The following is a 115,343-nucleotide window of genomic DNA, read 5'->3' as shown; positions in this document are numbered from 1 at the left end:
GGGCAAAACAGCCATTATTTTTCCAGGACAAGGTGCACAAAAAGTCGGCATGGCAAAAGATTTATATCAAGTTGATACAAAAGCAACAGAGATTTTAGATCAAGCACAAAGTGCTGTAGATTTTAATTTGCTTGAAACAATGTTTACAGACGAAGAAGGTAAATTAGGCGAAACAGAAAATACACAACCTGCATTATTGACACATAGTATTGCTTTATTGAACGCTTTGAATAATGTGGAAGCTGACTATACAATGGGTCATAGCTTAGGAGAATATTCAAGTTTAGTAGCAGCAGAAGTGCTTTCTTTTGAAGATGCAGTTAAAATCGTTCGTAAAAGAGGCGAACTGATGGCACAAGCATTTCCAAGCGGAGTAGGAAGTATGGCAGCTGTATTAGGTTTAGATTATGATGAAGTCGCAGAAATTTGTGAGAAGCTTTCTGAAGAAGATTCTATTATTGAACCTGCGAATATCAATTCTCCAGGACAAATTGTAGTTTCAGGACACAAAACAGCTATTGACCGTATTGTAGAACAAAGTAAATCATTAGGTGCGAAACGTGTCTTGCCATTAAATGTATCTGGACCATTCCACTCATCTATGATGCAAGTGATTGAAAAAGATTTTGAAGAATATATCAATCAATTTGAATGGCATGACGCAAAGATTCCAGTAGTACAGAATTATCACGCTGAAGCAGAAACAGATGCTGAAGTTATCAAACAAAATATGGTGAAACAACTTTACTCACCAGTTCAATTTATCAAATCAACAGAATGGTTAATCGATCAAGGTGTTGATCACTTTATCGAAATCGGTCCAGGTAAAGTTTTATCTGGTTTAATCAAGAAAATCAACAGAGATATTAAATTAACTTCGATTCAAACACTCGAAGACGTTAAAGGATGGAATGAAAATGAGTAAAAGTGTATTAGTAACAGGAGCTTCTAGAGGTATCGGACGCAGCATTGCTTTGCAATTGGCAGATGAAGGTTACAACGTAGCTGTTAACTATGCGGGTAACAAAGAAAAAGCAGAAGCGGTAGTAGAAGAAATCAAAGACAAAGGTGTCGAAGCTTTTGCTATTCAAGCTAACGTCGCAAATCCTGATGAAGTTAAAGATATGATACAAGAAGTTGTCTCTCAATTCGGTTCATTAGATGTACTTGTAAATAATGCAGGTATCACACGTGATAACTTATTAATGCGTATGAAAGAACAAGAATGGGATGACGTTATTGATACAAACTTAAAAGGTGTGTTCAACTGTATTCAAAAAGCGACACGTCAAATGATGAAACAACGCAGCGGCGCAATCATCAACTTAACAAGTGTTGTAGGTGCAGTCGGTAATCCAGGACAAGCCAATTATGTCGCAACTAAAGCAGGGGTTATTGGTTTAACAAAAACAGCTGCACGTGAACTTGCTTCACGCGGTATTACTGTCAATGCAGTAGCACCTGGATTTATCGTTTCAGATATGACAGATGCATTAAGCGATGAGCTTAAAGATCAAATGAAAACACAAATTCCTTTAGGCCGTTTCGGTGAGGATACAGATATTGCGAATACAGTAGCATTCTTAGCTTCTGATAAAGCAAAATATATCACTGGTCAAACTATTCATGTAAATGGTGGAATGTTCATGGAATAATACCCATTTAAATTTAAACAAATCGATATAAGTAGTGCGATTACACTAATTTATGGGTAAACCTACTTGTATTATTGATAATAAAATGGGAAAATAATAGAGTCGTAAAGGCTTGTTAAAGGAGGTGAATCGACGTGGAAAACTTCGATAAAGTTAAAGATATCATCGTTGACCGTTTAGGTGTAGATGCTGACAAAGTAACTGAAGACGCATCTTTCAAAGATGATTTAGGCGCTGACTCACTTGATATCGCTGAATTAGTAATGGAATTAGAAGACGAATTTGGTACTGAAATTCCTGATGAAGAAGCTGAAAAAATCAATACAGTTGGTGACGCAGTTAATTTCATCAACAACCTTGAAAAATAATGAAAATATTATCTGAGTCGTCTATTTTAGCGACTCAGATTTTTCTTTTGTTTTACGGAAAATTCACGTAAAATGAGTAACATAGACAGCGTATAAATACGCATTTTGATAGAAATAAAGGAGGTCTTTTTTTGACCAATCATAAGAAAGAAGCATTACTGCAGAGTTTTAACAAAAAATTTGCAGATAAAATGCATATGTTAAAACTGAATTATGATCATTTACCACTTTATCAACAAGCATTTTCTCATTCTAGTTTTATAAATGATTTCAATATGGATCGTCTAGCCCACAATGAGCGTTTGGAATTTCTCGGAGATGCGGTATTAGAATTGACGGTTTCACGCTATTTATTCGATAAGTATCCGGAATTACCAGAAGGCAACTTAACAAAGATGCGCGCGACAATTGTATGTGAACCCTCACTTGTAATATTTGCGAATAAAATCCAGTTGAATGAACTTATTTTACTAGGTAAAGGTGAAGAAAAAACAGGCGGCCGCACTAGACCGTCACTTGTATCTGATGCATTTGAAGCATTTGTGGGTGCATTATATTTAGATCAAGGTCTAGATGCAGTTTGGCAGTTTTCAGAAGAAGTAATCTTCCCGCATGTAGAAGATGATGAATTGATGGGCGTAGTAGATTTTAAAACGCAATTCCAAGAACTGATTCACCGACTCAGCAAAGGCAATGTTACGTATCGCTTAATTGATGAAGAAGGTCCTGCACATCATCGTTTGTTTACTTCAGAGGTATTATTAGAAGGTGAAGCTGTCGCAAAAGGTCAGGGCAGAACGAAAAAAGAATCTGAACAAAAAGCGGCTGAAAAAGCCTATAATGATATGAAAAAGAAATAAGTAATATACTGTCACAACAGTAATAAGGAGAAAGAGTAAAGCATGGTTTATTTAAAATCAATCAATGCGTTCGGTTTTAAATCATTTGCAGAACAAACTGAGGTTAATTTCGACCAAGGTGTCACTGCAATTGTCGGCCCGAACGGCAGCGGAAAAAGTAATATTACCGATGCGATTAAATGGGTGCTTGGTGAACAATCAGCCAAATCGTTACGCGGTTCTAAAATGGAAGACATTATTTTTTCTGGTGCAGAACATCGTAAGGCACAAAATTATGCTGAAGTACGTTTGAAGTTAGATAATCATGCACATCAATTGAATATTGATGAAGATGAAATTATCGTCACGCGCCGATTATATCGAAGCGGTGAAAGTGCGTACTATTTGAACAATGATCGAGCACGTTTAAAAGACATCCTTGAACTTTTTTTAGATTCTGGTCTAGGAAAAGAAGCTTTCAGTATTATTTCTCAAGGGCGAGTTGATGAAATTTTAAATGCGAAACCTGCTGACAGACGTCAAATTATTGAAGAATCAGCAGGCGTTTTAAAGTATAAAAAACGAAAAGCAGCTTCTGTACAAAAATTAGATCAGACTGAAGAAAACCTCACACGTGTTGAAGACATTCTTTATGATTTAGAAGGCCGTGTAGAGCCGTTGAGAGAAGAAGCTGCTATCGCAAAAGAATATCAACATCTTTCTCAAGAAATGAAAAAGAGTGACGTACTGGTTACAGTGCATGATATCAATGATTATCAAGAAGCAATACGAAATGCGGATGAGCAGCTGAATGTATTAAAAAGCAAACAAGCTCAAAAAGAAGCAGATAAGACTTCTTATTCCAAAACATTGAGCAAATATAAAGCCGAACTGAACCAAAAAAATGATGACATCGAGCGATTGAATTATGAATTAGTACAGACAACAGAAGCAGCTGAAAAATTAGCAGGTCAATTAAACGTTTTAGAAGAGCGTAAGAAAAATCAATCTCAAACGAATGCGCGTTATGAAGAAGAACAATCTGCTTTGGAAGCGCAAGTTGAAGAAATTGAAGCAGAACGTCAAAAAATGGAAACTGCACAAAATGACTTAATGCATAAACAAAAAGCATTAACAAGTGAAATTAAAGCGTTAGAAGATAAGTTATATATCAGTGATGCTGATCATGATGAAGAATTGGAAGAAATTAAAAACCAATACTATGACATTATGTCTGAACAATCTGAGGTTAATAATGATATTCGATTCTTAGAAAGAACGATAGAGGAAAATGAAGCCAAACAATCTAGGTTAGATAGTCGTTTGTTAGAAGCGTTTAATCAATTAAAAACGATTCAATCAAAAATTACAGAAATTGAAAAGAAGCAACAAGCGCGTCAGCAAAACTTGAAAAGTATAGAAGCAGAACTCCAAACATGTGAAGCAAAACTGACGGAAGCTAAAAATAAGCAAAGTGAAGATGAAGAAAAACTTTATCAAGCTTATCGTTATAATGATCAGTTAAAAGCGAAAATTGAAAGTTTATCGAGCCGAGAAGAAGATTATACTTACTTCTTTAATGGTGTCAAACATGTCTTGAAAGCCAAAGATAAAGAATTGCATGGCATTCATGGAGCGGTTGCTGAAGTCATTGATGTGCCGTCTGATTTGACGACTGCAATAGAGACAGCGTTAGGTGCTTCATTGCAACATGTTATTGTGGAAAGTGAAAAAGATGGAAGACAAGCCATTCAATATTTAAAACAAAACCATTTAGGCAGAGCGACATTCTTACCTTTGAATGTAATCCAAGCGAGACATCTGAACCATGATATTCAAACTACTGCTGAACAAGCAGAGGGTTATATCGGAATCGGTGCAGAACTAGTAAAATCAAAATCGCAATACAGTAATGTTGTAGCTAATTTATTAGGTAATACAATTATTGTCGATGATTTGAAACATGCGAATGAACTGGCACGCGCGATTCGCTATCGTACACGTATTGTGACTCTAGAAGGTGATATCGTAAATCCGGGTGGTTCAATGACTGGCGGAGGTCAGCGGCAAACTAAAAGCATTCTCGCACAACGCGATGAACTTGCACAGTTACGCAAGCAATTAAAACACTTTCAACAACAAACTGCGCAGTTTGAACAAAATGTGCAGCAAGTGAAAGAAGCAGCCAATCAATATAGCGAAGATTATTTAGAAATCAGTCAGCGTTACAATGTTGAAAAACAAAGTGTACATGATTTATCTTTAGAATTGGATCGATTAAAGACAAGCGAATCTCATATTAAGAGTGAACATGAAGAGTTTGAATTCGAAAAAAATGATGGTTACCAAAGTGAAAAAAGTCGTCAAACTTTAAAAGATAAAGAAGTCCAAAAGCAAGCATTAGCAGATAAATTAGCTGAATTAGAAAAGCAGATTGAAACACTGACACAACTTTCTAAAGAAGGGAAAGAAAGCTCTGCACAATTACAACAGCAATTACATCAAAAAAAATCTGATTTGGCAGTGTTAAAAGAGCGTACGAAAACAGGACGCGAACAACTTGCGAGGTTGGATAAACAGCTTGAACAAAATCAAATACAACGAGAAAAATTAGCAGAAGATATTAAATTATTCAATTCAGATGAAGTGACGGGCCAAAAAGCATTTGAAACAATTCAAGCTGATATTGAAGTGAAAAAAGAAGAAAAAGAAGCACTCAGTCAACGTTTAGGGTCATTGAAAAAGCAACGTCAAGAAATTAACGAAGAGATAGAAGAGTACGACGCATTGCTCCAAGAAGCACATCGCGATATTCTTTCTATCGAAAATAGTTATCAAGATATAAAAGCAGAACAATCTAAATTAGATGTCTTGATTGATCATGCTATGGATCATTTAAATGAAGATTATCACTTAACATTTGAAGCAGCACGCGAATTATATGAACAAGATGAGTCGATTGATGCTTTGCGTAAAAAAGTGAAATTAACAAAAATGTCGATTGAAGAATTAGGTCCTGTCAACTTGAATGCGATTCAGCAATTTGAAGAAGTTAATGAACGTTATACATTCTTAGATGAACAACGTACTGACTTGCGCGAAGCAAAAGCGACTTTAGAACAAATCATTAAGGAAATGGATGAAGCGGTGATTGATCGTTTTAAAACAACTTTCCATGCTGTACAAGGCTATTTTACAGAAGTATTCAAATCGCTTTTTGGCGGCGGACAAGCAGAATTGCGTTTAACTGATGATGATTATCTGACAGCTGGTGTAGATATTATTGTACAGCCGCCAGGTAAGAAGCTGCAGCACCTTTCATTATTAAGCGGCGGTGAGCGTGCATTAAGTGCAATTGCATTATTATTTGCATTATTAAAAGTACGTTCAGCACCATTTGTTATACTAGATGAAGTAGAAGCAGCACTAGATGAAGCTAATGTGATTCGTTATGCAAATTATTTGAAGCAATTATCTGAGAAGACACAATTTATTGTGATTACACACAGAAAAGGAACGATGGAAGCGGCTGACCGATTATATGGTATTACCATGCAAGAATCAGGTGTTTCAAAACTTGTGAGTGTGAACTTAAATACGATAGATGAAGTATTGAAGGAGGAAAAAGAATGAGCTTTTTTAAACGATTAAAGGACAAATTCTCTGGAAAATCATCCGATGAAGAAAAAGAACTTAAAGATTTAGACCAAGATGAAAATCAAGATTCCGAATCCTCAAAAGAAGATTCAAAACCTGAGCCTAAATCTACATTGCCAGAAGCCCACCCTAAAGAAGAGAAAAAAGAAGAACCGAAAGATGATTTTGATTTTGATGACGGTTTGATTTCGATTGAAGAATTTGAAGAAATTGAATCTCAAAAACTAGGTGCGAAATTCAAACAAGGTTTAGAAAAATCTCGTGAAAATTTCCAAGAACAATTGAATAACCTGATTGCACGTTATCGTACAGTTGATGAAGATTTCTTTGAAGCTTTGGAAGAAATGCTGATTACAGCGGACGTAGGTTTCAATACAGTAATGGAACTAGTAGATGAATTACGCACAGAAGCACAACGCCGCAATATTAAAGAAACTTCTGATCTGAAAGAAGTCATTGTTGAAAAAATTGTTGAAATCTATGAACAAGATGATGATCACTCTGAAGTGATGAACCTTGAAGATGGCCGTTTAAATGTCATTTTAATGGTAGGCGTAAATGGTGTCGGCAAAACAACAACAATCGGTAAATTAGCACACCGTTATAAAGCAGAAGGTAAAAAAGTAATGCTTGCTGCTGGAGATACTTTCCGTGCAGGCGCTATTAATCAATTGAAAGTTTGGGGCGAACGTGTGGGTGTTGATGTTGTCAGCCAAAGCGAAGGTTCAGACCCTGCAGCTGTTATGTATGATGCGATTAATGCAGCTAAAAATAAAGATGTAGATATTTTAATTTGCGATACTGCTGGACGTTTGCAAAACAAAGCAAATTTAATGAATGAGTTAGAAAAAATGAAACGCGTTATCGGACGAGCAGTACCCGATGCGCCGCACGAAGTATTGCTTTGCTTAGATGCCACAACTGGACAAAACGCTTTATCTCAAGCGCGCAGTTTTAAAGAGGTTACTAATGTGACTGGTATTGTCTTAACTAAATTAGATGGAACTGCTAAAGGTGGTATCGTCTTAGCGATTAGAAATGAATTGCATATTCCAGTGAAATACGTTGGTCTTGGTGAAAAACTCGACGACTTGCAACCATTCAACCCAGAAAGCTATGTTTACGGCTTATTTGCTGACATGATTGAAGAAACTGTCGATGAATACAAAGAAGAACATGGTGAACCAGTTGAACGTGCAGAAGACGGCGAGGCATCATCTCATGAGCAAAAATGATTTAGTTAAAACGTTACGCATGAATTATTTGTTTGATTTTTATCAATCATTGTTAACGAAAAAACAACGTAACTATTTAGAACTATTCTATCTGCAAGATTACTCATTGAGTGAAATCGCTGATACATTTGATGTGAGTCGACAAGCAGTATATGATAACATAAGAAGAACTGGTGATTTAGTAGAAGATTATGAAACTAAATTAGAGCTGTATTCAAAATTTGAGCAGCGCCGTGAAATTTATAATCAAATGAAAGCATCTATTGAAGACCCGGATGCGTTGAAACGATATATTGAAGAACTAGAAGAATTAGAATAATAAGGAGGTCACTTGGTATGGCATTTGAAGGATTGTCCGATCGTTTACAAGCGACCATGCAAAAAATCCGAGGTAAAGGTAAAGTGACTGAAGCGGATATTAAAGCAATGATGCGTGAAGTGCGTCTTGCATTGTTAGAAGCCGACGTTAACTTTAAGGTCGTAAAATCATTTATCAAAACGGTTTCTGAACGTGCTTTAGGTTCAGATGTAATGCAATCTTTGACACCTGGCCAACAGGTTATCAAAATTGTCCAAGATGAATTAACACAATTAATGGGTGGCGAAAATTCCACTATTAATATGGCAAATAAACCACCTACAGTTGTCATGATGGTTGGTTTGCAAGGTGCAGGTAAAACAACGACTGCAGGTAAACTCGCACTTTTAATGAGAAAAAAATATAATAAAAAACCATTGCTTGTTGCAGCTGATATCTATCGTCCAGCCGCAATCGACCAATTGGAAACAGTGGGTAAACAATTGAATCTTCCTGTTTATAGTGAAGGTGACCAAGTTAAGCCGCAACAAATTGTAGAAAATGCATTGAAATATGCAAAAGAAGAACATTTAGACTTCGTTATCATTGATACCGCTGGTCGTCTGCATATTGACGAAGCATTGATGAGTGAATTAACTGAGGTTAAAGAAATTTCAAAACCTAACGAAATCATGTTGGTTGTCGATGCTATGACAGGTCAAGATGCAGTAAATGTAGCACAATCATTTGATGATCAATTAGATGTAACAGGTGTAACACTAACTAAACTTGATGGTGATACACGTGGTGGTGCTGCATTATCTATCCGCTCTGTAACTGAAAAACCTATCAAATTTGTAGGTATGAGTGAAAAAATGGATGGATTAGAAGTGTTCCATCCAGAACGTATGGCTTCTCGTATCTTAGGCATGGGTGATGTACTCAGCTTAATTGAAAAAGCACAACAAGATGTCGATGAATCTAAAGCTAAAGATTTAGAGAAAAAAATGCGTACATCTTCACTTACATTAGATGATTTCTTAGAACAATTGGACCAAGTGAAAAACTTAGGACCATTGGATGAAATTATGAAGATGATTCCTGGTATGAACAAAATGAAAGGAATGGATAAGCTGAATATGAGCGATAAACAAATCGATCATATCAAAGCAATTATCCAATCAATGACTTTAGCTGAACGTAATAATCCAGATATTCTAAATGTATCTCGTAAAAAGCGTATTGCTAAAGGTTCTGGACGTTCATTACAAGAAGTGAATCGTTTAATGAAACAATTTAATGATATGAAGAAAATGATGAAACAATTCTCTGGCGGCGGTAAAGGCAAAAAAGGCAAACGCAGTCAGATGGAAAATATGTTAAAAGGTATGAATTTACCGTTTTAATATTGGAAAGTCAGAGTATGAAGCTCTGGCTTTTTTAATTGTCAGTATAAATATCAGAAAATTCTGTATTTTTAAAGGGGTTTATGACATAATAAAAGAAAGTCAAATAAAAACTTGCTTAATTTGTACCAGAAAACTAATGATATTGAGCAGGAAAATTCTTAAGAATTTATTTTAAATCAGTGTATTATTCCATTTTACATATTGTGACTTATTAATAATATGCATGCTATTCCCATTTTGCGTAAGTATTGGTAAAACAACTAGAATTAATCATCATGAAGGAGCTAAACAAAATGAAAAAACATTAATTGCCGTTATAATGACAGTCGTATGTGTAGCAATCATCTTTATTTTTGTTAGGAATGAATTTGTTGATAGATTTAATCCTTTTTTAGAAACGGAACATGCGTATGCAAAGGTGGAAAAAGGGACTCAATATTATGAAAATGTAACAGCTTACGATAAATCTGGTGAGAAGCTATCCTATAAATTAACATTCAATGGTTTTGATCCAGAACGAGAATATGTAGATATCATACACAAAGGTAAGTATGTGAGTGAAATCCACTATATAAAATCACTGCCAAAAGATATAAATTGATTTTACGTTTAGAATATATATAGAATTGCAGTGTAAAATCGCTGGAAAATTAAGATGTTGATAAGTTTTGACGTTAATTTCAATTTAAATAAATACACTAATGAAAATATAAATAGAGTAAAATCAGAGGAAATACTTCAGAATTGAATGAATTTTAAATGGTAAAGAAAAAACTCTTTACAAACTTCCGGCTAACTGTTATTATTATTCCTTGTAGAAAAGAAAACAAAGATTTAAAGGAGAGAATTAAACATGGCAGTTAAAATTCGTTTAACACGTTTAGGTTCAAAAAGAAATCCATTCTACCGTATCGTAGTAGCAGACGCACGTTCACCACGTGATGGTCGTATTATCGAACAAATCGGTACTTACAATCCAGTAGATAACTCTGGTGAAAACAAAGTAACAATCGACGAAGAATTAGCACTTAAATGGTTGAAAGACGGTGCGAAACCAACTGATACAGTTCACAATATCTTATCAAGAGAAGGTATTTTGAAAACTTTCGAAGAACAACGTCATTCTAAGTAATAATTTGCTTAAGATATATAACCCTGAGACAATATAGTTGTTTCAGGGTTTGTTATTAGGCATTAAAGTTTTTATTCAATCAGAGACCGTAATGGAGGCAGAAAAATATGAAAGTTGAAGTCGGTAAAATTGTGAATACGCATGGTATTAAAGGTGAAGTGCGTGTAAAATCTAATTCTGATTTTACAGATGTACGTTTTCAACCTGGTGAGAACTTAACAGTTAAGCATGATGGTAAAGAAACTGAATTAACAGTTGCTTCTTATCGTATGCACAAAGGATTTCATATGCTGACATTTGAAGGTATCCATAATATCAATGATATCGAACACTTTAAAGGTGATGTGTTGACACAAGAACGTGATCATGCGGACATCGAGTTAGATGAACACGAATTTTATTATTCAGATATTATCGGCTGTACTGTCTTCGAAGGTGATACACCTATCGGCCGTGTAAAGGAAATATTTGAAACTGGTGCGAATGATGTATGGGTTGTTCAAGGAGACAAAGAATATATGATTCCATATATTGCAGATGTTGTTAAAGAGGTTGATGTTGAAGGACGACGCATTCAAATTACACCATTGGAAGGAATGTTAGATTAAAATGAAAATTGATTATTTAACACTATTTCCAGAAATGTTTGATGGTGTTTTGAATCATTCTATTTTAAAGCGGGCTCAAGATAAAGAAATTATTCAAGTCAACACAGTTAACTTCCGGGATTATTCAATTAACAAGCATAATCAAGTAGATGATTATCCTTTTGGCGGAGGTCAAGGAATGGTTTTAAAACCAGAACCAGTCTTTAATGCGATGAAAGATCTTGAAACAAGCGAAGACACACGCGTTATTTTGATGTGTCCTCAAGGGAAGCCGTTTTCACAAGAGATTGCACAGGATTTAAGTACTGCAGAGCATATTGTATTTATTTGCGGTCATTATGAAGGTTATGATGAACGTATTAGAGAACATTTGGTAACAGATGAAATATCGATTGGTGATTATGTTTTAACAGGCGGAGAATTACCAGCGATGACAATGACAGATGCGATTGTTCGTTTGATTCCAGGTGTACTCGGTAATGAACAATCTCACCAAGATGATTCTTTTTCTGATGGCTTATTAGAGTTTCCGCAATATACGAGACCACGAGAATTTGAAGGTATGAATGTTCCTGATGTACTATTATCAGGAAATCATGCAAAGATTGATGCATGGCGACATGAGCAGAAATTGATCCGCACTTTTGTAAAAAGACCGGACTTGTTAGCGAAATATCCGTTAACTTCAGAAGATGAAAAAATACTAGAAAACTACAAAAAGCAATTGAAAACAAAATAGCAGTATGCTAATATAGTTGAAGTGTGCTAAGCACGAAAATCACTATGATCCGCTGCTATTTTGTTGTCAAGGCAAGAACATAGGTTAGAGGAGAGAATAAATAATGAGTAATCACAAATTAATCGAAGCAATAACTAAATCACAATTACGCACAGACTTACCTACATTCCGTCCAGGTGACACTGTACGTGTACACGTACGTATCGTTGAAGGTACTCGTGAACGTATCCAAGTATTTGAAGGTGTTGTAATTAAACGCCACGGTGGCGGAATTTCAGAAACTTTCACTGTACGTAAGATTTCTTCAGGTGTTGGTGTGGAACGTACATTCCCATTACACACTCCTAAAATTGAAAAAATCGAAGTTAAACGTCGCGGTAAAGTTAGACGTGCTAAACTTTACTACTTACGTAACTTACGTGGTAAAGCTGCTAGAATTAAAGAAATTCGTTAATTTTAGACAAATAGACATGCGAGAAGAGCAGGCTGTCCCAATGATGGGGCAGTCTTTTTTTATTTCGAAAATAGCTAGGCATGAAAGATAAAGCAGATACGAGTATCAAAAACAAAGCAGCGATCTAAAAGATTAATCTATAGTAACAATAGCTCAATTTTTCTATAAGTAGTGTTCTAGTAGTGAAAACTTAACTTCACATTCCTTAATGGTACTGATACCCATTCATGGATCCCAAAAGCATGAGTTGCAAATATGAATAGTTTTAAAAGCTACAATTTTGTATCTCAAACATATTTCAGGTGCATATTACATATAAAAATAGGTAACAATTTTCAGTAATTTATATAAAATGATTAAATGTATATAAGAGATGTATCATATACAATTTCGCTAGGTAATATTATAATATTAATAGATATCAAAATTACCTATCTTGGGGGACATCGAATGAAAAAGCTGGATTTTTTACCTAATTTAAAGAACAAGTATTCTATAAGAAAATTTACTGTCGGAACAGCTTCAATTTTATTAGGAACACTTTTGTTCTTAGGTCAGAATGATGCTCAAGCAGCAGAAGAAACAAGTGAGAAAGCAGTAGCTGAAGTTGCAAATGATTCAACAAAAGCACAAACTTTGCCACAACCCGAAAATGAAACTACACAAGAAACGCCGCCTCAATTAACAAAGGAAAATGAAAATAGCACACTTGAAAATAACATAAATGATGTTAAATCAGAAAATGGTTTGGAATTAAACAAAGAAATTACAGAAACGTCAACACCTACCACTTCTACTAAACAAGAAAATAAAAATGCATTTGTATCAACTGAAAAACAAAAAGAATCAAATGTAAAACCAAATAGTGAGCAACAAAATGGAATCGATACAAACCAACAACCTACAGCAGATACAGTTGAATCTGAAACCAATAATCCACATGTATTAGGAACAGAAAGTAACTCGAAGCTTTATGAAGGTATAGATAATTCTGCAGAAATTTTATCTACTGAACAAAAGGTAGAAAAAGTTAAAACAGAATTAAGTGATCAACTTAAAAGTTCAGAAATTGATCAAGCGTTGGCTGTCATTGATACAGATGGATTAACGAGTGAAGAAATTAAAACTGAAGTAGTTAAATTATTACTTAATCGTGAAACTGCTGAAAAAGATTTATATAAACCTCAAGCAACTTTACCCAGAAAAGAAGACGAAAGTCCTAAATTTGCAGTTCGTGCAGTACCAACTGATAAAAGTGAATTAGAAAAAGCAATAACTGATGGACAAAGCATTACAAACTTAGATCCAAATAAGCAAATAGATCAAAACTTAATTGATGCATTAGCAGAAGCAAAAAATGTAGATAATGATTTGAATGCGGGTCAACAAGCAGCTGATGATAGTAAGAATAAATTGAACACAGCTATTCAAGAAAAATTAAGACAAGATGTTGTGGAAGAATTAATTGCAGTTGCAGAGAGAGGTTCAAAATTAGAAAAAGCAGAATACTATACTCCAAAAACTGCACAAAACCTTAAAGATATAGTGGATAAATATAATACATTAGTTGTATCTTCAACATCTAATGACCCAGTAGAACGTGCGAAATACAGTGTTCAAGAAATTAAAGAAGCGGTAAAAGAAATCAATGATGGAATCAATCAATTAGAACGTAAACCTGATAAAACAGAACTTGAAGAAGCACTTGATAAAGCAGTTATGTTTGATAACTTAGATAAAAACGATCCTGAAGATAAAGCGGTTGATAATGCATTGAAAGCAGGTCAAGATGTAGAGGGCGATTTAAATGCTACAACTGCAGAAGTAGAAAAAGCAGCTAAAGATTTAAATGATGCACTTGATGCAAAAGCCAAACAAGATGCACTAGATGCTGCTGCCAAGGATAAACAAGCAGCACTTGATGAGTTGAATAAAGCGGTTGATACAGCACAAAATATAGAACAAGCTGAATTCACTCCAGAATCTGTTAAACCATTAGAAACAGCAAAAGAAGCTGGGAAGCAACTAGCAGCAGATAATGCTGCTACACCAGAACAATTAAAAGCTGCCACAAAACTTATCCAGGATGCAATTAATCAACTTGCGCCTGATAAATCAGAATTAACGAAGCAAATTGAAGCAGCAAAGGCTTTAGAACCATTGAATGATTCAGCTACAGATCAAATACTGAAAAATACACTAGACGCTGCAATTGCTGTTCAGAATGACCCTGATGCAAAACCGCAAGCAATTAAAGAAGCAACATGGAATCTTGAAGATGAAATCAATAATAAAATTGCAGCTGATGCTATTGAAGCTTTGAGAGCAGCTGTAAATAAAGCAAATGCTGCAGATGAGCCAGCATATACTCCTGATAGTTTTGCACCTTTAAAAGTAGCAGCTGTTGAAGGACAAAGTATTTTAGATGATCCATCATCTGCAAGTGTGCCAGAAACAATTGCAAAAACAAAGGAAATTAATCAATTCATTGATGGATTAAAAGAAAAAGCAGATAAAACAGAACTTGAAAAAGCACTTGATACTGCAGTAGGATTAGATAATCTAGATATAAATGATCCTGAAGACAAAGCGGTAGATGATGCATTGAAAGCAGGACAAGAAGTAGAGGGCGATTTGAACGCTACACCTGAACAAGTGAAACAAGTTACTGATGATTTAAACAATGCACTCAATGCTAAGAAAGAACAAGATACGAAAGATGCTGAAGCAAAAGCCAAACAAGACGCATTAGATGAATTGAATAAAGCACTTGAAGCCGCTAATACAGTCAATAAAACAGATTACACACCAAATACAGTAACGCCTTTAGATGATGCGGTAAAAGCAGGAGAAACAGCCAAAGCAGATGCAAATAAAACACCGGAAGAGTTGAAACAGGCAGCCAAAGCAATCAATGATGCTAAAGATGCATTAAAAGAAAAAGCAAATAAAGTTGCGCTTGACCAAGCTATTAAAACAGCTGAAGCCTTAAATAATTTAGAACCCGCAGATACAGAAGATAAGGCAGTACAAAATGCGTTAGATAAAGCCAAAGAAGTGCTGGCTGATCCGAATTCAGAGCAGAATACAGTAGATGAAGCTAAGAACACATTAAACGATGCGCTCAATGCTAAGAAAGAACAAGATGCCAAAGATGCTGCTAATAAAGAGAAGCAAGCTGCATTAGATGAATTAGAAAAAGCGCTTGAGGCAGCTAAAGCAGTCAATAAAACGGATTACACACCAAATACAGTAACGCCTTTAGATGATGCGGTGAAAGCAGGAGAAACAGCAAAAGCAGACATAAATAAAACGCCGGAAGAGTTGAAGCAGGCAGCCAAAGCTATCAATGATGCTAAGGATGCATTAAAAGCAAAAGCAGATAAAACAGAACTTGAAAAAGCGCTTGATACTGCTGTAGGATTCGATAACTTAGATTTAAATGACCCTGAAGACAAAGCAGTAGATGATGCATTGAAAGCAGGACAAGAAATAGAAGGTGATTTGAATGCCACGCCTGAACAAGTGAAAAAAGCTGCTGAAAGTTTGAATAAAGCACTTGATGCTAAAGCAAAACAAGACGCAAAAGATGATGCAGATAAAGAAAAACAAGATGCTTTAAATGAATTGAATGCAGAATTAGAAAAAGCAAATGCTGTCAATAAAGAAAATTACACGCCTAATAGTGTGGAAACACTAGCAGATGCAGTTCAAGATGGTCAAGCCATCGTAGATGCACCGAATGACAAAACTGCAGATGAAATCAAAAAAACAACGCAACTAGTTAAAGATGCGCAAAATGCATTGCAAACAAAAGCAGATAAAACAAAATTAAATGAAGCAATTATAAAAGCAGAAGATAAAGGCGTTCAAGAAGCATTAGATGAAGCGAAGAAAGTACAAGCTGACCCGAATGCGGATCAAAATACAGTAGATGCAGCAAAAGATGCATTAAATAATGTAGTTAATGTTAAACAAGAACAAGACGCAAAAGATGCTGAAGCAAAGCAAGATGCATTAGACGAATTGAATAAAGCACTTGAAACAGCAAAAACAGTCAATAAAGCAGATTACACACCAAATACGGTAACTTCTTTAGATAACGCTGTGAAAGCAGGAGAAACAGCAAAAGCAGACATAAATAAAACACCATTAGAGTTGAAGCAGGCAGCCAAAGCAATCAATGATGCCAAAGATGCATTGCAAACAAAAGCAGATAAAACAGAACTTGAAAAAGCGCTTGATGTTGCTGTAGCATTCGATAATCTAGATATGAATGATCCTGAAGACAAAGCAGTAGATGATGCATTAAAAGCAGGACAAGAAGTTGAAGGTGATTTAAATGCCACACCTGAACAAGTGAAAAAAGCTGCTGATGATTTAAATAAAGCACTCAATCTAAAAGCAGAACAAGACGCCAAAGAAGCTGCAGAGAAAGTGAAACAAGAAAATAAAGTTGATAAAACAGAATTAGATAAATCAATCGAAAAAGCGGAAAATATCAACTACTATGATCCAGGAGATAAAGAAGACGCGACAGTATTGGATGCATTATCAAATGCTAAAGAAGTAGAAGCAGCTGCTGATGCTTTGCAAATAGATGTTGATAAAGCGAAATCTGAATTAGATAAAGCACTTAATGCTAAAGCAGAACAAGACGCCAAAGAAGCTGCAGAGAAAGCAAAACAAGAAAATAAAGTTGATAAAACAGAATTAGATAAATCAATCGAAAAAGCGGAAAATATCAATTACTATGATCCGGGAGATAAAGAAGATGCGGCAGTGTTGGATGCATTGTCAAATGCTATTGAAACAGCAGCAGATCCGAATATATCCCAAACTAAAGTGAATGAAGCAGTGGCAGCATTAAATAGTGCGATTGCTACTAAAAATGCACAAGATGTTAAAGATGCACTTGAAGCAGCAAAAGTGAAAGAAGAAGAGTTAGATACAGGTAAAACTAAAGAAGAATTTGTTAATGAGGAAATCGTCCAACCAAACAATGAGTATCCAATAGTTGATGAGGACAGAGTCGACCAAACAATTGTTGATAAACCAACAACTAAGCCAGTAGAAGAGATACAAACAACTACTGAAGATTCAAAAGATAAATTAGCAGAATTGCAAAAAGCAATTGATAAAGTGAAGATAATTCCAACTTCTGAATACACACAACAATCTGTTGAATCATTAGAAAAAGCTGTGAAAAATGGTGAATTACTTGTTAAAAATTCAGATGAGTTAACGATTGAAGAAATTCAAAATGCACTTCAAATAATCGAAGATGCAATTAATAGCTTAGAAGTGAAAGAAACAACTGCTGTTCCGACTGTTGAAAATGATGCAGAATCGAAATTAACATCAAATGTTGAAAACTCTGATAGCAATTCAACAGTTAAATCTAATGTGAAACAAAATCAAACATTAACAAAAGAAGCAAATCATAAAGCAAAAAATAATAAAGAAAAAGTATTACCTGAAACAGGCGAAAACTTAACACCTATAAATCCAATATACGCTTCATTAATGATTGCTGTCGGTGGATTAATGATGTTCTACAGAAAAAGAAAAAATGAAGATAAAGACAGTACTGAAAAATAATTAAATACCTGCAAATAAAAGAGCCGCGTCGATTGACGTGGCTCTATTTTTCGGGGTTTCAGAACAATAATGTCCCATCTCTTTGTATTTTAAATTGAATTTAGTAACAGTTTATTTTTTAAAAGAATCTATCTCTATGATTTTTGTAGGCTTCTCAGGATTTGGATTTGTTTGTCGCATGTGCTCATATTCTGAAATAGTATGTCCTCTCAGAGTCCATAATCGTAAATTGCGATAAAGATTTAAAGCATGCTTATTAAGGTTTTGAAGTGAAGTATTTTTAAACAAGCCTTGAATTTTCCAATCTTTAATGGTGTCTTGTATATCATTTTCAAAAGGTAATGTTTTTATACATGGAATAATCAATTCTTCAATAATTAGTAATTTTATGAGAGGTGTTGGGTTTTTCTCCAATTCATGAGGGATATGAAGGTGTTTTTTTAAAAAGTTGATACTGTCTTGAATTTCCAATTGATTAATATACGAAGATTTTGAATTATAAACAATCAGTTCATTTAATGATTCAGGCAGATAATATGGAACATCATGGTAAATTTCACTTAACATAGAATATGCATCTTGTAAGATGGGTTTAACAAAATAGCCTTCATCTAATGTTTCATACTCAATATCTTTAAAGAAAAATTTGATTTCTTTCTTAATTTCAAAGATTGATTTTGTTTCATCAAAATATTTATTATGCAATAATTTCACAATTTTTAAAGGAACAAATCCATACAACTGAAGTAAAGCATCATAAAATTGAAACTTTTGATCCTCACTATCATCCTTACAATTAAATAAATCATAATATAAATGATCATTACATAATGCCTCTATTAATTTATCTTCATCACTTTCTCTCAATTCATCACAAATCAAAGCTTTTAGAAGCTTGGTTTCTTCTTCAGCAGACATAAATTCCGCTGAATAATTGTGGATTGAACTTTCTAATATAGTTGCTGGATTGATGCTTTTTGAATTGAAATAATTTTTGAGGTGTAGAAAGGCATCTTTTGGGAGGTATAAAATTTCGTACATTGAATTTTTGAAAATCATAAATGTTGCGAGAGATTGATTCTCTTCTGTAGCACCTAAATAGCTGTTTCTATCTTCAAGTACCATAAGACAAAATAAAATTTTGATAGATGGAATCATTTCAAAAAGTTTCTCAAGTATATAAAAATCTTTTAAAAATTCGTGTGCAATAAGTCGGCAGTTTTCTTTCCTGCTTATTTGTTTAGAGGTTTCAATTTTCAATATTTTTGTAATAAAAAATAGCTCTTTGTCACTAAAATTATGATTTAAACAATCGGCTAAAGTGACAGTTTCATATTTTCTGCGATGTGTTTCAGCTAATGCATAATAACCAATGTTTTTATAAATATTGTTATTTAAATCAGGAATTCTTTGAAATTTATCATTCAAGATAAAATGATTATAGTTATTTAAAAAATAAGGAGAGATGAAATAACGATTCTTACCAAGAGGAATGAAATAGTCAGTTTCATGTAAATGAGTAAGTTGTTGGAATAGAGGTCGTTCAATAAGTACAAAAGGAAGGTTTGTTAATAGAGTTTGTTCAATAATCCTTTTTTCGTGTTCATTTAATAGTCCGATGAATTGTTGAAATAATTCTTTAAAAGATAAGTTTTCAGATATATGCAATGACTTCTTGTGGTCTAGTTGCTTTATTAAATTAAGTAAATCTGATTTTGATTTAAAATGATTTGATTTGTTCAAAAAAATACCTCGTTTCTAGTTGTCTTAACGATATGTTCATGTGAAAAGGTAATTGATATGGAAGTTGATAAGTGATGGTATTACTATCTGATTGAAATGGTTTTAAGTAGTAAGATATGATGAAGGTTTTTTGAAGTTCATGATATCAAATAAGAATAATGGTATGACTCAACTTTTTAAACAATCTGTCTTCATTTAATTAAAATGAAAATTTAGATTGATAAGCATATTATAATGAGAAGGTGGGCGTTTGTATATAGAATTTTGAAAAATTTTAAAAAATATTTTTATTAATGGGATTCTGCTCATATTACAACACAAAATTATAAAAGCAGTAAAAACGAATAAAAAATCGATGGAGAGAATGTTTGTATCTCCATCGATTTATTTAAAACAATTAATTTTTAAGATGTTTTCTATTTAACCACCGACACCAGATTATAGCGGTAATAATACCAATTAAAGTAATGACCAAAAGTGTTTTGAAAAATGGTTGTTCATATTTTACTGCAATATGTGTTTGACCACTTTTAACAGGAACAACGCTCATAATTCCATTTGCTTTCTTAACGTCGTATTTCTTACCATTTATTTCTGCATATAACCCATTACGATAGGCTGTTGGCAGCACTAAATAACCATGTGCAGATTTTGGTTTAGTAATATCTAGCCCACTGTTTACTTTTTTAACTTTTACTGGAGTTACTTCATGTGCTGCTTGCTTAAGTGTTTGATAGTCCTCTCCATATATTCCTTTTACGGAAAGTCGATACTTTCCTTTTGCGAGTTGAATTTTAAGTTCAGGAGAGGCTTTAACTCTCATCGTGACAGGACTTACAAAGCGTCTATATTTATAATCTAGTCTATTACGCTTTTGTTGGTATTCATTCACTTTAACATAATGTTCACCGGATGGTGATAACCGTTCAACATCCATTTCTACATACATATCTTTATATTTATTGGCAATAGATGGTGGTAGTTGTAATGTCAAGCCACCCCGATTTTTTGTGACTTTGATATGATTCTTATCAAGTTGTTTAGCATGATATAAATGAGTTGATGCGTCATTAAGCAAGTTGGGATTGTTTTTAAATTTAGAATTGCCTTTTTTATCGCCATCCCAAACAACACCTTGCAACATTGCTTGTTCTCGATCTAAAGGTGACTTAAGATTTTTCATATTATATGTTTTGGTAGTGATATGAGCGCTTGGATAATCAATTTGGTTAGATGAATGTAAGAAATTGCCATCCTTACCATCTTTAACTTTATCTTGAAATTTAAAGCCATATGGCATATTCATATCAGATCCCATTTTAAAACGATCAGTAACATTCCATAATGCCATCACATTTGCACGATTATTGAATAAGCGATATGTGCTATTTTTATCGACAGGCATGTTAATCTGCATTGTTTTATCATAATATTTCAGTATATTGCCATCAAAAATACTAGAGTAAAGTGATATACCATTATATCCGTATATTAAGGGGGAATTTAAACCGAATATACTCATATAATCTATACGCATTAAATCATTGTTGTTTTTCTTTTGTATCTCTTTTATTTTTTTATTTAAAGGATGGCTGAAATAGTCATATTTAGTCACTTGTTTTTGGTCTGTTTGATATTGAAATAATATGTTGTTGTTATAATCCCAAGACAACCAAAGTTGTTGAAGGATAAACAAACCTACTAATAAAATTTTCAGCCAAAGATTCTGACGTCCTTTTAATAAAATAACGATTGCCAAAACTACAATAAAAATAAGTACTGTGCTCATCCACCAATGCCATTTACCCAATGCAAAATGATAAGAATAAAGAAAAATACAAATTGCCGGAATGCTTGCAGTCAGTAAAGATGTTATTGATAGTTCAGATAAATGTTGAATCATTAAGGCGGTGATAATAGCAGCACTTAATGCCAAGATATAAACCCAGCGTCTTTGCGGAATTGACATTCCGTTGAAAAAGCTGTCAAAGCCATTCGTGAAAGAACCAATTAAGAAAACCCAAGTCATAATCGCAAATAAACGGAAATAATAATACTTGTATAATTTAAATTGCAATAATGCAATGATGACTAATAATGATAAAACGATATGAAATCCAGATAAAAATGTTTGTTTTTGTGTATCAAATAAATCTACAAAAAAAGGATAAACAATCGGATTTTGTTTGCGATCGTTTTGTAAGAAAGAAGTAACACCGCTTGTGAAACCCCATATACTTATAAGTAAACTAATTACTAACGAAGTAATTGTTATATAAATTTTTTGCCATCGTGTCATAATATCTTTTTTGTATGTGAAGATAGTTCTGTAGATGAAATACGCACTAATGATTATTGCTTCATAATAGCTGAAGTAGAAATTAGACATTAGTGTAAGTGCTAGACCGAAAATAAGCGTACCAGCTTTTCGCTCTCGAAATAATTTTTCTACTCCAAGCAAGGTGATTGGAAAATAAATTAAAACATCACCATAAAAAGACCAAGTGAAATTAAAATAGAACATTACATTAGAAGCTGCGTAAAGCATACTAGCGATGATAGCAGTATATCTTTTCAAAGGATAATAGCGCATTAGATAATAGGCAGCGATAAAAGTAAGACAGGCTTTAAAAATTGAAAAGAATAGTTGATTACCTGGCCAAAATTCAATCGTATGCGGATTCATATTTAACGCGTGTTCTGCAATCCAAACAAAAAAGAAATTAATATATGTGAGTGGCGAAGTAGAATAGTAATAAGCTAAATCTTTCATATAATCGCCGCCCAGCCCAAATGAAACATCATAAAAGCTGGAAAGATTTGTAATATGATTATACAAATACATTTGAAATGGCATCATTTGTCTGAAGCCGTCTCCTTCTCCGCTATAAACAAAATGGTGTCTAAATACAGCATTAAACGCGGGAAGAAAGAAAATTAACATGAGTACAATACTTACTCCAGTAATTTTTAGGAAACGTATAAGTTTATTACTTAAGGATGATTTCATCTAAAGTCGCTCCTGAAATTAATTTATATGTATGTATATTTCTATATGCAATATTTGATAATTCAATATACCCATTTTAAATTAAGTATTAACAAATTTTCATCTCAAATGTATCATTTGATTATTAAAAAAGTGTTAATATATATATGGTCTAACGACCCAATCGTCGGAGTATTTTGAATATCTTTAATCAGGAATGATTAAAGTTTCAATGGGTATACTATTATAGAGGGATTTTAAGGAGGTAATTAATAAGATGGTTGAAGTAAAAAATGAGGCTGGTATTACAAAAATTGCAGACAATGTAGACAGAGTGGCAGCTCTGGAGTTTTCATTTGTTGATGATTTACTCGCATTGGGCATTAAACCAGCTGCGATTGCCGATGACGGCAGCAAAGAAAATCTATTTGAAGCAATGAGAGATAAAGTGGGGGACTATATCTCAGTAGGGCATAGAAGTAACCCAGACTTAGAAAGAATCAAAGATGCAGAGCCTCAATTAATTATTGCTGATGGTCAACGTCATCATGAAATTTATAGAGATTTACAAAAAATAGCGCCTACAATTCTATTAGAAAGTTTTGAAGGTAATTACAAAGAAAGTTTGAAAATCTTTGAAACGATTGGCAAAGCAGTTTCTAAAGAACAATTAGCGAAACGTTATGTAGCGATTTTCCAACAAAAAATTAATCAAATCGATGAAAAGGTCACAATCGATACTAATTTATCAACTTTAGCCGCAGTGGTTACTGATGATTTTATTGTTGGACATGATTCTAACAGTTTTGTAGGACAGTTTTTAAAACGTCTAGGATTTAAAGCTGCGATCACACAAGCAGACTCTAACAAATATCCAGAGTATAAAAATGGACCTTATCTTAAAGTAACAGATGAACAATTATTAGAGTTGAACCCAGAACGATTGATTTTAATGGTAGATAAAGAAGATGAACCAGCATTAGAAAAATTACGTCAATCAGAAGTGTATAATACAATTAATGCGAAGAAAAATAATCGTATTCACATTGTAAATCGTGAGTTATGGGCAAAAACTCGAGGACTAATTGCAGCTGAATATATTATTGATGAAATCGTTAATTTTAAAGAGGGATAAATTAAAGCCTTCTTAAATTAAGAACGAGTTGAAAGTAAAGCTGAGGATTTCTAGAAAAAATCTTCAGCTTTACTTTTTTTCTATTAAAAAAGTTAAAGTATTAAGCAATTAGGGTAATTTATAATATTACAATCAAGTACAATGAGAGGCGATTAATATGGAATACGAAATTAAGCATATATAGGTGTATTAAGTAAATATGCCACAATGCAAGATGCACAACAAGGTTTGCCAAAAGCGTGGGAAGCATTCAATAATTCAGATAAACCAGAAGAATTAAAAGCGCTAAGTAATGATAAATTACAAGGTTTTTTAGGTGTAGTCATACCTACAGAAAGTGGGATGAATTATTTGATTGCGGTAACATCTGATAAAAAGTCAGTAGTTGATCTACATCCTTACACTTTGCCTGAAGGGGATTATATTGTTGCAGATGCAGTAGGTCCAGTACCTTATGCTTTGCAGAAAACAACAGAACAACTTTATAATCCTAACTTTTTGTCTGACTTAGGCTATAAACACCGTGACGCGCCAGGCATAGAATTATATCCGCATGGAAATACACAAGCTGATGATTATGTAGCGCAAGTATGGGTACCAATTGAAAAATAATAAATAAATGATAAAAGGTGTGCTTTCAATTTTGAGCACACCTTTTTAAATTAGACTGTATTTTTAGTTGATCTATTAGTCTATAGGTATATCTTTAGCCGCAAAGCATATCATTTATTTAAAATTTGGTTAATATGATTTATATGTTTTTGTATTATAAGGTTTCTTTCGTTTAATAGAGCGACTAAGGGTAAAAGAGTAAAAAAATAGAAAAAGAACCTAAATACACTTCTAGAAAGGGATTGATTTCATGTTAAATAAAATAGAAGGTGTCATTTTTGATTGGGCAGGTACGATGATTGATTTTGGTTGTTTTGCGCCTGTTCATGTTTTCATTGATATTTTTAAAGATGCAGGGTTAGATGTAACGATTCAAGAGGCGAGAGAGCCTATGGGTATGCTGAAACGAGATCATATTCAAGCCATGTTAGAAATGCCGAGAATTCAATCGCTTTGGGAAGAAAAATATGGTGAGAAAGCAACTGAAACGGATATTGATCAACTTTATGAGAAGTTTGAAGACCAGTTGATGAAAACATTAGAAAACTTTACCACACCTATTCAAGGTGCTGTGGATACGGCAAATTGGCTGAAAGCTAAAGGCATTAAAGTAGGTTCTACAACGGGCTATACAAAAGAAATGATGGAAGTCGTAAAACCTAATGCAGCGTTACAAGGTTATCAACCAGATAATGTCGTAACTGCTGATATGGTTGGAGGATTCGGGAGACCTTATCCGTATATGATATTTAAGAATATGGAAGATTTAGAACTTCAAAGTGTTAAACATGTTTTAAAAGTCGGAGACACGGTGTCTGATATACAAGAAGGTGTTAACTCAGGTGTCATTACGGTGGGCGTAATAAAAGGGAGTTCGATTGCTGGATATAATGAAGAGGATTGGCGAAAACTTTCTGAAGACAAAAGAGTAGAAATCGGTACGAAAGTGAAAGAAAAATTTGAAGCTAATGGTGCAGATTATATTATTTACAGCATTGAAGAATTGCCAGGATTAATTGAAGAAATAAATAACTAAGTGAAAACTTTCCGCATACATCTCTTAAGGTGTTTATGCGGATTTATTAATTTTTTCAACAAAAAAGAAATATAGTATAATTAAGAGAATCTGAAAGGATCAATAAAGTAATACTGAAAGGTGATGAATGATGGTTATACAATGGTATCCAGGACACATGGCAAAAGCCAAACGTGAAGTGTCGGAACAATTAAAGAAAGTGGATGTGGTATTTGAATTAGTAGATGCACGCATTCCTTATAGTTCTCGTAATCCAATGATTGATGAAGTGATTCAAAATAAGCCGCGTGTGGTTATTTTAAATAAAAAAGATATGGCGAATTTAAGTGAAATCTCCAAATGGGAAGATTATTTCAGAAGTAAAGGTTATTATCCTGTTGCAGTAGATGCTAAGCACGGCAAAGGCCTTAAACAAGTGGAGCAAGCAGCAATTGAAGCGACAAAAGAAAAATTTGAACGTGACAAAGCCAAAGGATTAAAACTGCGCGCAATCCGGGCCATGATAGTAGGGATTCCTAATGTCGGCAAATCAACTTTAATTAATAAGTTAGCAAATAAAGCAATTGCGAAAACAGGTAATACACCGGGTGTTACAAAACAACAGCAATGGATTAAAGTAGGTAAATCATTACAGTTATTAGATACACCGGGAATTCTTTGGCCGAAATTTGAAGATCAGACTGTGGGTAAAAAATTAAGCCTAACAGGTGCAATCAAAGATAGTATCGTCCATTTAGATGATGTTGCTATTTATGGTTTAGACTTCTTCAAAGAACATGATGTCGAAGCATTGCAGAAGAATTTTAATGTAGATGTTGATGCTGATGCAGAGAACATGGAATGGTTTGATGCAATTGGTCGCAGACGAGGTGCTTTGCAACGCGGAAATGAAGTGGATTATGAAGCGGTTATTGAATTGATTATTAATGACATTCGTAATGGAAAATTAGGTACACATAGTTTTGATATTTATAAAGAAATGGCAGACGAAGTTAAATAATGACACATTCTATTAAGGAAGTAAAAGCGTTATTAAAAGAAATACAGGATTTAAAAACCCTAGATGCATCAGAATGGAATGAGGATGAGCGTAAAGGTGTACAACAAGCCATTGCCAGTCGCCGAAAACAGTTAGAAAAAGAAGCAGCACTTGTCACACATTATAAAGAAATGATGCAATACGAAGAAGATATATTAAGCGAAAATCCTGAAGCTGTAATATGCGGTATTGATGAAGTAGGGCGTGGACCGCTTGCAGGTCCTGTTGTTGCTTGTGCTGTCGTTTTAAATGCTGGTCATGCTTACTACGGACTAGATGATTCTAAAAAAGTGAGCGCTGTTAATCGTCAAAAATTAGCTGAAGCTTTAATAAAAGGGACAACTGCCTATGCGTATGGAGTTGCAACACCTGAAGAAATTGATGATTTGAATATTTACCAAGCCACACAAGTTGCGATGATGCGTGCTATTGAAAATCTATCTGTTACGCCTACGCATTTATTGATTGATGCGATGGAATTACCATTAGATACAGCGCAAACTTCAATTATTAAAGGCGATGCTAAAAGTGTTTCAATTGCAGCAGCAAGTATTTTAGCTAAAGAAAATCGAGATGCTTTTATGCGAAAATTAGCCGAACAATATCCGGGTTATGATTTTGAACATAATGTGGGTTATGGTACTAAAGCACATTTAGAAGGAATAAAACATTACGGAATCATTCCGGAACATAGAAAATCTTTTGAACCGATTAAATCTATTGTTCAAGAAAAATTAGACATTTAAGATAAAAATGTTGTGCAACTTTGTGTAATTTATTATCAATTATGGAAACTGTTTCAAATAGTAACAAACTCTTATGAGGCTGGCTTTGGTACTTCTATTGAAATATTAACAAAATTGACAAAAGAGCCTCTTTCAGTTTACAATAGCGCTTACATTTTCTATAATTAACAATGTACTTAACCTAAGAAACAGGAGGATGGAGAATGAATATCCACGAGTATCAAGGAAAAGAAATCTTTCGTTCAATGGGCGTTCCCGTTCCAGAAGGACGTGTAGCATTCACTGCTGAAGAAGCAGTAGAAAAAGCTAAAGAATTAGACACTGATGTTTATGTTGTTAAAGCACAAATCCACGCTGGGGGTAGAGGTAAAGCTGGCGGCGTTAAAATCGCTAAGTCATTATCTGAAGTGGAAACTTATGCTAATGAATTACTAGGGAAACAGCTTGTAACTCACCAAACTGGCCCTGAAGGTAAAGAAGTTAAACGTTTATACATCGAAGAAGGCGCAGATATTAAAAAAGAATATTATGTTGGCTTCGTTATTGACCGTGCAACAGATCGTGTTACTTTGATGGCATCTGAAGAAGGCGGTACTGAAATTGAAGAAGTAGCAGCAAAAACACCAGAAAAAATCTTCAAAGAAACAATCGACCCTGTAATTGGTTTAGCGCCATTCCAAGCGCGTCGTATTGCTTTCAATATCAATATTCCAAAAGAATCAATTAATAAAGCCGCTAAATTCTTAATGGCTTTATACAATGTGTTTATTGAAGAAGATTGCTCAATCGTTGAAATTAACCCATTAGTATTAACTGGTGAAGGCGATGTTTTAGCATTAGATGCTAAAATCAACTTCGACGATAACGCTTTATTCAGACACAAAGATATTCTAGAATTACGTGATTTAGAAGAAGAAGATCCAAAAGAAATCGAAGCTTCTAAATATGATTTATCTTACATTGCTTTAGAAGGCGACATTGGCTGTATGGTTAATGGTGCTGGTTTAGCTATGGCAACTATGGATACAATCAATCATTTTGGCGGAAATCCTGCAAACTTCTTAGACGTAGGGGGCGGCGCTACGAAAGAAAAAGTTACTGAAGCATTCAAAATCATCTTAGGTGATGACAATGTTAAAGGTATCTTTGTAAACATCTTCGGTGGTATCATGCGTTGTGATATTATCGCTGAAGGTATCGTAGCAGCAGTTAAAGAAGTCGACTTAACATTACCTTTAGTTGTACGTCTTGAAGGTACTAATGTTGAACTCGGTAAACAAATCTTAAAAGATTCAGGTTTAGCAATTGAGCCAGCAGCGACAATGGCTGAAGGTGCTCAAAAAATTGTAAAACTTGTCAAAGAAGTCTAAGGAAAGGATGAGAGACTAAGATGAGCGTATATGTAGATAAGAATACAAAAGTAATCGTGCAAGGTATCACTGGGTCTACAGCCCTTTTCCATACAAAACAAATGCTTGAGTATGGTACTCAAATCGTTGCAGGTGTAACGCCTGGTAAAGGTGGACAAGTTGTAGAAGGTGTACCTGTATTTAATACAGTAGAAGAAGCGAAAGAAGAAACTGGTGCAAATGTTTCAGTAATTTATGTTCCAGCACCATTTGCTGCAGATGCAATTTTAGAATGTGCAGATGCTGATTTAGATTTAGCAATCTGTATTACTGAGCACATTCCTGTTTTAGATATGGTTAAAGTTGTTCGTTATTTAGAAGATAAAAACACTCGTTTAATCGGACCTAACTGCCCAGGTGTTATTTCTCCTGACGACTGTAAAATCGGAATTATGCCTGGTTATATCCATAAAAGAGGCCATGTGGGCGTAGTATCTCGTTCTGGTACTTTAACTTATGAAGCAGTACATCAATTAACTGAAGAAGGCATCGGTCAATCATCAGCTGTTGGTATCGGCGGTGACCCTGTCAATGGTACTAACTTCATCGATGTATTAGATGCGTTCAACAAAGATCCAGAAACTAAAGCAGTTGTCATGATTGGTGAAATCGGCGGTACTGCTGAAGAAGAAGCGGCTGAATGGATTAATAAAAATATGACTAAACCAGTAGTTGGATTTATCGGAGGTCAAACAGCTCCTCCAGGTAAACGTATGGGACACGCTGGTGCGATTATTTCTGGCGGTAAAGGTACTGCAAAAGAAAAAATCAAAACACTTAATGAAAACGGTGTGAAAACAGCAGATACGCCTTCTGAAATCGGTTCAACTTTAATTGAAGCGGCTAAAGAAGCTGGTATCTATGAAGAATTATTAACAGTTAAGAAAGATTCTTAATTTTTAAATCACATTATTATTAACAATAAAGCATAGGTTTGTACTGAATAGTGCAAATCTGTGCTTTTTTATTGTTTAAGTCGAGTATTCTTATAGGTTATAAAGGGTTTTGGCTATATGTATATAATAGTAGAAACTCGACACTCAATTTAAAGCGGAATTTCGTAAAAAGATACATAAACATCGATGGTTTTATTTCAACCATTTTAATATGAAGAGAAAAATCATGATCTATTCAAGGTAATGCTTAAAATATCTGACCGAAGCTTCAAATTTATATTAGCTTTTAAAAAAACGACAATACTTTGACAATTGAAGAATAAATAAACTTATTATGCCAGCTGAATATAGGTAAGCATCCACCTTTGTTTTTTTAAATAAGAGCTTTTATCAATAAAAGCTAATGAAGTATTACTAAAAAAGCAATCTGTTTTGTTTATTTAAAATTATGAATGAAATGTTGAAGGGTTTTATAACAAATTGAGAATAATACAAAAAAGTGACGATGATGAACGATTTGTTTTAGGTTTAAAAGGTCTTTTTCTGACAAAAAAGTAACATTAAAATCAATTGGTTTTAAATTAAAATATTGACAAATGTAAAATAAACCGTTTATCATTTACCTTTGTAACAAGGATGATAATTAATCGATGCAAGGGGGAATCACTTTGGCTGATAATTTAGTCATAGTTGAGTCGCCTGCAAAAGCTAAAACAATTGAAAAATATTTAGGGAAACGATATAAAGTTATCGCATCAATGGGGCATGTCAGAGATTTGCCAAGAAGCCAAATGGGCGTTGATGTTGAAGATGATTTTGAACCCAAATATATTACCATTCGCGGCAAAGGACCGGTCGTTAAAGAATTAAAAAGACATGCTAAAAAAGCAAAGAAAATCTTTTTAGCAAGTGACCCCGACCGTGAAGGAGAAGCGATTGCATGGCACTTGGCGAATATATTAGATTTAGATGAAAATGCAAAGAACCGTGTAGTATTTAATGAAATTACAAAGGATGCAATAAAAGAAAGTTTTAAAACACCAAGAGGAATAGAATTGAACTTGGTAGATGCACAGCAAGCACGCCGTATTGTAGACAGACTTGTGGGATATAACATTTCTCCAGTTCTATGGAAGAAAGTTAAAAAAGGTCTTTCTGCTGGTCGTGTTCAATCAGTTGCTTTACGTCTTATCATTGATCGTGAAAATGAAATCAGAAACTTCAAACCAGAAGAATACTGGAAAATAGAAGGTAATTTCAGATATAAAAAATCAACGTTCAGTGCCAAATTCTTACATTATAAAAACAAACCATATAAATTAAACAATAAAGATGATGTTAAATTCATTACAGATCAATTAGATGGCAACGAATTTGAAGTCACTAAAGTGACTAAAAAAGAAAAGAAACGTTATCCAGCTAATCCATTTACAACATCTACATTGCAACAAGAAGCTTCAAGAAAATTGAACTTTAAAGCTAGAAAAACAATGATGATTGCACAACAACTATATGAAGGTATTGATTTGAAGAAACAAGGTACTGTTGGTTTGATTACCTATATGCGTACAGACTCAACACGTATTTCAGCTGGAGCAAAAGCTGAAACAAAAGAATTCATTACTGAAAAATATGGAAAAGATTATATATCTCAACGTAAAGCAGCTGCTGGAAAGCAAGGGGATCAAGATGCCCATGAAGCTATCCGTCCAACTAAAACTTTACGTACACCAGCTGAAATGAAAGAATTCTTAACTAGAGATCAATATCGTTTATATAAATTGATTTGGGATCGTTTTGTTGCAAGCCAAATGGCACCTGCAGTTTTAGATACTGTAGCAATGGATATTGAACAAAATGATGTTAAATTCCGAGCTAATGGACAAACGATTAAATTTAAAGGCTTTATGACGTTATATGTAGAATCTAAGGATGAAGAAGAAGAGAAAAACAGTAAGTTGCCGGTAATTGCCGAAGGTGAAAAAGTAACCGCAACAGATATTGAACCTACTCAACACTTCACACAACCACCACCAAGATTCACTGAAGCACGTTTAGTTAAAACATTAGAAGAATTGAAAATCGGCCGACCTTCAACTTATGCACCGACATTAGATACAATTCAAAAACGTAATTATGTCAAAATGGAAAGTAAAAGATTTGTACCTACTGAACTAGGTGAAATCGTACATGAACAAGTTAAAGAATACTTCCCAGAAATTATCGATGTTGACTTTACAGTCAATATGGAAACATTATTAGACAAAATCGCAGAAGGTGACATTAAATGGAGAGAAGTTGTCGGCAATTTCTATGGCGGTTTTGAAAAAGATGTTGAACGTGCAGAACAAGAAATGGAAAAAATTGAAATTAAAGATGAACCTGCAGGTGAAGATTGTGAAGAATGCGGTTCACCTATGGTTATCAAAATGGGCCGTTACGGTAAATTTATGGCTTGTTCTAATTTTCCTGATTGTCGAAATACAAAAGCAATCGTGAAGGAAATCGGAGTAAAATGTCCTAAATGTGATGATGGTCAAGTTGTAGAACGTAAATCTAAAAAAGGAAGAGTTTTCTATGGCTGTTCAAATTATCCAGAATGTGACTTTATCTCATGGGATAAACCAGTCGGCAGAAGCTGTCCGAAATGTGATCATTATCTTGTTGAACGTAAAAAAGGTCGATCAAGCCAAGTTATTTGTTCAAATTGTGATTATAAAGAAGAAGTTCAAAAATAGAATGTTAAGATGCAAGAGGTTGGACACAAAAGTCGATACTGCTGACGTCCTGCCTCTTTTCATCTGAATGAGGAGGATTTATTTATGGCAGAGACAGTAGTTAATGTAGTTGGAGCTGGATTGGCAGGATCTGAAGCAGCTTATCAGCTTGCACAGCGCGGTATCAAAGTCAATTTGATTGAAATGCGTCCTGTTAAACAAACACCTGCACATCATACGGATAAATTTGCAGAACTTGTATGTTCTAATTCATTACGCGGTAATTCGCTTACAAATGCAGTGGGTGTGTTAAAAGAAGAAATGCGCCGTTTAGACTCATTGGTTATTAAAGCAGCAGATGCTGCACGTGTACCAGCAGGCGGAGCGCTAGCTGTAGACCGTCATGATTTTGCCGGTTATATTACAGATACATTGAAATCACATCCTAATGTAAATGTTATCAATGAAGAAATCGAATCTATTCCTGAAGGTTATACCATCATTGCTACAGGTCCATTGACAACTGAAGGATTAGCAAAAGAAATTGTAGAAATTACGGGTGAAGATCAACTGTATTTCTACGATGCAGCAGCGCCTATTATTGAAAAAGAATCCATTGATATGGACAAAGTATATTTAAAATCTCGTTATGATAAAGGCGAAGCAGCGTATTTAAACTGCCCGATGACTGAAGAAGAATTCGACCGCTTTTATGATGCAGTTTTAGAAGCTGAAGCAGCACCCGTTAATGAATTCGAAAAGAAAAGTATTTCGAAGGTTGTATGCCGTTTGAAGTAATGGCAGAACGCGGACGCAAAACATTATTATTCGGACCTATGAAACCAGTCGGACTCGAAGATCCAAAAACAGGCAAACGTCCTTTTGCGGTTGTTCAATTACGCCAAGATGATGCAGCAGGTACACTTTACAATATTGTCGGATTCCAGACACATTTAAAATGGGGTGCACAAAAAGAAGTCATCCGATTAATTCCTGGTTTGGAAAATGTAGATATTGTACGTTATGGTGTGATGCACCGTAATACATTTATTAATTCTCCTGATGTATTGTCAGAGACTTACCAACTTAAAGGAAATGATCATTTATACTTTGCAGGTCAAATGACAGGTGTAGAAGGTTATGTTGAAAGTGCAGCAAGCGGGTTAGTTGCCGGTATTAATGTGGCTCATAAGTTACAAGATAAAGCTGAAGTCGTTTTTCCTCGTGAAACAATGATTGGCAGTATGGCATATTATATCTCTCATGCGAATAATAATAAGAACTTCCAACCTATGAATGCGAATTTTGGTTTAGTGCCATCATTAGAAAAAAGAATTAAAGATAAAAAAGAACGTTATGAGCAGCAAGCCAATCGCGCATTGACGTATTTAGAGAATTTTAAGCAAACTTTGTGATAAATTATGAATATTTTGATAAAATAAGATTTGTGTTTAGAAAACGTTTGCGATTTCGAGACTTAAATCACTGCAGCTCCCTCTGTCCATATGCTACAATGCAAATGATGGAGGGGTTTTTATTGAATAAAATCCAAGAGTCTTTTTTATACATGTTAAAAGTAGAACGATTTTTTTCTAAGCATACTTTAAAGTCTTACCACGATGATTTAGTTCAATTTAATGCATTTTTAGAACACGAGCATTTAAAATTAAAATCTTTTGAATATAAAGACGCAAGAAATTATTTGTCATTTTTATATTCAAAAGGCTTGAAAAGAACTACAGTTTCCCGTAAAATTTCTACGTTACGTTCTTTCTATGAGTTTTGGATGACACAAGACGATACAGTTGTTAATCCTTTTGTTCAACTTGTACATCCCAAGAAAGAACAATATCTGCCTCATTTTTTCTACGAAGAAGAAATGAGCGCTTTATTTGAAACTGTAGAAGCAGACGGTCATAAAGGTTTGCGTGACCGTGTGATTTTAGAATTGTTGTACGGAACTGGCATTCGGGTTTCAGAATTAGTGAACATCAAGTTAGAGGATCTAGATTTAAATTCACCTGGTGTTAAAGTGCTGGGTAAAGGTAATAAGGAACGATTTATACCATTTGGAAATATGTGCAGAGAGAGTATTGAACGTTATCTTGAACTATTTCCGCCTATTCAGAATGTAAGTCATGACTATTTATTAGTAAATATGAATGGCCGTCCAATTACTGAACGAGGTGTGAGATATGTTTTGAATGACATAGTGAAGCGGACAGCAGGAGTAACAGATATACATCCTCATAAATTGCGTCATACATTTGCAACACATATGTTGAATGAAGGCGCTGATTTGCGAACAGTCCAATCTCTTCTCGGTCACGTCAATTTATCAACCACTGGTCGATATACGCATGTTTCAAACCAGCAACTGCGTAAAGTTTATTTAAATGCACATCCTCGAGCTAAAAAGGAGAAATAATAATGAATAACTCTATTCATGCGACAACAATATTTGCTGTTAGACAAAATGGCCATGCTGCAATGGCAGGCGATGGTCAGGTAACTCTTGGCCAACAAGTGATTATGAAGCAGACAGCGCGTAAAGTTCGTAGATTATATAACGGTAAAGTATTAGCTGGGTTTGCTGGAAGTGTGGCAGATGCATTTACACTTTTCGAAAAATTCGAAACTAAGTTGCAAGAATTCAGCGGTAATTTAGAACGTGCAGCAGTAGAACTTGCTCAAGAGTGGAGAGGTGACAAACAATTACGCCAGCTTGAAGCGATGTTAATTGTAATGGATAAAAACTCTATTCTTGTTGTCAGCGGTACAGGTGAAGTAATTTCACCAGATGATGATTTAATTGCAATCGGTTCTGGCGGCAACTACGCTTTAAGTGCCGGACGTGCATTGAAACGTCATACAGAAATGTCAGCAAAAGATATTGCATATGCAAGTTTAAAAGTCGCTTCAGAAATTTGTGTCTTCACAAATGACAACATTATTGTCGAAGAATTATAAGTATTCTTTTTGGAATATAAACAACAATATTTTTCCTGAAATATGGAAATGAGTAAATTTGAAATATTGGAGGTTGATCGACGGATGGATGCTAGTGCTATCAAGCTTACCCCTAAAGATATTGTATCTCAGTTGAATGAATACATTGTCGGACAAAATGATGCAAAGAAAAAAGTAGCCATTGCTTTGAGAAACAGATATCGTCGCAGTCAGTTAGATGAAGAAATGAAACAAGAAATTGTTCCAAAGAATATATTAATGATCGGTCCTACTGGTGTAGGTAAAACTGAAATAGCTCGCAGAATGGCTAAAATTGTCGGTGCACCTTTTATTAAGGTGGAAGCAACAAAATTCACTGAAGTGGGTTATGTTGGAAGAGACGTTGAAAGTATGGTACGTGATTTAGTAGACGTTGCAGTAAGACTTGTAAAAGAAGACAGAAAAGATAAAGTGAAAGATGAAGCGGTTAAAAAAGCTAATGAAAAATTAGTTAAATTACTTGTACCGAGTTTGAAAAAGAAAGCAAATCAAAATGCAGGTAATCCGTTTGAATCTCTTTTTGGCGGTATGATGCCGAACTTCGGAAATAATGATGAAGAAGATGAAGAACCACCAACTGAAGATATTAAAACAAAACGTTCAGAAATTAGACGTCAACTTCAAAATGGTCAATTAGAAGAAGAAAAAGTACGTATCAAAGTAGAACAAGACCCTGGTGCTTTGGGAATGCTCGGTACGAATCAAAATCAGCAAGTTCAAGATATGATGAATCAATTAATGCCTAAGAAAAAAGTAGAACGTGAAGTACCTGTTAAAACAGCGCGTAAAATCTTAGCTGACGAATATGCTGATGAATTAATCGATCATGAAACAGCCAATCAAGAAGCATTAGAATTAGCTGAACAAATGGGAATTATCTTTATTGACGAAATAGATAAAGTAGCAAGCAACAACCAAGGCGGCGGACAAGATGTTTCAAGACAAGGTGTGCAAAGAGATATCTTGCCAATTGTTGAAGGTAGTGTTGTGCAAACAAAATATGGCAGTGTCAATACTGAACATATGTTGTTTATCGGAGCAGGTGCATTCCATGTGTCAAAACCGAGCGACTTAATTCCAGAATTGCAAGGACGTTTCCCAATCAGAGTAGAATTAGATAGTTTATCAGTTGATGATTTTGTGAATATTCTTAAAGAACCGAAATTATCATTAATTAAACAATATGAAGCGTTGTTGCAAACTGAAGAAGTTACTGTGAACTTTACAGATGAAGCAATTACTCGATTAGCAGAAATTGCTTATCAAGTTAACCAAGATACAGATAACATCGGTGCAAGACGCTTGCATACGATTTTAGAAAAAATGCTTGAAGATCTATCATATGAAGCGCCTGGCATGCCGAACGCAGTAGTTGATATTACTGCTCAGTATGTAGATGATAAATTGAAATCTATTTCAACTAATAAAGATTTAAGTGCATTTATCTTATAACTTATAATTATAAATATAAAAGGAGAAGAAAAATGAGTTTACTTTCAAAAACAAGAGAATTAAATACACTGTTGCAAAAACATAAAGGTATTGCAGTAGACTTTAAAGATGTTGCGCGCAAAATTAGTGAGGTTACTGTTACAAACGTGTTTATCGTATCACGTAGAGGTAAAATTTTAGGTCATAGCTTAAACGAATTGTTAAAAAGCAGCCGTATCAACCAAATGCTAGAAGATCGTCATATTCCAAGCGAATATACTGATAAATTAATGGACGTTAAACAAACAGTTTCTAATATTGGTATCGATGATGACTTATCTGTTTTTCCTCCTGAAAACAGAGACACATTCATCGACAGCAAAACTACTATTTTCCCAGTACTAGGCGGCGGAGAAAGATTAGGTACACTTGTATTAGGACGTGTATCTGATGATTTCACTGACAATGATTTAGTATTAGGTGAATATGCAGCCACAGTTTTAGGTATGGAAATTTTACGTGAAAAACATAGCGAAGTTGAACAAGAAGCTCGTGATAAAGCAGCTATCAACATGGCTATCAACTCATTATCATACTCGGAAAGAGAAGCTATTGAGCATATTTTCGAAGAACTTGGCGGAAAAGAAGGCTTATTAATTGCATCTAAAGTTGCTGATCGCGTAGGCATCACACGTTCAGTTATTGTAAACGCATTACGTAAATTAGAAAGTGCTGGTGTAATTGAATCTCGTTCATTAGGAATGAAAGGTACTTTCATTAAAGTTAAAAAAGAACAATTCTTAGATGAATTGGAAAAATCTAACTAATCATTTATTTTGTAACACTTAGTTTTCATTATTGCTTTATAAAATGAAATATGTTATATTTAATGACGGCTAAAGAGCCGATAACGCACATGAAAAGCTAAAGTATAAAGGGTGCGATGTTAATTTCGTCGTTTTTATACGAGCTTTTTGTGGAGGAAAATAACCAAATTGGAGGATTTTAATCATGGCAGTAATTTCAATGAAACAATTGCTAGAAGCAGGTGTTCACTTCGGTCACCAAACACGCCGTTGGAACCCAAAAATGAAAAAATATATTTTCACTGAAAGAAATGGTATCTATATCATCGACTTACAAAAAACAGTGAAAAAAGTTGACGAAGCGTACAACTTCCTTAAACAAGTATCTGAAGACGGCGGTAAAGTCTTATTCGTAGGTACTAAAAAACAAGCACAAGAATCTATTAAAAATGAAGCAGAACGTGCTGGTCAATTCTACGTTAACCAAAGATGGTTAGGCGGAATCTTGACTAACTATAAAACAATCTCTAAACGTGTAAAACGTATTTCTGAAATTGAAAAAATGGAAGAAGACGGTTTATTCGAAGTATTACCTAAAAAAGAAGTAGTTGAAATCAAAAAAGAATACGACCGTTTAATCAAATTCTTAGGCGGTATTCGTGATATGAAATCAATGCCTCAAGCATTATTCGTAGTTGATCCTCGTAAAGAGCGCAACGCTATTGCTGAAGCACGTAAATTACGCATCCCAATCGTAGGTATCGTTGATACTAACTGCGATCCAGATGAAATTGATTACGTTATTCCAGCAAACGACGATGCAATCCGTGCCGTTAAATTATTAACTGGTAAAATGGCAGATGCAGTCTTAGAAGGTCAACAAGGTGTTTCAAATGAAGAAGTAGCTGCTGAACAAAACATCGACTTAAATGAAGATGAAGTTGTTGAAGTAGAAGAAGTTAAAGAAACTTCTGTTGAATCAAACTAAGAATAATTCAAAAAGGGTGATAAGATATTAAAAGCTTATCACCTTTTTTTAAAAAGAATATTAATAAAAAATGAACTTCAAAACACAAATATTACTTTGTGTATGAAGTTGTAATAAAATAAATGAATAATCAGATATTGTAAGTTTAATGCAAGGCAAATAGAGTTATATTCATATTAAGAACTGATATACTGTATTTGAAATGATTATTACGTTATATAAATGGAGGAAAAATGAATGGCACAAGTTACAGCTAAATTAGTTAAAGAATTACGCGAAAGAACTGGCGCAGGTATGATGGATTGTAAAAAAGCGCTTGAAGCAACTGATGGTGACATCGAAAAAGCAATCGACTACCTACGTGAAAAAGGTATTGCAAAAGCTGCTAAAAAAGCAGATCGTATTGCTGCTGAAGGTATGACTCATGTTGAAGTTGACGGAAACGATGCAGTTATCGTTGAAATCAATGCTGAAACTGACTTTGTTGCGCGTAACGAAGGTTTCCAAGAATTAGTAAAAGAACTTGCGAAACATATTCTTGAAACTAAACCAGAATCTGTTGATGCTTTAATGGAAACTAAAATGTCTTCAGGCGAAACTGTTAAAGAACGTATCAATAAAGCAATCTCAACTATCGGAGAAAAATTAAGCTTGCGTCGTTTTGCAATCAGATCTAAAGGCGACAATGATGCTTTTGGTGCTTACTTGCACATGGGCGGACGTATTGGTGTGTTAGCAGTAGTTGAAGGTACTACTGACGAAGAAGCTGCTAAAGATGTTGCTATGCACATCGCTGCTATCAACCCTAAATATGTTTCTTCTGAACAAGTAAGCCAAGACGAAATTGCTCACGAAAAAGAAGTTTTAAAACAACAAGCTTTAAATGAAGGTAAACCAGAAAAAATCGTTGAAAAAATGGTTGAAGGCCGTTTACGCAAATATTTACAAGAAATTTGCGCAGTTGACCAAAACTTCGTTAAAGATCCAGACGTAACTGTAGAACAGTTCTTAAAATCTAAAGGCGGTAAATTAACTGACTTTGTTCGTTATGAAGTAGGCGAAGGTATGGAAAAACGTGAAGAAAACTTTGCTGATGAAGTAAAAGGACAAATGAAATAATTTTACTAAGTTGTTGAACAAGAAAGAAGACACCTTGTATATCTATATAAATGAACACATTTGTATCGGACATACCTTCTGTGTCTTCTTTACTTGTATCACTTACATATTTTTACGATAGAGAGGATAGGAAAATGGCTGAAACTTCTAAATATAATCGCGTTGTCTTGAAACTAAGTGGAGAAGCCCTTGCAGGAGAAAAGGGATTTGGTATTAATCCAATTATTATTAAAAGTGTTGCAAAACAAATTGCTGAAGTTGTTGAATTAGATTGTGAAATTGCAGTAATTGTTGGCGGCGGAAATATCTGGAGAGGTAAAACAGGTAGTGATCTTGGTATGGACCGTGGTACTGCAGACTATATGGGTATGTTAGCTACAGTTATGAATGCTCTAGCACTCCAAGACAGCTTAGAACAATTAGATTGCGATACACGTGTTTTAACTTCAATCGAAATGAAACAAGTTGCAGAACCATATATCAGACGTCGTGCAATCAGACATTTAGAGAAAAAACGTGTTGTAATTTTCGCGGCTGGTATCGGCAACCCTTACTTCTCAACAGATACAACAGCTGCTCTAAGAGCTGCTGAAGTTGAAGCTGATGTAATTCTAATGGGTAAAAATAATGTAGATGGCGTTTATTCAGCAGACCCTAAAGTTGATAAAAACGCAGAAAAATATGAGCACTTAACATATATCCAAATGCTTCAAGATGGTCTTCAAATCATGGACTCTACTGCAGCATCATTCTGTATGGATAATAACATTCCATTGAATGTGTTCTCTATTACTGAAGAGGGAAATATTAAACGTGCTGTTAAGGGCGAAAAAATCGGTACTACAATTACAAAATAAATTTGAGGTGTAATAAGATGAGCGACATTTTAAGCGAAACTAGATCAAGAATGAAAAAGTCAATTGAAAGTTTGTCACGCGAACTAGCTACTATTAATGCCGGTCGTGCAAATTCTAATTTGCTTGCTGGTGTAAAAGTAGATTATTATGGAGCACCAACTCCAGTTCAACAATTAGCAAGCATCAATGTTCCTGAACCACGTTTATTAGTAGTTTCACCATATGATAAAACTTCTTTATCTGATATCGAACGTGCGATTAATGCAGCTAACTTAGGTGTAAATCCATCTAGTGACGGCGAAGTAATCCGTATTATGGTCCCTGCATTAACTGAAGAACGTCGTAAAGAATTAGTTAAAGACGTTAAAAAAATGGGAGAAAATGCAAAAGTTTCTATCCGTAATATCCGTCGCGACAGTAATGATGATTTGAAGAAAGATGAAAAAGAAGGCGTTATTTCTGAAGATGAATTACGTACTGGCACTGATGATGTTCAAAAAATTACTGATGAATCTATCAAAGAAGTAGATAAAGTATTAGAAGAAAAAGAAAAAGACATCATGTCAGTATAATATCTCGCGCGAAATAAATGAGTTGAAAATATTGTGACCAAAACTGTACCAACTAAGACTTTGGTACAGTTTTTTAATTGTTCTATTCATTGCTATTAACGAGTGTGATAAAATGATAGATAATTGCATGAATAATCTATTATAATGTAACAGAGATAGATTGAGCTCGGAGGATAGACCATGTTTAAAAAGCTAAAAAATAAGAATCAATCTGAAGCTGATGGGACATATTCAGATTTAGATTTACATAATATACCCGAACATATAGCGATTATCATGGATGGTAATGGCCGTTGGGCGAAGAAACGTAAAATGCCGAGAATTAAAGGGCATTATGAAGGTATGCAAACAATTAAAAAAATTACTAGAGCTGCAAATGATATCGGTGTAAAATATTTAACTTTATACGCCTTCTCAACTGAAAATTGGTCCCGTCCTGAACAAGAAGTAAACTATATAATGAACTTGCCTGTTAATTTCTTAAAAACATTTCTTCCTGAATTGATAGAGAGAAACGTAAAAGTAGAGACAATTGGCTTTACGGATGATTTACCAGCTTCTACAATGAAAGCAATCAATCATGCTAAGGAAAAAACAGCACAAAATGATGGTTTGAAATTAATATTTGCTATTAATTATGGCGGACGTGCTGAAATTACAGATAGCGTTCGACGTATGTTTGATGATATGATTGAGCGAGGTCAGAAGAGTAGTGATATTACTGAAGAAACAATTAATAATTACTTAATGACAAGCCAATATCCTGATCCAGAATTGTTAATTAGAACATCAGGAGAACAACGTATCAGCAACTTTTTAATTTGGCAGATTTCATATAGCGAGTTTATATTTGACCAAAAACTTTGGCCGGATTTTGATGAAGAAGAACTTAAAAATTGTATTAAAATTTACCAGAAAAGACAGCGTCGTTTCGGTGGTTTATTATAGGAAGATAGGAGTATATTATGAGAGTTAGAACGGTAACGGCAATTATTGCTTTGTTAATCTTTTTACCCATACTGATTATCGGCGGACCTTTATTGATGTATTTCTCTTACATCTTGGCCCTCATCGCACTAAAAGAATTATTGAATATGAATAAAATCCGTTTTATTTCAATACCAGGGATTATTAGTGCACTCGGTTTGATTATCATTATGCTGCCTCATGATTTAGGAGCATGGGTAGCTGCAGTACAATTAAAAGGGCTTATTATTATGAGTTTTGTAATTTTAAGTTATACTGTCATGTCTAAAAACCGCTTCAGTTTCATTGATGCAGCTTTTTGTTTAATGTCAGTGGCTTATGTCGGTATTGGATTTATGTACTTATATGAAACGCGTGAAGCTGGGTTAGCATTTATTTTATTTGCCTTCTTAGTAGTTTGGACAACAGATACTGGTGCATACTTATTTGGGCGTGCTTTCGGAAAACACAAATTATGGCCAGTTATCAGCCCGAATAAAACTATTGAAGGATTTATCGGCGGTGTACTTTGCAGTTTATTAGTACCGCTTATTATGCAATTCTTTGTTGATTTCGATATCAACATTTGGATAATGCTTCTAGTTACAATCATTTTAAGTATGTTTGGCCAACTTGGTGATTTGGTTGAATCTGGATTTAAGCGTCATTTTGGTGTGAAAGATTCTGGTAAAATTTTACCTGGACACGGCGGCATTCTTGACCGTTTTGACAGTTTCATGTTTGTTTTACCATTACTTAACATTTTATTACTGCAAAATTAATAATTGTAAGGCATGTGAGAATTGCGAACAAATAGAAAGACGTTTGCACATCGGCATGCCTTTTTCTGTATCAGCGCTTAACATATTACTTGTACATGGCTCAAAATATCATTAATATAATATATTATGTTGAAAATTTTCAACTTACATATCTCATAAGTATTTGCGAGATAAATGCACTTATCTCCGTCGATACTTCAGAGAAATGAAATCTTAATTAGAGGTGGCCCATTTTGATAATTACTATATTAGCGTTTATTATCGTTTTTGGTGTCTTAGTTTCCGTTCATGAGTACGGCCACATGTTTTTCGCAAAACGCGCAGGAATTATGTGTCCTGAATTTGCTATCGGCATGGGACCCAAGATATTCAGTTTTAGAAAAAATGAAACATTATATACAATAAGATTATTACCAGTAGGCGGATATGTGCGAATGGCTGGTGATGGTATTGATGAAGTACCAGTTGAACCTGGTATGTCAGTCAAAATTAAATTGAATGACAAAGATGAAATTACTCACATTATCTTAGATGATCAGCATAAATTCCAACAAGCAGAAGTTATTGAAATTAAAAAATCCGATTTCAAAGATAAAATGTATGTAGAAGGTATTACATCTTACGACGATGAAAGACATCGTTTTTATATCGCAAAAGAAGCATATTTTGTTGAAGGCGGCAGTTTAATCCAAATTGCGCCACGTAACCGTCAATTTATGCATAAAAAACCGTATCAAAAGTTCTTAACATTATTTGCTGGTCCATTATTCAACTTTATTTTAGCGTTAGTGATATTTATTGGTCTTGCATATTACCAAGGCACACCGACTAACTCTATTAAGCAAGTTGCAGACAATTATCCGGCACAAGAAGCAGGGTTAAAAGCAGGAGATAAAATTGAACAAATCGGATCGCACAAAATCAGTACATTCGATGATATTCAAAAAGCATTAGACAGCAATAAAGATAAACCTGTGAAATTGACTTATGACAGAGATGGTAAAAATAAAACAGTAGAAGTAACACCTAAAAAAGTGAAAGAAGGCACTAAAGTAAGTCCTAAAATTTCTTATAAATTAGGCTATCAACCTCAATCAGAACATTCATCATTGATTGAACCTTTAACTGCAGGCGTACAACAATTTGTTAAAGCAGGTACATTAATTTTCACAGCCATCGTTGCAATGATCGGCAGTATTTTTACAGGCAATTTCTCCTTTGACATGTTGAATGGCCCGGTGGGTATATATCATAATGTTGATACTGTGGTAAAAACTGGTATCATTAACTTGATAGGTTGGACAGCACTTTTAAGTGTCAATTTAGGTTTAATGAACTTATTGCCGATTCCGGCACTTGATGGTGGACGTATACTGTTCGTTTTATATGAAGCAGTGTTCAGAAAACCAGTGAATAAGAAAGCTGAAACATATATTATCGGAGCAGGTGCTATTTTTGTCATTATCATTATGATATTAGTAACATGGAATGACATACAGCGTTATTTCTTATAAGAAACGGAGGATCATAGTTTTATGAGACAATCAAAAGTATTTATACCAACGATGAGAGAAGTACCAGCTGAAGCTGAAGCATTAAGTCATCGTTTGTTATTGAAAGCAGGTTTAATTAAACAAAGTACAAGCGGAGTTTATAGCTACTTGCCGCTTGCGACACGTGTATTGAATAAAATCACAGCAATCGTACGTGAAGAAATGGAAAGTATCGATGCTGTAGAAATTTTGATGCCTGCGTTACAACCATCTGAGTTGTGGGAAGAGTCAGGTCGTTGGGAAGCTTATGGTAGTGAATTAATGCGTTTAACAGATCGAAACGGTCGTCAATTTGCTTTAGGCCCAACACATGAAGAAGTAGTAACTTCTCTTGTTCGTGACGAAGTGAAATCATATAAACAATTACCATTAACACTTTTCCAAATTCAATCTAAATTCAGAGATGAAAAACGTCCTCGTTTCGGTTTATTACGCGGCCGCGAATTCATTATGAAAGATGCGTATTCATTCCACGCTGATGAAGCATCATTGGATGAAACGTATAACCAAATGTATGATGCATACAGTCGTATTTTTAAACGTGCCGGTATAAATGCGCGTCCAGTTGTTGCAGATTCTGGTGCAATTGGCGGAAGTCATACTCACGAATTCATGGCTTTAAGCGAAATTGGTGAAGATACAATTGTTTACAGTGAGAACAGTGATTATGCAGCTAACATCGAAAAAGCTGAAGTACCTTTTGAACTTAAAGAAAATAACGAAGCACTATTAGAATTAGAAAAAGTTGGAACACCTGATGCGCATACTGCACAAGAGGTCGCTGATTACTTAAATCGTCCTTTAGAACAAATTACGAAATCTATGATTTTTAAAGTAGATGGAGAATTTATTATTGTATTAGTACGAGGTCATCATGAAATCAATGATGTGAAATTAAAAGCATACTTCAAAACAGATAACATTGAGCTTGCGACACAAGATGAAATTATTAACTTAATCGGCGCAAAACCAGGATCAATCGGTCCAGTCCAAGAAAAAGGAATTAAAGTATATGCTGATAACTTTGTTCAAGATGCACCTAATTTAGTGATTGGTGCCAACGAAGACGGTTATCATTATATCAATGCTAATCCTGAGCGTGACTTTAATGTAGAAGCGTTCGGCGACTTCCGTTTCATCTTAGAAGGAGAACCTTTAAGTGACGGATCAGGTGAAGCTAAATTTGCTGAAGGTATTGAAGTAGGTCAAGTCTTCAAATTAGGTACAAAATATTCTGAAGCGATGAACGCGACTTTCTTAGATAATCAAGGTAAAGCTAAGCCATTAATTATGGGTTGTTATGGTATCGGTGTATCAAGAACATTGAGTGCAATTGTTGAACAAAATAGTGATGACAATGGCATTATATGGCCAAAATCCGTAACACCATTTGACTTGCATTTGATTACAATCAATCCTAAAAAAGATGATCAACGTGAACTTGGTGATCAACTCTATGCTGAATTACAACAATCATATGAAGTACTTTATGATGATAGAAAAGAACGCGCAGGTGTTAAATTCAATGATGCTGATTTAATTGGTCTACCAATTCGAGTAGTAGTGGGTAAACGTGCAGATGAAGGAATCGTTGAAGTCAAACGCCGTGATAATGGTGAAAGTGATGAAGTTGAAGTTTCAAACTTAGCTTCTTATATTGATAACTTATATACACAAATCTAAGTAAAACATTTTCCGAAGCTCTTTAAATAGGGTTTCGGAATTTTTTGGTTTTCTTATTAATTCGACTCCGATAGGCTTTCGAAGCAACATTACATCACATATTGCAGTTTTACTGTTTTTAGAATGAGGAAAAATTTGGTATAATACATAAGATGTTTCTAAAAAAGAACGTAAGAAAAGTAACCACGCTGTTTTGAAGTGTGGTTCTGTTTTTTCGTAAATGTAGTACTGCAACGTTTCCTCTGACATCCTCTATCAAACAACTGAGTTGTAATTCTTTTTTTGCAGTTCTACAATTTTATTTAATAAATCGTTAAGGTGGTAATTGTCTTGGCAATGACAAATCAAGAAAAATTTAAAGTTCTGGCCGATCAGATTAAAATTGCGAATCAGTTAGAACCTGAAATATTAGAAAAAAGTGAATTAACTCGTATTGATGTGTCGTCAAAAGCACGCACATGGCTATTCCAAATCACCTTGCCACATTTTTTATCTCACGAAGATTACTTATTATTTACTCACGCACTGACTGAAGAATTCAAAGACATTGCTACAGTCGACTGGCATTTCAAAGTTCAAAATACTATGAACCAAGATGAACATGCGATGAAATATTTTAACCATTGTATAGATCAAACGCGTTTATCACCAAAAGTAAAAGGGCAGTTGAAACAAAAACGTTTGGTTATGTCAGGGGACGTTTTAAAAGTAATGGTTTCAAATGATGTAGAAAGAGATTATTTCCATAAAGCATGTAATGGTAGTTTAGTTAAAGCTTACCGCCAATGCGGCTTTGATGTGAATAAGATTGTATTTGAAACAGATAATGATGGACAAGATGCAGATCTTGCTTCTCTAGAAGCTTACATTCAAGAAGAAGATCAACAAAGTGCAAAAGAAGCTACTGAAAAATTAGAAAAAATGAAAGCTGAAAAGGCGAAACAACAAGATAACAATGAAAGTACAGTAGCAAAATGCCAAATCGGCAAACCTATTCAAGTTGATAACGTACGTCCAATCGAATCTATTATCGAAGAAGAATTCAAGGTTGCTATTGAAGGCGTTATTTTCGATATGAATATTAAAGAGTTGAAAAGTGGACGTCATATCGTTGAATTAAAAGTAACAGACTACACTGATTCGCTTGTACTTAAAATGTTCACACGTAAAAATAAAGATGACTTAGAACATTTCAAAGCGCTAAGTGTGGGTAAATGGGTACGTGCTCAAGGACGTATTGAAGAAGATACATTTGTACGTGATCTTGTAATGATGATGTCTGACATTGAAGAAATCAAAAAAGCACCAAAACAAGATAAAGCGGACGATAAACGTGTTGAATTGCACTTGCATACTGCAATGAGCCAGATGGATGGTATTAACAATATCGGTGATTATGTAGCACAAGCTGCTAAATGGGGACATCCTGCAATAGCAGTAACAGATCATAATGTTGTACAAGCCTTCCCTGATGCTTTTGCGGCTGCAGAAAAAAATGACATTAAAATGTTGTATGGTATGGAAGGAATGCTCGTAGATGATGGTGTTCCGATTGCGTATAAACCGACAGACCGTATTTTAAAAGATGCAACGTATGTAGTGTTTGACGTGGAAACAACAGGACTGTCAAACCAATACGATAAAATTATTGAGTTAGCCGCTGTAAAAGTACATGATGGCGAGATTATTGATAAATTTGAACGTTTCAGTAATCCGCATGAACGTTTATCTGACACAATCAAAAACTTAACGCATATTTCTGATGATATGTTAGTGGATGCACCAGAAATTGACGATGTATTAACTGAGTTCAAGGAATGGGTTGGAGATGCAATTTTTGTAGCCCACAATGCTTCGTTCGATATGGGCTTTATTGATACTGGATACGAACGTGCCGGTCTCGGTAATTATACAAATGGTGTTATCGATACCTTAGAACTTTCTCGTACGATTAATACAGAATTTGGTAAGCATGGTTTGAACTTCTTAGCTAAAAAATATGGCGTAGAACTGACACAACATCACCGTGCCATTTATGATACAGAAGCAACTGCATATATCTTTATTAAAATGTTGAAACAAGTAGAAGAACTTGGAGTAACTAATCACAAAGATATTAATCAGTCATTATCTAATGAGGATGCTTATAAACGCGCTCGTCCAAGTCATATTACGATTTTGGTTCAAAACCAAGAAGGATTGAAAAACTTATTTAAAATCGTCAGTGAATCTTTAGTCACTTATTATTATCGTACGCCAAGAATTCCGCGTTCGTTGTTAGATGAGTATCGTGAAGGATTGTTGATTGGTACTGCTTGTGATGAAGGTGAAGTCTTTACTGCTGTAATGCAAAAAGATCAATCTCAAGTAGAGCGTATTGCGAAATATTATGACTATATTGAAGTGCAGCCACCAGCGTTATATCAAGATTTGATTGACCGAGAATTGATTCGTGATAATAAAACAATGGAAGAAATTTATGAACGATTGCTGAAAGCGGGAGAAGCGGTCAATGTGCCGATTGTAGCAACAGGTAATGTGCATTATTTAAATGAACATGATTCGATTGCACGTAAAATCTTGATTGCCTCTCAACCAGGTAACCCGCTTAATCGTTCAACATTACCAGAAGCGCATTTCCGTACGACTGATGAAATGTTAGATGCGTTCCATTTCTTAGGTGAGGAAAAAGCGCATGAAATTGTAGTTGAAAATACTCAAGCACTGGCAGACCGTATTGAACGTGTAGTTCCAATTAAAGACAAATTGTATACTCCGCGTATGGAAGGTGCGAATGAAGAAATTCGTGAAATGAGCTATGATAATGCGCGTAAATTGTATGGAGATGATTTACCGCAAATAGTAATAGATCGTTTAGAGAAAGAACTTGAAAGTATCATTGGTAATGGTTTCTCTGTTATCTATTTGATTTCTCAACGTTTGGTTAAAAAATCATTGAATGATGGTTACTTAGTAGGTTCTCGTGGTTCTGTCGGTTCTAGTTTCGTAGCGACTATGACAGAAATTACCGAGGTGAACCCGCTTCCACCGCATTATATTTGTCCAAAATGTAAGAAAAGCGAGTTTTTCAATGATGGTTCCGTTGGTTCAGGTTTTGACTTGCCAGATAAAAAATGTGAATGCGGCGCTGAAATGATTAAAGAAGGACAAGATATTCCTTTCGAAACTTTCTTAGGATTCAAAGGAGATAAAGTTCCTGATATTGATTTGAACTTCAGTGGTGAATATCAACCAGAAGCCCATAACTATACGAAAGTATTATTCGGTGAAGACAAAGTATTCCGTGCTGGTACTATCGGTACGGTTGCAGAAAAAACAGCATTCGGTTATGTCAAAGGTTATTTAAACGACCAAGGTATTCATAAACGCGGGGCTGAAGTGGACCGCTTAGTGAAAGGCTGTACAGGTGTTAAACGTACTACAGGTCAGCACCCTGGCGGTATTATCGTAGTACCTGATTATATGGATATTTATGATTTCACACCTGTTCAATATCCAGCTGATGACCAATCATCACCTTGGATGACAACGCACTTTGACTTCCACTCCATTCACGATAATGTATTGAAACTCGATATTCTAGGACACGATGATCCGACAATGATTCGTATGCTTCAAGATTTATCAGGTATTGATCCGAAAACTGTGCCGGTTGATGATAAAGAAACAATGCGTATCTTTAGTACACCTGAGTCTCTTGGAGTTACTGAAGAAGAAATTATGTGTAAAACAGGTACGTTCGGAGTACCGGAATTTGGTACTGGATTCGTAAGACAAATGCTTGAAGATACAAAACCGACAACATTCTCAGAACTTGTTCAAATTTCTGGTCTGTCTCATGGTACAGATGTATGGTTAGGCAATGCCCAAGATTTAGTCCGTTCAGGTACTTGCGACTTATCTGGTGTTATCGGTTGTCGTGACGATATTATGGTTTACTTAATGTATGCAGGTCTTGAACCGTCATTAGCCTTCAAAATCATGGAAGCTGTGCGTAAAGGTAAAGGATTGCAAGAAGAATGGGAAGAAATTATGAAAGAGAATAATGTACCTGATTGGTATTTGGATTCTTGTAAAAAAATCAAATACATGTTCCCTAAAGCCCATGCTGCTGCCTATGTATTAATGGCTGTACGTATTGCATACTTTAAAGTACATTATCCGCTTTATTACTATGCAAGTTACTTTACAGTACGTGCATCTGACTTTGACTTATTGACAATGATTAAAGATAAAGAAGGTATTAAAGCCGTTGTTAAAGACATGTATTCTAAATACATGGAACTCGGCAAGAAAGAAAAAGATGTTCTGACTGTGTTAGAAATTATGAATGAGATGGCACATCGCGGTTACCGCATGCAGCCGATCAGTTTAGAAAAAAGCCAAGCTTTTGAATTTATTATCGAAGGCGATACTTTAATCCCGCCGTTTATTGCAGTTCCGGGATTAGGTGAGAACGTAGCAAAACGTATTGTTGAAGCACGTGAAGAAGGGCCATTCTTATCTAAAGAAGATTTGAATAAAAAAGCTGGTTTATCACAAAAAGTTATCGAATATCTTGATGATTTAGGTTCATTACCAGGACTTCCAGACAAAGCACAATTATCAATTTTTGATATGTAATCACAACAAAGTAATGAAAAGCCTTGTCATTGTGCAACAATTGGCAATTAAAAGTCGACTGTGTTATAATTACATTGCGTAAAAAATGAACTTTAGTCACGAAGAGTGGGTTTTACCCGCTCTTTTCTATTTGTATAAAAGGAGGTTCGCATGAGTAAAATCACTGAACAAATTGAAGAAATCATTCAACCCGTATTAGATGATTTGAATTTTGAACTCGTAGAAGTTGAATTTACTAAAGAAGGAAAAGACCACTTCCTCAGAATTTCAATCGACAAAGAAGGCGGCGTCGATTTGAATGACTGTACACTTGCATCTGAGAAAATCAGTGAAGTTATGGATGAAGAAGACCCAATTGAACAAATGTATTACCTTGATGTTGCATCACCAGGTGCTGAACGTCCTATCAAAACTGATAAAGCACTCCATGATGCTGTAGAACAACCTGTATTTGTTTCTCTTTATGCGCCTATTGAAGGCTCTAAAGAGTGGTTAGGTGTCTTGCAATCTGTAACTGATGACCATATTGTCATTAAAGCGCAAGTTAAGGAAAAGAAAAAGGAAGTTGAAATCCCTAGAAATAAAATTGCTAAAGCACGTCATGCAGTATTGATTTAACGTGATTAGGAGGATTTAACCGTGTCAAGTAATGAATTATTATTAGCAACAGAGTATTTAGAAAAAGAAAAGAAAATTCCAAGAGAAGTATTGATTGACGCTATCGAAGCAGCATTGATTACAGCTTACAAGAAAAACTATGAAGCTGCGCGTAACGTACGTGTGGAATTAAATATGGATGAAGGTACATTCCATGTGATTGCACGTAAAGAAGTCGTAGATGATGTTTTCGATGATCGTGAAGAAGTAGATATCAGTACAGCATTAGAAAAAAATCCAGCATATGAAATCGGCGATATTTATGAAGAAGATGTAACACCTAAAGATTTCGGCCGTGTCGGTGCACAAGCAGCAAAACAAGCTGTAATGCAACGTTTACGCGATGCTGAACGTGAGATTTTGTATGATGAATTTATCGACAAAGAAGAAGATATCGTGACAGGTATTATCGACAGAGTCGATCATCGTTATGTATACGTTAATTTAGGACGTACAGAAGCTGTATTATCTGAAGCGGAAAGAAGTCCGAATGAAAGTTATATTCCTAATGAACGTATCAAAGTGTATGTCAATAAAGTAGAACAAACTACAAAAGGTCCTCAAATCTATGTATCAAGAAGCCACCCTGGTTTATTGAAGCGTTTATTTGAACAAGAAGTGCCAGAAATTTATGATGGTACTGTAGTGATTAAATCAGTAGCACGTGAAGCAGGCGATCGTTCTAAAATCAGTGTTTACTCTGATAATCCTGATATTGACGCTGTAGGTGCATGTGTAGGTTCTAAAGGCGTGCGTGTCGAAGCAATCGTTGAAGAGCTTGGCGGAGAAAAAATCGATATCGTTCAATGGAATGAAGATCCTAAAGTATTCGTTAAAAATGCTTTGAGTCCTTCTCAAGTGCTTGAAGTAATTGTTGATGAAGCAAATCAATCTACAACTGTTATTGTTCCAGATTACCAACTTTCATTAGCAATTGGTAAACGTGGACAAAATGCACGTTTAGCAGCAAAATTAACTGGCTGGAAAATCGACATCAAATCTGAATCAGATGCTAGAGAAGCTGGAATTTATCCAGTTCCTGAAGTGGAAGAAACAGACGATGAGGTTACAGAAGATTTAACTGAAGAAGTGGTTGTTGGTCAAGTTGACGAAGAACCTGAAGTAGATGTTGAAGCTGAAGAAGTTTCAGAAATCGAAGACTTCGAAGAATCAGAAGAAGATGCTGTTGAAGAACTTGAAGACGAAGAAACAGCTTCAGAAATTGAAGAAGCAGAAGATGAAGCGGCTGCGGAAGAAGAAGCTATCGAAGAAACATTTGAAAAAGATTCTAAAAAAGACGTAGAAGAATAATTTGGAGTGAATGACTTTATGAAGAAAAAGAAGATTCCAATGAGAAAGTGCATACTTTCTAATGAAATGCGTCCCAAAAATGATATGATTCGTGTGGTTATTAATAAAGAAGGAGAGATTTCTGCAGATGCTACAGGTAAGAAACCTGGACGTGGTGCTTATGTTTCTAAAGATGTAGCACTTGTTGAACAAGCACAAGAAAAGGGCGTGTTGGAAAAGTTTTTCAACTCGGATGCAGAAACACTTGCTCCTGTTTATAAAGAAATCATACGTCTCATCTACAGAGAAGAGATACCAAAATGAATAAGAGCAACATCTTGAATTTTTTAGGATTGGCAATGCGTGCTGGTAAGGTTAAAAGCGGGGAATCCGTTATTTTAACTGAAATCAAAAAGAGAAAAGTCTCTTTAGTGATTCTTTCAGAGGATGCTTCGGCAAGGACTGAGAAAGAAATCAGCCAAAAATGCGAAAGTTACCAAGTCCCATTACGTATATTCGGAACCAGAGAAGAACTAGGCCAAGCCCTAGGAAAATCATCTCGCGTGAATATCGCTATAATGGATAACGGTTTTGCCAAAAAGCTATTATCAATGATAGATGAATAACGTAAGGAGTGATTATATGAGTAAACAGAGAATTTACGAGTATGCAAAAGATTTAAATTTAAAGAGTAAAGATGTTATTGATGAATTGAAAAAGATGAATGTAGAGGTGTCTAACCATATGCAAGCGTTAGAACCTAATGAAATCAAAGAATTAGATAAAAAATTCAAACCAGGTTCATCTAAAGATAAGCAAGATAATAAAACTGCTCAAAATAATCACAAAAAACATCAAAATAATAATAAAGATAAAAACAACAATAATAGCGGCAACGCTAAAAAGAACAATAATAAAAAAGACAACAAGAAAAATCATAACAATAAAAACCAAAAAAATAACAAAAACAACAAGAATAATAAAAATCAAAAGCAAGCGCCTAAACAAGAAACTGTTAAAGAAATGCCAGAAAAAATTACTTACACAGAAGGTATTACAGTTGGCGAATTAGCTGAGAAAATGAATATTGAATCATCTAATATTGTTAAAAAATTATTCCTTTTAGGAATTATGGCTAATATCAACCAATCATTGGATGATGAAACAGTTGAATTGATTGCAGATGATTATGGTATCGAGATCGAAAAAGAAGTTGTGATTGACGAAGAAGACTTAGATATCTATTTCGATGACGAAGAAGAAGATCCAGATGCAATTGAACGTCCTTCAGTTGTTACAATCATGGGACACGTTGACCATGGTAAAACAACATTGCTTGACTCAATCAGAAACACACATGTGACTGAAGGTGAAGCGGGCGGTATCACACAACATATCGGTGCATATCAAATTGAAAATGACGGCAAAAAAATCACTTTCTTAGATACACCGGGACACGCAGCCTTCACTACAATGCGTGCACGTGGTGCGCAAGTTACTGATATTACAATTTTAGTTGTAGCTGCTGATGATGGTGTTATGCCTCAAACGATTGAAGCAATCAACCATGCAAAAGAAGCAGATGTACCAATCATTGTTGCAGTAAATAAAATTGATAAACCAACAGCTAACCCTGATCGTGTAATGCAAGAATTAACTGAATATGGTTTATTCCCTGAAGACTGGGGCGGTGACACAATCTTCGTACCACTTTCTGCATTAAGCGGTGATGGTATTGATGACTTGCTTGAAATGATTGTCTTAGTATCAGAAGTACAAGAATTGAAAGCTAATCCTGAAAAACGTGCTGTAGGTACTGTTATTGAAGCGGAACTTGATAAATCACGCGGACCTGCTGCTTCATTACTTGTTCAAAACGGTACATTGCATGTCGGTGATGCGATTGTAGTGGGTAACACTTATGGTCGTGTTCGTGCAATGGTTAACGATGTAGGTAAACGTGTGAAATCAGCTGGCCCTTCAACACCTGTTGAAATTACTGGTATTAATGATGTACCTCAAGCTGGTGATCGTTTCGTTACGTTCTCAGATGAAAAACAAGCACGTCGTATCGGTGAAGCACGTCATGAAGAAAGTATTCTTCAACAACGTCAAGAAAGTAAAAATGTTTCTCTTGATAACTTGTTTGAACAAATGAAACAAGGTGAAATGAAAGACCTTAACATTATCATCAAAGGTGATGTACAAGGTTCTGTAGAAGCACTTGCTGCATCTCTTATGAAAATTGATGTTGAAGGCGTAAATGTGCGTATTATTCACACTGCTGTAGGTGCGATTAATGAATCTGACGTAACATTGGCGAATGCCTCAAATGGTATTATCATCGGATTCAACGTACGTCCTGATTCAGGTGCTAAACGTGCTGCTGAACAAGAAAACGTAGATATGCGTTTACACCGTGTTATCTATAATGTTATCGAAGAAATTGAAGCAGCGATGAAAGGTATGCTTGATCCTGAGTACGAAGAAAAAGTTATCGGACAAGCTGAAGTTCGTCAAACATTCAAAGTATCTAAAGTCGGCACTATTGCTGGTTGCTACGTTACTGACGGTAAGATTACTCGTAATGCCGGTGTACGTGTTATCCGTGACGGTATTGTAGTTTTTGAAGGTCAATTAGATACATTGAAACGTTTCAAAGATGATGTTAAAGAAGTAGCACAAGGTTACGAATGTGGTATCACAATTGAAAAATTCAATGATATTAAAGTAGAAGACATCATTGAAGCTTATGAAATGGTAGAAATCGAAAGATAATATTATTCTATAAAAATGCACTTTCCTTAGTTGGGAAGTGCATTTTTTGTATACATAGGAATTGAATAGATGCTGTATTTTATCTTCTTAATCAAATTATTGGGCTCTATTATGAGAGGTTTTAATTATTATGGATTATGAAACATTTATTAACTGACTAACTAATATTGTTAATATTAAAACTATCGTTAGTTAATTTTATTCTAATGTAAAGTTCCATATACTTAGTAAGTCGCTTTAAAAAGTTTAAATTAACAACTAAATTGACAAAATAAATATATAAGGATAAAAGGAGCAACATTAGATGAAAGTTAGATTATTAGGTATTTCAGCATGTGCTATTTTAGCATCACAATTATTATTAGGAGAAGAAGCCAGTGCGGTAGCGGGGCAAGAGAATCCATATGTATCGAAAGCGTTGGATCTAAACAGTAATAATAAAAAAGAAAAAACTTTTATGGAGTATGAAAAAAGTTTAGATAGCCTTATTGCTACATTAACGATAACAGGTCAAGAAAAATATGAAGAACCAGAATATGCTGAAGCAGTAAAGAAATATAAACAAAGGTTTATGGCAGAAGACGATGCGATGAGACATTTTACAAAAGGTGAAAATAAAATTAAATCTTTAACTAAAGACAATAAACCTATTCCTAATGATGTGTTAGGGTTAACTCATGAAAGATACGAGAAAATATATAATAGTTTAAAAAATGCTAAAAGCGATTTTGAAAAAGATATAGCTGAAATCCAAAGAAAAAATAAAGATTTAGAGAACTTTAGCGAAGAAGAACAAGAGAAAGCAGATCAAAAGATTAATGATTTAGAAAACAAAGCGTTGATGTTAGGCGTAGCTTTTACAAATAAAAAAGAAGCTAGGGCACATTTATACGCAAAATTAGATTTTATAGTCGGCAATGATGATTATGAAAGAGAAAATAAAAAAGCCGCAAATAAAAGAATGTTGGATAGACAAATTGAAGACTTAGAGGCTGTTATTGATGAGTTCTTCAATGAAATTGGGTTAACAAGACCTGAAAATATACCTGCTTTATCAAGCGAGAATGAAAAAGATAATACAATTAAGCAAAAATTACGTGATGATGCTAAAGAAGCTAAAATTAATCCATCATTAAGAAGTAAAAGACATGCACAAGCAATAACAGTAAAAAATAATTTAGAAAATGAAAAAACTGTAACCGAGGAACAGAAAAAAGCATACCAGCAAAAAGTTGCTGAACGTAAGAAGCGATTTGAAGAAAAAGATAGAAAAGAAGAATTAGCAAAACAACAAGAAAGTAATGAAGAAAAATCAATGTTGATAGTAGAACCTTCATCGACATCGTATCCTAGCTACACTGAGACTTATACACAACAAACACAATCAGAAATCAAACAACCTTCAAAAACTGAAGTTTTCACAATCGGTGGATTATCAAAAGGATTAAAAGGACAATCAGGGGAATCAGGAAATGTTGTTGATTTTACCCAAGATACAACAAGTAATGTTAAAAGCCAAACCCCTCAAGTAATTGAGTATACAGAAGATACTAATCCTATTAATACACAGTATAGAGTGAAAGAAGAAATAGTAGAAAATAATATTGTAGATATTGATAAAACAACTTACAGCAATGTATCTGGATATCGTTATGGTGTCAGTGAGTCTGATTCATCTCAATATACGGAAAGAGATAAAAGAGCGATTCGTCGTGATCATGTTAGAGAAGCTGAAGAATTGGTGAATAAATATGCGAATACACACGCATATCAAGATAGATTATCAGCACAACAAAAGGTAAATACTTTGGATCAAGGTCAACAAAAAAGATTAAACCAACAAATTATGAATGTTTACAATGGTATTACCAAGTAATCCAATAAGTTAAATATTAGTTTATAATTGGTTAATTCTATCTTTGTCATTAAAATATTATGATATTCGTGTAGTAAATATTATATTATTCGGAGGAACATCATGAAAAAGACAGCAATTATTAAAGCAAGTTTAGCATCATTAGTTATAGGTACTGGTTTATTTACAAGTACTGCTCAAGCTTCAGAAATTTCATTAGTACGCCATACATTAGGTTTAGATCAAAAACCGAAACAAACACAACAAAATACAAATGTTAATAAGGCAGATAGAGAAGATAAAAATGTTTTATTAGGATACTATACTCAACAAACAACAGAATTAACAAATTTAACTGGTTATACAAAAGATAGTAATAAGTTGGAATTTGTACCGAAAGGAGGAGTAGGTGAAACACTTGTTACTGTATCACCCAATTCTTTCTCTAAGTATAAAACAGATGATAATGGAAATCCTGGTTTAGATGTTTTCGTTGTAAGAGAAAATACTTCTGATCGTGGTACAACTGAAAGTTCAATTGGCGGAGTAACTAAAACTAATACAAAATCTTATAAAGACCCTATTAAAACTCCATATATAAGTGTGAAAACAACTGAAAATGGAGTTACTAAAGATGAGTCGTTGAATGGCATTAATTTTAATAAAGAGGAAGTATCATTGAAAGAAGTAGACTTTAAATTACGTAAATTACTTATTGATCAAAAAGGTTTATACAAGAGTCAGTATAGTGATGGAACAATAATTGTTCATTTAAATAATGGCGGACGTAATACTTTCGAACTCCATAAAAAACTTCAAGACAATCGCATGAGCGATGTTATCAATTCAACTGATATTCAATATATTGAAGTTACTTTAACTAAATAATTCAACTGAGAGACAGGGACAAATCGTATGATTTTGTGTACTGTCTCTTTTTATGTAATTCCTCTATCTTAGCACTAATTCATTTAAAGAGTGGTAAAGTAAAAGAAATAACAAATGAGATGGAGAGGTTTTTATGTTGACGAATATTTGGTTTAATTTAGGGTGTGACGATTTAGATAAAAGTATGAAGTTTTATAAAGATATCGGTTTTACGATTATCCAACAACCAGAACAAGAAGGAGAAATGTTTGGATTTAAAGCTCAAACAGGCTCGCCTGTCATGGTTGTACCAAGAGAGCGATTTAATCAATACGTAGGACAAGAAGCATCTGGTAATGATGTATTAATATCCTTGTCAGTGAAAACAGAAGAAGAAGCGGATGAGTTAGCTAAGAAAGTAGAAGCAGCAGGCGGTATTATTGAAGATACCCCTAAAGTGAGAAATAATTTCTATGGTTTTTCATTTCAAGATATTGATGGACATTATTTTAATATCATCGTTATGGCATAAGTATTTAAGATAAACAGCTTATCTATGAGTTATTCATAGGTGAGCTATTTTAATAAGAAAACATAAAAAGTTAATTTTTCAGGATGAAAGAAAAATATTTAAATTTTGATAAAACAATCACGCAAAAAAGAAGCGACAAATTGAAATGTAAAATAAAAATGAAACGCTGGAAATTAGTATATCCTGCCCAATTTTATACAGTTAGGCAACAATCATTAAAGCTATAAGACATTATAACTTTCAAAAAACGTTATAATATCAATACTTTTAATATAAAATAGAATTAAAAAGCATTTCACAGTTGTGCGTTGAAATGAAATGTAAACTTTATTTTGAAATGTAGCGTTAAACATTTACGCATTCTTTACTTGCTTAACTGTATCTTTACAATCTGTTTTATCTTGAATCATGATTAAATCTGCCGCTTCAAGGGAAAAACTTTGTCAATAAGGCGATTATAGTTTATAATTTTGGACTGAAGCAAATCGTTAAATGCAGAAGTTAGAAGAGGTGAAATAGATGAGTAAAATGAGAGCAGAGCGCGTTGGTGAACAAATGAAAAAAGAATTGATGGACATCATCAATAATAAAGTTAAAGATCCAAGAATCGGATTTATTACGATTACAGATGTTCAAGTCACTAACGATTTATCATTGGCTAAAGTTTATTTAACAGTTTTAGGTAATGAAAAAGAAGTCGATGACACATTTAAAGCGCTAGAAAAAGCAAAAGGATTTATTAAATCTGAATTAGGCTCAAGAATGCGTTTGAGAATTATTCCAGACTTACAATTTGAATATGATCATTCAATTGAATACGGAAATAAAATTGAAAAAATGATTCAAGACTTACACAAAAATGATTAATGAATTTTAAATACTACAAGCTGTATTTCTCTAAAGGGGAGATGCAGCTTTTTAATATGTAAAAATTAAAATTTGTTTATTTTTACTATTTCTAAAGATAAAACTGATGTAAAATAGATACGGTAGGAATTAAATTTGAGGTGTTTAATATGGAGGGTATTTTACCTGTTTTTAAAGAACGTGGTCTTACAAGTCACGATGTCGTCTTTAAACTACGCAAAATTTTACATACTAAAAAAGTTGGCCATACAGGTACATTAGATCCAGAAGTGGATGGTGTATTACCTGTATGTATCGGGAATGCGACTAAAGTAAGTGATTATATTATGGATATGGGAAAAGCCTATGAGGCTGAAGTTACGATTGGTTACAGTACAACAACTGAAGATCAAACTGGTGAAGTGTTAGAGAAACGGAATGTAGAACAAGACCAATTATCAACTCAAGAAATAGATGCAGCAATTCAATCATTTAAAGGTGAAATTGAACAGATTCCACCTATGTATTCCTCAGTAAAAGTAAACGGGCGCAAGTTATATGAATATGCTCGCAATAACGAGACGGTTGAAAGACCAAAACGTAAAGTGAAAATTTATGAAATTGAACGAACATCAGAACCTGAATTTCATGATGGTATATGCAGTTTTAACATCTTGATTCGATGCGGTAAAGGTACGTATATCCGTACACTAGCAACAGATATCGGAAACGTATTGAATTATCCGGCACACATGTCACTGCTTACTCGTATTGAGAGCGGCGGATTCCAAATAAAAGATAGTTTGAAATTAGATGAGGTTGATCATCTTTTTAAGCAAGAATCATTACAGGAACGCTTATTTCCTATAGAATATGGATTGAAGGGATTACCTCATATTCGTATTAGTAACCCAGAGATGAAAAAACGCATTTTAAATGGGCAGAAGTTTTATAAAAATGATTTTACAGAAGCGATTGAAGGTGTGACGGTATTAGTTGATAGTGATACTGACAAAGCATTAGCATTGTATATACCGCATTCTGAAAAACCAAATGAAATCAAGCCGAAGAAAGTTTTTAATTAAAGGAGAGGCACACTTATGAAAGTGATAGAAATTACACATCCAATTCAACCAGAGCAATATATAAAAGAAGACGTTGCGATGGCATTAGGCTTCTTTGATGGACTGCATAAAGGACATGCGCAAGTTTTTCATGCGTTGAATGAAATTGCTGAAAAGGAAAACTTAAAAAAAGCAGTGATGACATTTGATCCTCATCCATCAGTGGTATTGAATCCAAAACAAAAAAGAACGGATTATCTGACCCCTTTATCAGATAAAATAGAGATTCTTGAAGCTTATAATATTGATTATGTTATCATTGTGAACTTTACTTCTAAATTCGCAGATTGTTCGATTGAAGAGTTTGTAGAACAATATCTTGTAGCTAATCATGTTAAAGAAGTGATTGCAGGCTTTGATTTTACGTTTGGAAAACATGGGAAAGGCAATATGTCTGTGTTAAAAGAGCTGAAGGAGCATTTTAATACGACAGTGGTAAGTAAACAAGAAATGTATTCAGAAAAAATTTCAACGACAGAAATTCGTCGCGCTTTAAAAGAAGGCAATTTGAAAAAAGCTAATGAAGAATTAGGCTACCGATACCGTATTAAAGGTACAGTCGTTCAAGGCGAGAAACGCGGCCGTACTATCGGATTCCCAACAGCAAACATTGAGCCGAGTGATGATTACGTGCTTCCGAAAAAAGGGGTTTATGCTGTGAGCTTAGCGATTGGAGCAGAACAACGAATTTTCCGCGGTGTTTGTAATGTGGGGGTTAAACCGACATTCCATGACCCTAAAAAATCTCACGTAGTTATTGAAGTGAATATTTTTGATTTTGATGAAGATATTTACGGAGAACGTGTTGTTGTTTTCTGGCATCATTATTTACGTCCTGAAATTAAATTTGATGGTATTGATCCGCTCGTTGAACAAATGAACAAAGATAAAGAACAAGCGAAATATTTATTATCTGTTGATTTCGGTGATGAAGTATCATATAATATTTAGGTCGGAATGATTGCATATATTGCAATCAGATTGAAAACAAACAGTCCTCTATCTTGGTAGGTCGAGACTCCGACGCCTCACTCAGACTGAGGAGACTATATAAAATTAAAGGAGGAAATTGACTATGGCAATTTCACAAGAACGTAAAGACGAAATCATTAAAGAATACCGTGTACACGAAACTGATACTGGTTCACCAGAGGTACAAATTGCTGTATTAACTGCTGAAATCAACGCATTAAACGATCACTTACGTACACACAAAAAAGACCACCATTCACGTCGTGGCTTATTAAAAATGGTAGGTCGTCGTAGACATTTATTAAACTACTTACGTAAAAAAGATATTCAACGTTACCGTGAATTAATCAAATCATTAGGTATCCGTCGTTAATCTTTTGAAGTAATTAAACTGATACCATTTAGAGGAAAGAACCATCGTTGGTTTCTTTCCTTTTTTTATAGGGCAGATAGAAACTGGAATATAATTATGAGCCAGTAAATGATATGATAGAAGTATTAAATGTAAAAGAGGTAGTAATAGAAAGGAGATTCCTAATGTCTCAAGAAAAGAAAGTGTTTAAGACTGAATGGGCTAACCGACCATTGTCGATAGAAACAGGACAGATGGCGAAACAAGCAAATGGCGCGGTGCTCGTACGTTATGGTGACACAGTTGTGTTATCTACAGCGACTGCATCAAAAGAACCACGTGACGGCGACTTCTTCCCATTAATGGTGAACTATGAAGAAAAAATGTATGCTGCAGGTAAAATTCCTGGAGGCTTTAAAAAACGTGAAGGCCGTCCAGCTGATGAAGCAACATTAACTGCACGTTTAATCGATAGACCAATACGTCCGTTATTCCCTAAAGGTTATAGACATGACGTTCAAATAATTAATATGGTATTGAGTGCTGATCCTGATTGCTCACCTGAAATGGCTGCGATGATCGGTTCATCTATGGCATTGAGTGTTTCTGATATTCCATTCCAAGGTCCGATTGCAGGTGTTAATGTCGGATATATTGATGGAGAATACGTGATTAACCCGACAGTGGAACAAAAAGAAGTTTCTCGTTTGGATTTAGAAGTTGCAGGTCATAGAGATGCTGTAAACATGGTTGAAGCAGGCGCAAGTGAAATCACTGAAAAAGAGATGCTAGACGCTATCTTTTTCGGTCACGAAGAAATCAAGAGATTAGTTGACTTCCAACAAGAAATCATTGATTATCTTCAACCTGAAAAAACTGAATTCATTCCTAAAGAGCGCAATGCTGAAGTAGAAGACAAAGTTACTACTTTAACAGAAGAAAAAGGATTGAAAGATGCTATCCAAACATTCGATAAGAAAGAACGTGAAGAAAACATAGATGCAATCCGTGATGAAATTATTGCTGAATTTGAAGATGAAGAAAATCCAGACAATGATGAAGTAATCGCAGAAGTCAACTCAATCTTAAATGATTTAGTGAAAGAAGAAGTACGCCGTCAAATCGCAGATGAAAAAGTTCGTCCAGATGGTCGTAAACCGAATGAAATCCGTCCGCTTGATTCTGAAGTAGGTCTATTACCTCGTGCTCATGGCTCAGGATTATTCACACGTGGTCAAACACAAGCTCTTTCTGTATTGACATTAGGTGCTATGAGTGAATATCAATTGATTGATGGTTTAGGAACAGAAGAAGAAAAACGTTTCATGCATCATTATAATTTCCCTAATTTCTCAGTTGGTGAAACTGGACCAGTACGTGCTCCAGGGCGTCGTGAAATTGGTCATGGTGCTTTAGGTGAACGTGCATTACGTTACATTATCCCTGATACTAAAGACTTCCCATATACAGTGCGTATTGTAAGTGAAGTTTTAGAATCTAATGGTTCTTCATCTCAAGCATCAATTTGCGGTTCTACACTTGCATTAATGGATGCCGGTGTACCAATTAAAGCACCTGTAGCCGGTATTGCAATGGGACTTGTTACACGTGATGATAACTATACAATTTTGACAGATATCCAAGGTATGGAAGATGCTTTAGGCGACATGGACTTTAAAGTAGCAGGTACTGAAAAAGGTATCACAGCAATCCAAATGGATATTAAAATTGATGGTTTAACACGCGAAATTATTGAAGAAGCTTTAGAACAAGCACGTGTAGGACGCTTAACAATCTTGAATCATATGCTTGAAACAATTGATCAACCGCGTCCTGAATTGAGTGCTTATGCACCTAAAGTTGAAACAATGACAATCAAACCTGAAAAAATCAGAGATGTTATTGGACCTGGCGGTAAGAAAATCAATGAAATCATTGATGAAACTGGTGTTAAATTGGATATCGAACAAGACGGTACAATCTTTATCGGTGCTGTAGACCAAGATATGATTAATCGCGCACGTGAAATCATTGAAGATATTACACGTGAAGCTGAAGTAGGACAAGTTTATAATGCAAAAGTTAGACGTATTGAAAAATATGGTGCTTTTGTAGAACTTTTCCCAGGCAAAGATGCTTTATTGCACATTTCTCAAATTGCAAATCAACGTATTAATAAAGTTGAAGATGTATTGAAATTGGGAGATACAATTGAAGTCAAAGTCACTGAAATCGATGACAAAGGCAGAGTGAATGCTTCACACCGTGCCTTATTGAATAAAGAAGATTAATAAAGTGAAACCAGAATGTTATCTTTTAAAACAAAGGAACATTTCTGGTTTTTTCTATATACATAACAGTTGCCTTCAGTTCCCCGTGTGAAGTAGTGTACAATGCGTTCACTTTAACCTATAATGTAATATGAATACTTATATGGTCGGGGAATTATAAATAGGAGGTAACATTTTGAATTTAGTAAAGAAAAAGAATAATGATATTCGCATCATCCCGCTTGGCGGCGTGGGTGAAATTGCGAAAAATATGTATATCGTCGAAGTAGACGATGAAATGTTTATGCTGGATGCAGGGTTGATGTTCCCAGAAGATGAAATGCTGGGTGTCGATGTTGTTATTCCAGATATTCAGTATGTCATAGAAAATAAAGATAAATTAAAAGGTATTTTCCTTACACATGGACATGAACATGCGATTGGTGCGGTAAGTTACGTTTTAGAACAAGTCGACGCACCTGTTTATGGTTCAAAATTGACGCTTGCGTTAGTAAAAGAAAATATGAAAGAACGCAATATCAATAAAAAAGTTCGCTATTACACTGTAAATGATGAATCTGTCATGCGTTTCAAAAATGTAAACGTATCTTTCTTCAATACAACACACAGTATCCCAGACAGCTTAGGTGTAACAATCCATACGTCATATGGTGCAATTGTTTACACAGGTGAGTTTAAATTTGATCAAAGCTTGCACGGTAACTATGCACCGGACTTGAAGAAAATGACAGAAATTGGCGAAGAAGGTGTATTTGCATTAATCAGTGATTCAACTGAAGCAGAAAAGCCAGGTTATAATACACCGGAAAATGTAATTGAATCTCATATGTTAGATGCATTTACAAAAGTGAATGGAAGACTTATTGTTTCTTGTTATGCTTCTAACTTTATTCGCATTCAACAAGTATTGAATATTGCACATAAATTAAACCGTAAAGTATCCTTCTTAGGACGTTCTTTAGAATCATCATTTAATATCGCTAGAAAAATGGGATATTTTGATATTCCAAAAGATTTATTGATTCCAATTAATGAAGTTGAAAATTATCCTAAGAATGAAGTTGTCATTATTGCGACAGGTATGCAAGGCGAACCTGTGGAAGCATTGAATCAAATGGCAAGACAAAAACACAAAATAATGAATATTGAACCAGGCGACTCTGTCTTTTTAGCCATGACAGCTTCAGCAAACATGGAAGTTATCATTGGTGATACATTAAACGAGTTAGCTCGTGCTGGTGCAGATATTATTCCAAATAACAAAAAAATCCACGCTTCCAGCCATGGCTGCATGGAAGAACTCAAAATGATGATTAACATCATGAAGCCAGAATACTTTATTCCCGTCCAAGGCGAGTTCAAAATGCAAATTGCACATGCTAAATTAGCAGCTGAAGCAGGTGTTGCGCCTGAGAAAATCTTTTTAGCTGAAAAAGGCGATGTGTTGAATTATGATGGCGAAGATATGATTTTAAATGAAAAAGTAGAATCAGGAAATGTGTTAATTGATGGTATTGGTGTAGGCGATGTAGGTAATATCGTTTTACGCGATCGTCATTTGCTTGCAGAAGATGGTATCTTTATTGCAGTTGTTACACTTGATCCGAAAAATAGAAGAATCGCAGCGGGGCCTGAAATTCAATCACGCGGATTTGTATATGTACGTGAAAGTGAAGAATTGTTGAAAGAAGCGGAAGAAAAAGTTCGTGAAATCGTAGAGCAAGGTTTACAAGAACGTCGTATCGAATGGTCTGAAATCAAACAGAACATGCGTGATAAAATCAGTAAACTCTTATTTGAGAATACTAAAAGACGTCCGATGATTATTCCAATCATTTCAGAAGTTTAATTGAATAAATCGTATCTATAAAAAGATACACAAATGCTATGGTATCCTCAAAAGGGGTTGCCATAGCATTTCATATTATTTATTGTATTTTAATTATTAAGAAAGTAGCACGTATTTTGCTATAAATGTTAAAATAGAAGGATAGTATTATAGATGGAAAATACTTAATGACAAGACTATAACGGCATTTTAAAAAGTCTTATTCATTAAAAATACATAGAAGCACACGTAATTATATATTGAAAAGAAGGTGTATGTTTTGGCACAAAGAAAAAAGAGAACGACAAGCACGAAGAAAAAGACAACTGCTAAGAAGAAATCTTCTAAAAAGCAACAAAATGAAGCGCCTTTGCGCTATATTGCGGCGATTATCACTGTAGTCTTAGTCGTTCTAGGTGCCTTCCAATTAGGTATTATCGGCAGAGTAATCGATTCATTTTTCAATTATCTTTTTGGATATAGCAGATATTTAACTTATATTCTGGTGATATTAGCATCAGGATTTCTTGCGTATAATGGTAAATTACCAAAGACACGCCGATTAACAGGATCAATTGTATTGCAATTCGCATTATTATTTGCCACGCAGTTATATTTAGTATTTGCTAAAGGCGCTGCAGGCGATAGAGAACCCGTTTTATCGTATGTGTATCGTCAATATGATAAAACACATTTTCCAAACTTCGGTGGTGGGGTGATTGGTTATTATTTAGTCCATTTATCCATCCCGCTTGTATCTATTGTTGGTGTTGTTGTTTTTACAATTATTCTGTTTATCTCTAGTATTATTCTGTTAAATAAACAACGACATCGTGATGTAGCGAAAGTCTTCTTAGAAAGACTGAAGACCGGAAGCCAATCTGCAGCGATACATAGAAAAGAGCGTAAAGAACGCCAAGCAGAACGTGCAGAAGAGAAAAGAAGACGAAAAGAAGAAAAAGAACTTGAAAAACAAGAACGAGAAGCTGCAAAAGCCCAACAAGAGGAAGTTAAGGATGTCAGCGACTTTACTGAAATTCCAATTCCTGAATCAGAAAAAGCAGATAGTGCTATTCCGATTTACGGACATAATGACAAAGAAAAACAATTAAAACAACAAGGAAATGAACAAGAAGAAGCAACGCAAAATGTGATGACTGAATCACCGCGCAAACGACCAAAACGACAATTAGTTGAGGATGTACCTGAAGAAACATCTAAAGAAGATATGGGTTCTATTTCAGATGCAGGAGAAGTAGAAAATGCAGCGTATAAATTACCGCCATTGACACTTTTAAACACACCAGCTAAACAAAAAACCACTTCTAGAGCAGAAGTTCAAAAGAAAGGTCGTTTATTAGAAACGACTTTAAAAAACTTCAATGTCGATGCAAAAGTGACACAAATTAAGATAGGTCCAGCTGTCACACAATACGAAGTACAGCCTGCTCAAGGTGTGAAAGTCAGCAAAATTGTTAACTTGCATAATGATATTGCACTTGCACTTGCCGCGAAGGATGTACGTATTGAAGCACCAATTCCAGGACGCTCAGCTGTAGGTATCGAAGTGCCAAATGATAAAATCTCTCTAGTATCATTAAAAGAAGTACTAGAAGAAAAATTCCCTTCTAAGAATAAATTAGAGGTTGGTTTGGGTAGAGATATATCAGGCGACCCAATAAGTGTTGAATTAAATAAAATGCCGCATTTACTTGTGGCAGGTTCAACAGGTAGCGGTAAATCCGTTTGTATCAATGGTATTATTGCAAGCATTTTATTAAATGCGAAACCTCACGAGGTTAAATTAATGCTAATTGACCCTAAAATGGTAGAATTGAATGTATATAACGGTATTCCGCATTTATTAATTCCAGTTGTTACTAATCCACATAAGGCTTCTCAAGCCCTTGAAAAGATTGTAGCTGAGATGGAACGTCGTTATGATTTATTCCAACATACTGGAACAAGAAATATTGAAGGCTACAACAAATACTTAAAACGACAAAATGAAGAATTAGATGAAAAACAATCTGAACTTCCTTATATCGTCGTTATTGTAGATGAGTTAGCAGACTTAATGATGGTAGCTGGTAAAGATGTAGAAAATGCGATTCAACGTATTACACAAATGGCGCGTGCAGCAGGTATTCACTTAATTATCGCCACACAACGTCCATCAGTGGATGTAATTACAGGATTGATTAAAAATAATATTCCATCGAGAATCGCTTTTGCAGTAAGTTCGCAAACCGACTCTAGAACGATTATTGATAGAGGCGGCGCTGAGAAACTGTTAGGTAAAGGTGATATGTTGTACTTCGGTAATGGCGGTTCAATACAAACACGAATTCAAGGTGCTTTCTTAAGTGATGAAGAAGTACAAAACATTGTGAATTATGTAGTTGAACAACAAAAAGCTAATTATGTAAAAGAAATGGAACCTGATGCACCTACTGATAAAGCTGATGCTAAGAGTGAAGATCCTTTATATGAAGAAGCTTATATGTTTGTAATCGAAAAACAAAAAGCAAGTACATCTTTATTACAAAGACAATTTAGAATTGGTTATAACAGAGCATCACGATTAATGGATGATTTAGAAAGCAATAATGTAATCGGCCCGCAAAGAGGAAGCAAACCTAGACAAGTATTAGTAGATTTAGATAATGGTGAGGTGTAAAGATGACAAATACAAATTCTATATACAGAATTAAAGAATGGATCTTAAACGCTATTGATGATGGTACTTTGCAACCGGGGGATCCGGTTCCTAGTACGTTATTCATTGCAAGAGAGGTAAATGCTAAGACAGATGATGTGTATGATGCAATTGATGAATTGATTACTGAACAAGTATTAACTCAAAGTTTTGAAGCACAGGCAACTGTTAAAGAAGCACAACCTTTCTTTTATCCTCTTGATAAACTTCTAAGTATCGGTAAAATGATTGAAAATGAAGGATACCAAGCTGGCACTATTTTTATGAACTTAGATCAGCAGCCTTCTACTAGATTTGACCGCAAGGCTTTGAACTTAAAAGAAGGTGAATTTGTCACATTAATTGAACGTATTCGTACAGCGAATGGCCGCCCGGTCGTTTATTGTTTAGATAAAGTGGCAACTGATTATTTAACTTGTGCAGCTTTTCAAGCACATGATGAATCCATTCTGACTGCCATTAAAGAAAATGCTGATATTACGATTGCTTACTCAGAAACTGAAATTGAATCTGTTAGTTATGAGCCGAGAGTATCTGAAGCTTTAGAAGCTGCACCTAATGAAGCATTAATGTTATTAAAACAAATTCATTATGATGCTGATCATCGTTCGATTCTGTTTTCATTTAATTACTTCAAGAGCGAAGTGGTTAAATTTAAAACAGTTCGAGAAACAGAATCCGAATAAAAGAGGTGGAAAGTTTGAATAAACAATTAGAATCTAACAAAGAACCGCGAATCAAAGTTATGCCGACAGATAAGTTTAAAACCACATTAGTGACTTTTAAATTTATGGCACCCTTAGATGAAGAGACTATGACGTCACGTTCTTTATTAAGTAAGCTTTTAGTAAGAGCAACTAAAAAATGGCCGACAGATAAAGCGTTCAATCGTAAATTATCTGAATTATACGGTGCTTATGTGAATAGTTTCGTAACAAAATTTAAAGACAAGCATGTCATTACACTTACATTAGAAATTGTTAATGAGAGATATCTTAAACATAAAGATCCATTGTTTGATGAAGGATTAGAATTGTTGAAAGAGATTATTTATAATCCGATTGTTGAAGATGGAAAGTTTAATAAAACTTTTGTCCAACAAGAGAAAACATTATTGAAGAAAAAGTTGGACTCTGTTAATGATAATAAATCACAATTGGCATTCTTGAAATTAATGGAGAATATGTTTGGTAATCAACCATACAGTTATTTAGCATCAGGATTAAGCGAAAACATATCGAAAGTAACACCTGAATCGTTATATCATACATATCAATCCATGCTTGAAAATGATGACTGTGCAGTTTATGTTGTTGGGAATGTTGATACAGATATTGTTACTGAAAAAATTAAGAATATGTTTAATATTCAACCGCTTACACAAGTTTCACATGTGATTCAAGCACAACATTCTGAGGATGAATTACCGCAAACAATTATTGAATACGATGAATTAGACCAAGCAAAATTAAATATCGGCTTTAGATTCCCTACATATTATGGCCGTCCTGATTACTATACGTTTGTAGTTTTTAATACTATGTTTGGCGGAGACCCGTCTTCTGTATTGTTTAATGAAGTGCGTGAGAAACAAAGTTTAACATATTCTATTCATTCACAAATAGATGGAAAAACGGCTATATGTTCGTGCTTAGCGGTGTAGCTGTTGAAAAATATGAATTAGCAAAAGAAACAATCATTGATGAATTTAAAAAATTCCAAAATGGTGAATTTACAGAAGAAAAATTGGAACTTGCTAAAAAAATCTTAATATCTCAACGTAATGAATCACAAGATCGCCCAAAAAGTATGGTTGAAATTGCACATAACCAAATTCTATTGCCTGAAGATTTAACAAATGGAAATTATGGCCAAAAGATTCATGAAGTGACTAAAGAGGATATTATTAATTTAACGCAACGTGCCATCCTGGATACGGTTTATGTATTGACGAAGGAGGATGAAGCAGAGTGAACAAACAATATTATGAGTTAATAGACGAAACTGTTTATGAAAGCCAAATGGATAATGGTTTAAAGCTATTTATTATTCCTAAAAAAGGTTTTCAAAAAACTTTTGTAACATATACTACGCAATTTGGTTCTCTCGACCATAAGTTTAAACCACTTGGGAATAATGAATTCGTAACTGTCCCTGATGGTGTAGCACACTTTTTAGAACATAAATTGTTCGAAAAGGAAGAAGGCGACTTATTCACTGAGTTTGCTGAGGATAATGCACAAGTTAATGCATTTACAAGTTTCGACCGAACAAGTTACTTATTCAGTGCAACTTCTAATGTTGAGAAAAATATTCTTCGTCTCATGAATATGGTAGAGACACCATATTTTACAGAAGCAACTGTTGAAAAAGAGAAGGGGATTATTGCTGAAGAAATTAAAATGTACCAAGAACAACCTGGATATAAATTAATGTTTAATACTTTACGTGCAATGTATTCAGAACACCCTGTACGAGTTGATATTGCAGGCAGCGTAGAAAGTATTTATAACATTACAAAAGACGATTTGTATTTGTGCTATAAAACTTTCTATCATCCATCTAATATGGTTATGTTTGTGGTTGGGGATGTGGATCCAGAAAAGATAAATAATCTAGTTAGTGAGCACGAAGCAAAACGCGAATTAAGCGATCAACCTGAAATTGTACGTGATCCACTTGTAGAACCTAATGAAGTACAGCAAGAAACAATCCTTGAGGAAATGAACATCCAAATTCCTCGTTTAATGTTAGGTTTCAAAAATATACCTCCTGAAGGCTCTAAAGAAATGTTTATGAAACGTGATTTAGAAATGACTTTCTTTTTTGAAATGGTTTTAGGAGAAGAAACGGATTTCTATCAAAAATTATTAAATGATGATTTGATTGACGATACATTTGGTTATCAATTTGTGATGGAACCTACATATAGTTTTTCTTTAATTACAAGTTCGACTCCAGATCCTTCTCAATTAAAACAATTACTTTTAGATGAATTAAAAAGTAAAGTCGGGAAGTTAGAAGATGAAGAAGCCTTTGAATTATTGAAAAAACAATTTATTGGTGAATTTATTTCAAGTCTCAACTCACCTGAATATATTGCAAATCAATATACAAAATTGTATTTCGAAGGTGTCAGCTTATTTTATATGCTTGATATTGTAGATAGTATTACTTTAGAAAGCATTAATGAAGCTTCACAAAAAAGCTTGAACTTTAACCAAATTACTGATAGCCGATTGGAGATTAAAAAGTAATGAAGGCGCTTGTTATCGGTGGTTCAGGCTCAATAGGTTCTGCTATTGTAGACCGATTGTTAGAAGATGGTTACGAAGTGATTATTCACTACAACCGTTCTGATTTAACTGCGTTAAAACAAAAATATGCACATCAAAAAGTTTCTTTTGTGCAATGTGATTTATCACAAAATACTTCAGGTATAATGCAGCATTTTGAGTTTATTCAAAATCTAGATTGTTTGATTTATGCAGCTGGGCAAAGTTTATATGGAATGGTACAAGATATGGATGATACGCTGGTAGACCAGTGTTACCGCATCAACGTTAAAAGTTTGATTCAACTCACTAGAGGGTTTATTAATCAATTGAGAAAAAGTAACAACGGCAGAATCATTGTTATCTCTTCAATTTGGGGAGAAACTGGTGCAAGCATGGAAGTTGTTTATTCAACGATGAAGGCAGCGCAAATCGGTTTTGTAAAAGCGCTTAGCCAAGAACTTTCACTGACAAATATTACAGTTAATGCTGTGGCACCTGGATTTGTGAGCGGAAATATGGCAGATGAATGGTCAGACATCGAGCGGGCAGAAATTATTAATGACCTGCCGCAGCAACGTATGGTTACGCCGGAAGAAGTCGCTTACACGTGTGCATATTTATATCATCCGATGGCGCAGAGTGTAACTGGAACGGTACAAAAAGTTAATGGCGGATGGTATATTTAGTTATTGATTTCTATATTCATATTTCATGAGATAATGCTATAATGTAGATATCTTTCACTCGTACATAGGACGTAAAGATGCATCATAATTGTTCTATTCGATGTTTGAACTAAGGGGCGTGGAAAAACATGATAGCACCAGAACGTAAAATTGAATGGTATTTAGAATATGAAATTACATTTAATAGAGCGGGCTTATTAGGAGATGTCTCAAGTCTTCTCGGAATGATGGGAATAAGCATTGTGACTATTAATGGTGTCGAACAAAACCGCAGAGGACTGCTGATCAGAGCCGAAAGTGTAGATAAAATGCGTCGTTTTGAGGATATTGTGAAGCAAATTGATGAAATATCAATTAAAAAACTTCGTAAACCTGAGCTTAGAGATCGTTTGGCTGTACGTCACGGTCGTTATATTAAACAAGACGCTGATGATAAAAAAACGTTTAGGTTCGAACGTGAAGATTTAGGATTGCTTGTTGATTTTATGGCTGAAATTTTTAAAGAAGATGGCCATAAATTGATTGGAATCAGAGGGATGCCGCGTGTAGGTAAAACTGAATCTATTGTAGCAGGCAGTGTTTGTGCACATAAACGTTGGTTATTTATCAGTTCAACATTGATTAAGCAAACAGTTAGAAATTCGCTGCTAAAAGGAGAATATGGGCCTGAACATGTCTATATTATCGATGGCGCAGTTACTGCTAGGGAACAAGATCCTAAACATCGTCAATTAGTAGATGAAGTGATGACTTTACCGGCTATTAAAGTAGTCGAACATCCAGATTTGTTTGTTGAATCTTGTGATTATCAACTCGATGATTTTGATTATATTATTGAATTGCGAGAAACTGATGATCAAGAGATTAAATATGAACATATGAAACAAAAAACAGTGAAAAGTAAAAACAATTTAGATTTTGGAGATACTTTTGATGAGTTTGGCGGAGGCTTTGGATTTTTCGAATAATGAATCAAGGAGTGTAAGCGGATGAGCAATACTATCGGACAGACTTTAAAAGGAAAAAGAGAACGTCTAGGGATGACTTTAAATGAATTAGAAAAACAGACTAACGTAAAACGAGAAACGCTAGTTTTGATTGAAAATAATGATTTTGAAGCTCTGAATAATCCGAATTACGCTGAAGGAATTATTATGAAATATGCGAAGGCTGTGAACACAGATTCATCTACATTAATTCATCATCATAGAGAAGAATTGCCTCAATCTGCTGAACGTCAATATGATAAATCAATTGAACAATTCAGCGGACCCAATCCACCTATGTATAAAACACAAAATAATGATTCGAGACAACTTGTCATTTGGTTATCAGGATTTATTATTTTAACAGCAGTATTATGGGTATTGGCAGTTCTCTTTTTATAATATGATAAGTTAGAAGTGAGGAGTAATATTATGAACCTGCCCAATCAGATTACAATCTTTAGGGTAATTTTAATACCGGTATTTATTTTATTTGCTTTAGTAAATTTCGGCTTTGGCAATATAAGTTTTATCGGCGGCTATGAAATACGTATTGAACAATTTATCAGCGGAATTATCTTCATCGTTGCTTCATTAAGTGACTTTGCTGATGGTTATTTAGCGCGTAAGTGGAATTTAGTTACTAATATGGGTAAATTCTTAGATCCGCTAGCAGATAAATTACTTGTTGCGAGTGCTTTAATTGTACTTGTACAATTAGATTTAACAAATTCAGTTGTAGCAATTATAATCATTGCACGTGAATTTGCAGTAACAGGTTTACGTTTATTACAAATTGAACAAGGATTCGTTAGTGCTGCTGGCCAACTTGGAAAAATTAAAACAGCAGTTACAATGGTTGCATTGGTATGGATTTTACTTGGTGAACCATTAGCAATGTGGATCGGTTTCCCATTAGGCCAAGTTTTATTATATATCGGCGTATTCTTTACAATCCTGTCTGGAATTGAATATTTCTATAAAGGCAGAGATGTTTTTAAACAACATCAATAAGAATCAAACATTTAGGATGTTATTAATACAGTCATTTTTCATTTTGACATTTTGCAGTGCAAATGAGTTCACAAATGACTGTGTTTGTGACATCCTTATTTTTGTGTAGATTAGGAAGAGAAACCATGTTGAAGATGGGGGAATAAATATGAAAATTTCAATTGTAGCAGTTGGTTCAGAATTATTATTAGGTCAAATACTGAATACAAACGCTAAATATTTAGCGCAATTGTTTAATGGTGTCGGCTTGAATGTTATGGAACAAGCGGTCATCGGTGATAATCCAGAACGTTTAGAACGTTTGTTAAGACAAACTTTAGAAGAAAATGACACTGTCATCATGACAGGGGGCTTAGGGCCTACAAAAGACGATTTAACAAAACACACAGTAGCTAAAGTTTTTGATAAAGAGCTTGTGACTGATAATGAAGCATTAGAATATATTGAAAATTATTTTAAAGAGCAACATCAAGAAATGAGTGAAAACAATAAACAACAAGCCTTAGTGATAGAAGGCGCAAAAGTGCTTCCTAATAAAGTAGGTATGGCTCCTGGTATGTTAGTGGAGGAAGATGGCAAACGTGTTGCCTTAATGCCCGGACCGCCTAAAGAAATGCAGCCTATGGCCGAAAATGAGCTGCTTCCTTATTTATTAGAAGGAGATAAACTTATTTTTTCTGAACAATTAAGATTTGCGGGTATCGGGGAATCAAGAGTAGAAACAGAATTAATGGATCTAATAGATAATCAGTCTAATCCAACTATTGCGCCATTAGCAGGTCCTCATGAAGTCTCTACGCGTTTAACAGCGAATGGCAGAAACCAAGAAGAATGCGAAAAACTGATTGCACCTGTTAAAGAAGAAATTCTTAAACGTATTGGCAAATATTATTATGGTTCTGATCATACTAAAATTGAACAAGCTGTTTTAGCTAAAATACCAGGTGATTTTGCGTTATACGATGGTGTAACCTCAGCTGAGATTTATTCACGACTTAAAGAGTATGATAAAGACAACCAATTAAAAGGTATGTTACTGGATAATGATAAATATGTAAGCAGTACTTTAACCCTTGAAGAACGTTTGAAACTTTCTGCAGCGTATGTAAGAGATTTTTATCAAACAGAAATTGGCATTTCATTATTGTATGATGGCGAAAAAGTGCATTTAGGTGTGCTGACAGAAAAAGGTTTCGAGAGTGAATCGTTTGTAATGACACAAAAAAGAAATTTAGTTAAACACAGAACGCCAAATTATGTCTACATCCGTCTTATTAATTTATTTTCTTGAGATAATAGCGGCTTAAAAATTCAAAAATAGGTACGGATGTTCGCTTAAACATGATTTTCAAATGAAAACAATCGAACAAACATTCGCAAATTACTTGTATTTTGTCATCAAACACTGTATAGTATTAATTAAGATAATTAAGAGACTAAATCTCGATTAGGAGGTCCAATATTGGATAATGAACGTCAAAAAGCGCTAGATACTGTCATTAAGAATATGGAGAAATCGTTTGGTAAAGGTGCAGTTATGAAATTAGGCGACAATAAAGCACGTCGCGTTTCAAGTATCTCAAGCGGTTCTGTAACATTAGATAACGCTTTAGGTGTCGGTGGATACCCTAAAGGAAGAATTGTAGAAATTTATGGTCCAGAAAGTTCTGGTAAAACTACTGTAGCTTTACATGCTATTGCTGAAGTACAAAAACAAGGCGGAGTTGCAGCATTTATCGATGCTGAACATGCATTAGACCCTGTTTATGCTGAAGCATTAGGTGTAGATATCGATAACTTATATTTATCTCAACCAGATCATGGTGAACAAGGTTTAGAAATTGCTGAAGCATTTGTTCGAAGCGGTGCTGTAGATATTATTGTTGTCGATTCAGTAGCAGCTTTAACACCTAAAGCTGAAATTGAAGGTGAAATGGGAGATACTCATGTTGGTTTACAAGCACGTTTAATGTCTCAAGCATTACGTAAACTTTCTGGGGCCATTTCTAAATCAAATTGTACTGCTGTTTTCATCAACCAAATCCGTGAAAAAGTCGGTGTTATGTTCGGTAACCCTGAAACAACTCCTGGAGGTAGAGCATTAAAATTCTACAGTTCAGTCCGTTTAGAAGTACGTCGTGCTGAGCAGTTGAAACAAGGTCAGGAAATTGTTGGTAACCGTACTAAAATTAAAGTTGTTAAAAACAAAGTAGCACCTCCGTTCAGAGTAGCTGAAGTTGATATCATGTATGGACAAGGTATTTCTAAAGAAGGCGAATTAATCGACTTAGGTGTTGAAAATGATATCGTTGACAAATCAGGTGCTTGGTATTCATATAATGGAGACAGAATGGGACAAGGTAAAGAAAACGTCAAAAATTATTTGAAAGAGCATCCTGAAATTAAACAAGATATCGATAATAAATTAAGACAAAAGCTAGGTATTTTCGATGGCGATGTTGAAGAAAAAGATGAAAAACAAGCTGAAGCAGAGAAAAATGAAAATACAAATTTATTTGATGAAGAATAGATAAATAGTCAAAAAGAGCCTGTTTTCTAATGTGCAGGCTCTTTTTTTACATAGTTTTAATCGTATTATTTTAAAACGAATTTTATAGATAAAAATATAACTATATATTTCTAAACACAATATTTTGAATTAAATAGTGAGCACCAATTATTAACCTTGACACTCCTTGTATTTAAAAAGTACAATTAGTATGTATGATTCTTATATAACTTCATATAATCATATTGAAACTGATATACAAATAAACAAAATCCTAGAAAAAGGAGGTGTTTGTGTGAATTTATTAACCCTCCTACTCATTTTGCTGGGGTGTATTCTAGGAGTTGTTGTAGGGTATATTGCAGCCCAAAAAGTTTTGCATGAGAAACAAGTTCAAGCAAAACAAACTGCAGATGATATTATAAATCAGGCGAACAAAGAAGCAGATAATCTCAAAAAAGAGAGATTACTTGAGGCTAAAGAAGAAAATCAACGTTTAAAAGAACAAACCGAAAATGAACTTCGTGAAATACGTGGTAATCTTCAAAAACAAGAGGCCCGACTCCTTCAAAAAGAAGATAACTTAGAGCGTAAGTCTGATCTATTAGATAAGAAAGATGAGATTTTAGAGCAAAAAGAATCGAAAATTGAAGAAAAACAACAACAAGTAGATGCAAAAGAGAGTAGTGTTCAATCAATAATAATGAAGCACGAACAAGAATTAGAACGCATCTCCGGTCTCACACGCGAAGAAGCAATCAACGAACAATTCCAGCGTGTTGAAGAAGAACTGTCACAAGATATTGCAGTACTTGTTAAAGAAAAGGAAAATGAAGCAAAAGAAAAAGTTGATAAATCAGCAAAAGAATTATTAGCTACAGCTGTTCAGCGCTTAGCAGCTGAACATACGTCAGAATCTACAGTATCGGTAGTAAACTTGCCTAATGATGAAATGAAAGGACGGATTATCGGTCGTGAAGGTCGAAATATTCGTACATTAGAAACATTAACAGGTATTGATTTAATTATTGACGATACACCAGAAGCTGTTATCTTATCTGGCTTTGATCCAATTCGACGAGAAATTGCACGTACAGCGTTAGTTAACTTAGTTTCAGACGGACGGATTCATCCAGGACGTATTGAAGATATGGTAGAAAAAGCGCGTAAAGAAGTAGATGATATTATCAGAGATGCCGGTGAACAGGCAACATTTGAAATCAATGTTCACAATATGCATCCAGATTTAGTTAAAATCTTAGGTCGCTTGAAATTTAGAACAAGTTATGGTCAGAATGTCTTGAAACACTCTATTGAAGTAGCACACTTAACAGGAATGTTAGCTGCTGAATTAGGTGAAGATGTGACATTGGCTAAAAGAGCTGGTTTATTACATGATGTTGGTAAAGCTATTGACCATGAAGTTGAGGGCAGTCATGTTGAAATCGGTGTTGAACTTGCTAAAAAATACCATGAGAGTGAAACAGTTATTAATGCAATCCACTCTCATCACGGTGATGTAGAACCAACATCAATTATCTCTATCTTGGTAGCAGCAGCAGATGCTTTATCTGCAGCACGTCCAGGTGCACGTAAAGAAACACTTGAAAACTATATTAGAAGATTAGAGCGTTTAGAAGCTTTATCTGAAAGTTACGATGGTGTTGAAAAAGCATTCGCAATTCAAGCTGGTAGAGAAATCAGAGTGATTGTATCACCTGATGAAATTGATGACTTGAAAGCACATCGTCTAGCGAGAGATATTAAAAAACAAATAGAAGATGAACTACAATATCCAGGACATATTAAAGTGACAGTTGTTCGTGAGACGAGAGCAATTGAATATGCAAAATAATTTTTGAAATCATAACCCTAGGCCAATGAGGTCTAGGGTTTTATTTGGCTCTCTGTCAAATAGAACTGTCTTTCAGATAGCTTAGGCATCGTAATACGGGTATTCTTTCATTTCGTTTTTTTTTATAATGAAGTGGTCGGTATTATTAAATTCGCAATTTTCACAGTGTTCAGGAACGTACGTCAATTTTTTAAAGTAAAATAGACATATTTTTACTTTATACTCTTTTTTTCAATCTTAGTGTCGAAATCTATATTTTTATCTTTAATTCTCAGTGTAGTTGATATAAAATGATTCATAGGCGCAACTTATCTCCTTTAATTTGGGTTTGGTCACTTTAAATTATAGAGATAATTGCGCTATTTTTATATCAAAAAAGCGGACGAGTGATTTTCTCACCAGTCCGATTTAGTATAGAACCAATAATTTTTGAAATCATAACCCTAGACCAAGAAGGTCTGGGGTTTTATTATTTCCAAATTTAGAAAAGTAAAAAGACGAGAAATAGTAAAAATCTCGCCTTTACATATAACTTAGTAGATGGAATTCAATATTAAAAATATAAGTGAGGATAAACAAAGTGATATAACTATGACAGCAATTAATGGTTTAAAAGCACGGTTCTTTAAATCTTTAAATGAGACATTTAATCCTAAAGCGACCATAGCCATCATCATAAAGAGATTAGTGATGAAATCGAGTACATACATAAGCGTTTGAGGTATAACAATGTACGTATGAATTATGGCCATAATTACAAATCCAATTAAAAAGTAAGGAATATCAATTTTTTGGCTTTCATATCTGTTCTTAGATCGGAATTTCATGATTATTATTAAAATAATGCTGACGGGTATCAGGAGGAATACACGACCTAGTTTGCCTAATAAAGCAATACTTAGTGCTTTATCTCTTGAAAAGTCTGCTGCAAGTACTACATGTGCAATTTCATGCAAACTAGTACCAGCCCAAGCACCGTATAACTGTGGTGTTAAGTGTAGAAAACTATCAATAACTGTATAACCAAGTGAAAAGATAGTCCCGATTAAAGCGATTATACCAATACTAATTGCTACGTCTTTTTCGCGTGATTTTAGAATTGAACTTGTTGCGGCTATCGCTGCAGCTCCACAAATGCCAGTGCCGATTCCTAGTAAAATACCTAGATTTTTATCTCCTTTAATCCACTTATTCAAAAAGTAAATGCCAGTTAAACTGAAAATTACTACTCCAATATCTACAAGAAGTAAAGTTCCACCTTTAGTTATAATTTCATTTATATTTAGTTTCAGACCATATAAGACTATAGCAAGTTTCAATAAACGTTTTGAGGAAAATTCAATACCAGTTCTGTATTTCTCTGGATAACCTTTAAAGTGTCGATATAATATAGCAATTAAAATAGCGATTGTTAGCGCACCGACTTTATCTAAAATGGGTACTTTAGATAAAGTTAAACTTATAATTGCAATGATGAGCGTAAAGACAATACCAAGGATGAAATATTTATTTTTTGAAGCAGTCATTACATCATCTCCTTTGATTTAAGATTAGCACCTTAACTTTATATCTTGAAATAAATAATTAGTATAATAGTTATAACAAATTTGTTATAATCTTCAGTAGGGTAGGGGAGGTAAATCAATAATGGATCCATTTAAAGTACTAATTGAAGTGGTAAAAGCACAAAGTTTCACGAAAGCTGCTGAAAATCTTTATACATCACAACCATCTGTTAGCAGAGATATTAAAAAATTGGAAGTTGAATATGATGTTAAAGTTTTTGAATTTAAACATTCTCGTATGACTTTAACTAGTGATGGAGAAAAGTTATTCCAGTACGCTTTAAAACAAAAGCACTTGGAAGAAACACTTAGAAGAGATCTAAAACAAGCATCGCGTACTGTATCCGGAGAACTAACGATAGGCAGTAGTTATACATATGGTGAATACCGTTTGGCTCAAAAACTTGCTGATTTGGCTTACCAATACCCTCATTTGCATATACACGTCCATTTAGATAATTCTGAACATGTTATCGAAAATATAAAGCGTAATATAATTGATATTGGAATTATAGAAAAAGAAATACAGGTTAATATGATAGATAGTAAAAGAATCGAAAAGGATGAGATGGTACTTATTCGTAAAAAAGAAAGTCAATTTAACATGGATACATGTTTTGTACGTGAAAAAGGTTCTGGCACACGTATTTATCAAGAAGAAGGATTAGCACAGTTTGAACTCCATCCATTTTTAGTTGAGATAAATAACACAACTTTAATTAAGAATATGGTTCATGATGGTTACGGTTTTTCTATAGTTTCAAAAAAAACATTAACACCTTTTGATAAAGAAAAACTAGAGATTATACCTTTAAACATTGAACGATATTTTTATCTTTTAACACATACAAATAAATATATTGATCAGAATTTAGAGATATTAATTAATAAATTTATAGAGGAATAGGCAATAAAAATAGGACATACCGCTTAGGCATGTCCTATGATTGCTTTATCTTTTTTAATTAATTATTTGCTTAGTAATAAATCTGTGTTTTTAACTTCTCTTAAAACTTCGCACGTATCGAAAGCATTAGATGATAGATTAGCATATCTTTCAGCTAAACGATAAGCGTTAATATAAAGTTCTAAAGAGTCTTTTGCGATGTCTTCTGGGTCCTCACTTTTTGAAGGATTTGATTGAAGTACAAGTTCTGCAAACTTTTCGGGATCAATGTTAATTGACATTTAGTTATTACATCTCCTATAAATTTGATAGACAAATCATAACATAGAAACAATTTTCAAAAAAGTATCGCGATAAGCGATAATTGACGTATTTTTGAACAATCTCGCTATGTCTTGTCTTAATGATTCTTTACCCCCTCTCCATAAAATTAAATATATTTTTGGGAAAAGTTAATGTAAGAGTGGAATCTTGCTTATTATAGACTTTTCAATATTGACCTTTTCTATTAAACTAACTAATAAGAGAGGATGAGTGCACTTTGAGAATATTATTTATCGGTGATATTGTCGGTAAAGTAGGTAGAGAGGCGATTTCAACTTATTTACCGAAACTTAAACAGCAATATCGTCCCACAGTTACAATCGTGAATGCAGAAAATGCTGCACACGGAAAAGGGATTACTGAAAAAATTTATAAAGAATTATTAAGAGAAGGCGTTGATTTTATGACCATGGGTAATCACACTTATGGACAACGTCAAATTTATGAATTTATCGATGAAGCAAAACGCATGGTACGACCAGCTAATTTTCCTGATGTGGCACCTGGTATCGGAATGCGTTTTATACAAATAAACGAAGATAAACTAGCAGTTATCAATCTTCAAGGACGTGCATTTATGCAAGACATAGATGATCCTTTTAAAAAAGCAGACCAATTAATAGAAGAAGCACAAAAAGAAACACCATATATTTTTGTAGACTTTCATGCTGAAACGACATCGGAGAAAAATGCGATGGGATGGTATTTAGATGGTCGTGCAAGTGCTGTTGTTGGAACACATACACACATTCAGACTTCAGATAATCGCATTCTTCCAAACGGTACAGGTTACATTACAGATGTAGGCATGACAGGATTTTATGATGGTATTTTAGGAATTAACAGAGACGAAGTCATTTATCGATTTATTTCAAGCCTTCCTCAAAGACATGTTGTTCCTGATGAAGGCCGAGAAGTTTTATCTGGTGTTGTGATTGATTTAAACAAAGATGGTCAAACTAAAAATATTGAACGAATTTTAATTAATGAAGATCATCCATTCGACATGTTAAAATAAGTATCGTCCATTAGTATGAATTTAAAGTAAAACCACTGTGAATATAGTAAAACAGTGGTTTATTTTGTTATGATTAATAGTGAATTAAATTACAGGAGGCAAAGGTATGAAATCACAAGTATCATGGAAAGTTGGCGGTCAACAAGGTGAAGGAATCGAGTCGACAGGGGAAATCTTTGCCACAGCTATGAACCGTGAAGGGTATTATTTATACGGTTACAGACATTTCTCAAGCCGAATTAAAGGCGGACATACCAATAATAAAATTAGAGTATCAACAAAGCCAGTTCATGCTATTAGTGATGATTTAGATATTCTCGTTGCATTCGACCAAGAAACAATTGAGTTAAATCACCATGAAATGCGTGATGACAGTGTGATTATTGCTGATGCGAAAGCTAAACCTTCTAAACCTGAAGATTGTAAAGCACAACTTATTATTCTTCCTTTTACTGATATTGCAAAAGAATTAGGAACTAAGTTAATGAAAAACATGGTAGCTATTGGTGCAACTTGTGCCATTATGGATTTGGATATTAAATCATTTGAAGCGTTTATTGCAAATACTTTTGGTAAAAAAGGTGAAAAAGTTGTAGAAAGCAATATTCAAGCTTTACACCAAGGTTATGATGCAATGAAAGAACAAATGCCAGAATTAGAAGGCGACTATCACTTGGAACCAAGTGATTCTGAACCGCATCTTTATATGATTGGTAATGATGCAGTAGGTTTAGGTGCGATTTCTGCGGGTTCTAAATTTATGGCTGCTTATCCAATTACACCAGCATCAGAAATTATGGAGTATATGATTGATAATCTGCCAAAAGTTGGCGGTACTGTTATCCAAACTGAAGATGAAATTGCAGCTGCTACAATGGCAATTGGTGCAAACTATGCTGGTGTGCGTGCATTTACAGCTTCAGCAGGTCCTGGTTTATCATTAATGATGGAATCAATCGGCTTATCTGGTATGACTGAAACACCACTCGTTATTATTAATACACAACGTGGAGGACCATCTACTGGTTTGCCTACTAAAGAAGAACAATCAGATTTAATGCAAATGATATACGGAACACATGGCGATATCCCGAAAATTGTAATTGCACCAACTGATGCAGAGGATTCTTTCTATTTAACTGTTGAAGCATTCAATTTAGCTGAAGAATATCAATGTCCTGTCATTATTTTAAGTGACTTGCAATTAGCATTAGGTAAACAAACAGTTGAGCAGTTAGACTACGACCGTATTGAAATCAAACGAGGTGAGCTTTTACAAGGAGATATTGAAAGAGAAGAAGACGATAAAGCTTATTTCAAACGTTATGCACTTACTGCTAACGGAGTATCTCCAAGACCTATTCCAGGTGTAAAAGGCGGCATTCATCACGTTACTGGTGTGGAACACAACCCAGAAGGTAAACCAAGTGAGTCTGCGCAAAACCGTCAAGAACAAATGGATAAACGTATGCGTAAAACAGAAAACTTATTAATTAGTGAACCTGTTATTGATGATCAACCGTATGATGAAGCGGATATCTTATATATTGGATTTATTTCAACAAAAGGTGCTATCCAAGAAGGAAAAACACGTCTTGAAAATCAAGGTGTAAAAGTAAATCATTTACAAATTAGACAATTACATCCATTCCCATCAGAGATTGTTCAAGAAGCAGTAGATAAAGCGAAAAAAGTTGTTGTAGTTGAACACAACTATCAAGGTCAATTAGCAAATATATTAAAAATGAATGTTAATGTTCACGGTAAATTAATCAAACAAACAAAATATGACGGCACACCATTTTTACCGCATGAAATTGAAGATAAAGGATTAGAGATTGCCAAAGAGACTGAAGGAGTGGGTACAAGTGGCAACATTTAAAGATTTTAGAAATAACGTTAAACCAAACTGGTGTCCAGGTTGCGGTGACTTCTCAGTTCAAGCTGCAATACAAAAAGCTGCAGCGAATGTTGGATTAGAACCTGAAGAAGTAGCATTAATTACTGGTATTGGTTGTTCAGGACGTTTATCAGGATATGTAAACTCATATGGTATGCATGCTATTCACGGCCGTGCCTTACCAATAGCACAAGGTGTGAAAATGGCGAATAAAGATTTAACCGTAATTTGTTCAGGCGGTGACGGAGATGGTTATGCGATTGGTATGGGTCATACAATTCATGCCTTACGTAGAAATATGAACATTACTTATATAGTTATGGATAACCAAATTTATGGTTTAACTAAAGGACAAACATCACCATCTTCTGCGCCAGGATTTGTAACAAAAACAACTCCTAAAGGTAATATCGAACAAAATGTAGCGCCTTTAGAACTTGCTTTATCTTCTGGAGCAACGTTTGTTGGACAAGGCTTCTCAAGTGATATCAAAGGTTTAACTAAACTTATTGAAGAAGCTATCAATCATGATGGTTTCTCATTTGTAAACGTCTTTTCTCCATGTGTAACTTATAATAAAGTGAACACTTATGATTGGTTTAAAGAACATTTGGTTTCTATTGATGATATTGAAGATTATGATGCAACAGATAAAAATAATGCAATCCAAACTGTAATTGATCATGAATCACTTGTGACTGGTATTGTATATCAAGATAAAGAAACACCATCATATGAATCTCAAATTGAACAAATGAATGGTGAACCTTTAGCAAAACAAGATATCAAAATTGATAAAGAACAATTTGAAGACTTAACAAAACAATTTATTTAATAAATATATTAGCTTTCATTATGTTGTTAACTGGGTATAAACCTATAAAGACATGATGAAAGCTTTTTCTTTTCGAAATGTAGTTTCCATACATAATTATAAAATTATTTTATTTAATAAAAATAAATGAGTTGATTAAACGTTTGGTAAGCCACTTTAATTGGGTATTGTGAAATATGTCGTATTAAAGAGGTGGATAAATGACACAAGAGATTAATAGAAATGATGAAGAAAGTGCTAAGCAACAAAGATTATTAGACAACATATTCACAAACTGCTTAGGCCATTATCCTGATTATTTAAATAACCAAAGTGAAGATAATGATATAGATAAAGAAGGACAAGAAGAAAGAAAATATTTACTTAAAACCGCTGCCAATCGTGAACATTTGGGGAAATGCATACGAGATTATGTAAACGGGGATTTAGTAAAAGTACTTGTAGACGAAAGCATGTTGATAGACTTCACAGAATCTGCTAATCAAGATCATACACATTTTAAAAGTCGCAACAAAGATTTAGTTGAAAAGTTTAATAAAAGAATTCAACAGATTAAAGGAAATATACCGTACGATAAAGGTAATAAACCAGTACCATTAATGGTTAAAAGAGTAAAATCTGGAGGATTTAAATCGATAGCAATAGACGATATTCATCGCCTTGTTTTTAAAGAAGTTGAAAATCGCCTTATTATAATAAGTTGTTATTACCATACTATATAAATATTCATACAATACAAATACACACTTCATTTAAAATTTGATACATTTAAAGTAACTACTGAATGAAAAGAGGAATTTTGATATGCAAGATACATTAATGAGTATTCAAGTTTTACCTCAAACACCTAATGGCGAAGATGTTATTCCATACGTAGATGAAGCGATTTCGATTATTGAGCAATCCGGATTGGATTTTCGTGTAGCACCTTTAGAAACAACGGTTCAAGGCACAATGAGCGAGTGTTTAATTTTAATTCAAAACATCAATGACAGAATGGTTGAATTGGAAGTGCCGGGAGTTATCAGCCAAGTGAGATTTTATTATGTACCTACAGGTATTACTATGGAGGAATTAACAGGAAAATACGACTAAGACTTTTTAATCTTAATATGAATAGACTTTTATCTTAAGCTATTGCTATAAAGGTAAAAGTCTATTTTTATTTCCGGAATCATTTTGCACATTTTGACTAAACCATATATAATGAAGTAATGATTAATCGGGGATATAGAAAGGATTTTGCGAAGTGAATGAAGAACAAAGAAAAGCAGGTTCTTTAGATGTTATTGCACAACGAAATAAAAAAGAAAAAGATTATAGTCAATATTTCGAAACAGTTTATCAACCGCCAAGTTTAAAAGAAGCGAAAAAACGTGGTAAAGAAGATGTTCAATATAATCGTGATTTCCAAATCGATGAGAGATTTAAAGAGATGGGCAAAGGCCGTACATTCTTCATCAAAACATTTGGTTGTCAAATGAATGCTCATGATACAGAAGTAATGGCGGGGATATTTGAAGCACTTGGTTATACTTTAGCGGAAGACATTTTAAAAGCAGATGTGATTTTATTAAATACATGCGCTATTCGTGAAAATGCTGAAAATAAAGTATTCAGTGAAATCGGTAATTTGAAACATTTAAAACGCGACCGTCCAGATTGCTTAATTGGTGTATGCGGTTGTATGTCACAAGAAGAATCAGTTGTAAATAAAATTTTAAAATCTTATCAAAACGTAGATATGATTTTTGGTACACATAATATTCATAAATTACCAGAAATTCTTGAAGAAGCCTATATGTCTAAAGCAATGGTCATTGATGTATGGTCAAAAGAAGGCGACGTTATTGAGAATTTACCTAAAGTTCGTGATGATTATTTCAAAGCTTGGGTGAATATTATGTATGGCTGTGATAAATTCTGTACATATTGTATTGTGCCGTTTACTCGTGGTAAAGAGCGTAGCAGACGCCCGCAAGACATTATTGATGAAGTACGAGATTTAGCACGACAAGGATATCAAGAAATTACTTTATTAGGTCAAAACGTTAATTCTTACGGTAAAGATCTTCAAGATATTGAATATGATTTAGGTGACTTATTCGAAGACATTTCTAAAATTGATATTCCACGTGTCCGCTTCACAACTAGCCATCCTTGGGATTTCACTGACCACATGATTGAAGTTATCGCAAAAGGCGGTAATATTGTTCCGCATATTCACTTACCAGTACAATCAGGAAACGATGCAGTATTGAAAATCATGGGCCGTAAATACACAAGAGAAAGTTATTTAGACCTTGTAAATCGTATCAAAACTGCAATTCCAGATGTCGCACTGACAACAGATATCATTGTGGGTTATCCAAATGAAACTGAAGAACAATTCCAAGAAACATTATCTTTATATGATGAAGTCGAATTTGAACATGCATATACGTATTTATACTCTCAACGTGATGGTACACCTGCTGCACGTATGAAAGATAATGTAGAAAAAGAAGTGAAAAAAGAACGCTTGCAACGTTTGAACCAAAAAGTAGGCTACTACTCAGAACGTGCATTAAAAGGTTATGAAGGACAAGTTGTGACGGTATTATGTGAAGGAAGCAGTAAAAAAGATAACGAAGTTCTAGCGGGTTATACAGACAAAAATAAACTTGTGAACTTCAGAGGTCCTAAAGAAGTTGTCGGTAAATTAGTGGACGTTAAAATTGACGAAGCGAAACAATATTCATTAAATGGTACTTTCCTGCATCTCCATGAATCAAGCGCGGTGAAAGCTTAATGTATGATAAAAAAGACATTTTAGCGCAAGCCGAAAAGCTCAGTGACCAAATTAAACAATTAGACACCGTGAAATATTATCAGCGTGTTGAAACCCAAATTCATCGTAATCATCATATTGATGAATGGATGAAAGATTTAAAACAAAGACAGAAACAATCTGTTAACTTACAAAATTATGGAAAAATAGAAGCGTATAAACGTAGTGAAGCAGAGATTGCACAGATTCAAGAAAAAATAGATGCTTTGCCGATTGTGACTGAATTCAGAGAAGCACAATCTGACGCAAATGATTTATTGCAGATGATGATAAATACAATGGCCGATCGTTTAAACGCAGCACATCAAGACCAATAAACAACGATTAAAACTAGAAGGGGCGTTAAAACATGAACGTGAGAAAACTTACTTTAACTTCAATGTTCATTGCGATTAATGTAGTTTTAAGCAGTATTATTGTCATCCCATTAGGACCTATTAAAGCCGCGCCCATACAACATATGACGAATGTTTTATGTGCGGTATTTGTGGGTCCATGGTATGGATTAGCACAAGCATTTTTATCTTCTGTGATTCGAATGATGTTCGGTACAGGCTCTGTTTTTGCATTTCCCGGCAGTATGGTGGGTGTATTGCTTGCCAGTTTGTTATACCGTTATCGTAAACACTTATTTATGGCAGCATTCGGTGAAGTTATCGGTACAGGGTTAATCGGAAGCTTTATGTGTATCCCATTAGCTTGGGTAATTGGTTTGCATCAAGTAGCGATTAAACCATTGATGCTTGCATTCATAACATCAAGTGCACTAGGGGCATTTATCAGTTATATCATTTTAATGGTTTTATTTAAAAAAGGAAAATTGAAAAAATGGCTGCCTAAAGATTAGAAAAAATCCGCTTCAGAAACGCAATCTGAAGCGGATTTCTTCACTTAATATGCACTTTGAATATTTGACTGGTCTCTTAACTGGATATATTGGTCAATATAATTAGAGAAAGCGCCATCCACATTTGCGTTAATTAAATTCTGCATCGCTAATTTGGTATTAGCTGTATAAGGATGAACAAGCAGACCATGCTGGTGCAGTCTTTCAACTTGAGCAGGTGTCGCATCATGATATTCAGGTCCGACGCCGTTAGCATAAGAAGCAATATAATCTAAATCTTTATCTGTATAGCGCGGTATTTCTAAAACATCAGTTAATTGAATCAAAGGTATGTTCGGATTCAATTTTTTCATCTTTAATAAACTTTCTTGAGAGAAGGATTGAATCACAATTTGACCGTTCTTCAACTTATCAGGTGCCAACATGCCATGTTTGTCCAACGTATCTAATAATTTTTCTTCCATACCAGGGTAAACATCTGGAGATTTCGTTTCAATATAATAATTCGTATCCGGTCCATAACGCGTTAAAATTTCATCTAAAGTGGGTACTTGAGCACCGGCATATTTAGGATTGGCATACTGCGGATTTTTTTGATTGAACCAGCTGCCGACATCCATTTGTTTTAACTGTGCTGTCGTATAATTTTTGACAGGACCATGGAATTTGCCGCCTGTTGTACGATCAACTGTTTCATCATGCATCGCAATTAAATTACCATCTTTTGTCATTTGCAAATCTAATTCTATGTAATCTGCACCTAACTCATTTTTAGCTTTATCATAAGCAAAAAAAGTGTGTTCAGGTGCATAACCACTTGCACCGCGATGTGCAATTGCGACATTTTTAGCCAAAACATTTTTGTCTTGTTGTGCAGTGTTTTGTGCAGCAGATGAATCTGATGAAACAGGACCCATGCCTCCGCCGCTTGCTAAAGCTCCTTGAGAACCAAAAAGAATAGATGCAGATAGCACTGCTGATGTAACTGATAGTTTACGTATTTTCATTTTGAAACTTCATCTCCTTTTTTAAGTCTATAATTAATATAACAAAAAGATATATGCAATATTTTAAGTTTAACTATAAATTTATATAGATTTACTACATGTTTAAAATCAATTAACTAAAATTATAAGATGTTTTGAATAAGTATATCATGAAAATTTGAAACTCGTATGAAAACTAAGAATTTGTTAAAATAGATGAGTTAAGAGAAACGTAATATGTATTGATTGCTTATTACATCAAAAATGTATAAAATATATTAAATTCAAACGAAATTAAACCGATTATAGAAGGAATGGTTAAGAATCATGACAAATGTAACGCCGATGATGCAGCAATATTTAAAGATTAAATCACAATACCAAGACTGCTTATTATTTTTCAGATTAGGCGATTTTTACGAAATGTTTTTTGAAGATGCGAAAGAAGCATCTAGAGTCTTAGAAATCACGTTAACCAAACGTGATGCCAAAAAAGAAAATCCTATCCCTATGTGCGGCGTACCTTATCATTCAGCTGAAAGTTATATTGAAACTTTAATTAATGAAGGCTATAAAGTCGCGATTTGCGAACAAATGGAAGATCCGAAAACAACAAAAGGAATGGTGAAAAGGGAAGTCATTCGCGTTGTAACCCCTGGTACGATTATGAATCAAGGCGGTATGGATGAAAAACAAAATAATTATATATTGAGTTTTATTAAAGACGGTTCAACGATTGCAGTGAGTTACTGTGATGTGTCAACAGGTGAGTTGAAAGTAACAAAATTTAATGATGAAAGTATGTTATTAAATGAAATTACAACCATCAATCCTAATGAAATTGTAACTGCTGAACAAGTCAGCGATAGTTTGAAACAGCAGATGAGTTTAGCAACTGAAACAATCACTGTCGTAGATGAAATCAGCAATGAGTCTTATGAAGTGAACCAAATAGAAGATGAATTGATGCACCAAGCAGTACAATTATTACTTGATTACATTCATCATACGCAAAAGCGTAATATGAATCATATTGAAGCAGCTCAAGCATACGAAGCAGTAGATTATATGAAAATGGATTATTACGCAAAACGTAATTTGGAATTAACAGAGAGTATACGCTTGAAGTCTAAAAAAGGGACGTTATTGTGGCTGATGGATGAAACGAAAACACCAATGGGTGCACGTCGTTTAAAACAGTGGATTGATCGTCCGTTGATTTATAAACATGCTATTAATGAACGATTAGATGCAGTCTCTCAATTGATTGACCGCTTTATCGAACGTGATACGCTTAGAGATTATTTGAATCAAGTATATGATATTGAGCGTTTAGTGGGCAGAGTGAGTTATGGCAATGTGAATGCGAGAGATTTAATTCAACTCAAACATTCAATCGCTGAGATACCGAATATCAAAGTGTTATTAGATGATTTTGATGAAGCATTACCAGAACAATTCCGTCAATTAGAACCTTTAAATGACTTGTTGGATTTACTTGAAAAAAGTTTAGTCGAAGAACCGCCGATTTCAGTTAAAGATGGTGGGTTGTTCAAACAAGGTTTTAATCAACAGCTAGATGAATATTTAGAAGCCTCAGTTAACGGTAAACAGTGGTTAGCTCAGCTCCAAGCTAAAGAACGTGAACGTACAGGCATCAAATCGTTAAAAATTAGTTTTAATAAAGTATTCGGTTATTTTATTGAAATTACACGTGCGAATTTAAAAGGATTCGAACCTGCAGATTATGGATATAACCGCAAACAAACGCTTTCTAATGCGGAACGTTTTATTACAGATGAATTAAAAGAAAAAGAAGATATCATTTTAGGTGCTGAAGATAAAGCGGTTGAATTGGAATATCAACTTTTTGCGCAATTAAGAGAAGAAGTTAAAACGTATACTGAACGTTTGCAAAAACAAGCCAAATTAATTTCAGAGATTGATTGTCTGCAAAGCTTCGCAGAAATTGCACAAAAATATAATTATGTACGTCCTGAATTCAGTGATGACAAAACATTGGACCTTGTAGATTCAAGACATCCGGTTGTAGAACGTGTAATGGATTATAATGATTATGTGCCAAATGATTGCCGGCTTGATGATGCGCAATTTATTTACTTAATTACAGGACCGAATATGTCAGGTAAATCGACTTATATGCGCCAAGTGGCAATTATTAGTATTATGGCCCAAATGGGGGCTTATGTACCTTGTGGCTCTGCTGTATTGCCGATATTCGACCAAATATTTACACGTATCGGGGCAGCTGATGATTTAGTTTCTGGTAAAAGTACGTTTATGGTCGAAATGTTAGAAGCTCAAAAAGCTTTATCCTATGCGACAGAAGACAGTTTAATTATTTTTGATGAAATTGGACGCGGTACATCTACATTTGATGGTTTAGCACTCGCACAAGCTATGATTGAATATGTCGCAGAAACTTCGCATGCTAAAACGTTATTCTCAACACACTATCATGAATTAACAGCGTTAGATCAATCGTTAGAATGTTTAAAAAATGTGCATGTGGCCGCAAATGAATATCATGGCGAATTGATTTTCTTGCATAAAGTAAAAGATGGCGCGGTTGATGACAGTTATGGTATTCAAGTTGCAAAACTTGCTGATTTACCTGATCGTGTGATTGAACGTGCACAAGTAATTTTAGATGCGTTTGAAGAAAAAGAGAAACCGCAGCCTCAAATCAGCCACTTGCAGCAAACTGAGTCTGTTGTTAAAGAACCTGAAACAGAAGGGATTCAAGATAAAAAAGAACCTGAGACTGAGCAATTCCAACAAGGTGCGTTCGATTTATTTGAAACACCGCCTGTTGAAAGTGAAATTGAAGCAGAGTTGAAAAAAATCAATATTTCTAATATGACACCGCTTCAAGCACTCAATAAACTCAGCGAACTTCAAAACCAATTAAAATAAGAGGTGAGAAATCATGGGCAATATTAAAGAATTACAAACATCGCTGGCAAATAAAATTGCAGCAGGTGAAGTAGTAGAACGACCAGGCTCTGTCGTCAAAGAGTTGTTGGAAAATGCCCTTGATGCCAAAGCAACTGAAATTAACATAGAGATTAAGCAATCTGGTATCGAATCGATTCGTGTTGTAGATAACGGAACAGGAATTGAAGAAGATGACCTCAAACTCGTGTTCCACCGCCATGCGACAAGCAAGTTGCATGAAGATAGTGATTTGTTCCATATTCGCACACTAGGCTTTCGCGGTGAAGCACTTGCCAGTATTTCATCTGTAGCTAAAGTCACGTTACGTACGTGTACGGATGGGCAAAGCGGTCATGAAATATATGCCGAAGATGGTGCGATTTTAGAACAAAAACCAGCCAAAGCTAAAAAAGGTACTGATATTTTAGTTGAATCGTTATTTTATAACACACCAGCTCGCTTAAAATATGTCAAAAGCTTATATACTGAACTAGGAAAAATCACAGATATTGTGAACCGTATGGCTATGAGCCATCCTCATGTACGTTTTACTTTGACATCAGATGATAAAGTATTGATTAAAACCAATGGTTCTGGCCGTACAAATGAAGTGATGGCAGAAATATATGGTATGAAAGTGGCAAAAGACTTAGTGCATATTACAGGAGATACGAGCGATTATCATCTGGAAGGTTATGTTGCAAAACCAGAGCATTCACGCAGTAATCGTCATTATATTTCCATTTTCATCAATGGTCGTTATATTAAAAACTTTGTATTGAATAAAGCTATCGTAGAAGGCTATCATACGTTATTGACTATCGGTCGTTATCCGATTTGTTATATCAATATTGAGATGGATCCTATACTAGTAGATGTCAATGTGCATCCTACAAAACTAGAAGTACGATTATCAAAAGAAGAACAACTTTACCAATTGATAGTCCAAAAAATTCAAGAGGCATTCAAAGATAAAATCCTCATTCCGCATAATGATGAAAATAAGCTGTATAAGAAAAATAAAGTGTTAGATGTATTCGAACAACAAAAACTTGATTTTGAAAATCGTACTGCTGCAAATGCTTCTGCTGAAAAAGATGTCGAAGAAGCTGACCGTGTAAGCGAGAATAGTGACGCAAAATCGTACGAGCCAACTGAACGAACAGCAGATAACAATTCTGAAAGTTCTTATCAAGACAATCAACGCGCGGTGTTGCAAGATTTAGAGGGAAATACTGAAAACAGTGAAGGTGTATTTGATTCTGAAGCAACTTCAAATGAAGCAGCATCTACTAAAACTGCGTCATCAGAAGACATTTCGGAAAATGATGTACGTGAAACAGAGCATGCAAAACCGCATCGCCGTGTACCTTATATGGAAGTTGTGGGACAGGTGCATGGTACGTATATTATTGCGCAAAATGAAACAGGCATGTTTATGATAGATCAGCATGCTGCACAAGAAAGAATTAAATACGAATATTTCCGTGATAAAATCGGTGAAGTGACGAATGAAGTACAGAATTTATTAATTCCGATGACATTTCATTTTTCAAAAGATGAACAAATGATTATTAATCAATATAAAGAAGAATTAGATAAAGTGGGTGTTCATCTTGAACCATTCGGCAGTCACGATTATATCGTCAACAGCTATCCGGTTTGGTTCCCTAAAGAAGAAGCACAAGAAATTATTCAGGACATGGTAGAATATGTGTTAGAACATCGCAAAGTGGACATTAAGAAAATTCGAGAAGAAGCGGCAATTATGATGAGTTGTAAGAAATCCATTAAAGCGAATCATTATTTAAGAAATCATGAAATGGCTGATTTGATTGATCAGCTGCGTGAAATGGAAGATCCGTTTACTTGTCCGCACGGCAGACCGATTATCATCAGTTTTTCAAATTATGAATTAGAACGCTTATTTAAACGCATCATGTAAAGGAGAAAAGGATGAATCCTCACATATTACCAGCAATTCGTGAAATGAAAGATTTAGAAAAATTACTGAAAACAGATTATGAAAGATGTGTGCTGCTAGATGCACATATCGGTCATTTGCAAGGGATTATGGATTTATTAGCACAAAAGCAATTGAAAACTTATATTCATGTGGATTTAACGCGCGGTGTAGCACATGATGAGTATGGTTGTGAATATATTATTCAAAAATTCAAACCGGCCGGGATTGTTTCAACAAAACCTAAAGTGATTAAAAAAGCAAAATCTTTAAAAGTGACAACGATTTTACGTATTTTCGTGATTGACAGCCATGCTTTGAATCGCAGTATAGCTTTAATTAAGCAAGTACAGCCTGATTATGTTGAAGTGCTGCCGGGTGTTGCAAGCAAGGTTATCAGCATTATTAATCAAGAAACACAAACTCCAGTAATTGCAGGCGGTTTGATTGATCTTGAAAGTGAAGTGGAAGCCGCAATTTCAAGTGGCGCGGAATATGTTACGACTAGTAATAAATCATTATGGTAAATTATTCACAAACATATTATTGATTTTATTTAAGAAAATAATTGACAACGCTTTCATGAAAGTATATTCTGTTTATAAGTTAATATTTAATAAGAGAGATTGGAGACTTCTACATTATTAAGGGATTATGTAGGGGTCTTTTTGTCTTCTTTTAAGGAGGAAAATAGATGAATCCATATTTTGCAGAATTTTTAGGTACTGCCATTCTTATTTTATTTGGGGGCGGGGTTGTAGCAAACTTGAACCTCGTTAAATCGAAAGGGTTTGGCAGCGACTGGATTAACATTTCATTAGGCTGGGGTTTGGCCGTAACGTTAGGTGTGTATGCAGTCGGTAAGTTTTCTGGTGCTCATTTGAATCCTGCTGTAACCATGGCTATTGCGATGGATGGCGGTATTGAATGGTATAAAGTGCCAGGTTATATTATTTGTCAAATGCTTGGCGGTATTGTCGGAGGGGTACTTGTTTGGTTGATGTACTTGCCTCATTGGAAAGTAACAGAAGATCAAGGTGCAAAACTTGCAGTATTTTGTACAGATCCTGGTATCAAAAATTATTATGCCAACTTTTTCAGTGAAATTATCGGTACTGCAGCTTTAACATTAGGTTTGTTATTTATCGGTATTAATAAGTTTACAGATGGTTTGAATCCGATTATTGTCGGCGGTTTAATCGTTGCTATCGGTTTGAGTTTAGGCGGACCAACAGGTTATGCCATCAACCCGGCGCGTGATTTAGGTCCTCGTATCGCTCATGCTATTTTACCAATTGCTGGTAAAGGCAAATCAAACTGGTCATATGCAATTGTTCCTGTTTTAGGACCGATTGCAGGCGGTATGTTAGGTGCTTGTATTTATAGAGCGGCATATAAAGGTGCATTTGATACAATGTCAGTAGTGGCAATTATTTTAACTGCAGTGACATTAATTTTTGGGGTATTTTTAAATAAGATTGACAAAAAAGATATCGGCACTATTTATTAAAGATTTTGGGGTTATTAACAATATTGATTGAATCGGTGAAGTAAGTGGAAAACTTTTTCATCACCTAATAAAGAGGGGCAAACAGCAAATTTTTTAATATTCATTTCATGAAAAGTGTTACTTGCTGAATTTTAAACTGCTGTTTGTAATTCCCGACATAAGGAGTTATGACAATGGAAAAAGAAAAATATATTTTATCGATAGACCAAGGTACGACAAGTTCTCGTGCAATTTTATTTAATAAAGAAGGAGAAGTTGTCACAACAGCACAACGTGAATTTACACAACATTTCCCAAATAACGGCTGGGTTGAACATGATGCGAATGAAATCTGGACTTCTGTATTATCAGTAATCGCTACGGTATTGAACAATGACAATATTTATCCCAATCAAATCGCTGGTATTGGTATTACAAACCAACGTGAAACAACAGTCGTTTGGGATAAAAATACCGGTCGTCCGATTTATAACGCGATTGTTTGGCAATCACGTCAGACTCAAGATATTATTCAAAGCTTAAGAGACCAAGGTTATGAAGATACATTCCGTGAAAAAACAGGTCTTGTCTTAGACCCTTACTTCTCTGGTTCTAAAATCAAATGGATTTTAGATAATGTGGAAGGTGCACGTGAGAAAGCTGAAAATGGTGATTTATTGTTTGGTACGATTGATTCTTGGTTGGTTTGGAAATTATCTGGTAAGGCAGCGCATATTACAGACTATACCAATGCAAGTCGTACATTGATTTACAACATCCATACTTTAGAATGGGATGACGAGTTATTAGAAATTCTTGATATTCCTAAACAAATGTTGCCTGAAGTTCATGAATCAAGTGAGATTTATGCGAAAACTAAAGACTATCATTTCTTCGGACAAGAGGTGCCGATTGCAGGTATTGCAGGCGACCAGCAAGCAGCATTATTCGGACAAGCATGTTTTGAACGCGGCGATGTGAAAAATACGTATGGTACAGGCGGATTCATGTTGATGAATACGGGTAAAGAAGCGGTCAAATCTGACAGTGGCCTTTTAACAACAATCGCATTTGGCTTGAATGGAGAAGTCAATTATGCCTTAGAAGGTTCAATTTTTGTCTCAGGTTCAGCAATTCAATGGTTGCGTGATGGCTTGCGTATGATTAATTCTGCACCTGAATCAGAAAATTATGCTAACCGTATTGAATCTTCAGAAGGGGTTTACGTTGTGCCTGCTTTTGTAGGTTTAGGTACTCCGTATTGGGATCCTAGTGCACGTGGTGCAATCTTCGGTATTACACGCGGTACGGAAAAAGAACATTTTGTACGTGCGACATTAGAATCTTTATGTTATCAAACACGTGATGTTATTGAAGCAATGGAAAAAGATTCAGATATCAAAGTAGAAAATTTACGTGTCGATGGTGGCGCTGTTAAAAATAATTTCTTAATGCAATTCCAAGCAGATATTGAAGATATCGAAGTGGAACGCCCAGTTATCCAAGAAACAACTGCATTAGGTGCAGCTTACTTAGCAGGTTTAGCGGTTGGATATTGGAAAAGCAAGGATGAAATTGCAAACCGTTGGAAATTAGAAAAATCATTTAAACCGAAAATGCCTGAAGCTGAACGCGAAAAATTATATAAAGGCTGGAAAAAAGCGGTTGAAGCAACACAAGTATTTAAATTAGACGACTAAATTTAAAGTATGCTACAATAAAGACAAGTTAATAAATGTACTCGAGAATGAGAGAACTGTTCGTACAATTTTATGAAATGTATGGGATAGGTCTCTCATTTTTTAATACTTTGGTTTTTAGAATGAAGAGCTTGTCTCATGCATGTACTGATTATAATTAGGAGGCGTTTTAGATGAGTTTATCGACTTTGAAAAGAAATGAAATTAAAGACAATTTTAAGAACAAAGAGTATGACATCGTAATTATTGGTGGAGGTATTACAGGTGCAGGGGTTGCCTTAGATGCTTCACAACGCGGCATGAAAGTAGCACTCGTTGAAATGCAAGACTTTGCGCAAGGAACAAGCTCTCGTTCAACTAAATTAGTACATGGCGGTTTACGTTACTTAAAACAGCTGCAAGTTGGGGTTGTAGCTGAAACTGGACGTGAAAGAGCAATCGTTTATGAAAATGGACCGCATGTAACAACACCAGAGTGGATGTTATTACCAATGCATAAAGGCGGTACATTCGGTAAATTCTCTACTTCTATCGGTTTAGCAATGTATGATCGTTTAGCAGGTGTTAAAAAATCAGAACGTAAAAAAATGTTGAGTAAAAAAGAAACGTTAGCTAAAGAACCATTAGTGAAAAAAGATGGTCTTAAAGGCGGCGGTTATTATGTAGAATATCGTACTGACGATGCGCGTTTAACGATTGAAGTATTAAAACGTGCAGCTGAAAAAGGTGCAGATATTTTAAATTATACAAAATCTATGAATTTCACTTATGATGACAAAGAAAAAGTAAATGGTATTCAAGTGACTGACATGCTTACAGATGAACCATATACAATTCACGCTAAAAAAGTCATCAATGCAAGCGGACCTTGGGTGGATGAAGTACGCAGTGCAGATTACTCTAAAAACAACAAACAATTACGTCTGACAAAAGGTGTGCATATTGTTATTGATCAATCTAAATTCCCATTACAACAAGCGGTTTATTTTGATACAGAAAAAGATGGACGTATGATTTTTGCGATTCCGCGTGAAGGAAAAGCTTATATTGGTACAACAGATACGTTCTATAACAATGACAAAACATCACCGCTTCCAACTCAAGAAGATCGTGATTACTTAATTGATGCAGTGAACTATATGTTCCCTGGTTTAGATATTGAAGATAAAGATATCGAATCATCTTGGGCAGGTGTAAGACCATTAATTTTAGAAGAAGGCAAAGACCCATCAGAAATTTCACGTAAAGATGAAATCTGGGAAGGTAAATCTGGCTTGCTTACTATCGCTGGTGGTAAATTGACAGGTTATCGCCACATGGCTAAAGGCATTGTAGATTTAGTTTCTAAACGCCTGCAACAAGAATACAAATTAAAATTCAAACCTTGTGAAACAAAAGAACTTAAAATTTCTGGTGGCGATGTAGGCGGCAGTGCTAACTATGAGCAATTCGTAAAAGAAAAAACAGCTGAAGGTGAAGAATTCAACTTAGATTATAAAACAGCTGAAGATATTGCTAGACGTTATGGTTCAAATGCGGATACGTTATACCAAATTGCATATACAGCACAATATCAAAACTCTGGTTTACCACTTGAAATTTATGCTGAGCTTGTTTACGGTATTCAAAATGAAATGGTTTATAAACCAACAGACTTCTTAATTCGTCGAACAGGTATGTTATATTTTGATATCGAAGACGTTAAAAAATACAAAGAAGCAGTCATTGATGTCATGTCACAATTGTTGAATTATGATGCAGAACAACGTGCGCTTTATACTGAAGAATTAAATGAAGCAATCGAAGAAGCAACACATGGTAATAATCAACCTGCTGAAAAATAAATCTTAAAAGCAAACTTAGAATAAAAAGAAAAGCCAATCTTTAAATTACTCCCTATAAAGTAGACACTTAAAAAGTGGAAACTTTATGGGGAGTTTTTATTTTAATTATTTGAAGTTATTAGTCTCAATAACCTCTATTTCTTTTACTAATCCGCATTTCTTACAAAACGTATATTTAACATCTGAACCCTTTAATGATAATTTGTTTTCCTTTATTTTCATATACTGTATCGCTTCTGAAAAATCTTTGCTGCCGCATCTTTTGCACTCCATAGATGTACTTTCTTTTTTATTATTTTTTTCTTTTATTGTAAGTTATATTATTCTTAGTTTCAATGCTGCTTTCACTACCAGATTCTATATCAATTAAAATATATTCTTGAAAGTTGACATGTTTATCTTAAATTTGTATAAAAATTCCGCTAAAACTCTTTTATCACCTGAATCAGAGGAAGTAACGGAGGATAATGTATAATTATCATTCGAAGAAATTTGAACATTATAAACAGGTATGAGTTGTTTGTTTTTAAGTATCTACTTAACTTGGTAAAGTTATTTTAAGTCATGCTTAATCCTTTCTCGAGGTATGAGACATAATGAAAATCATGAGCGGATGTGGCATAATAGTTTATAAGAATGAATAGACAGTGCATGAAAAATTTCACGCAAATCGTATAGTAGCAAGAAAGATCAGGAGGTAAAAAATACATGTGTCCAAATACTTTTAAAGTAACAGTTGAAGATGGTACTAATATTGAAGTAAAACTCGATAAAGCCAACAAAGAAAGAATCGGCATCGTACATATTTTTCATGGTATGGCTGAACACATGGGACGATATGACTTATTTGTTGAATCGTTAAACCAACAAGGTTATGACGTTATTCGTCACAACCACCGCGGTCACGGTAAAGATATTATTGAAAGAGAACGCGGGCATTACGACAGCATTCAAATCGTGGCCTCAGATGCATATGAAATCCTGCAAACCTTGTATCCAGAACGCGAAGGACTTCCATACATAGTATTAGGTCATTCAATGGGGTCTATTATCGCAAGAAAGTACGTTGAAATGTTTCCAGACACTGCACAAGGTTTGATTCTGACAGGAACAGGACTGTTTCCGAAAATTAAAGGAAACTTGTTAGCGGTTGGAATGAAACTGATTGCGATGGTACTAGGAAAAAGACGCAGATTGCAATGGGTTAATGATTTAGCATTCAAGCCTTTTAATAAACGTATTCCTGAAGCAAAAACCAATAGTGATTGGTTATCTACTAGAAGAGATGAAGTTGACAAATATTGCGAGGATCCGTATTGTGGATTTTTAGTTTCTAACCAAGTGATTTATGAAACGATTCATGAAATGATGAAAACAAGCAAACCATCTGAAATTAAAAAAATGAACCCTGACTTACCGGTTCTTTTAATTTCAGGAAAAGAAGATCCATTTGGTGATTATGGTAAAGGTATCCGAAGATTAGGCGTTGTCATGAAACGCAACGGCATACATCATATTACAGTACAGCTTTATCGCCATAAACGTCATGAAATTCTTTTTGAAGAAGATTATAACCAAACATGGAATAACATGTACGACTGGATTAAGAAAAATATATTGAAGAAAAATAAGGCGAGTGAACAAAATGGCAGTAAATAAACCCTTGTTAGTAGTAATAGTGGGTCCTACAGCTGTAGGAAAAACAGAATTAAGCATAGAATTAGCTAAAAAAATAGGAGGTGAAATTATCAGCGGTGATTCTATGCAAGTCTATAGAGGTATGGACATTGGAACTGCAAAAGTGACTGAAGATGAAATGCAGGGAGTTCCGCATTATTTAATTGATATATTAAATCCTGACGAACCTTTCTCTGCGTTTGCTTTTAAAGAACGTGCTCAAAAATTGATTGCAGAAATTACTGAACGCGGCCATATTCCAATTATTGCTGGGGGAACTGGATTATACATACAATCATTAATTTATGATTATCCTTTCGATAAAGAAGAGATATCTCCTGAAAAAGAACAAGAAGTTAAAGAAAAGATGACACAATTAGAACCACTTTCTAACGAAGCGCTGCATGATTATCTAAAATCTTTTGATCCGGATTCTGCTGAAGATATTCACCCTAATAACCGTAAAAGAGTATTGCGTGCAGTGGAATATTACTTGAAAACAAAAAAACTTTTAAGTAATCGCAAGAAAACAGTTCAATTTACAGAAAATTATGATACATTATTAGTAGGGGTAGAAATGTCGCGCGAAATATTGTATCAACGAATAAATTGTCGTGTGGATAGCATGTTAGAACACGGTTTATTAAAAGAAGTAGAGCAGCTGATGAATCAGGGTTATACATCCTGTCAAAGTATGCAAGCCATCGGATATAAGGAAATTATACCGGCTATCAATCATGAGATTCCAATTAACCAGGCAGTAGATAAGTTGAAGCAGCATTCTAGAAATTATGCTAAACGACAAATGACTTGGTTTAAAAATAAAATGGATGTTCAATGGTTTGATAGAGCGCAAACATCGCTTCCATTGATATTAGATGAAATTACTGCCCGAATAAATAAAAGGAGAGAGAGTTAAAATGACAGATAAAAACATCCAAGACAAAATTTTACAAGAATTCAAAGAAGGACAAGAAGAATTAACTGTGTTCTTATTGAATGGGTTCCAAATGAAAGGAACAATTGTAGATTTTGATGACACCGTTGTAAATCTTTTGTCCCAAGGTAGAAATCATTTAATTTATAAACACGCAATCAGCACATTTACACAAGAGCCTTCTGCTGTAGAAGCTTAATTGGTAAATGCTTTATACAGTTTTAATAAATAAGCTGACGCTTCACGACACCTGTAGTAATATTGCAACCATTTTTTAAAGCGCGACGATAAAATTGGAACGCAATGAAATACTGGTTTTATTAACTGTATATTTATTAATTGAAGATAAATTATGTTTATTAAAAAAACCGCACGCAACAGTGGGTATTCAATACAAAAAGTATTGAAAGAGCTGTGACGTGCGGTCTTTATTTGAATTGATTTAATAAGAGAATCTATTAATTCGTTATTGATAGAGCTTATAATAAAGCTTCGATATCAGATTCAATTTGGCTTGGATTTTTCTGCGGAGAGAAACGATTAACTACATTTCCGTCGCGATCCACTAAAAATTTTGTAAAATTCCATTTGATTTTACTGTTAAAGAACCCATTTTGCTGTTCTGTTAGGAATTTGTATAGTGGGTGACGTTCTTCTCCATTTACTTTAATCTTTTCATGCATTGGGAAAGTTACTCCATAGTTGATTTTACAATTCTGCATGGCTTCTTGCCCATTGCCAGGTTCTTGTTTTCCAAATTGGTTGCAAGGGAAACCTAATACTGTGAACCCTTGGTCTTTATATTTTTCATATAAAGCTTGTAATCCTTCAAATTGCGGTGTGAATCCGCATTGGCTTGCAGTATTCACAATCAGCATTACATCACCTTTATATTCACCTAAACGGTATGTATCACCGTTTACTTTAGTTACTTCAATGTCATATATATTCATCGTTAATTTCACCTCGTTGTGACAAAGGTATCATATTTCACAGTAATAGTCTTTCCATATGCACTGTGATAGAATAGGTAAGGATTACGCGTATTTAATTTAAATAAGAATTGTGAATAAAGAGTGTTAGAGAAAGGGGATTATTTTTTGCCTCAAGAAAAAATTTATAATACAGAAGAAACAGTAGAAAAAGCACTTCTTGTCGGTGTAGATGCATATGATGAACAAGAATATGATTTTGCCTCTACTATGGAAGAATTAAAGGCGCTTTCTGAGTCATGTCGTTTAGATGTAATCGGAGAAATTACACAATCTAAAGACCGCATTGAAGAAAAAACATATGTTGGTAAAGGAAAGCAATATGAAATAAAAGAATTTGTGGAAATGTACGATGTCGATGTTGTAGTGGTCAATGATGAATTGACAACATCACAATCTAAGAGTTTAAATGATACGCTGGGTGTCAAAATTATTGATAGAACGCAACTGATTTTAGAGATTTTCGCCATGCGTGCCAGCAGTAAAGAAGGTAAATTGCAAGTCGAATTAGCACAATTAGATTATTTAATGCCGCGCTTGCAAGGCCATGGTAAAAGCTTATCAAGACTTGGCGGCGGAATCGGAACGAGAGGTCCTGGTGAAACAAAACTTGAAACAGACCGTCGTCATATACGCCGCAGAATGAATGAAATTAAACATCAATTAAAAGCTACTGTTGAACATCGCGAACGTTACCGCAGCAAACGTCGTCAAAATCATGTTTTCCAAGTTGCTTTAGTAGGATATACAAATGCTGGAAAATCAACTTGGTTCAATATTCTAGCGGATGAATCAACTTTTGAAAAAGATTTGCTTTTTGCGACATTAGATCCGAAAACACGTCAAATACAAATCAATGACGGTTTCAATTTGATTATTTCTGATACTGTTGGATTTATTCAAAAGCTGCCGACTACATTAATTGCAGCGTTTAAATCAACATTAGAAGAAGCGCGCGATGCTGATTTGCTATTGCACGTAGTGGATGCAAGTAATGAAGATTACCGTACTCAATTTGATACGGTCAACCGTATTATCGGTGACTTAGATATGGATAAAATACCGCAAGCAGTGATTTTCAATAAAAAGGATATGCATGAAGGAGCTGCACCTGCTTCTCAACTACCAAATGTTTTCGTTTCAGCTAAAAATGAAGAAGATAGAGAACGTGTGCGTGAACTTTTAATCGAACAAGTAGAAAAACAAATGGAACCTTATACAGAAACGGTGCCTGCAGATAACGCAGATCGACTTTATTTCTTAAAACGTCATACCATTATTAATCAATTAGATTTTAATGAAGAAGATGAGAGTTACACTGTAGAAGGTTATCGACAAAAATCAAATGATGAAGGAAAGAAGCAAGATTAAATGAACTTAGAACAAATGATTCAAGAAACAGAAGCAACTTTACAGCCCTTTTTTAGAGATATAGAAGAAAGGGCTTTTCGCAATCAAGCGAAAGTATTAGATGCATTTCATGCTGTCAAAGCATCGGAATCAGATTTACAGGGAACTACAGGATATGGTTATGATGATATCGGTCGTGATCATCTTGAAGAAATTTATGCCCAAACATTCAAAGCTGAAGCAGCCTTAGTCAGACCTCAAATTATTTCAGGCACACATGCAATTACGATTGCATTACAAAGCTGTTTGAAACATGGAGACGAGTTATTATATATTACTGGAAATCCATATGACACACTTTTAGAAGTAATTGGCGTAAATGGAAATGGTATCGGCAGTTTGAAAGAAAATGGCGTAGCGTATCGTCAAGTACCGTTATCACTTGATGGATATATCGACGTGGAACAAGTTTTAGATACAATCAATGAGAAAATCAAAGTCGTAGCTATTCAACGCTCTAAAGGATATGATCAACGACCATCCTTAACTGTAAGTGAAATTGAGCGTGCTATCTCTCAAATTAAGGCTGCACACCCAGAAGTGATTGTATTTGTAGATAATTGTTATGGTGAATTTGTGGAAGAAAGAGAACCTGTTGAAGTAGGCGCTGATTTAATAGCAGGTTCATTGATTAAAAATCCAGGCGGCGGTTTGGCACGTATCGGCGGCTATATCGCCGGCAGATTAGATTTGATTGAAAGATGCGGTTATCGTTTGACAGCACCTGGAATAGGGAGAGAAGCGGGTGCTTCATTGGATGAATTACCAAGTATGTATCAAGGCTTCTTTTTAGCACCGCATGTAGTCAGTCAAAGTTTAAAAGGTGCTTTATTTACGAGCTTGCTGCTTACTAAGCTGAACATGCGGACAGTACCGGCTTTTGATACACCTCGAACTGATTTAATACAGACAGTCCAATTTGATACAGCAGAGCAAATGATTCGTTTTTGCCAATGTATCCAAGCAGCTTCACCGATTAATGCACATTTTAGTCCAGAACCTAGTTATATGCCAGGTTATGAAGATGACGTTATTATGGCAGCAGGTACTTTTGTGCAAGGTTCTTCAATTGAACTTTCAGCAGATGGTCCGATTCGTCCTCCATATGAAGCCTATGTGCAAGGCGGATTGACATATGAACATGTTAAGTTAGCTGTTACAAGAGCAGTAATACAAATGAGTGAAGAGGGACTTATTTAATATTAAGAAAACCGTTGCAAAATATTGCAGCGGTTTATTTTATATCAAGAAAAGTAATGTATACTTAAAGTGAACATGTGAGAGAAAAAGAAGGTGCATGAAGTAAATAAAATGGAGGAGACACTATGGTCTTAACTTACCGCACCTTATTGTTTGTTTTATCGTTATTAATGGTAATTTGTTTTGAAATGGCTAGATCTTTAGGTAATGTATTTTTCTATTCTGTACTTGCAGTCTATCTTGTAGCAGTTATCTTCATTCTTTATAAATTAGGCAAAATAACAAGAAATAAAAGATTAAGATAACAAAAAAGAGGCCGTTATGGCCTCTTTTTCACCCCATTTGTTTAGCACCAAAGTGCGATAAAGCTGTGCTCAAGCTTAATACAATTTCATGTATTGTTCTCTTTCCCATTCAGAGACTTGAGTTCTATAATAATCCCACTCAATTGATTTAGAGTTGATAAATTGGTTATAGATATGTGAACCTAAAGCATCTTTGATAGTTTTATTTTCACGCATTGCTTTCAAAGCAGTGTATAAAGTTGAAGGTAAATCTTCAATGCCGATTGCTTCACGTTCGTCACGGTTCATTTCATAAATGTTTTGGTTTACAGGTTCTGAAACTTTCATTTTGTTTTTAATACCGTCTAAACCAGCTTCTAAGATTGCTGCTAAAGCCATGTAAGGGTTAGCTGCAGGGTCTACTGAACGTACTTCTACACGAGTAGATAAACCGCGTGAAGTAGGGACACGAACTAATGGAGAACGGTTTTTACCACTCCATGCAATATAACAAGGTGCTTCGTATCCTGGAACTAAACGTTTATAAGAGTTTACAAGCGGGTTGCAGACTGCAGTGAATCCACGTGCATTTTTCAAGATACCAGCAATAAATTGGTAAGCTTCTTCAGTCATTTGTTCTCTGCCGTTTGGATCATAGAATGCATTTTCTTTTCCTTTGAATAAAGAAACGTTGAAGTGCATACCGCTTCCGTTTACACCGAACAATGGTTTTGGCATAAATGTAGCATGCAAGTTATGTTTACGTGCGATTGTTTTAACTACCAATTTGAATGTTTGGATGTTGTCGCATGCAGTGACAGCATCAGCGTATTTGAAGTCGATTTCATGTTGGCCAGGTGCAACTTCATGGTGGCTGGCTTCAATATCGAATCCCATATCTTCAAGTTCTAACACGATATCACGACGGCAGTTTTCACCTAAATCAGTAGGTGCTAAGTCGAAATAACCGCCATGGTCATTTAATTCTAAAGTAGGTTCGCCTTTTTCATCTAATTTGAATAAGAAGAATTCAGGTTCAGGTCCTAAATTGAAATCTGTAAATCCTAAGTCTTCCATTTCTTTAAGTATACGTTTCAAGTTGTTACGCGGATCCCCAGCAAATGGTTCGCCATCTGTTGTATAAACGTCACAGATTAGACGCGCAACTTTTCCTTGTCCTGCTGTCCATGGGAAAATAACCCAAGTATCTAAATCAGGGTATAAATACATATCTGATTCTTCAATTCTTACGAAACCTTCGATTGATGAACCATCAAACATCATTTCATTATCTAATACTTTTTCTAATTGACTGACAGGTACTTCAACATTTTTGATTGTTCCTAAAATATCAGTGAATTGTAATCGTAAGTATCTTACATTTTCTTCAGTAGCAAATCTGCGGATATCATCTTTAGTAAATGAACGTTTTGGCATTATAAATCCTCCAATGTTTTATTTGATAAACCGAGAAAGATCTCCTCGATTTAACGGTATAGCTTCTTGTTGTGGTTTCTGAGTTGCTTCTACGATAACATGCTTTCTCAATGCGATTTCTTCGCTTGATAAATGACTTTCATCATCCATTAAAATCTGTTTAATTGCTTTTAAATTAAACCCTTTTTCTAAAAGACGTTTGATTTCTAATAAGCGATCTAAATCATTCATTGAAAATAGTCTTTTGTTGCCTGATGTTCTCTCTGGTTTAATGAGTCCATGTGTTTCGTAATAACGTATCTGTCTCGGTGTCAGTTCGGTCAACTGATTTACGACACTCATAGAGAAGACGGCCATATTTCTGCGCAATGCATCTTTTGACAATGTTCCATCACCTCTATTTTTGAACTTGATATTAATTTAGCATAAATTTTTCAGTATTACAAAAATATGTAAGGTTTTCTGACATGAAGTTCGAATGCTGTTAAATCAAGGTTTTGAAAGGGTGAGTAACAAGGCTTGTATAAATTTTCTGCAAATTGTCAAAATTTAATCATAAAAAAACAGGCAATGCTGATTAAAGCATGCCTGTTTTTAATCCGTATCAAATTAAAGGTTGCTGATTTTAGCAACAACATCTTCGTATTTATTTAAATAATTTTCGAATTCTTGACCTAAATGTGATTTGTCTTTTGATTCATCGCTTGCTACTTTCGCTAATTCATCATAAAATTTACGCGCTTCTTGAGCGTAAGATTTAAACTCTAAATTTTCGACATCATCATGAGTTGATACAAAACCATCTACTGCTTCTAATGTTGAGAAAATTTCACTTAATAAGATAATTTCTGATTTTGAAATATCTTTGTTGTTAGGGTTGATTGCGTTTTGGTATAGATCATCAAATGTTTCATTAATAAATTCAACTTTCTCATTCAAATAACTTTTAATTTTTTGTGTGTTTGGCATTTATCATCACTCCTTAATAACAGTAATACCTATTCCATTACTCAGTTAAACATAATAATTTCAGATTTTTCGGTCAATCTACGAAAAAACACCTACATTTTACACAATTTGGGATCTTGCATAGTGCTAGATGAAGTAATGTCGTTTTAAAGATGTTAAAATGGCTACATATCTTTGTAACCTATCTTTTTAATAAAACTTCAGAAAAGTATTTTAAGGCTTGAAATTATTAAATTTTAAACTAACAAATGATTAAAAACACAGAAAGAAGGAGCGTGATTGCATGTTCGCATTTGAGGTGCCAGGTATTCTTGGTGATATCTTAACAGGAATTTTTATTCTGTTTACGATATTAAACCTGATTGTTGCCTTTAATATTATTTTTATTAAAGACAGAAGCACAAGCTCGACTTGGGCATGGCTATTTATTTTATTTATTGCACCGGTATTAGGATTCTTCCTATACATTTTATTTGGCAGAGGAGTATCGAAAAATAAACTCTACAAAAATTATCGCAAGGATATAGAAGAATTCGAAAGTATTTTGAATGAACAAAGATACCAAGTTAAGCACCATAACTTGCAAACGGATAATGAAATCGTTGAAAAACATCATGATTTGGTCAATATGTTATTAACACGACAACCAGCATTTTTAACTGAAGATAATGATGTTGAAATTTTCGTAGATGGTCATAAACTTTACGATAAAATGATTGAAGATATTTTACAGGCTAAAAATCATATTCATCTAGAGTATTACACATTTGAATTAGATGGTTTAGGTCATCGTATTATAGATGCTTTAGAACAAAAGCTTGAAGAAGGCGTCGAAGTATTATTGCTTTATGATGATTTAGGGTCTAAAAATCTAAGCCTCAGAAAGTTTAACCGCTTTAGAAAATTAGGCGGCCAAGTAGAATCATTCTTTGCAAGCAAATTGCCATTGATTAATTTTAGAGCAAATAACCGAAATCACAGAAAAATTGTTGTGATTGATGGAGAAATCGGCTATATCGGAGGTTTTAATGTAGGAGACGAATACTTAGGTTTGAATAAAAAGTTTGGTTACTGGAGAGATACACATGCCAGAATTAAAGGGAACGCTGTAGATGCATTGCAACTTCGCTTCATAATGGATTGGAACTCACAATCTAAACGTGAACATTTAAAATTAAAACCAGCATACTTCCCAGTGAAAGATGAAGATGGGGATGTTTCAATTCAGATTGCTTCAAGCGGTCCTGATGATACATGGCATGAAATTGAATTCGGATATACAAAAATGATTAATTCAGCGAGAAAATCTATTTATATGCAGAGTCCGTATTTTATTCCGGATAATTCATATATTAATGCGATTAAAATGGCAGCGAATTCAGGGGTAGAAGTTCATTTAATGATTCCTGATATGCCAGATCATCCTTTTGTATACTGGGCGACATATTATCATGCAGCAGAGCTGCTAGATGCGGGTGTTAAAATTTATACTTATAACAATGGTTTCATTCATTCTAAGGTGATGGTCATTGATGATGAAGTAGCAAGTGTCGGTTCAGCTAATATGGACTTTAGAAGTTTCGAACTTAATTTTGAAGTTAACGCATTTATGTATAACAAAGATGTTGCAGTTGAATTGCGTAAAGCATTTGAGCATGATGTTACGCTATCGACTCAATTAACAAAATCTCGTTATGCAGAACGTTCTAATTGGATTAAATTAAAAGAAGGTTTCTCTAAACTGATTACTCCAATTCTATAAAGATAAAAATTCCAGTTCTCCATAATTTCAGGAGGAACTGGAATTTTTTACTTTCTTTTATATTTAGTGTTGTTATTTTCATTATCGTCTTTTTTGCGGTGTTTTGCTTGATTTTGCTGGATAATAAATAAAATAAAACCGATTAACATTCCCATTAATAAACCAATTACAGCAGTTACCAGCAAGGGAAGTTTAAATATATACTCTAGTATCAAACCTACCACAATCGCGACAGCGACGGCTACAATCGTCACTAAATTTTCTCTGATGGCATTCATCATGGCGCCTCCTCGTTCTTTTTAGATTACTACTATCATAACAAATTTTTTTGCTCTAGAGAATTGACGATATTATTCGGAAAACGGTATGATAATTCGGTGTACAATTTAATAAATAAGCAGGTGGTTATTGTGAAACAAAAATCTTTATCAACAATCCTGACTGTCGTTGTAATCGCGCTTGTCGTTTTGGGGTTCCAGTATTTCAATCATTCAGGACCTTTTAAGAATTCTAGTTCGCATATTAGCGGCGGTTCTATGGGGGATAAAGAGGAAGTCCAAGTTAAGCGTGTCATCGATGGAGATACATTTATTGCAACAGACAAAGATGGCAAAGAAATAAAAGTGAGAATGATCGGTATGGATACACCGGAAACAGTAAAACCTAATACGCCGGTACAGCCTTATGGTAAAGAAGCTTCGAATTATTCTAAAAAAACATTAAATCATAAAACAGTATACTTAGAATACGATAAAGAAAAACAAGATCAGTATGGACGCAATTTATCGTATGTATGGCTGGATAAAGATCATATGTATAATAAGGAATTAGTCGAAAAAGGATTGGCAAGAGAGAAATATTTTGCGCCGAATGGTAAATATAGAGAAGTTTTTAAAGAAGCGCAAAAACAGGCTCAAGATGAAAATCTCAATATTTGGAGCCGTTCGAATTAAATAGATGAAAAAAGAGCAATGTCTTTTGGTATACAACAGCATTGCTCCTTTTTTTGGTGTTTTAGAAAAAGTGTATAAAGTTTCTTAATAGGTGGATCGGGTAATCTATATATGAAAATAATTATAGGAGGTTTCTATTTTTATGGTTGAAGTAAATAATGTAGCAGGTGTAACTAAAGTTGCAGATAACGTCGAACGTGTTGCCGCATTAGAATTTTCATTTGTGGATGATTTAGTAGCATTAGGTTTAAATCCAGTTGCAATTGCAGATGATGGAAATAAAGAAAATATGGTAGAACCTGTACGTAAACATTTAAATGATTATATTTCAGTTGGTGACCGTGAAAATCCTGATCTTAATAAACTTCGTGAAGCAGAGCCTCAATTAATTATTGCAGATAGTACACGTCATAAAGATATTTATGATGAACTTAATAAAATTACGCCTACAATTTTATTGAATAGTTTTGGTGGCGATTACAAAGAAAATTTAGAAGCATTTAAAGTTGTCAGCCAAGCTGTATCAAAAGAAGATGAAGGTAAGGCGCGTTTAGAAGAACACAATAAAAAAGTGGATGAAGAATCTAAAAATATCAGCATTGATAAAAAATTATCTACTTTACCGGTGGTGCCCACAAAAATCGGTGTTGCTGCGCATAGTGATAAAAGTTATATAGGTCAATTCTTAGAAATTTTAGGATTTGATATACCGCTAGATCAAAAAGATGCGAATAAATATAAACCTTATTTAGATGGTCCCTATCTCCAAATGACGCCAGATCAACTTGCAGAATTAGATCCAGAGCGTTTAATTATTATGTCAGATGAAGAAGATGAAAATGCTTTAGAAAAACTTAAAGAAGCGGATGCTTACAAGAAAATAAAAGCAGTTGAAAATGATAAAGTTCATCAAGTTGATAGATTGGCGTGGGCTAAATCTAGAGGACTTATTGCTTCTGAAAATATTGTAAAAGAGTTAAGTGAATTTAAATAATTAATTCTTCTAATAGACAAAAAGCCGAGGAGAGTTTTTCTCCTCGGCTTTTGTTATGCTTTAAAATGTTACTGGTCAAGATAATTGATAATTACTTCGCTATCTTTTTCGGAAATATCATGTTTAGACTGGACTATCATTTCTTCTACAGCGTCTTTTAGAGAACGTTTAGAAGAAGCAGTTGCTACATATTTTTCGCGTTCAGCAGGGCCGTCGATAATGTTGATTGAACCATCGCTGAAATAAACTACACCGACACTTGTGATTTTTTTATTGAATTGTTTTTCATAAGCATCTTTTAATTCTTTAGAATTAACTGCAGCGGATAAATATGGATCGTGATCGTAAAAATCAAATTCTACTCGGTTGTTTTTGATTTTTTCAGTAAAAGTATAGATATCTTTTCTAGATGACTGAAATTGGCTTTGATATTGGTTTACAATATAACGACCGACAATTTGATCTAAACTTTCATTTTTAACCTCAATATCATTTTCTGGTTCTGCACTGAAATGATAGAATGTTTTCTCTTGCCAGTTTTTAACATCTATATTTAAGAGACCTTTATCAGTTATGACAATATAATCAAAAGAACGCAGCTGCTCAAATAAAGGATGTTTAACAGCCAAGTTGCCAGTTGAGATAATTTGGAAAAAATTAATCTTGCCAACTTCTTTAAATTTTTCTAGGATAGCATTAAGTTCTTGTTTCGCTTTACGAATACCATAATGATGTTGCTGTTTATCATCATTAATCTTTTCGCTTCGTAGTGCTGCGACTTCTGAACGTAATGAATTAACTTTGCTGACAAGTTGGTTTTTAGAATAAATTTCAGTATCTAACCTATGCTGCATAATACCTCTAGATACAAAAATTATAACCAGCAGCAAAACTATAATTGCTGCTAACAGTATCGTTATGAACATAAAAAATCATTCCTTAATAAAAAATAGTTACAAATATAAATGTACCCTTATAATCCATCTCTTACTTATAAAAATCAATAAATTAGACTTTAAGTTTATATTAAGGTGGTGTTTTTACAATATAAAAGCAGTTTAAGCAAACCAAAGTCTGTTTGCTTAAACTGCGATAATTGTGTCAGTTAATAGTTTTGTTTGATTGATAGGGCTCTCGGGAAAATACCAAAAACCAATTGTTTAATTCATTCCTTGCAAGACATTTTGCTGCAAGGCTTCAAATTCATTCAATAATTGTTTGATTTTTTCAATTTGTTCTTCAGTGAGGGTAATAAACACTTTTCTTTCATCTTCGTCAGAGCGTTTTTTACCTATAATGCGCTGGTCAGTTAACGTTGTTAGAGATTTATGTACTTCCATTAAACTAAAAGTTAAATTTCTTTTTACTTGATATAATGGAATGCAAGTGCTGTCACAAGCAAGTAAATGTTTAAGGAATAATAAATCATTCAATTTTAAATCATAGTGCTTTTTCACTTGATTTAATAATTGTTTTCGATGCAATTCATAATAGAATATAGATTCCGATGTTTGAGTCATAGGGGATTGCATTTTTTCACCTCTTATATTTTTATATTGAACTGACATCTTTTATTATATTAAAAATTTAATACGATTAAAAGAGTTATTTTTTACTTATTAGTTAATTTCATGTATCAACAATTTAAAATTGGTTTAACTTAATATTAAATATAGTTTATAAAACGAATAGGTTTACTTTACATTACAAAAGGAGTTAAAAGAATTGTCATCTAAAATAAAGCGTCACAACTATTTATACAATGTTTATAATAAGATTCAACCCGGTTCAATTATAGCTTTAGATAATCATCCAGTATCGTATTATATACTTGATTTGTTAAATTCGAAAAATGTGAAGGTATCTATCGTAACGTACTCGACGGATATCATGAAATATCTGTGTGAAAATACGGCGTTTGATATTATATTTACTACTGGCCAAATCAATTCATCTTTACATACGATTAATGGCGGTACCGTTGTAGATAAAATTAAACAATTAAAAATTGATTATTACTTTTGCGAAGCATGCTATATTGATCATAAATCATATTTATATCAAATTCATGAGGATATTGCGGAGCTTCAAAAGGCATTGGTTAACCAAGCGGAAGCTTCATACCTGATAAATTATCCAGATATTTGTAATTCTGATGGGAAGCAAAATTTGTCATTAATTGGTCAACTTATTTAAATAGACAAGTTTAACAGACGGGGATAAAATGTATATGAATTTATGAGCAAATAAGTTATACTGTTATTTGTAAGCGCTTACTAAAGGAGGTGTAGAAAATGATAAAATCGAAAAATGAAGATTTAAATGTTTTAGTAGAAAGATTGATTGAACATACAAACAACGAAATTAAGTTTTTCGGACAAACGGCTAAAATGTTA

General features: G+C 34.4%; 96 protein-coding genes and 2 pseudogenes (2 of these 98 cut by a window edge). 86 read left to right on the top strand and 12 right to left on the bottom strand.

The annotated features are described in order from the left end of the window. The 14 genes from fabD to A4G25_RS03055 all read left to right on the top strand — a co-directional run. A protein-coding gene (fabD, locus tag A4G25_RS03120; protein ID WP_047131270.1) for an ACP S-malonyltransferase crosses the window boundary here: on the top strand, positions 1-925 show its 3' portion. It extends 2 nt beyond the left edge of the window; 925 of the gene's 927 nt are visible here — the last part of the coding sequence; the start codon is cut by the window's left edge — 1 of its three bases falls inside, at position 1; its stop codon occupies positions 923-925. Further along, a complete protein-coding gene (fabG, locus tag A4G25_RS03115; protein ID WP_047131269.1) occupies positions 918-1,655 on the top strand; it encodes a 3-oxoacyl-[acyl-carrier-protein] reductase in 738 nt (245 codons plus the stop codon). Before fabD ends, fabG begins: the two co-directional genes overlap by 8 nt. A gap of 134 nt (positions 1,656-1,789) precedes the next feature. Further along, complete coding sequence (locus A4G25_RS03110; protein WP_002480667.1) at positions 1,790-2,023, top strand: acyl carrier protein; 234 nt, start codon at positions 1,790-1,792, stop codon at positions 2,021-2,023. A 191-nt stretch (positions 2,024-2,214) separates the two neighbouring features. Beyond that, on the top strand, positions 2,215-2,883 hold the full coding sequence (rnc, locus tag A4G25_RS03105; protein WP_371093615.1) for a ribonuclease III: 669 nt from the start codon (positions 2,215-2,217) through the stop codon (positions 2,881-2,883). A 42-nt stretch (positions 2,884-2,925) separates the two neighbouring features. Continuing rightward, positions 2,926-6,495, top strand: a complete 3,570-nt coding sequence (smc, locus tag A4G25_RS03100; protein WP_047131267.1) for a chromosome segregation protein SMC — start codon at positions 2,926-2,928, stop codon at positions 6,493-6,495. Continuing rightward, entirely contained in the window at positions 6,492-7,754 is a 1,263-nt protein-coding gene (ftsY, locus tag A4G25_RS03095; RefSeq protein ID WP_047131266.1) for a signal recognition particle-docking protein FtsY, read from the top strand. The genes smc and ftsY overlap by 4 nt, the downstream gene beginning before the upstream one ends. Then, a complete protein-coding gene (locus tag A4G25_RS03090) occupies positions 7,741-8,073 on the top strand; it encodes a putative DNA-binding protein (protein ID WP_047131265.1) in 333 nt (110 codons plus the stop codon). Before ftsY ends, A4G25_RS03090 begins: the two co-directional genes overlap by 14 nt. 17 nt (positions 8,074-8,090) lie before the next feature. Further along, positions 8,091-9,458, top strand: a complete 1,368-nt coding sequence (ffh, locus tag A4G25_RS03085) for a signal recognition particle protein (RefSeq protein WP_047131264.1) — start codon at positions 8,091-8,093, stop codon at positions 9,456-9,458. Positions 9,459-9,780: 322 nt separating this feature from the next. After that, positions 9,781-10,062, top strand: coding sequence for a YxeA family protein (locus A4G25_RS03080; protein ID WP_047131263.1), 282 nt, complete (start codon positions 9,781-9,783; stop codon positions 10,060-10,062). A gap of 252 nt (positions 10,063-10,314) precedes the next feature. Next, positions 10,315-10,593, top strand: coding sequence for a 30S ribosomal protein S16 (gene rpsP / locus A4G25_RS03075; RefSeq protein ID WP_047131262.1), 279 nt, complete (start codon positions 10,315-10,317; stop codon positions 10,591-10,593). Positions 10,594-10,700: 107 nt separating this feature from the next. After that, the gene (gene rimM / locus A4G25_RS03070; protein ID WP_047131261.1) at positions 10,701-11,201 is read left to right on the top strand and encodes a ribosome maturation factor RimM; all 501 of its coding nucleotides are present in this window, start codon (positions 10,701-10,703) and stop codon (positions 11,199-11,201) included. A gap of 1 nt (position 11,202) precedes the next feature. After that, on the top strand, positions 11,203-11,940 hold the full coding sequence (gene trmD, locus A4G25_RS03065; RefSeq protein WP_047131260.1) for a tRNA (guanosine(37)-N1)-methyltransferase TrmD: 738 nt from the start codon (positions 11,203-11,205) through the stop codon (positions 11,938-11,940). Between the two features lie 103 nt (positions 11,941-12,043). Beyond that, positions 12,044-12,394 carry a 50S ribosomal protein L19 gene (gene rplS / locus A4G25_RS03060; protein ID WP_047131259.1) on the top strand — a complete coding sequence of 117 codons (351 nt, stop codon included), beginning with the start codon at positions 12,044-12,046 and terminating at the stop codon, positions 12,392-12,394. Positions 12,395-12,844: 450 nt separating this feature from the next. Continuing rightward, positions 12,845-17,995: a YSIRK-type signal peptide-containing protein gene (locus A4G25_RS03055; RefSeq protein ID WP_047131258.1), complete on the top strand. Its 5,151-nt coding sequence runs from the start codon at positions 12,845-12,847 to the stop codon at positions 17,993-17,995. A 111-nt stretch (positions 17,996-18,106) separates the two neighbouring features. On the opposite strand, the gene A4G25_RS03050 is transcribed toward A4G25_RS03055, so the two are convergent. Together A4G25_RS03050 and A4G25_RS03045 are read right to left on the bottom strand one after the other, a co-directional pair. Beyond that, entirely contained in the window at positions 18,107-19,738 is a 1,632-nt protein-coding gene (locus A4G25_RS03050; RefSeq protein ID WP_047131257.1) for a hypothetical protein, read from the bottom strand. A gap of 397 nt (positions 19,739-20,135) precedes the next feature. Next, positions 20,136-22,748: a YfhO family protein gene (locus A4G25_RS03045; protein ID WP_047131256.1), complete on the bottom strand. Its 2,613-nt coding sequence runs from the start codon at positions 22,746-22,748 to the stop codon at positions 20,136-20,138. A gap of 256 nt (positions 22,749-23,004) precedes the next feature. Between A4G25_RS03045 and A4G25_RS03040 the strand changes: the two genes are divergently transcribed. The 47 genes and pseudogenes from A4G25_RS03040 to rny all read left to right on the top strand — a co-directional run bounded on the left by A4G25_RS03040 (position 23,005) and on the right by rny (position 79,166). Next, a complete protein-coding gene (locus A4G25_RS03040; RefSeq protein ID WP_047131255.1) occupies positions 23,005-23,862 on the top strand; it encodes an ABC transporter substrate-binding protein in 858 nt (285 codons plus the stop codon). A gap of 207 nt (positions 23,863-24,069) precedes the next feature. Next, a complete protein-coding gene (locus A4G25_RS03035; RefSeq protein WP_232011924.1) occupies positions 24,070-24,474 on the top strand; it encodes a GyrI-like domain-containing protein in 405 nt (134 codons plus the stop codon). A gap of 250 nt (positions 24,475-24,724) precedes the next feature. After that, positions 24,725-25,510: a phosphonoacetaldehyde hydrolase gene (phnX, locus tag A4G25_RS03030; RefSeq protein WP_047131254.1), complete on the top strand. Its 786-nt coding sequence runs from the start codon at positions 24,725-24,727 to the stop codon at positions 25,508-25,510. 130 nt (positions 25,511-25,640) lie between these two features. Beyond that, complete coding sequence (ylqF, locus tag A4G25_RS03025; protein WP_047131253.1) at positions 25,641-26,510, top strand: ribosome biogenesis GTPase YlqF; 870 nt, start codon at positions 25,641-25,643, stop codon at positions 26,508-26,510. Further along, positions 26,510-27,295 carry a ribonuclease HII gene (locus tag A4G25_RS03020; RefSeq protein ID WP_047131252.1) on the top strand — a complete coding sequence of 262 codons (786 nt, stop codon included), beginning with the start codon at positions 26,510-26,512 and terminating at the stop codon, positions 27,293-27,295. Before ylqF ends, A4G25_RS03020 begins: the two co-directional genes overlap by 1 nt. 203 nt (positions 27,296-27,498) lie before the next feature. After that, positions 27,499-28,665 (top strand): ADP-forming succinate--CoA ligase subunit beta, encoded by a 1,167-nt coding sequence (gene sucC, locus A4G25_RS03015; protein ID WP_047131251.1) that lies wholly within the window; start codon positions 27,499-27,501, stop codon positions 28,663-28,665. A gap of 20 nt (positions 28,666-28,685) precedes the next feature. Continuing rightward, the gene (gene sucD, locus A4G25_RS03010) at positions 28,686-29,600 is read left to right on the top strand and encodes a succinate--CoA ligase subunit alpha (RefSeq protein WP_047131250.1); all 915 of its coding nucleotides are present in this window, start codon (positions 28,686-28,688) and stop codon (positions 29,598-29,600) included. A gap of 662 nt (positions 29,601-30,262) precedes the next feature. Beyond that, positions 30,263-32,338, top strand: a complete 2,076-nt coding sequence (topA, locus tag A4G25_RS03005; protein ID WP_174531729.1) for a type I DNA topoisomerase — start codon at positions 30,263-30,265, stop codon at positions 32,336-32,338. 84 nt (positions 32,339-32,422) lie between these two features. After that, a pseudogene (gene trmFO / locus A4G25_RS03000) lies at positions 32,423-33,732 on the top strand (FADH(2)-oxidizing methylenetetrahydrofolate--tRNA-(uracil(54)-C(5))-methyltransferase TrmFO). 122 nt (positions 33,733-33,854) lie between these two features. Next, positions 33,855-34,745, top strand: a complete 891-nt coding sequence (gene xerC / locus A4G25_RS02995) for a tyrosine recombinase XerC (RefSeq protein WP_047131247.1) — start codon at positions 33,855-33,857, stop codon at positions 34,743-34,745. 2 nt (positions 34,746-34,747) lie between these two features. Further along, positions 34,748-35,287: an ATP-dependent protease subunit HslV gene (gene hslV / locus A4G25_RS02990; protein ID WP_047131246.1), complete on the top strand. Its 540-nt coding sequence runs from the start codon at positions 34,748-34,750 to the stop codon at positions 35,285-35,287. Between the two features lie 84 nt (positions 35,288-35,371). After that, a complete protein-coding gene (gene hslU, locus A4G25_RS02985) occupies positions 35,372-36,778 on the top strand; it encodes an ATP-dependent protease ATPase subunit HslU (RefSeq protein ID WP_047131245.1) in 1,407 nt (468 codons plus the stop codon). Between the two features lie 32 nt (positions 36,779-36,810). Next, positions 36,811-37,584 carry a GTP-sensing pleiotropic transcriptional regulator CodY gene (gene codY, locus A4G25_RS02980; protein WP_047131244.1) on the top strand — a complete coding sequence of 258 codons (774 nt, stop codon included), beginning with the start codon at positions 36,811-36,813 and terminating at the stop codon, positions 37,582-37,584. A 184-nt stretch (positions 37,585-37,768) separates the two neighbouring features. Next, on the top strand, positions 37,769-38,551 hold the full coding sequence (gene rpsB, locus A4G25_RS02975) for a 30S ribosomal protein S2 (RefSeq protein ID WP_047131243.1): 783 nt from the start codon (positions 37,769-37,771) through the stop codon (positions 38,549-38,551). A gap of 237 nt (positions 38,552-38,788) precedes the next feature. After that, positions 38,789-39,670 carry a translation elongation factor Ts gene (gene tsf, locus A4G25_RS02970; RefSeq protein ID WP_047131242.1) on the top strand — a complete coding sequence of 294 codons (882 nt, stop codon included), beginning with the start codon at positions 38,789-38,791 and terminating at the stop codon, positions 39,668-39,670. 134 nt (positions 39,671-39,804) lie between these two features. Then, complete coding sequence (pyrH, locus tag A4G25_RS02965; RefSeq protein WP_015900143.1) at positions 39,805-40,527, top strand: UMP kinase; 723 nt, start codon at positions 39,805-39,807, stop codon at positions 40,525-40,527. A 17-nt stretch (positions 40,528-40,544) separates the two neighbouring features. Then, entirely contained in the window at positions 40,545-41,099 is a 555-nt protein-coding gene (frr, locus tag A4G25_RS02960; RefSeq protein WP_015900144.1) for a ribosome recycling factor, read from the top strand. Positions 41,100-41,279: 180 nt separating this feature from the next. Further along, on the top strand, positions 41,280-42,047 hold the full coding sequence (locus tag A4G25_RS02955) for an undecaprenyl pyrophosphate synthase (RefSeq protein WP_047131241.1): 768 nt from the start codon (positions 41,280-41,282) through the stop codon (positions 42,045-42,047). A 17-nt stretch (positions 42,048-42,064) separates the two neighbouring features. Further along, positions 42,065-42,847, top strand: coding sequence for a phosphatidate cytidylyltransferase (locus A4G25_RS02950; RefSeq protein WP_047131240.1), 783 nt, complete (start codon positions 42,065-42,067; stop codon positions 42,845-42,847). A gap of 233 nt (positions 42,848-43,080) precedes the next feature. Beyond that, entirely contained in the window at positions 43,081-44,361 is a 1,281-nt protein-coding gene (gene rseP / locus A4G25_RS02945) for an RIP metalloprotease RseP (protein WP_082107843.1), read from the top strand. Positions 44,362-44,382: 21 nt separating this feature from the next. Further along, positions 44,383-46,083: a proline--tRNA ligase gene (locus A4G25_RS02940; protein WP_047131238.1), complete on the top strand. Its 1,701-nt coding sequence runs from the start codon at positions 44,383-44,385 to the stop codon at positions 46,081-46,083. A gap of 336 nt (positions 46,084-46,419) precedes the next feature. Continuing rightward, positions 46,420-50,727, top strand: coding sequence for a PolC-type DNA polymerase III (locus tag A4G25_RS02930; protein ID WP_103163125.1), 4,308 nt, complete (start codon positions 46,420-46,422; stop codon positions 50,725-50,727). Positions 50,728-50,877: 150 nt separating this feature from the next. Continuing rightward, positions 50,878-51,345 carry a ribosome maturation factor RimP gene (gene rimP / locus A4G25_RS02925; protein ID WP_047131235.1) on the top strand — a complete coding sequence of 156 codons (468 nt, stop codon included), beginning with the start codon at positions 50,878-50,880 and terminating at the stop codon, positions 51,343-51,345. 21 nt (positions 51,346-51,366) lie between these two features. Then, positions 51,367-52,695: a transcription termination factor NusA gene (nusA, locus tag A4G25_RS02920; RefSeq protein WP_047131234.1), complete on the top strand. Its 1,329-nt coding sequence runs from the start codon at positions 51,367-51,369 to the stop codon at positions 52,693-52,695. 18 nt (positions 52,696-52,713) lie between these two features. Next, a complete protein-coding gene (rnpM, locus tag A4G25_RS02915) occupies positions 52,714-52,998 on the top strand; it encodes an RNase P modulator RnpM (RefSeq protein ID WP_047131233.1) in 285 nt (94 codons plus the stop codon). Then, on the top strand, positions 52,995-53,300 hold the full coding sequence (locus A4G25_RS02910) for a YlxQ family RNA-binding protein (RefSeq protein WP_015900153.1): 306 nt from the start codon (positions 52,995-52,997) through the stop codon (positions 53,298-53,300). The genes rnpM and A4G25_RS02910 overlap by 4 nt, the downstream gene beginning before the upstream one ends. Positions 53,301-53,316: 16 nt before the next feature. Next, positions 53,317-55,452, top strand: coding sequence for a translation initiation factor IF-2 (gene infB, locus A4G25_RS02905; RefSeq protein ID WP_047131232.1), 2,136 nt, complete (start codon positions 53,317-53,319; stop codon positions 55,450-55,452). A 304-nt stretch (positions 55,453-55,756) separates the two neighbouring features. Continuing rightward, positions 55,757-57,328: a coagulase domain-containing protein gene (locus A4G25_RS02900; protein ID WP_047131231.1), complete on the top strand. Its 1,572-nt coding sequence runs from the start codon at positions 55,757-55,759 to the stop codon at positions 57,326-57,328. A gap of 102 nt (positions 57,329-57,430) precedes the next feature. Continuing rightward, positions 57,431-58,195: an exotoxin beta-grasp domain-containing protein gene (locus A4G25_RS02895; protein WP_047131230.1), complete on the top strand. Its 765-nt coding sequence runs from the start codon at positions 57,431-57,433 to the stop codon at positions 58,193-58,195. Between the two features lie 133 nt (positions 58,196-58,328). Further along, positions 58,329-58,706 (top strand): VOC family protein, encoded by a 378-nt coding sequence (locus tag A4G25_RS02890; RefSeq protein ID WP_047131229.1) that lies wholly within the window; start codon positions 58,329-58,331, stop codon positions 58,704-58,706. Between the two features lie 519 nt (positions 58,707-59,225). Next, entirely contained in the window at positions 59,226-59,573 is a 348-nt protein-coding gene (gene rbfA, locus A4G25_RS02885) for a 30S ribosome-binding factor RbfA (RefSeq protein ID WP_047131228.1), read from the top strand. A gap of 149 nt (positions 59,574-59,722) precedes the next feature. Then, entirely contained in the window at positions 59,723-60,637 is a 915-nt protein-coding gene (truB, locus tag A4G25_RS02880) for a tRNA pseudouridine(55) synthase TruB (protein WP_103163175.1), read from the top strand. A gap of 15 nt (positions 60,638-60,652) precedes the next feature. Further along, entirely contained in the window at positions 60,653-61,627 is a 975-nt protein-coding gene (locus A4G25_RS02875; protein WP_047131226.1) for a bifunctional riboflavin kinase/FAD synthetase, read from the top strand. 124 nt (positions 61,628-61,751) lie between these two features. Next, positions 61,752-62,021 carry a 30S ribosomal protein S15 gene (rpsO, locus tag A4G25_RS02870; RefSeq protein ID WP_047131225.1) on the top strand — a complete coding sequence of 90 codons (270 nt, stop codon included), beginning with the start codon at positions 61,752-61,754 and terminating at the stop codon, positions 62,019-62,021. Positions 62,022-62,185: 164 nt separating this feature from the next. After that, positions 62,186-64,291: a polyribonucleotide nucleotidyltransferase gene (gene pnp / locus A4G25_RS02865; RefSeq protein WP_047131224.1), complete on the top strand. Its 2,106-nt coding sequence runs from the start codon at positions 62,186-62,188 to the stop codon at positions 64,289-64,291. 175 nt (positions 64,292-64,466) lie between these two features. After that, entirely contained in the window at positions 64,467-66,140 is a 1,674-nt protein-coding gene (gene rnjB, locus A4G25_RS02860; RefSeq protein WP_047131223.1) for a ribonuclease J2, read from the top strand. A gap of 259 nt (positions 66,141-66,399) precedes the next feature. Continuing rightward, positions 66,400-68,799, top strand: coding sequence for a DNA translocase FtsK (locus tag A4G25_RS02855; protein WP_047131222.1), 2,400 nt, complete (start codon positions 66,400-66,402; stop codon positions 68,797-68,799). Between the two features lie 2 nt (positions 68,800-68,801). Next, positions 68,802-69,524, top strand: a complete 723-nt coding sequence (locus A4G25_RS02850) for a GntR family transcriptional regulator (protein WP_047131221.1) — start codon at positions 68,802-68,804, stop codon at positions 69,522-69,524. Between the two features lie 59 nt (positions 69,525-69,583). After that, positions 69,584-70,812 (top strand): annotated as a pseudogene (yfmF, locus tag A4G25_RS02845) (EF-P 5-aminopentanol modification-associated protein YfmF). After that, on the top strand, positions 70,809-72,095 hold the full coding sequence (yfmH, locus tag A4G25_RS02840; protein WP_047131220.1) for an EF-P 5-aminopentanol modification-associated protein YfmH: 1,287 nt from the start codon (positions 70,809-70,811) through the stop codon (positions 72,093-72,095). The pseudogene yfmF and the gene yfmH overlap by 4 nt, the downstream one beginning before the upstream one ends. Continuing rightward, positions 72,095-72,802, top strand: a complete 708-nt coding sequence (gene ymfI / locus A4G25_RS02835; protein ID WP_047131219.1) for an elongation factor P 5-aminopentanone reductase — start codon at positions 72,095-72,097, stop codon at positions 72,800-72,802. The genes yfmH and ymfI overlap by 1 nt, the downstream gene beginning before the upstream one ends. Positions 72,803-72,930: 128 nt before the next feature. After that, the gene (locus tag A4G25_RS02830; RefSeq protein WP_047131218.1) at positions 72,931-73,770 is read left to right on the top strand and encodes a DUF3388 domain-containing protein; all 840 of its coding nucleotides are present in this window, start codon (positions 72,931-72,933) and stop codon (positions 73,768-73,770) included. Between the two features lie 21 nt (positions 73,771-73,791). Further along, positions 73,792-74,190 (top strand): helix-turn-helix domain-containing protein, encoded by a 399-nt coding sequence (locus tag A4G25_RS02825; RefSeq protein ID WP_047131217.1) that lies wholly within the window; start codon positions 73,792-73,794, stop codon positions 74,188-74,190. A gap of 30 nt (positions 74,191-74,220) precedes the next feature. After that, positions 74,221-74,802 carry a CDP-diacylglycerol--glycerol-3-phosphate 3-phosphatidyltransferase gene (gene pgsA / locus A4G25_RS02820; RefSeq protein WP_047131216.1) on the top strand — a complete coding sequence of 194 codons (582 nt, stop codon included), beginning with the start codon at positions 74,221-74,223 and terminating at the stop codon, positions 74,800-74,802. A 148-nt stretch (positions 74,803-74,950) separates the two neighbouring features. Then, positions 74,951-76,093, top strand: a complete 1,143-nt coding sequence (locus A4G25_RS02815) for a CinA family nicotinamide mononucleotide deamidase-related protein (RefSeq protein ID WP_047131215.1) — start codon at positions 74,951-74,953, stop codon at positions 76,091-76,093. A 171-nt stretch (positions 76,094-76,264) separates the two neighbouring features. After that, the gene (gene recA / locus A4G25_RS02810; RefSeq protein WP_047131214.1) at positions 76,265-77,332 is read left to right on the top strand and encodes a recombinase RecA; all 1,068 of its coding nucleotides are present in this window, start codon (positions 76,265-76,267) and stop codon (positions 77,330-77,332) included. Between the two features lie 274 nt (positions 77,333-77,606). After that, positions 77,607-79,166: a ribonuclease Y gene (rny, locus tag A4G25_RS02805; protein WP_047131213.1), complete on the top strand. Its 1,560-nt coding sequence runs from the start codon at positions 77,607-77,609 to the stop codon at positions 79,164-79,166. A 533-nt stretch (positions 79,167-79,699) separates the two neighbouring features. Here the strand turns inward: rny and A4G25_RS02800 are convergent. Then, positions 79,700-80,692, bottom strand: coding sequence for a YeiH family protein (locus A4G25_RS02800; protein ID WP_047131212.1), 993 nt, complete (start codon positions 80,690-80,692; stop codon positions 79,700-79,702). A 121-nt stretch (positions 80,693-80,813) separates the two neighbouring features. Between A4G25_RS02800 and A4G25_RS02795 the strand changes: the two genes are divergently transcribed. Continuing rightward, on the top strand, positions 80,814-81,638 hold the full coding sequence (locus A4G25_RS02795) for a LysR family transcriptional regulator (protein ID WP_047131211.1): 825 nt from the start codon (positions 80,814-80,816) through the stop codon (positions 81,636-81,638). 62 nt (positions 81,639-81,700) lie between these two features. Here A4G25_RS02795 and A4G25_RS02790 read toward each other — a convergent pair whose 3' ends face one another. Beyond that, positions 81,701-81,919, bottom strand: a complete 219-nt coding sequence (locus A4G25_RS02790; protein WP_047131210.1) for a hypothetical protein — start codon at positions 81,917-81,919, stop codon at positions 81,701-81,703. A 260-nt stretch (positions 81,920-82,179) separates the two neighbouring features. On the opposite strand from A4G25_RS02790, the gene A4G25_RS02785 reads away from it, so the two are divergent. From A4G25_RS02785 to thiW, 8 genes are all read left to right on the top strand, one after another. Continuing rightward, positions 82,180-82,980, top strand: coding sequence for a TIGR00282 family metallophosphoesterase (locus A4G25_RS02785; protein ID WP_047131209.1), 801 nt, complete (start codon positions 82,180-82,182; stop codon positions 82,978-82,980). A 106-nt stretch (positions 82,981-83,086) separates the two neighbouring features. After that, positions 83,087-84,862 (top strand): 2-oxoacid:acceptor oxidoreductase subunit alpha, encoded by a 1,776-nt coding sequence (locus tag A4G25_RS02780; RefSeq protein WP_047131208.1) that lies wholly within the window; start codon positions 83,087-83,089, stop codon positions 84,860-84,862. Then, entirely contained in the window at positions 84,849-85,715 is an 867-nt protein-coding gene (locus tag A4G25_RS02775) for a 2-oxoacid:ferredoxin oxidoreductase subunit beta (protein ID WP_047131207.1), read from the top strand. Before A4G25_RS02780 ends, A4G25_RS02775 begins: the two co-directional genes overlap by 14 nt. Positions 85,716-85,915: 200 nt before the next feature. Beyond that, positions 85,916-86,437 carry a type II toxin-antitoxin system YoeB family toxin gene (locus A4G25_RS02770; RefSeq protein WP_047131206.1) on the top strand — a complete coding sequence of 174 codons (522 nt, stop codon included), beginning with the start codon at positions 85,916-85,918 and terminating at the stop codon, positions 86,435-86,437. Between the two features lie 82 nt (positions 86,438-86,519). Beyond that, the gene (locus A4G25_RS02765; RefSeq protein WP_047131205.1) at positions 86,520-86,810 is read left to right on the top strand and encodes a thiamine-binding protein; all 291 of its coding nucleotides are present in this window, start codon (positions 86,520-86,522) and stop codon (positions 86,808-86,810) included. A 154-nt stretch (positions 86,811-86,964) separates the two neighbouring features. Next, the gene (miaB, locus tag A4G25_RS02760; RefSeq protein ID WP_047131204.1) at positions 86,965-88,506 is read left to right on the top strand and encodes a tRNA (N6-isopentenyl adenosine(37)-C2)-methylthiotransferase MiaB; all 1,542 of its coding nucleotides are present in this window, start codon (positions 86,965-86,967) and stop codon (positions 88,504-88,506) included. Next, on the top strand, positions 88,506-88,862 hold the full coding sequence (locus A4G25_RS02755) for a YlbF/YmcA family competence regulator (RefSeq protein ID WP_047131203.1): 357 nt from the start codon (positions 88,506-88,508) through the stop codon (positions 88,860-88,862). The genes miaB and A4G25_RS02755 overlap by 1 nt, the downstream gene beginning before the upstream one ends. A gap of 32 nt (positions 88,863-88,894) precedes the next feature. Next, a complete protein-coding gene (gene thiW / locus A4G25_RS02750) occupies positions 88,895-89,392 on the top strand; it encodes an energy coupling factor transporter S component ThiW (protein WP_047131202.1) in 498 nt (165 codons plus the stop codon). Positions 89,393-89,436: 44 nt separating this feature from the next. Here thiW and A4G25_RS02745 read toward each other — a convergent pair whose 3' ends face one another. Beyond that, entirely contained in the window at positions 89,437-90,399 is a 963-nt protein-coding gene (locus tag A4G25_RS02745; protein ID WP_047131201.1) for a glycerophosphodiester phosphodiesterase, read from the bottom strand. A 306-nt stretch (positions 90,400-90,705) separates the two neighbouring features. On the opposite strand from A4G25_RS02745, the gene mutS reads away from it, so the two are divergent. From mutS to hfq, 9 genes are all read left to right on the top strand, one after another. Next, positions 90,706-93,315 (top strand): DNA mismatch repair protein MutS, encoded by a 2,610-nt coding sequence (mutS, locus tag A4G25_RS02740; RefSeq protein WP_047131200.1) that lies wholly within the window; start codon positions 90,706-90,708, stop codon positions 93,313-93,315. A gap of 13 nt (positions 93,316-93,328) precedes the next feature. After that, a complete protein-coding gene (mutL, locus tag A4G25_RS02735) occupies positions 93,329-95,281 on the top strand; it encodes a DNA mismatch repair endonuclease MutL (protein WP_047131199.1) in 1,953 nt (650 codons plus the stop codon). Positions 95,282-95,292: 11 nt separating this feature from the next. Continuing rightward, complete coding sequence (locus tag A4G25_RS02730; RefSeq protein ID WP_047131198.1) at positions 95,293-95,826, top strand: glycerol-3-phosphate responsive antiterminator; 534 nt, start codon at positions 95,293-95,295, stop codon at positions 95,824-95,826. A 167-nt stretch (positions 95,827-95,993) separates the two neighbouring features. Continuing rightward, entirely contained in the window at positions 95,994-96,809 is an 816-nt protein-coding gene (locus A4G25_RS02725; protein WP_047131197.1) for an MIP/aquaporin family protein, read from the top strand. Positions 96,810-96,982: 173 nt separating this feature from the next. Then, positions 96,983-98,488, top strand: coding sequence for a glycerol kinase GlpK (gene glpK / locus A4G25_RS02720; RefSeq protein WP_047131196.1), 1,506 nt, complete (start codon positions 96,983-96,985; stop codon positions 98,486-98,488). A gap of 173 nt (positions 98,489-98,661) precedes the next feature. After that, positions 98,662-100,332, top strand: coding sequence for a glycerol-3-phosphate dehydrogenase/oxidase (locus A4G25_RS02715; RefSeq protein WP_047131195.1), 1,671 nt, complete (start codon positions 98,662-98,664; stop codon positions 100,330-100,332). Positions 100,333-101,040: 708 nt separating this feature from the next. Beyond that, positions 101,041-101,991, top strand: coding sequence for an alpha/beta hydrolase (locus A4G25_RS02710; RefSeq protein WP_047131194.1), 951 nt, complete (start codon positions 101,041-101,043; stop codon positions 101,989-101,991). Further along, positions 101,978-102,928, top strand: coding sequence for a tRNA (adenosine(37)-N6)-dimethylallyltransferase MiaA (gene miaA, locus A4G25_RS02705; protein WP_047131193.1), 951 nt, complete (start codon positions 101,978-101,980; stop codon positions 102,926-102,928). Before A4G25_RS02710 ends, miaA begins: the two co-directional genes overlap by 14 nt. Position 102,929: 1 nt before the next feature. Further along, positions 102,930-103,145, top strand: a complete 216-nt coding sequence (gene hfq, locus A4G25_RS02700) for an RNA chaperone Hfq (protein ID WP_047131192.1) — start codon at positions 102,930-102,932, stop codon at positions 103,143-103,145. A 280-nt stretch (positions 103,146-103,425) separates the two neighbouring features. On the opposite strand, the gene A4G25_RS02695 is transcribed toward hfq, so the two are convergent. Beyond that, a complete protein-coding gene (locus A4G25_RS02695; protein ID WP_047131191.1) occupies positions 103,426-103,899 on the bottom strand; it encodes a glutathione peroxidase in 474 nt (157 codons plus the stop codon). Positions 103,900-104,046: 147 nt separating this feature from the next. On the opposite strand from A4G25_RS02695, the gene hflX reads away from it, so the two are divergent. Further along, the gene (gene hflX, locus A4G25_RS02690) at positions 104,047-105,309 is read left to right on the top strand and encodes a GTPase HflX (RefSeq protein ID WP_047131190.1); all 1,263 of its coding nucleotides are present in this window, start codon (positions 104,047-104,049) and stop codon (positions 105,307-105,309) included. Beyond that, positions 105,310-106,548, top strand: a complete 1,239-nt coding sequence (locus tag A4G25_RS02685) for a methionine gamma-lyase family protein (protein ID WP_047131189.1) — start codon at positions 105,310-105,312, stop codon at positions 106,546-106,548. A gap of 380 nt (positions 106,549-106,928) precedes the next feature. Here A4G25_RS02685 and glnA read toward each other — a convergent pair whose 3' ends face one another. The 3 genes from glnA to A4G25_RS02665 form a co-directional block, all read right to left on the bottom strand. Next, on the bottom strand, positions 106,929-108,269 hold the full coding sequence (gene glnA / locus A4G25_RS02675) for a type I glutamate--ammonia ligase (protein ID WP_047131187.1): 1,341 nt from the start codon (positions 108,267-108,269) through the stop codon (positions 106,929-106,931). An 18-nt stretch (positions 108,270-108,287) separates the two neighbouring features. After that, on the bottom strand, positions 108,288-108,653 hold the full coding sequence (locus tag A4G25_RS02670) for a MerR family transcriptional regulator (protein ID WP_047131186.1): 366 nt from the start codon (positions 108,651-108,653) through the stop codon (positions 108,288-108,290). A 225-nt stretch (positions 108,654-108,878) separates the two neighbouring features. Further along, positions 108,879-109,238, bottom strand: coding sequence for a hypothetical protein (locus tag A4G25_RS02665; protein ID WP_047131185.1), 360 nt, complete (start codon positions 109,236-109,238; stop codon positions 108,879-108,881). A 283-nt stretch (positions 109,239-109,521) separates the two neighbouring features. Here A4G25_RS02665 and cls point away from each other — a divergent pair, with 283 nt between their 5' ends. After that, complete coding sequence (gene cls, locus A4G25_RS02660; RefSeq protein ID WP_047131184.1) at positions 109,522-111,000, top strand: cardiolipin synthase; 1,479 nt, start codon at positions 109,522-109,524, stop codon at positions 110,998-111,000. A 47-nt stretch (positions 111,001-111,047) separates the two neighbouring features. Here cls and A4G25_RS02655 read toward each other — a convergent pair whose 3' ends face one another. Beyond that, on the bottom strand, positions 111,048-111,278 hold the full coding sequence (locus A4G25_RS02655) for a hypothetical protein (RefSeq protein ID WP_047131183.1): 231 nt from the start codon (positions 111,276-111,278) through the stop codon (positions 111,048-111,050). Between the two features lie 129 nt (positions 111,279-111,407). On the opposite strand from A4G25_RS02655, the gene nucI reads away from it, so the two are divergent. After that, on the top strand, positions 111,408-111,953 hold the full coding sequence (nucI, locus tag A4G25_RS02650) for a thermonuclease NucI (protein ID WP_165380024.1): 546 nt from the start codon (positions 111,408-111,410) through the stop codon (positions 111,951-111,953). A gap of 142 nt (positions 111,954-112,095) precedes the next feature. Further along, positions 112,096-112,947, top strand: a complete 852-nt coding sequence (locus A4G25_RS02645; protein WP_047131181.1) for an ABC transporter substrate-binding protein — start codon at positions 112,096-112,098, stop codon at positions 112,945-112,947. A 68-nt stretch (positions 112,948-113,015) separates the two neighbouring features. Here the strand turns inward: A4G25_RS02645 and A4G25_RS02640 are convergent, their stop codons facing one another. Next, entirely contained in the window at positions 113,016-113,873 is an 858-nt protein-coding gene (locus A4G25_RS02640; RefSeq protein ID WP_047131180.1) for a hypothetical protein, read from the bottom strand. Between the two features lie 234 nt (positions 113,874-114,107). Further along, a complete protein-coding gene (locus A4G25_RS02635; RefSeq protein WP_047131179.1) occupies positions 114,108-114,479 on the bottom strand; it encodes a transcriptional regulator, SarA/Rot family in 372 nt (123 codons plus the stop codon). A 193-nt stretch (positions 114,480-114,672) separates the two neighbouring features. On the opposite strand from A4G25_RS02635, the gene A4G25_RS02630 reads away from it, so the two are divergent. Next, positions 114,673-115,143 carry a sugar phosphate isomerase family gene (locus A4G25_RS02630; RefSeq protein ID WP_047131178.1) on the top strand — a complete coding sequence of 157 codons (471 nt, stop codon included), beginning with the start codon at positions 114,673-114,675 and terminating at the stop codon, positions 115,141-115,143. A 98-nt stretch (positions 115,144-115,241) separates the two neighbouring features. Then, on the top strand, positions 115,242-115,343 hold the 5' portion of the coding sequence (locus A4G25_RS02625; protein ID WP_047131177.1) for a hypothetical protein. The gene runs 486 nt beyond the window's last position; the window shows 102 of its 588 coding nt (coding positions 1-102); its start codon is at positions 115,242-115,244; the stop codon falls past the right edge of the window.

Origin of the sequence: Staphylococcus condimenti (assembly GCF_001618885.1) — a bacterium.
Lineage (GTDB): Bacteria > Bacillota > Bacilli > Staphylococcales > Staphylococcaceae > Staphylococcus > Staphylococcus condimenti.
This window is presented reverse-complemented; position numbering and strand designations above follow the sequence as displayed.

What these genes read in the sequence shown, in the direction of transcription:
- fabG (WP_047131269.1), top strand. Translation starts at nt 918, where the DNA reads ATGAGTAAAAGTGTATTAGTAACAGGAGCTTCTAGAGGTATCGGACGC.
- rnc (WP_371093615.1), top strand. Translation starts at nt 2,215, where the DNA reads ATGCATATGTTAAAACTGAATTATGATCATTTACCACTTTATCAACAA.
- smc (WP_047131267.1), top strand. Translation starts at nt 2,926, where the DNA reads ATGGTTTATTTAAAATCAATCAATGCGTTCGGTTTTAAATCATTTGCA.
- ftsY (WP_047131266.1), top strand. Translation starts at nt 6,492, where the DNA reads ATGAGCTTTTTTAAACGATTAAAGGACAAATTCTCTGGAAAATCATCC.
- A4G25_RS03090 (WP_047131265.1), top strand. Translation starts at nt 7,741, where the DNA reads ATGAGCAAAAATGATTTAGTTAAAACGTTACGCATGAATTATTTGTTT.
- ffh (WP_047131264.1), top strand. Translation starts at nt 8,091, where the DNA reads ATGGCATTTGAAGGATTGTCCGATCGTTTACAAGCGACCATGCAAAAA.
- A4G25_RS03080 (WP_047131263.1), top strand. Translation starts at nt 9,781, where the DNA reads ATGACAGTCGTATGTGTAGCAATCATCTTTATTTTTGTTAGGAATGAA.
- rpsP (WP_047131262.1), top strand. Translation starts at nt 10,315, where the DNA reads ATGGCAGTTAAAATTCGTTTAACACGTTTAGGTTCAAAAAGAAATCCA.
- rimM (WP_047131261.1), top strand. Translation starts at nt 10,701, where the DNA reads ATGAAAGTTGAAGTCGGTAAAATTGTGAATACGCATGGTATTAAAGGT.
- trmD (WP_047131260.1), top strand. Translation starts at nt 11,203, where the DNA reads ATGAAAATTGATTATTTAACACTATTTCCAGAAATGTTTGATGGTGTT.
- rplS (WP_047131259.1), top strand. Translation starts at nt 12,044, where the DNA reads ATGAGTAATCACAAATTAATCGAAGCAATAACTAAATCACAATTACGC.
- A4G25_RS03055 (WP_047131258.1), top strand. Translation starts at nt 12,845, where the DNA reads ATGAAAAAGCTGGATTTTTTACCTAATTTAAAGAACAAGTATTCTATA.
- A4G25_RS03045 (WP_047131256.1), bottom strand. Translation starts at nt 22,748, where the DNA reads ATGAAATCATCCTTAAGTAATAAACTTATACGTTTCCTAAAAATTACT.
- A4G25_RS03040 (WP_047131255.1), top strand. Translation starts at nt 23,005, where the DNA reads ATGGTTGAAGTAAAAAATGAGGCTGGTATTACAAAAATTGCAGACAAT.
- A4G25_RS03035 (WP_232011924.1), top strand. Translation starts at nt 24,070, where the DNA reads ATGCAAGATGCACAACAAGGTTTGCCAAAAGCGTGGGAAGCATTCAAT.
- phnX (WP_047131254.1), top strand. Translation starts at nt 24,725, where the DNA reads ATGTTAAATAAAATAGAAGGTGTCATTTTTGATTGGGCAGGTACGATG.
- ylqF (WP_047131253.1), top strand. Translation starts at nt 25,641, where the DNA reads ATGGTTATACAATGGTATCCAGGACACATGGCAAAAGCCAAACGTGAA.
- A4G25_RS03020 (WP_047131252.1), top strand. Translation starts at nt 26,510, where the DNA reads ATGACACATTCTATTAAGGAAGTAAAAGCGTTATTAAAAGAAATACAG.
- sucC (WP_047131251.1), top strand. Translation starts at nt 27,499, where the DNA reads ATGAATATCCACGAGTATCAAGGAAAAGAAATCTTTCGTTCAATGGGC.
- sucD (WP_047131250.1), top strand. Translation starts at nt 28,686, where the DNA reads ATGAGCGTATATGTAGATAAGAATACAAAAGTAATCGTGCAAGGTATC.
- hslV (WP_047131246.1), top strand. Translation starts at nt 34,748, where the DNA reads ATGAATAACTCTATTCATGCGACAACAATATTTGCTGTTAGACAAAAT.
- hslU (WP_047131245.1), top strand. Translation starts at nt 35,372, where the DNA reads ATGGATGCTAGTGCTATCAAGCTTACCCCTAAAGATATTGTATCTCAG.
- codY (WP_047131244.1), top strand. Translation starts at nt 36,811, where the DNA reads ATGAGTTTACTTTCAAAAACAAGAGAATTAAATACACTGTTGCAAAAA.
- rpsB (WP_047131243.1), top strand. Translation starts at nt 37,769, where the DNA reads ATGGCAGTAATTTCAATGAAACAATTGCTAGAAGCAGGTGTTCACTTC.
- tsf (WP_047131242.1), top strand. Translation starts at nt 38,789, where the DNA reads ATGGCACAAGTTACAGCTAAATTAGTTAAAGAATTACGCGAAAGAACT.
- pyrH (WP_015900143.1), top strand. Translation starts at nt 39,805, where the DNA reads ATGGCTGAAACTTCTAAATATAATCGCGTTGTCTTGAAACTAAGTGGA.
- frr (WP_015900144.1), top strand. Translation starts at nt 40,545, where the DNA reads ATGAGCGACATTTTAAGCGAAACTAGATCAAGAATGAAAAAGTCAATT.
- A4G25_RS02955 (WP_047131241.1), top strand. Translation starts at nt 41,280, where the DNA reads ATGTTTAAAAAGCTAAAAAATAAGAATCAATCTGAAGCTGATGGGACA.
- A4G25_RS02950 (WP_047131240.1), top strand. Translation starts at nt 42,065, where the DNA reads ATGAGAGTTAGAACGGTAACGGCAATTATTGCTTTGTTAATCTTTTTA.
- A4G25_RS02940 (WP_047131238.1), top strand. Translation starts at nt 44,383, where the DNA reads ATGAGACAATCAAAAGTATTTATACCAACGATGAGAGAAGTACCAGCT.
- A4G25_RS02930 (WP_103163125.1), top strand. Translation starts at nt 46,420, where the DNA reads ATGACAAATCAAGAAAAATTTAAAGTTCTGGCCGATCAGATTAAAATT.
- rimP (WP_047131235.1), top strand. Translation starts at nt 50,878, where the DNA reads ATGAGTAAAATCACTGAACAAATTGAAGAAATCATTCAACCCGTATTA.
- rnpM (WP_047131233.1), top strand. Translation starts at nt 52,714, where the DNA reads ATGAAGAAAAAGAAGATTCCAATGAGAAAGTGCATACTTTCTAATGAA.
- A4G25_RS02910 (WP_015900153.1), top strand. Translation starts at nt 52,995, where the DNA reads ATGAATAAGAGCAACATCTTGAATTTTTTAGGATTGGCAATGCGTGCT.
- infB (WP_047131232.1), top strand. Translation starts at nt 53,317, where the DNA reads ATGAGTAAACAGAGAATTTACGAGTATGCAAAAGATTTAAATTTAAAG.
- A4G25_RS02900 (WP_047131231.1), top strand. Translation starts at nt 55,757, where the DNA reads ATGAAAGTTAGATTATTAGGTATTTCAGCATGTGCTATTTTAGCATCA.
- A4G25_RS02895 (WP_047131230.1), top strand. Translation starts at nt 57,431, where the DNA reads ATGAAAAAGACAGCAATTATTAAAGCAAGTTTAGCATCATTAGTTATA.
- A4G25_RS02890 (WP_047131229.1), top strand. Translation starts at nt 58,329, where the DNA reads ATGTTGACGAATATTTGGTTTAATTTAGGGTGTGACGATTTAGATAAA.
- rbfA (WP_047131228.1), top strand. Translation starts at nt 59,226, where the DNA reads ATGAGTAAAATGAGAGCAGAGCGCGTTGGTGAACAAATGAAAAAAGAA.
- truB (WP_103163175.1), top strand. Translation starts at nt 59,723, where the DNA reads ATGGAGGGTATTTTACCTGTTTTTAAAGAACGTGGTCTTACAAGTCAC.
- A4G25_RS02875 (WP_047131226.1), top strand. Translation starts at nt 60,653, where the DNA reads ATGAAAGTGATAGAAATTACACATCCAATTCAACCAGAGCAATATATA.
- rpsO (WP_047131225.1), top strand. Translation starts at nt 61,752, where the DNA reads ATGGCAATTTCACAAGAACGTAAAGACGAAATCATTAAAGAATACCGT.
- pnp (WP_047131224.1), top strand. Translation starts at nt 62,186, where the DNA reads ATGTCTCAAGAAAAGAAAGTGTTTAAGACTGAATGGGCTAACCGACCA.
- A4G25_RS02850 (WP_047131221.1), top strand. Translation starts at nt 68,802, where the DNA reads ATGACAAATACAAATTCTATATACAGAATTAAAGAATGGATCTTAAAC.
- ymfI (WP_047131219.1), top strand. Translation starts at nt 72,095, where the DNA reads ATGAAGGCGCTTGTTATCGGTGGTTCAGGCTCAATAGGTTCTGCTATT.
- A4G25_RS02830 (WP_047131218.1), top strand. Translation starts at nt 72,931, where the DNA reads ATGATAGCACCAGAACGTAAAATTGAATGGTATTTAGAATATGAAATT.
- A4G25_RS02825 (WP_047131217.1), top strand. Translation starts at nt 73,792, where the DNA reads ATGAGCAATACTATCGGACAGACTTTAAAAGGAAAAAGAGAACGTCTA.
- pgsA (WP_047131216.1), top strand. Translation starts at nt 74,221, where the DNA reads ATGAACCTGCCCAATCAGATTACAATCTTTAGGGTAATTTTAATACCG.
- A4G25_RS02815 (WP_047131215.1), top strand. Translation starts at nt 74,951, where the DNA reads ATGAAAATTTCAATTGTAGCAGTTGGTTCAGAATTATTATTAGGTCAA.
- A4G25_RS02800 (WP_047131212.1), bottom strand. Translation starts at nt 80,692, where the DNA reads ATGACTGCTTCAAAAAATAAATATTTCATCCTTGGTATTGTCTTTACG.
- A4G25_RS02795 (WP_047131211.1), top strand. Translation starts at nt 80,814, where the DNA reads ATGGATCCATTTAAAGTACTAATTGAAGTGGTAAAAGCACAAAGTTTC.
- A4G25_RS02790 (WP_047131210.1), bottom strand. Translation starts at nt 81,919, where the DNA reads ATGTCAATTAACATTGATCCCGAAAAGTTTGCAGAACTTGTACTTCAA.
- A4G25_RS02780 (WP_047131208.1), top strand. Translation starts at nt 83,087, where the DNA reads ATGAAATCACAAGTATCATGGAAAGTTGGCGGTCAACAAGGTGAAGGA.
- A4G25_RS02770 (WP_047131206.1), top strand. Translation starts at nt 85,916, where the DNA reads ATGACACAAGAGATTAATAGAAATGATGAAGAAAGTGCTAAGCAACAA.
- A4G25_RS02765 (WP_047131205.1), top strand. Translation starts at nt 86,520, where the DNA reads ATGCAAGATACATTAATGAGTATTCAAGTTTTACCTCAAACACCTAAT.
- A4G25_RS02755 (WP_047131203.1), top strand. Translation starts at nt 88,506, where the DNA reads ATGTATGATAAAAAAGACATTTTAGCGCAAGCCGAAAAGCTCAGTGAC.
- thiW (WP_047131202.1), top strand. Translation starts at nt 88,895, where the DNA reads ATGAACGTGAGAAAACTTACTTTAACTTCAATGTTCATTGCGATTAAT.
- A4G25_RS02745 (WP_047131201.1), bottom strand. Translation starts at nt 90,399, where the DNA reads ATGAAAATACGTAAACTATCAGTTACATCAGCAGTGCTATCTGCATCT.
- mutS (WP_047131200.1), top strand. Translation starts at nt 90,706, where the DNA reads ATGACAAATGTAACGCCGATGATGCAGCAATATTTAAAGATTAAATCA.
- mutL (WP_047131199.1), top strand. Translation starts at nt 93,329, where the DNA reads ATGGGCAATATTAAAGAATTACAAACATCGCTGGCAAATAAAATTGCA.
- A4G25_RS02730 (WP_047131198.1), top strand. Translation starts at nt 95,293, where the DNA reads ATGAATCCTCACATATTACCAGCAATTCGTGAAATGAAAGATTTAGAA.
- A4G25_RS02725 (WP_047131197.1), top strand. Translation starts at nt 95,994, where the DNA reads ATGAATCCATATTTTGCAGAATTTTTAGGTACTGCCATTCTTATTTTA.
- glpK (WP_047131196.1), top strand. Translation starts at nt 96,983, where the DNA reads ATGGAAAAAGAAAAATATATTTTATCGATAGACCAAGGTACGACAAGT.
- A4G25_RS02715 (WP_047131195.1), top strand. Translation starts at nt 98,662, where the DNA reads ATGAGTTTATCGACTTTGAAAAGAAATGAAATTAAAGACAATTTTAAG.
- A4G25_RS02710 (WP_047131194.1), top strand. Translation starts at nt 101,041, where the DNA reads ATGTGTCCAAATACTTTTAAAGTAACAGTTGAAGATGGTACTAATATT.
- miaA (WP_047131193.1), top strand. Translation starts at nt 101,978, where the DNA reads ATGGCAGTAAATAAACCCTTGTTAGTAGTAATAGTGGGTCCTACAGCT.
- hfq (WP_047131192.1), top strand. Translation starts at nt 102,930, where the DNA reads ATGACAGATAAAAACATCCAAGACAAAATTTTACAAGAATTCAAAGAA.
- A4G25_RS02695 (WP_047131191.1), bottom strand. Translation starts at nt 103,899, where the DNA reads ATGAATATATATGACATTGAAGTAACTAAAGTAAACGGTGATACATAC.
- A4G25_RS02685 (WP_047131189.1), top strand. Translation starts at nt 105,310, where the DNA reads ATGAACTTAGAACAAATGATTCAAGAAACAGAAGCAACTTTACAGCCC.
- glnA (WP_047131187.1), bottom strand. Translation starts at nt 108,269, where the DNA reads ATGCCAAAACGTTCATTTACTAAAGATGATATCCGCAGATTTGCTACT.
- A4G25_RS02665 (WP_047131185.1), bottom strand. Translation starts at nt 109,238, where the DNA reads ATGCCAAACACACAAAAAATTAAAAGTTATTTGAATGAGAAAGTTGAA.
- cls (WP_047131184.1), top strand. Translation starts at nt 109,522, where the DNA reads ATGTTCGCATTTGAGGTGCCAGGTATTCTTGGTGATATCTTAACAGGA.
- A4G25_RS02655 (WP_047131183.1), bottom strand. Translation starts at nt 111,278, where the DNA reads ATGAATGCCATCAGAGAAAATTTAGTGACGATTGTAGCCGTCGCTGTC.
- A4G25_RS02645 (WP_047131181.1), top strand. Translation starts at nt 112,096, where the DNA reads ATGGTTGAAGTAAATAATGTAGCAGGTGTAACTAAAGTTGCAGATAAC.
- A4G25_RS02640 (WP_047131180.1), bottom strand. Translation starts at nt 113,873, where the DNA reads ATGTTCATAACGATACTGTTAGCAGCAATTATAGTTTTGCTGCTGGTT.
- A4G25_RS02635 (WP_047131179.1), bottom strand. Translation starts at nt 114,479, where the DNA reads ATGCAATCCCCTATGACTCAAACATCGGAATCTATATTCTATTATGAA.